The sequence below is a fragment of the Candidatus Latescibacterota bacterium genome (assembly GCA_020633725.1).
GTDB lineage: Bacteria > Krumholzibacteriota > Krumholzibacteriia > JACNKJ01 > JACNKJ01 > VGXI01.
Window position 1 is genome coordinate 575661 of the sequence record JACKDC010000002.1, and the last position, 109049, is coordinate 684709.

At 70.2% G+C, this 109049-nt stretch carries 92 protein-coding genes and 2 pseudogenes (1 of these 94 only partly in view); 61 read left to right on the forward strand and 33 right to left on the reverse strand.

Annotated elements, in window-relative coordinates:
- Positions 1-556, reverse strand: partial view of a LysR family transcriptional regulator gene (locus tag H6693_06975; GenBank protein MCB9515922.1) — the 5' portion only. Its footprint begins 329 nt before the window's first position; only the first 556 of its 885 coding nucleotides appear in the window; its start codon is at positions 554-556; its stop codon lies off the left edge, out of view.
- Between the two features lie 106 nt (positions 557-662).
- On the opposite strand from H6693_06975, the gene H6693_06980 reads away from it, so the two are divergent.
- Together H6693_06980 and H6693_06985 are read left to right on the forward strand one after the other, a co-directional pair.
- Positions 663-1976 (forward strand): inositol-3-phosphate synthase, encoded by a 1314-nt coding sequence (locus H6693_06980; GenBank protein MCB9515923.1) that lies wholly within the window; start codon positions 663-665, stop codon positions 1974-1976.
- A gap of 200 nt (positions 1977-2176) precedes the next feature.
- Complete coding sequence (locus H6693_06985; GenBank protein MCB9515924.1) at positions 2177-4462, forward strand: T9SS type A sorting domain-containing protein; 2286 nt, start codon at positions 2177-2179, stop codon at positions 4460-4462.
- 31 nt (positions 4463-4493) lie between these two features.
- Here H6693_06985 and H6693_06990 read toward each other — a convergent pair whose 3' ends face one another.
- The gene (locus tag H6693_06990; protein ID MCB9515925.1) at positions 4494-4964 is read right to left on the reverse strand and encodes a heme-binding domain-containing protein; all 471 of its coding nucleotides are present in this window, start codon (positions 4962-4964) and stop codon (positions 4494-4496) included.
- A 21-nt stretch (positions 4965-4985) separates the two neighbouring features.
- Positions 4986-5744: a c-type cytochrome gene (locus tag H6693_06995; protein MCB9515926.1), complete on the reverse strand. Its 759-nt coding sequence runs from the start codon at positions 5742-5744 to the stop codon at positions 4986-4988.
- 225 nt (positions 5745-5969) lie between these two features.
- Here H6693_06995 and H6693_07000 point away from each other — a divergent pair, with 225 nt between their 5' ends.
- Complete coding sequence (locus H6693_07000) at positions 5970-9227, forward strand: T9SS type A sorting domain-containing protein (protein MCB9515927.1); 3258 nt, start codon at positions 5970-5972, stop codon at positions 9225-9227.
- 83 nt (positions 9228-9310) lie between these two features.
- On the opposite strand, the gene H6693_07005 is transcribed toward H6693_07000, so the two are convergent.
- Both H6693_07005 and H6693_07010 read right to left on the reverse strand, forming a co-directional pair.
- The gene (locus H6693_07005; protein ID MCB9515928.1) at positions 9311-10051 is read right to left on the reverse strand and encodes a fibronectin type III domain-containing protein; all 741 of its coding nucleotides are present in this window, start codon (positions 10049-10051) and stop codon (positions 9311-9313) included.
- Between the two features lie 24 nt (positions 10052-10075).
- Entirely contained in the window at positions 10076-10669 is a 594-nt protein-coding gene (locus H6693_07010; protein MCB9515929.1) for a sigma-70 family RNA polymerase sigma factor, read from the reverse strand.
- A 403-nt stretch (positions 10670-11072) separates the two neighbouring features.
- On the opposite strand from H6693_07010, the gene H6693_07015 reads away from it, so the two are divergent.
- A complete protein-coding gene (locus H6693_07015) occupies positions 11073-13994 on the forward strand; it encodes a CHAT domain-containing protein (protein ID MCB9515930.1) in 2922 nt (973 codons plus the stop codon).
- Between the two features lie 86 nt (positions 13995-14080).
- On the opposite strand, the gene H6693_07020 is transcribed toward H6693_07015, so the two are convergent.
- From H6693_07020 to H6693_07030, 3 genes are all read right to left on the reverse strand, one after another.
- Positions 14081-14716 (reverse strand): hypothetical protein, encoded by a 636-nt coding sequence (locus H6693_07020; protein MCB9515931.1) that lies wholly within the window; start codon positions 14714-14716, stop codon positions 14081-14083.
- Between the two features lie 129 nt (positions 14717-14845).
- Positions 14846-15610, reverse strand: coding sequence for a hypothetical protein (locus tag H6693_07025; protein MCB9515932.1), 765 nt, complete (start codon positions 15608-15610; stop codon positions 14846-14848).
- Between the two features lie 121 nt (positions 15611-15731).
- On the reverse strand, positions 15732-16547 hold the full coding sequence (locus H6693_07030) for a sigma-70 family RNA polymerase sigma factor (GenBank protein ID MCB9515933.1): 816 nt from the start codon (positions 16545-16547) through the stop codon (positions 15732-15734).
- Positions 16548-16676: 129 nt separating this feature from the next.
- Between H6693_07030 and H6693_07035 the strand changes: the two genes are divergently transcribed.
- The 10 genes from H6693_07035 (at position 16677) to H6693_07080 (ending at position 28015) form a co-directional block, all read left to right on the forward strand.
- Positions 16677-16880, forward strand: a complete 204-nt coding sequence (locus H6693_07035) for a DUF1573 domain-containing protein (protein ID MCB9515934.1) — start codon at positions 16677-16679, stop codon at positions 16878-16880.
- A gap of 12 nt (positions 16881-16892) precedes the next feature.
- The gene (locus H6693_07040; GenBank protein MCB9515935.1) at positions 16893-17768 is read left to right on the forward strand and encodes a hypothetical protein; all 876 of its coding nucleotides are present in this window, start codon (positions 16893-16895) and stop codon (positions 17766-17768) included.
- Between the two features lie 203 nt (positions 17769-17971).
- Positions 17972-20644 (forward strand): hypothetical protein, encoded by a 2673-nt coding sequence (locus H6693_07045; GenBank protein ID MCB9515936.1) that lies wholly within the window; start codon positions 17972-17974, stop codon positions 20642-20644.
- A gap of 163 nt (positions 20645-20807) precedes the next feature.
- On the forward strand, positions 20808-21146 hold the full coding sequence (locus H6693_07050; GenBank protein MCB9515937.1) for an HU family DNA-binding protein: 339 nt from the start codon (positions 20808-20810) through the stop codon (positions 21144-21146).
- A 246-nt stretch (positions 21147-21392) separates the two neighbouring features.
- Positions 21393-21785, forward strand: a complete 393-nt coding sequence (locus H6693_07055) for a hypothetical protein (GenBank protein MCB9515938.1) — start codon at positions 21393-21395, stop codon at positions 21783-21785.
- Positions 21786-21928: 143 nt separating this feature from the next.
- Positions 21929-23347 (forward strand): malonyl-CoA decarboxylase, encoded by a 1419-nt coding sequence (locus H6693_07060; GenBank protein ID MCB9515939.1) that lies wholly within the window; start codon positions 21929-21931, stop codon positions 23345-23347.
- A gap of 39 nt (positions 23348-23386) precedes the next feature.
- Positions 23387-24925 (forward strand): hypothetical protein, encoded by a 1539-nt coding sequence (locus tag H6693_07065; GenBank protein ID MCB9515940.1) that lies wholly within the window; start codon positions 23387-23389, stop codon positions 24923-24925.
- 105 nt (positions 24926-25030) lie between these two features.
- The gene (locus H6693_07070) at positions 25031-26719 is read left to right on the forward strand and encodes a hypothetical protein (GenBank protein ID MCB9515941.1); all 1689 of its coding nucleotides are present in this window, start codon (positions 25031-25033) and stop codon (positions 26717-26719) included.
- Between the two features lie 98 nt (positions 26720-26817).
- Entirely contained in the window at positions 26818-27330 is a 513-nt protein-coding gene (locus H6693_07075) for a bacterioferritin (protein MCB9515942.1), read from the forward strand.
- 187 nt (positions 27331-27517) lie between these two features.
- Positions 27518-28015: a methionine-R-sulfoxide reductase gene (locus H6693_07080; GenBank protein ID MCB9515943.1), complete on the forward strand. Its 498-nt coding sequence runs from the start codon at positions 27518-27520 to the stop codon at positions 28013-28015.
- 140 nt (positions 28016-28155) lie between these two features.
- On the opposite strand, the gene H6693_07085 is transcribed toward H6693_07080, so the two are convergent.
- Positions 28156-29769, reverse strand: a complete 1614-nt coding sequence (locus H6693_07085) for a T9SS type A sorting domain-containing protein (protein MCB9515944.1) — start codon at positions 29767-29769, stop codon at positions 28156-28158.
- Positions 29770-30040: 271 nt separating this feature from the next.
- Here H6693_07085 and H6693_07090 point away from each other — a divergent pair, with 271 nt between their 5' ends.
- Positions 30041-31279, forward strand: a complete 1239-nt coding sequence (locus H6693_07090; GenBank protein MCB9515945.1) for a hypothetical protein — start codon at positions 30041-30043, stop codon at positions 31277-31279.
- On the opposite strand, the gene H6693_07095 is transcribed toward H6693_07090, so the two are convergent.
- Positions 31276-32334: a DUF1028 domain-containing protein gene (locus H6693_07095; GenBank protein MCB9515946.1), complete on the reverse strand. Its 1059-nt coding sequence runs from the start codon at positions 32332-32334 to the stop codon at positions 31276-31278. The two genes, H6693_07090 and H6693_07095, sit on opposite strands and share 4 nt — an antisense overlap.
- Positions 32335-32603: 269 nt before the next feature.
- Between H6693_07095 and H6693_07100 the strand changes: the two are divergent.
- Positions 32604-32819, forward strand: a pseudogene (locus H6693_07100) (VUT family protein).
- On the forward strand, positions 32814-33527 hold the full coding sequence (locus H6693_07105; GenBank protein MCB9515947.1) for a queuosine precursor transporter: 714 nt from the start codon (positions 32814-32816) through the stop codon (positions 33525-33527). The pseudogene H6693_07100 and the gene H6693_07105 overlap by 6 nt, the downstream one beginning before the upstream one ends.
- 156 nt (positions 33528-33683) lie before the next feature.
- Here the strand turns inward: H6693_07105 and H6693_07110 are convergent, their stop codons facing one another.
- A complete protein-coding gene (locus tag H6693_07110; protein ID MCB9515948.1) occupies positions 33684-36377 on the reverse strand; it encodes a T9SS type A sorting domain-containing protein in 2694 nt (897 codons plus the stop codon).
- A 137-nt stretch (positions 36378-36514) separates the two neighbouring features.
- The gene (locus tag H6693_07115) at positions 36515-37507 is read right to left on the reverse strand and encodes an aldo/keto reductase (GenBank protein ID MCB9515949.1); all 993 of its coding nucleotides are present in this window, start codon (positions 37505-37507) and stop codon (positions 36515-36517) included.
- Positions 37508-37643: 136 nt separating this feature from the next.
- Here H6693_07115 and H6693_07120 point away from each other — a divergent pair, with 136 nt between their 5' ends.
- Genes H6693_07120 through moeB form a run of 4 tightly spaced genes read left to right on the forward strand, consistent with a single transcriptional unit; the run spans position 37644 to position 42453 of the window.
- The gene (locus H6693_07120) at positions 37644-38630 is read left to right on the forward strand and encodes a cysteine synthase family protein (GenBank protein ID MCB9515950.1); all 987 of its coding nucleotides are present in this window, start codon (positions 37644-37646) and stop codon (positions 38628-38630) included.
- Positions 38631-38651: 21 nt separating this feature from the next.
- Positions 38652-39815: a cystathionine gamma-synthase gene (locus H6693_07125; protein ID MCB9515951.1), complete on the forward strand. Its 1164-nt coding sequence runs from the start codon at positions 38652-38654 to the stop codon at positions 39813-39815.
- A gap of 11 nt (positions 39816-39826) precedes the next feature.
- Entirely contained in the window at positions 39827-41287 is a 1461-nt protein-coding gene (locus H6693_07130) for a hypothetical protein (protein ID MCB9515952.1), read from the forward strand.
- Between the two features lie 14 nt (positions 41288-41301).
- On the forward strand, positions 41302-42453 hold the full coding sequence (gene moeB / locus H6693_07135; protein ID MCB9515953.1) for a molybdopterin-synthase adenylyltransferase MoeB: 1152 nt from the start codon (positions 41302-41304) through the stop codon (positions 42451-42453).
- Here moeB and H6693_07140 read toward each other — a convergent pair.
- Both H6693_07140 and H6693_07145 read right to left on the reverse strand, forming a co-directional pair.
- A complete protein-coding gene (locus tag H6693_07140; GenBank protein ID MCB9515954.1) occupies positions 42447-43538 on the reverse strand; it encodes a glycosyl hydrolase in 1092 nt (363 codons plus the stop codon). The two genes, moeB and H6693_07140, sit on opposite strands and share 7 nt — an antisense overlap.
- Before the next feature lie 30 nt (positions 43539-43568).
- Complete coding sequence (locus tag H6693_07145) at positions 43569-43844, reverse strand: MoaD/ThiS family protein (GenBank protein ID MCB9515955.1); 276 nt, start codon at positions 43842-43844, stop codon at positions 43569-43571.
- Positions 43845-43962: 118 nt separating this feature from the next.
- On the opposite strand from H6693_07145, the gene H6693_07150 reads away from it, so the two are divergent.
- From H6693_07150 to H6693_07160, 3 genes are all read left to right on the forward strand, one after another.
- Positions 43963-45666, forward strand: coding sequence for a VCBS repeat-containing protein (locus H6693_07150; GenBank protein MCB9515956.1), 1704 nt, complete (start codon positions 43963-43965; stop codon positions 45664-45666).
- 139 nt (positions 45667-45805) lie between these two features.
- Positions 45806-46186, forward strand: a complete 381-nt coding sequence (locus tag H6693_07155) for a BlaI/MecI/CopY family transcriptional regulator (GenBank protein ID MCB9515957.1) — start codon at positions 45806-45808, stop codon at positions 46184-46186.
- 2 nt (positions 46187-46188) lie between these two features.
- Positions 46189-48831, forward strand: a complete 2643-nt coding sequence (locus tag H6693_07160; GenBank protein MCB9515958.1) for a hypothetical protein — start codon at positions 46189-46191, stop codon at positions 48829-48831.
- A gap of 29 nt (positions 48832-48860) precedes the next feature.
- Here H6693_07160 and H6693_07165 read toward each other — a convergent pair whose 3' ends face one another.
- The 5 genes from H6693_07165 to H6693_07185 all read right to left on the reverse strand — a co-directional run bounded on the left by H6693_07165 (position 48861) and on the right by H6693_07185 (position 53069).
- Positions 48861-49178: a hypothetical protein gene (locus H6693_07165; GenBank protein ID MCB9515959.1), complete on the reverse strand. Its 318-nt coding sequence runs from the start codon at positions 49176-49178 to the stop codon at positions 48861-48863.
- Between the two features lie 4 nt (positions 49179-49182).
- On the reverse strand, positions 49183-50547 hold the full coding sequence (locus H6693_07170; protein ID MCB9515960.1) for a T9SS type A sorting domain-containing protein: 1365 nt from the start codon (positions 50545-50547) through the stop codon (positions 49183-49185).
- A 103-nt stretch (positions 50548-50650) separates the two neighbouring features.
- Positions 50651-51745, reverse strand: coding sequence for a bifunctional chorismate mutase/prephenate dehydrogenase (locus H6693_07175; GenBank protein MCB9515961.1), 1095 nt, complete (start codon positions 51743-51745; stop codon positions 50651-50653).
- Positions 51742-52407 carry a hypothetical protein gene (locus tag H6693_07180; GenBank protein MCB9515962.1) on the reverse strand — a complete coding sequence of 222 codons (666 nt, stop codon included), beginning with the start codon at positions 52405-52407 and terminating at the stop codon, positions 51742-51744. Before H6693_07180 ends, H6693_07175 begins: the two co-directional genes overlap by 4 nt.
- Positions 52404-53069 carry a hypothetical protein gene (locus H6693_07185; GenBank protein MCB9515963.1) on the reverse strand — a complete coding sequence of 222 codons (666 nt, stop codon included), beginning with the start codon at positions 53067-53069 and terminating at the stop codon, positions 52404-52406. The genes H6693_07180 and H6693_07185 overlap by 4 nt, the downstream gene beginning before the upstream one ends.
- Positions 53070-53364: 295 nt before the next feature.
- Between H6693_07185 and H6693_07190 the strand changes: the two genes are divergently transcribed.
- A complete protein-coding gene (locus H6693_07190; GenBank protein ID MCB9515964.1) occupies positions 53365-54402 on the forward strand; it encodes an NAD(P)-binding domain-containing protein in 1038 nt (345 codons plus the stop codon).
- On the opposite strand, the gene H6693_07195 is transcribed toward H6693_07190, so the two are convergent.
- The gene (locus tag H6693_07195) at positions 54403-55014 is read right to left on the reverse strand and encodes a hypothetical protein (protein ID MCB9515965.1); all 612 of its coding nucleotides are present in this window, start codon (positions 55012-55014) and stop codon (positions 54403-54405) included. It lies immediately after the preceding gene.
- A 146-nt stretch (positions 55015-55160) separates the two neighbouring features.
- On the opposite strand from H6693_07195, the gene H6693_07200 reads away from it, so the two are divergent.
- The 6 genes and pseudogenes from H6693_07200 to H6693_07225 all read left to right on the forward strand — a co-directional run bounded on the left by H6693_07200 (position 55161) and on the right by H6693_07225 (position 62713).
- Entirely contained in the window at positions 55161-56771 is a 1611-nt protein-coding gene (locus H6693_07200) for a methylcrotonoyl-CoA carboxylase (protein MCB9515966.1), read from the forward strand.
- Positions 56772-56779: 8 nt separating this feature from the next.
- Positions 56780-57562 carry an enoyl-CoA hydratase/isomerase family protein gene (locus H6693_07205; GenBank protein MCB9515967.1) on the forward strand — a complete coding sequence of 261 codons (783 nt, stop codon included), beginning with the start codon at positions 56780-56782 and terminating at the stop codon, positions 57560-57562.
- Positions 57562-59585, forward strand: a pseudogene (locus H6693_07210) (ATP-grasp domain-containing protein). Before H6693_07205 ends, H6693_07210 begins: the two are co-directional and overlap by 1 nt.
- Positions 59572-60468 (forward strand): hydroxymethylglutaryl-CoA lyase, encoded by an 897-nt coding sequence (locus tag H6693_07215; GenBank protein MCB9515968.1) that lies wholly within the window; start codon positions 59572-59574, stop codon positions 60466-60468. The pseudogene H6693_07210 and the gene H6693_07215 overlap by 14 nt, the downstream one beginning before the upstream one ends.
- Positions 60469-60492: 24 nt before the next feature.
- Entirely contained in the window at positions 60493-61278 is a 786-nt protein-coding gene (locus tag H6693_07220; protein MCB9515969.1) for an ion transporter, read from the forward strand.
- A 121-nt stretch (positions 61279-61399) separates the two neighbouring features.
- On the forward strand, positions 61400-62713 hold the full coding sequence (locus tag H6693_07225) for a hypothetical protein (GenBank protein MCB9515970.1): 1314 nt from the start codon (positions 61400-61402) through the stop codon (positions 62711-62713).
- 81 nt (positions 62714-62794) lie between these two features.
- Here H6693_07225 and H6693_07230 read toward each other — a convergent pair whose 3' ends face one another.
- Together H6693_07230 and H6693_07235 are read right to left on the reverse strand one after the other, a co-directional pair.
- On the reverse strand, positions 62795-65242 hold the full coding sequence (locus H6693_07230; GenBank protein ID MCB9515971.1) for a choice-of-anchor L domain-containing protein: 2448 nt from the start codon (positions 65240-65242) through the stop codon (positions 62795-62797).
- A gap of 134 nt (positions 65243-65376) precedes the next feature.
- On the reverse strand, positions 65377-67131 hold the full coding sequence (locus H6693_07235; protein ID MCB9515972.1) for a hypothetical protein: 1755 nt from the start codon (positions 67129-67131) through the stop codon (positions 65377-65379).
- A gap of 127 nt (positions 67132-67258) precedes the next feature.
- On the opposite strand from H6693_07235, the gene H6693_07240 reads away from it, so the two are divergent.
- From H6693_07240 to H6693_07255, 4 genes are all read left to right on the forward strand, one after another.
- Positions 67259-67666: a hypothetical protein gene (locus tag H6693_07240; GenBank protein ID MCB9515973.1), complete on the forward strand. Its 408-nt coding sequence runs from the start codon at positions 67259-67261 to the stop codon at positions 67664-67666.
- Positions 67663-68097: a hypothetical protein gene (locus H6693_07245; protein ID MCB9515974.1), complete on the forward strand. Its 435-nt coding sequence runs from the start codon at positions 67663-67665 to the stop codon at positions 68095-68097. Before H6693_07240 ends, H6693_07245 begins: the two co-directional genes overlap by 4 nt.
- Before the next feature lie 27 nt (positions 68098-68124).
- A complete protein-coding gene (locus H6693_07250) occupies positions 68125-68541 on the forward strand; it encodes a hypothetical protein (protein ID MCB9515975.1) in 417 nt (138 codons plus the stop codon).
- Between the two features lie 69 nt (positions 68542-68610).
- Positions 68611-69486 carry a DMT family transporter gene (locus H6693_07255; protein MCB9515976.1) on the forward strand — a complete coding sequence of 292 codons (876 nt, stop codon included), beginning with the start codon at positions 68611-68613 and terminating at the stop codon, positions 69484-69486.
- On the opposite strand, the gene H6693_07260 is transcribed toward H6693_07255, so the two are convergent.
- The gene (locus H6693_07260; GenBank protein ID MCB9515977.1) at positions 69483-70346 is read right to left on the reverse strand and encodes a DMT family transporter; all 864 of its coding nucleotides are present in this window, start codon (positions 70344-70346) and stop codon (positions 69483-69485) included. The genes H6693_07255 and H6693_07260 overlap by 4 nt on opposite strands.
- A 106-nt stretch (positions 70347-70452) precedes the next feature.
- Here H6693_07260 and H6693_07265 point away from each other — a divergent pair, with 106 nt between their 5' ends.
- Positions 70453-71340 carry a hydroxyacid dehydrogenase gene (locus tag H6693_07265; GenBank protein MCB9515978.1) on the forward strand — a complete coding sequence of 296 codons (888 nt, stop codon included), beginning with the start codon at positions 70453-70455 and terminating at the stop codon, positions 71338-71340.
- Positions 71337-72410, forward strand: a complete 1074-nt coding sequence (gene serC / locus H6693_07270; protein ID MCB9515979.1) for a 3-phosphoserine/phosphohydroxythreonine transaminase — start codon at positions 71337-71339, stop codon at positions 72408-72410. Before H6693_07265 ends, serC begins: the two co-directional genes overlap by 4 nt.
- On the opposite strand, the gene H6693_07275 is transcribed toward serC, so the two are convergent.
- The 6 genes from H6693_07275 to H6693_07300 all read right to left on the reverse strand — a co-directional run bounded on the left by H6693_07275 (position 72400) and on the right by H6693_07300 (position 79017).
- Positions 72400-72888 carry a DinB family protein gene (locus H6693_07275; protein MCB9515980.1) on the reverse strand — a complete coding sequence of 163 codons (489 nt, stop codon included), beginning with the start codon at positions 72886-72888 and terminating at the stop codon, positions 72400-72402. The two genes, serC and H6693_07275, sit on opposite strands and share 11 nt — an antisense overlap.
- Before the next feature lie 16 nt (positions 72889-72904).
- Positions 72905-74086 carry a pyridoxal phosphate-dependent aminotransferase gene (locus H6693_07280; GenBank protein MCB9515981.1) on the reverse strand — a complete coding sequence of 394 codons (1182 nt, stop codon included), beginning with the start codon at positions 74084-74086 and terminating at the stop codon, positions 72905-72907.
- Positions 74087-74088: 2 nt separating this feature from the next.
- Positions 74089-74556, reverse strand: coding sequence for a peroxiredoxin (locus tag H6693_07285; protein ID MCB9515982.1), 468 nt, complete (start codon positions 74554-74556; stop codon positions 74089-74091).
- A gap of 61 nt (positions 74557-74617) precedes the next feature.
- Complete coding sequence (locus H6693_07290) at positions 74618-75490, reverse strand: M23 family metallopeptidase (protein ID MCB9515983.1); 873 nt, start codon at positions 75488-75490, stop codon at positions 74618-74620.
- Between the two features lie 8 nt (positions 75491-75498).
- On the reverse strand, positions 75499-76419 hold the full coding sequence (locus H6693_07295; protein ID MCB9515984.1) for a hypothetical protein: 921 nt from the start codon (positions 76417-76419) through the stop codon (positions 75499-75501).
- Positions 76420-76542: 123 nt separating this feature from the next.
- On the reverse strand, positions 76543-79017 hold the full coding sequence (locus H6693_07300) for a trypsin-like peptidase domain-containing protein (GenBank protein MCB9515985.1): 2475 nt from the start codon (positions 79015-79017) through the stop codon (positions 76543-76545).
- A 194-nt stretch (positions 79018-79211) separates the two neighbouring features.
- Here H6693_07300 and H6693_07305 point away from each other — a divergent pair, with 194 nt between their 5' ends.
- Together H6693_07305 and H6693_07310 are read left to right on the forward strand one after the other, a co-directional pair.
- Positions 79212-81509 (forward strand): S8 family serine peptidase, encoded by a 2298-nt coding sequence (locus H6693_07305; protein MCB9515986.1) that lies wholly within the window; start codon positions 79212-79214, stop codon positions 81507-81509.
- Between the two features lie 304 nt (positions 81510-81813).
- On the forward strand, positions 81814-83019 hold the full coding sequence (locus tag H6693_07310) for a DEAD/DEAH box helicase (GenBank protein MCB9515987.1): 1206 nt from the start codon (positions 81814-81816) through the stop codon (positions 83017-83019).
- Here H6693_07310 and H6693_07315 read toward each other — a convergent pair.
- Complete coding sequence (locus tag H6693_07315) at positions 83016-85787, reverse strand: hypothetical protein (protein MCB9515988.1); 2772 nt, start codon at positions 85785-85787, stop codon at positions 83016-83018. The genes H6693_07310 and H6693_07315 overlap by 4 nt on opposite strands.
- A gap of 386 nt (positions 85788-86173) precedes the next feature.
- On the opposite strand from H6693_07315, the gene H6693_07320 reads away from it, so the two are divergent.
- From H6693_07320 to H6693_07365, 10 genes are all read left to right on the forward strand, one after another.
- Positions 86174-86518 (forward strand): transcriptional regulator, encoded by a 345-nt coding sequence (locus H6693_07320; protein ID MCB9515989.1) that lies wholly within the window; start codon positions 86174-86176, stop codon positions 86516-86518.
- Between the two features lie 68 nt (positions 86519-86586).
- Entirely contained in the window at positions 86587-87942 is a 1356-nt protein-coding gene (deoC, locus tag H6693_07325) for a deoxyribose-phosphate aldolase (protein ID MCB9515990.1), read from the forward strand.
- 10 nt (positions 87943-87952) lie between these two features.
- On the forward strand, positions 87953-88579 hold the full coding sequence (locus H6693_07330) for a hypothetical protein (GenBank protein MCB9515991.1): 627 nt from the start codon (positions 87953-87955) through the stop codon (positions 88577-88579).
- A 40-nt stretch (positions 88580-88619) separates the two neighbouring features.
- On the forward strand, positions 88620-88919 hold the full coding sequence (locus H6693_07335) for a BMC domain-containing protein (GenBank protein ID MCB9515992.1): 300 nt from the start codon (positions 88620-88622) through the stop codon (positions 88917-88919).
- Positions 88920-88928: 9 nt separating this feature from the next.
- Positions 88929-89228, forward strand: a complete 300-nt coding sequence (locus H6693_07340) for a EutN/CcmL family microcompartment protein (GenBank protein MCB9515993.1) — start codon at positions 88929-88931, stop codon at positions 89226-89228.
- Complete coding sequence (locus tag H6693_07345) at positions 89221-90654, forward strand: aldehyde dehydrogenase EutE (GenBank protein MCB9515994.1); 1434 nt, start codon at positions 89221-89223, stop codon at positions 90652-90654. Before H6693_07340 ends, H6693_07345 begins: the two co-directional genes overlap by 8 nt.
- A 2-nt stretch (positions 90655-90656) precedes the next feature.
- Complete coding sequence (locus tag H6693_07350; GenBank protein MCB9515995.1) at positions 90657-91286, forward strand: BMC domain-containing protein; 630 nt, start codon at positions 90657-90659, stop codon at positions 91284-91286.
- Positions 91286-91600 (forward strand): ethanolamine utilization protein EutN, encoded by a 315-nt coding sequence (locus H6693_07355; GenBank protein MCB9515996.1) that lies wholly within the window; start codon positions 91286-91288, stop codon positions 91598-91600. The genes H6693_07350 and H6693_07355 overlap by 1 nt, the downstream gene beginning before the upstream one ends.
- Positions 91597-91860, forward strand: coding sequence for a EutN/CcmL family microcompartment protein (locus H6693_07360; protein ID MCB9515997.1), 264 nt, complete (start codon positions 91597-91599; stop codon positions 91858-91860). Before H6693_07355 ends, H6693_07360 begins: the two co-directional genes overlap by 4 nt.
- Positions 91857-92966 (forward strand): hypothetical protein, encoded by a 1110-nt coding sequence (locus tag H6693_07365; protein ID MCB9515998.1) that lies wholly within the window; start codon positions 91857-91859, stop codon positions 92964-92966. Before H6693_07360 ends, H6693_07365 begins: the two co-directional genes overlap by 4 nt.
- Here the strand turns inward: H6693_07365 and H6693_07370 are convergent.
- A complete protein-coding gene (locus H6693_07370) occupies positions 92963-94198 on the reverse strand; it encodes a hypothetical protein (GenBank protein MCB9515999.1) in 1236 nt (411 codons plus the stop codon). The genes H6693_07365 and H6693_07370 overlap by 4 nt on opposite strands.
- A 177-nt stretch (positions 94199-94375) precedes the next feature.
- Here H6693_07370 and H6693_07375 point away from each other — a divergent pair, with 177 nt between their 5' ends.
- Entirely contained in the window at positions 94376-95095 is a 720-nt protein-coding gene (locus tag H6693_07375; protein ID MCB9516000.1) for a hypothetical protein, read from the forward strand.
- Between the two features lie 74 nt (positions 95096-95169).
- Here the strand turns inward: H6693_07375 and H6693_07380 are convergent, their stop codons facing one another.
- Both H6693_07380 and H6693_07385 read right to left on the reverse strand, forming a co-directional pair.
- Entirely contained in the window at positions 95170-97497 is a 2328-nt protein-coding gene (locus H6693_07380; protein ID MCB9516001.1) for a T9SS type A sorting domain-containing protein, read from the reverse strand.
- Positions 97498-97581: 84 nt separating this feature from the next.
- Entirely contained in the window at positions 97582-98223 is a 642-nt protein-coding gene (locus tag H6693_07385) for an alpha/beta hydrolase (GenBank protein ID MCB9516002.1), read from the reverse strand.
- 277 nt (positions 98224-98500) lie between these two features.
- On the opposite strand from H6693_07385, the gene H6693_07390 reads away from it, so the two are divergent.
- From H6693_07390 to H6693_07440, 11 genes are read left to right on the forward strand one after another with little or no spacing between them, the layout of a single operon-like run.
- Entirely contained in the window at positions 98501-98941 is a 441-nt protein-coding gene (locus H6693_07390; protein MCB9516003.1) for an NADH-quinone oxidoreductase subunit A, read from the forward strand.
- A 12-nt stretch (positions 98942-98953) separates the two neighbouring features.
- On the forward strand, positions 98954-99472 hold the full coding sequence (locus H6693_07395) for an NADH-quinone oxidoreductase subunit B (protein MCB9516004.1): 519 nt from the start codon (positions 98954-98956) through the stop codon (positions 99470-99472).
- Positions 99469-99981, forward strand: a complete 513-nt coding sequence (locus tag H6693_07400) for an NADH-quinone oxidoreductase subunit C (protein ID MCB9516005.1) — start codon at positions 99469-99471, stop codon at positions 99979-99981. The genes H6693_07395 and H6693_07400 overlap by 4 nt, the downstream gene beginning before the upstream one ends.
- On the forward strand, positions 99969-101090 hold the full coding sequence (locus tag H6693_07405; GenBank protein ID MCB9516006.1) for an NADH-quinone oxidoreductase subunit D: 1122 nt from the start codon (positions 99969-99971) through the stop codon (positions 101088-101090). Before H6693_07400 ends, H6693_07405 begins: the two co-directional genes overlap by 13 nt.
- 11 nt (positions 101091-101101) lie before the next feature.
- On the forward strand, positions 101102-102208 hold the full coding sequence (nuoH, locus tag H6693_07410) for an NADH-quinone oxidoreductase subunit NuoH (protein MCB9516007.1): 1107 nt from the start codon (positions 101102-101104) through the stop codon (positions 102206-102208).
- Positions 102209-102216: 8 nt separating this feature from the next.
- Complete coding sequence (locus H6693_07415) at positions 102217-102702, forward strand: NADH-quinone oxidoreductase subunit I (GenBank protein ID MCB9516008.1); 486 nt, start codon at positions 102217-102219, stop codon at positions 102700-102702.
- Positions 102699-103220 (forward strand): NADH-quinone oxidoreductase subunit J, encoded by a 522-nt coding sequence (locus H6693_07420; protein MCB9516009.1) that lies wholly within the window; start codon positions 102699-102701, stop codon positions 103218-103220. Before H6693_07415 ends, H6693_07420 begins: the two co-directional genes overlap by 4 nt.
- Complete coding sequence (gene nuoK, locus H6693_07425; protein MCB9516010.1) at positions 103220-103522, forward strand: NADH-quinone oxidoreductase subunit NuoK; 303 nt, start codon at positions 103220-103222, stop codon at positions 103520-103522. The genes H6693_07420 and nuoK overlap by 1 nt, the downstream gene beginning before the upstream one ends.
- A 48-nt stretch (positions 103523-103570) precedes the next feature.
- Positions 103571-105880 (forward strand): NADH-quinone oxidoreductase subunit L, encoded by a 2310-nt coding sequence (nuoL, locus tag H6693_07430; GenBank protein MCB9516011.1) that lies wholly within the window; start codon positions 103571-103573, stop codon positions 105878-105880.
- 39 nt (positions 105881-105919) lie between these two features.
- Positions 105920-107443 (forward strand): NADH-quinone oxidoreductase subunit M, encoded by a 1524-nt coding sequence (locus tag H6693_07435; GenBank protein ID MCB9516012.1) that lies wholly within the window; start codon positions 105920-105922, stop codon positions 107441-107443.
- Between the two features lie 15 nt (positions 107444-107458).
- On the forward strand, positions 107459-108985 hold the full coding sequence (locus H6693_07440; protein MCB9516013.1) for an NADH-quinone oxidoreductase subunit N: 1527 nt from the start codon (positions 107459-107461) through the stop codon (positions 108983-108985).
- Positions 108986-109049 lie beyond the last annotated feature (64 nt).

Sequence of the window (109049 nt, forward strand, 5' to 3'; positions counted from 1 at the left end):
GCGGATCCGGCCCCAGGCCCGCGAGCAGGTCCGGCGGGGCGACCACGGCCAGGGGGTCGTCGCGGAAGTGGCGGCCGGCCAGCCCCGGCGGCGTGCTTGCGGCCAGCACGAAGGCCAGGTCCAGCGCGCCCTCGCGCAGGGCGGCGGCGAGGGCGCGGCTGCCGTCGACGCGCACGGAGATCGCGAGGCCCGGGTGGGCGCGATTGAAGGCGCGCAGGGGGTCGGGCAGGTGGTAGACCGCGGCGACGTCCACCGCGCCCAGCGCCAGCCGCCCGCTGAGCAGCCCGCGCAGCTCGACCACGGCCTGCCGGCCCTCCGCGAAGCGGCGCAGGATGTCGCGCGCGATGGGCAGAAACAGCTGCCCTGCCGCGCTGAGCCGCAGCGAGCCGCTCCGGCCGCCGGCCGGGCGCAGGAGCAGCGGCTCGCCGAGCTCCTGCTCCAGGGCCTTCACCGACTGGCTCACCGCCGACTGGGTGACGTAGAGCCGCGCCGCAGCCCCATGAAAGCTGCCGGCCTCCACCACCGTGACGAAGCTCTCGAGCTGGCGTCGCTCCACGCGCCCTCCATTAGCCTTGCTGATCGCAGAGATTACTACTATGAGATGGCTTTAAGCGTCAAGTCCGGCTACCCTCCGCGCATCCCGAGCCGACGGAGGTCGCGCAATGAGTCCCGCCAAGTCCATCCGCCCCGCCCAGGGCAAGCTGGGCATCCTGACGCCTGGCATGGGCGCCGTGGCCACCACCTTCTACGCGGGCGTCGAGCTGGCGCGGCGGGGGCTGGGCAAGCCCTTCGGCAGCCTGACCCAGATGGCGCACATCCGCCTGGGCAAGCGCACCGAGAACCGCAGCCCGCTGATCAAGGACTTCGTCCCGCTCGCGGGCCTCGACGATCTGGTCTTCGGCGGCTGGGACATCTTCACTGACACGGCCTACGAGGCCGCGCTCAACGCCGGCGTGTTGCCGAAGGAGCAGCTCGACGCGATCGAGGGCTTCCTCTCGGGCATCAAGCCGATGCCGGCCGTCTTCGATCACAAGTGGGTCAAGAAGATCGACGGCCCGAACGTGAAGAAGGGCGCCAACTGGATGGACCTGGCCGACCAGCTGCGCGCCGACATCCGCGCGTTCAAGAAGGACAACGGCTGCGACCGCCTCGTGATGGTCTGGTGCGCGAGCACCGAGGTCTTTCTCAAGGCGGGTGCCGCGCACCAGTCGATCGACGCGCTGGAGAAGGCGATGCGCGAGAACGACGCGACCATCGCGCCGAGCATGGTCTACGCCTACGCGGCGATCATGGAGCACGTGCCCTTCGCCAACGGCGCGCCGAACCTGACCGTGGACTTCCCCGCCATGGTGGAGTTGGCGAAGCGTGAGGGCGTGCCCATTGGCGGCAAGGACTTCAAGACCGGCCAGACGCTGATGAAGACCATCCTCGCGCCCGGCTTCAAGAGCCGCATGCTCGGCGTGAGCGGCTGGTTCAGCACGAACATCCTCGGCAACCGCGACGGCGAGGTGCTCGACGACCCCGAGTCCTTCAAGACGAAGGAAGAGAGCAAGCTCTCCGTGCTGGACACGATCCTGCAGCCCCAGCTCTACCCCGAGCTCTACGGCAACCTCTACCACAAGGTGCGGATCAACTACTATCCGCCGCGCGGGGACAACAAGGAGGGCTGGGACAACATCGACATCTTCGGCTGGATGGGCCAGCAGATGCAGATCAAGGTGGACTTCCTCTGCAAGGACTCGATCCTGGCCGCGCCGATCGTCCTCGACCTCGCGCTCTTCATGGACATGGCCAGCCGCGCCGGCATGAAGGGCATCCAGGAGTGGCTGAGCTTCTACTTCAAGAGCCCGCAGGCGGCGGCCGGTCTCTATCCCGAGCACGACCTGTTCATCCAGCTGATGAAGCTCAAGAACAACCTGCGCCACCTGATGGGCGAGGACCTGATCACGCATCTCGGCACCGAGTACTACGACTAGATCCCACGTGCGGCAATCGCGAGGGTGAGAGGCCCCCGGGGGTAGCCCCGGGGGCTTTTGTATCACTGGCTGTGCCCAATTGCTGGTACGTTGACTGGTCCAGTGCTAAAATCAAATCTAGCCAAGAGCCCCTGTTGGCCCCAGCGGGTGTCGCTCCACCCGGGCGACGTGATGTGCGGACACGGGTACTGGAAGTCCTAATGAAACGGATCGCTTCAGCACTTGCCCTCGGCGCAGTTGTCATCTGCGGCCTCGCGCTCCACAACACTCCCGCGCTAGGACAGCCGGCAGGGGCGATCGTTGGCTGGGGCACCACTTTCCTGGTGGAACCGTCGACTCTCGAGGGACCCGTGGCCATCGCGGGTGGCGTGGGACACAGCCTGTGCCTGAGGGCCGACGGGACGATCGTGGCCTGGGGGGATAACCGCTACGACCAGTGCGCCGTGCCGACGCCCAACGCAGGTTTCGTGGCCGTCGCGGGGGGATGGGCCTACAGCCTGGGGCTGAAGGCAGATGGGACGATCGTGGCCTGGGGTTCCAACTCGTCGGGCCAGTGCACCGTGCCCGAACCGAACTCCGACTTCGTGGCGGTTGCGGGGGGTGGCGGCTTCTCACTCGGACTGAAGGCAGATGGGACGATCGTGGCCTGGGGTTCCAACACCTCGGGCCAGTGCACCGTGCCCGAACCGAATTCTGACTTCGTGGCAGTCGCGGCGGGATGGCGCCACAGCCTCGGGCTGAAGTCCGATGGGACGATCGTGGCTTGGGGGAACAACCAAGACGGGCAGTGCGACGTCCCCGCACCGAATGAGGGATTCGTAGCGATCGTGGCGGGCGATGCCCACAGCGTGGGTCTCAAGGGCGACGGGACGATCTTGGCCTGGGGGAACAACGAGAACGGGCAGTGCGACGTCCCCGCACCGAATGAGGGATTCGTGGCCGTCTCGGGACGTGGCTACTACTGCCTCGGGCTGAAGGCCGACGGGATGATCGCGGCCTGGGGATACAACGGGCATGGCCAGTGCGATGTGCCCGCGCCGAATGGCGACTTCATGGTCGTTGGAGGGGGCTGGCGTCACGGCCTAGGCGTGAAGACCGATGGCACTTTAGTGGTCTGGGGGGATGACGAGTACAGCCAGTGCAACGTCCCCGTGCCGAATACAAACTTCGTGGCAGTGACGGGGAGCGAAACGCACAGCCTGGGACTGAGGGGGGACGGGTCGATCGTCGCCTGGGGCCTGAACGACGATGGCCAATGCGACGTGCCTGCGCCCAACACGGGCTTCATGGCCGTCGCGAGTGGCCCGCTTCAAAGCCTGGGCCTCAGGTCCGATGGGACGATCGAGGCCTGGGGGAGCAACGAGTTCGGCCAATGCGACGTACCCGCACCGAATGTAGGATTCGTGGCCGTCGCAGGTGGCGGGCATCACAGCCTGGGCCTGGAAGCCGATGGGACCGTAGTCGCGTGGGGGCGAAACACCTTCGGCCAGTGCGATGTGCCCGCGCCGAACTCGGACTTCGTGGCGATCGCGGCAGGCTGGGATCACAGCCTTGGACTCAAGGCCGACGGTTCGATCGTGGGCTGGGGCTGGAACTCCCATGGCGAATGTGACGTCCCAGCGCCGAATGGAGACTTCGTGGCCGTTGCCGGAGGCGACGTGCACAGTCTTGGCGTGAAGGCCGACGGCACGATCGTGTGCTGGGGGAGCAACGCGTATGGCCAGTGCGACGTGCCCGCGCCGAACGCGGGTTTCGTGGCCGCGGCGGGGGGAGAGACTCACAGCCTGGGACTCAAAGCCGACGGGACGATCGTGGCCTGGGGGGACAATGCCGGGGGCCAATGCAACGTGCCTGCTCCCAATGCCGACTTCGTCGCGGTCGCAGCCAGCTACTATCGTAGCATGGGCTTGAAGTGGCGCGAGACCGTGCCGGTAGCGCTCAGCAGCTTCCGACTCGACGCGGAGCCGGGCAAGGTGACTGCGCACTGGGAGGCCACGGGTCTGGGGATGGACTTCCGCCTCGAGGCCGAACTCGGCGAGACGCGCTGGCAGGTGCCCTTCGTCGACAGCGGCGGCGGACGCTACGACGCGGTGGATCACTCGTCGGCGCTGGCAGCCGGCGGCCAGGCCCGCTATACGCTGCAGGGCCGTGAGGGTGGTGAGGAGTGGCAGGTGCTGCGTTCCGAGAGCATCGTACTGAGCGCGCTCGCCATGGCACCTCGTCTGCTCGGAGCCTATCCAAACCCCTTCAATCCGCAGACGACGCTGCGCTTCACCCTGGGTGCACCGGCGCGCGTCAGCCTCACGGTGCACGATGTATCGGGTCGCCAGGTGCGAACCCTCGCCAACGAGCCCTTCGCGGCCGGCGTACACGAGCGAATCTGGAACGGCTGCGACGATGCCGGCCATCCGATGGCATCAGGGGTCTACCTGGTTCGTCTCGGGGCCGCAGGCAGTTCAGCCCAGCGCTTGGTGCTTCTGCGCTGAGTCGTTGGTGCGCAACCAGAGTTGCACTCGCTCAGTAGAGCCCTTCGAGTTCGTCCTCGACGTTCACACCGCCGTCGCCCCGCGCCCAGTCCAGCAGGGCGGCCTTCTGCCCCGCGTCGAGCCGCGCCTCGGGATGCCCCAGGCGGTAGCTCGCGAGCGGCATCTCGCCCTTCTCGATCTGCTGCACGATGTCCTCGCGGGCGTCGCGCTGCGCCTCGAAATCGAGGATGGGCCAGCGCGAGAAGTTGAGATCCTTGCGCCCTTCGTGGACGTGGTCCGCGAGCCACCAGGAGACCGGCGCGACGCGGCTGTACCAGGGCCAGCGCGTCTCGTTGGAGTGGCAGTCGTAGCAGGCGGCGCGCAGGATGTCCTTCACCGCGGGCGGCGCCTGGACGTCCATCGCCACCGGCGGGTTGTCGCGCCGGACCGGCACGAACTGGGCCGCGACGACGAGCACGGCCGCTGTCAGCCCGACCCGGCGCAGGAGCTTGCCGGCCTTCATCGCCCCTCCCTTCGCGACCGCCTACTTGAGCTGCTCGAGGATCCGCGAGGCAGCGCGGTTGTGCGCGTCCAGCTCCAGGGCGCGCTCGGCGCTCTTGCGCGCGCCGTCCTTGTCGTCCTTCGAGAGCAGCAGCTGCGCCTTCATGGTGTGGAGCGTGGTGTCCTCGGGATAGGCCTCGAGGTCGAGCTCGACCAGCGCCAGGGCGCCGTCCAGGTCGCCGCCCTCCTGCGCCAGGCTCTGCGCGGCGCTGACCAGGGTGCCGGCGCTGAAGTCGTAGGAGCCTGAGCCGTAGTACTCGTCCTTGAGCTCGCGGTAGCGGGCGATCGCGGCGTCGACGCCCTTGTCGTGCGCCACGCCCAGGATCACGCGGTCCAGCGTCTCGGGATTCTCGAGCCCGCGGTGGCAGGTGATGCAGCGCACGCGCGGGGCGTCCTCGTGACTCTCGGAGTGCTCGAACGCGGCCGGGAGCAGGTCGCCGTTGAGCTGCTGGACCATCTCCAGCATGCCGCGGGCCGTTCGCTTGTGGGCCAGTTCGTCGCTCGCCCAGTCGATGCTGCGGTGATCGCCCGGCGTCTTCTCGTGGTGGCAGAAAGTACAGCGCACGCCGAGCGCGGCGCTCATGTCCCGCATCTGACCGACCAGCTCCTCCTTGCCGATGTCCTTGGGGAAGACCTTCAGGTTCTCGAAGCTGTCGGGGATCTGGGCCAGCAGCGTGGGCGCGGAAAGCATGAGAAGCAGGGGCGCAAGCAGCAGGGCGCGTCGCAGGGTGGATCGCTTCATGGTAGCTCCGTTTCGCGGGCGAGGGGTTGGCGCAATCGCGGGAGCATAGGTGCTGCGCGCCGGGGGGCGCCAGGCAAAAGTCCTGCCCCCGGGCGACGCCCCGGGGCGCGCACGCGGACCGGTCCTTGATTCTGCACATTCCTGCCGTAATCCACACGATTTCTCCGTCTCCTCTTCGCAAGGCCTGCGGTGTCCGCAGGCGGCATCCAATCGAAGGGAGACGCGATGTACACGACCGCTCGCAGGGCGGCCGGGGCGATGTTCTTGGCCCTGGCCGTGACTGCACTCAACGCCGCCGGCGCGCTCGCGGACGCCGGCAAACCCCGGAACATCGAGGCCAGCCCCGACGGGCTGACGCTCGTCGCAACGAGCCTGGCCACCAGCAACATCACCCAGTTCACGGTCTCTCCCTTCACCGGGGCCGTGACGCACACGGAGATCGCCGTCGGCGCGCCGAGCTGGGATGTCTGCTTTCTCGACGCGAACCTGGCGGTGCTCTCACATCCCGATCTGGACGAGATGACCGTGCTCCAGCGGTCGGGGGGCAGCGGGCTCTTCGCCGTGGGCACGCCCATCGCGGTGCCCTACGGCTGCACGGAGATCCTCCGGGATCACACCGACCCCGGCCACGTGTACGTGGCCTGCAAGGGCGTGGCCCCGGGCGCCGAGAGCTGGCGCAACTCCGTTGTCAGGATCGACTGCGTGAATCGCCTGGTGGAGGCGGTCTTCGAGACCGAGCGCGAGCCGCGCGGCCTCGCGCTGTCGCCCGACGGGGAGCGTCTCTTCGTCGGCCACGTGCAGGGCGCGCTGGGGCAAGAGGGCCTGGCCGCCGACCACGCGCTGGCGGACAAGTCCTACGACGGCGGCAGCCTGCTCGTCTTCGACACCTCGGCTCCGTCGGCGCCGCTGCTGCGCTTCGCGCTGGGCAGCCCGATTCGTGGCCTGGCGGTCTTTCCTCCGCCCGGCACACCGTCCAACGCGATTCCTCCGAACTTCCCTGCCGGGCAGTACCGCGTGTACTTCAGCTACCTCGGCGAAGGTGCCCAGAGCGAGGATCCTCAGTTCGGCGGCCGGACGATCGCGAATGTCATCGGCAACATCGGCTTCGACGCAAGCAATCAGCCGCTGGGTACGGACCCCAACGACGAGAACTACCGGCAGAACGTCGTCTTCAACCACGAGCCCGACAACGACTTCCCGAATCCCGTGCGCTGGACGACGAACCGCGATGCGCTGCCTGCCGTATTGCCCGAGCGCTTCGCCTTCCGCTATGCGTTCGCCGGCGGTCTCGTGAAGTGGGAGCTGTGGACGACCTTCTCCGCCTCCGGCACCGTTGGCCGCGCGGACGTCGACGGTTCCGGCAAGCTCATCACCGAGGCCTTGCCCGGCGGCGACGCGAGCACGCTCTCGGACTTCGACGTGCTCGATCCGACCCTGCGCGGGAATCGCGACGCCCTCGGTCAGGACCCGACGATCAGCAACGCGAACACGATCGCCGCCAGCGGCGCGAACTCGAGCGTCATGAATGGCGGGATCGTCAACTATCGCCAGGCGCACAAGCCCGCGCTGGTGTGCCTGGGCGACCTGCTGAGCACGACGTCCTACCAGGGCAACCCCCGGGGCATCGTGTGGACGCGGCAGCGGGACGCGAATGCTCCCGACGCCCTGTGGATCGTGAATCAACTCGATCACGAGGCGCTGCGTCTCCGCGGCCTGACCAAGTTGACCAGCCTCGCGCTGGACCGCTACGGGCTCAGCGCCAGCGATCCCAATCTGCCCGAGGAACAGGCCTTCTTCACCTTCGGCGAGGCGTTCGACTTCCGCGAGGGCTCGACCGCTCGCGTGAACAACGTCAGCTGCGGCTCCTGCCACGTCGACGCGCACCTCGATGGCAAGGTGCGGCTCACGGTGAGCCTGTTCGCGCTTGCGCAGAACCCGATTCCGGTGGCCGTGCCGAGCATCTTCGACGTCGGCTCCACGGAGTGGCTGTTCTTCGACGGGTCGCGGACGATCCTGGACGACGACGACCTGAACAACGACGGCGTCGACGACGGCAAGTGCACCTACTGCGCGGGCAACCGCTTCTTCCGCGACACCAAGAGCTTCACCTTCGCCGCGGACTCCCCGCAGTCGCCGCATGACCCGGCGCCGGCGCCGGCGATCGACGCCAAGCTGGGAACCGTCGCGCAGCAGCGCGGCCGCGGGTGGTTCGAGCAGATGAACTGCGTGCGCTGCCACTCGGGCCCGACGACCACCTACTTCGAGCGCTTCAACGCGGAGTTCGATCAGTCCCTCAATCAGCTCTTCGACCAGGACCTGGAGATCGGACCGCTGACGCGGTCGCTCAAGGACGATGACCGGTACTTCCACGACGCGACCCAGTCCTTCATCACGCTGATCGGCGACGTCAGCAACAGCGCGTCGCTGCGCAACGGCTGCAACGTCGGCAGTCGGATTCCGCCAGTCAACCCGCTCCTCCAGGGACCCACCTTCGAGGCGGTGAACACGCCCGCCCTCGCGGGCGCCTGGGACAATGCGCCGTACTTCCACGACGGCCGCTACCGCACCCTGGATCAGGTCCTCGAACACACCTGGCTGCAGGAGTCGCTGACGGACCTGGCCGGCACCTCCTACAAGGCCGACAACCTGTATCTCGCGGCGCCCTACCACGACCCGTCGGAGATCTTGCCCGACAACGCCTACAACCAGTTCTCGCTGCAGGACGCGTCGGTGCCCGCGCCGATCAACACCCCGCTATTCAACTTCGGCACCCATAGCCACGAGTTTCCGCAGGGCATGGACACCAGCGTCGCCAGCTGGCTGGACACCCAGAGCGGCACGGCCAAGGGCGATCTGCTCGCGTTCATGAATGCGCTGAGCAGTCGTACGGATCCCTGCGCCGATCTGGCCGCGCCGCTGACGATCAGCGGACCCACCTTCCTCGTGCTGCCCAGCGGCGACACCGGCATCACCTGGACCACGAACGTCCCGGTGTCCTGCCGGGTGTCCTGGAACCGGGTGAACCAGGCCGAGGAGCCGGTGGAGTTCACGGCGGTGGGGACCACGCACTCGGTCATGTTGCCGACGCACGTCGACTACGACTACGAGGCCCGTGTCTCGGCGCAGGTGAAGATGTGCGGCGAAGAGGACTCGGCGCTCTTCACCTGGACGGCCACTCCGGGCGGCGCGCCGCTGTCGGGCGGCGGGGAGACGGGCATCCTCGCCATCGGCCCCAACCCCTTCAATCCGCTCACGCAGATCGACTTCGCGCTCGCCGAGGGCGCGATGGTGCGAGCCCAGGTCTACGACATCCTCGGTCGGCGCGTCGCGAGCCTCCAGGACGGCTACCTCGCGGCCGGCAGCCACTCCCTCCAGTGGGACGGGGAGAACGAGGGCGGCACCGACGTGGCCTCGGGCGTCTACTTCCTGGCCTTCTCGGCGGGCGAGCACACCGAGAAGCACCGTCTCGTCCTGCTCAAGTGAGCGGTCGAGCCTTCAACCGCGATGCCCCACCCGCTGCGGCGGGTGGGGCATCGTGCATAGGATCGGTGGAAACGCGGGCTAGCTCAGCGACCCCGTCGAAAGACCGTGAACACGATGAGCAGCCCCGCCGCCACGAGGCCCACGCCCTGCAGCACCGGGCTGGTCCAGCGCAGGCGGTGCAGCGCAACGCGCAGCGGGCTCCCCACGCGGAAGGCCACGCTGACGCCACCCGGCGGCAAGAGGTCCGCGGGCTGCGTGCCCAGCAGCGCGCGGTACTCGGTCCCCGGCTCGAGCGCGACCGTCACCGGCAGCTCCGCCGACGGCGACGCGCTCTCGCCGCTCCAGACTCGTTCGCCCTGGCTGTCGCGAAGCTCCACGCGGTAGCCCGAGGCGCCCTCCACCGGCGTCCACGCGAGCCTGTGCCGTCCCGCGCCGACGACCTCGCCCTCCACGGGGCGCAGGAAACGCGCGTCCTCGGCGCCACGCGAGATGCCGCCCAGGTCAACCGGCCGCGGGGGCATGATCAGCGCCGCGAGCGCGGCGGCCACGAGGGCCGCGCCCGCGAAGACGGGGGGGCGCATCCACCCGCGCAGGCTCAGCCAGCCGCTCAGACGGGTCTCACGCCGGCCGAGCGCATCCTGCCGCGCCAGCACGCGCGCGCGCTGATCGAGCTGACGGAGGAGCTGGCAAGCCTGACACGCGGACACGTGCGCCTCCAGCTGCTCGCGCAGGGAGGCGTCGGTCTCGGGCAATTCGAGTCGCCAGATCTGGTCACCGATGGGCGGATCGATGCACATGTAGGGACTGCTCTCGTGTGGGGACATCGTGTTTGCCTTTGACTGGGGCATCTAAGGCGTTGGTCGCTTGGCTCGACCGTATCGACCGCCGAGGAGGCCCCGATTAAAGAGCTCCGAAAGCTTTTTCAGGCACGCGTACTTCCGATAGTAGATTCCCTGCAGCGATCCGAGGCCCGCCTCGCGCTGCAGCTCCTCCATCGGACGCTCCTGGGAATAGATAGACGTCAGAAGGTCCCTGCATTCCGCCGGCAATTGCTTGAATGCCTGCTCGAGCAGCGCGTCGATCTCTCTGGCCTCGAGCATGTCCAGGGGACCGCGCTCTTCCGAGAGCGTGGCCTCGGCATCGTCCACGCGGACCATCGTTCGACGCTTCCGCCACCGGTAGAGATTCCGGCAGCGATTGCCGGCAATGGTCACGACGAAGGCCTCGGGCCGGTCGGGAGCGCGTCCCGCCCGACGGAGGTAGGCCAGCATCGACAGCAGGGAATCCTGAACGACGTCCTCGCGCTCCGGGTCGTCGGGCACGAGAAAGCGCCCGACCTCGAGTCGGATGCTCTGTTCCAGGTGCCGGCAGATGCGGTCGCCGGCGGCGTCGTCGCCGGCGATGTAGGCCTGGATGTCCGCGCCAAGCTGCTCTGGACCCACCGCGACTCCCCTGACCAGCGCCCGCTCGCCCCGGTGGAGCGCCGGTCTCTGCCTCTGCTTGGGCGATGCCTTGCGGCATCGCTCCCGATGTGTCAAGGTCTGGTCCATGCCTCGGCAGGGGTGCACGGCCACGACACCCATTCGTAGTTACTTACCAACAGGGAAGATAGCGAGCATGGGCCGGCGCTGTCCAGTTCGGACATTCCTTTTTCTTTCACTGCTTCTCGGAATCCTGGGTTCCGGCGCCTGCGAGCGCCGGTCGGCTCCCGACGGGCTGCAGGGCGTCCCTCTCTCCGATGAACTGCGCCCGGCCATTGAGGCCTCGCGGCGCTCGCTGGCAGAGGGGGATCGGGGCGACTCGCTGGTCATCCGGGAGCTGGACCGATTCTACGGGCTGCAGGCGATGCTCTACAGCAAGGCCGATCGAACGGCGGCCATCGACAGCCTCTTTGCGCTGTGGGATGCGAACCCCCGCAGCGTGCTCTGGCCAGAGCTCGCTGCCTACAATGTGCGCTACATCGGTCAGAGCCGCTGTCTCGAGATGTTCGAGCATCCGGGGCTGCCGGATACCACGACGGTCCTGGGCCTCTATCTCGATGCCTGGCGAACCATCATCGCCCGTCACGGCAACAGCGGCTTCCAGCGGGCCTACGCGCGGCGTGAGGAGCTGGAGCCGTGGGAGCAGGTCTGGGCGACGATCCGCCTGTCCTGGCGCGACGCGCTTCACGGGGAGGCCGACCAGGCGGCCGCCCGCTTGCTCGACGCGCTTCCCCTGGCCCGTGCCACCGGCGGCTGGCGCCTCGAGACGACGACCTGGCTCTATCTCGTCCAGGCCCTGCAGGCGGGCGACCACCTCGATGACGCCCTTCACGCCGTCGCGATGGGAGAGGCACTGGCCTCCGCCGTCCGCAGGGAGACGGGCGACGCCAGCGTGCTGATGAACCTGCGTCTCATGGAGGCCGACCTGCGCGCCGTCCGGCACGAGCTGCCGGCGGCCTTCGCGCTGTACGGCGAGTGCGTTGACTCCAGCCTCGCGAATGGCCTCTCGTACGTCGCGGGCATGGCTCTCGCTCGCGCCGGCATCGCCACGGACCGGGGTGGTGACTACGCGAAGGGGCTCCCATACTATCGCCGTGGCCTTGCCCTGGCCCGCGCGGACGGCGATTCGATGTCCGTCCAGATCCTCTTGGCGAATCTCATGCGGCGCCACCTGATCCTGGGCGACCTCGACTCGAGCCGGGTCTACCTCGAGGCCGGGGAACGCTGGATCCAGCTCTACCCCAATCCGAGCAGCCGCGCTCGATTCCCGCTGATCCAGGCGGAGTACTACGCGAAGGTCGGCGACTACGCCAAGGTGGACTCCCTGGTCGAAGTCGCCGTGAGCTTCACGCCGAACACGACCAGCACCTCCACCATGACCGAGCTGCATCTGGAGCTGATCAAGCAGGGCATGGAGCGGGGGCGCCCGGCTCAGGCGTATCGTTCGATCTCCGTGCTGGACTCCCTCAGCCATCTCGGGGGCAGCTCGGCCGCGGATCGCAACGAACGCTTCGACCTGAAGATCAACAGCGCGGAGTTCTACGCCCGGCAAGGCCAGTTCGCGCTTGCCGTCGACGCCCTGACCCGCGCGGACTCGGCGCTGACGGCCCGACCCGATCCGGCGCGCGCCTGGCAACTGGACAGGGAGCGAGGCGCCGTCGCCAAGCGGCGAGGCGACCTCGGCGCGGCCGAAGCGGCGTTTCGCGGCTGTCTGCGACGGGCTGAAGACCAGCGCGACGAGGACCGGGCGGCCCAGAGTCGGCTGCTGCTCGCAGGAGTACTCCTGGACGAGGGCAAGTACGCCGATGTCCGCGAACTCTTGAGCGACCCCGAGGAGGGCGCCTTCGGGGGTCGATTCCGCACCCGCCTGGAGTCGGCGTTGCTGCGGGGCGTCTCGCTGTCGCGCGAGCATCGGTTCGAGGATGCGCTTCGGGAGCTGGAGCGCATGCGCGCCCTCTGCACTTCCAGTTCGCCGCCGGACCTCCTCATGCGGCTGGATCTCGAGACCGGAAGGGCGGAGGCCGGCCGCGGAGATCGCCGAAAGGCGCGACAGGCCTATGCGAGCGTGGGTGCGCTGTTGCGCACGGAAGGGGCGGCCGACGATCTCGACGATGACACGGTGCTCGACGCGGATCTTCGACGCGACCTGGCGGAGTCAATGCTCGATCTCGCCGTGGGCCCCAACGGGGAGTCGGTGACCGGCCAGAACGCGGCGACGGCACTCGCCGACGTCTGGGCGCTGCTGCCGAGCTGGGGCGCCGCCTCTCCGACGCCGCCCGCTCGCATGGCGCCCAATCAGCTCGTCTACTTCGTGGGCCGTGAGCACTCCTACCGCTGGCGCTACGGCACGGGCGCCGCCGAACTGCGTCGGCTTCCGGGCGAGGCGGAGCTGCTTGGACTCCTGGGGCCTGTTCTCGCCGATCTGGGGCGTCCGGGGCGGGACTCCGTGCCTTCGGAGCTCGTCGCCCTCGCCGAGGCCCTCGGGGGGATCCCCGTGGACTGGAGCCGGGACAGCACGCTCACGATCGTGCCCGACGGCCCCCTCTTCGCCGTGCCCTGGTGCGCCCTCCAGACGGGACGCGCACCCGAGGAAGTCTGGCTGGAGCGGGGCGCCATTCGGCTGGCCGATGCGCCATCCGGGCGCCACTCCGCCGCAAGCGTCGACCACGCGCGGTGCCGGCTGCTGGCCCTGGGCGTGGATGGGAGCGCCGCGGCGGCGGAAAGCGGACTGAAGGCGCTCCACCATGCGGAGAGGGAGGCGCGGGAGATCGTCGAACTCTGGCCGGCGGGGCTGGGGAGCCTGCGAGTGGGGGAAGACGCCGACTGGCGCGACCTGGAGTCGGCCGGGCTGGCCCGCTACGACGTCATCCACATCGCGAGTCACGCCCTGATCTATCAGGGCCGCGCCGACAGGACCACGCTCATGCTCGCGGGCGCGAGCGGCGACCCGTTGACGTCGAGCGAGATCTCGCGGAGCCGACTCGAAGCCCGGCTCGTCTTTCTCTCCTGCTGCGAGGCGGCCGAGTCGGTCCGCCGCGGCGTCGGGGCGGGCCATGCGGGTCTCGCCCGCAGCTTCCTCAGGGCCGGCGCCGAGACCGTGGTGGCGCCCAGCATCCGCGTCGACGACGAGGCGGCAGCCGACTTCGCGCAGGAGTTCTACAGGCGTTGGCTCCTGGGGGCGAGTCCCGCCGAAGCCCTTCGCCAGACTCAGCTCGACCTTCGTGAGCGCCAGTCCGGCAAGTCCCACCCCTACTACTGGGCGTTCTACCAGGCCATCTCGCGCTAGCATCGCTCCAAGCCGGGCGTCAAAAGAGCGCAGCCGCCCGTGGAGTGCGGGCGGCTGCGAGTGGGCGCGATGCGCGGGGTCCTCGACTAGGGCGTGGGCGGATCGGGATCCGGCTTGATGTCCCAGTCCGAGAAGTGCAGGACCTTGAAGGAAATCTGATAGCGGTTGATGCCCGCGAAGTAGGTCACCGTGGGCGTGCCGATATCGCCTTCCCCGATCTCTCCGCCTTCGCCGTAGATGTGGTAGAAGTACTCCAGCGGGTCCTCGCTGGGGAAGGGCTCCCAGGGCATCCACGTCGTGTAGACGGTCAGCGAATCCTGGAACGTCTCGCCGTCAGGCCCAAGCCGCACGAGCACGCGGCTCATGATCTCGGGATTCTGCCGGTAGGCGTCGTAGGTGGGGATCCGCATCGTGAAGTCGACCGGGTTGCCGCCCTCAGGCAGGGCCGTCGGCGGCACGTTGAGGCCGAAGGTGCAGTTGCGCGGCCACGAGGGCAGGTCGGCGAACATGACCACGCCCTGCCCCGGCTGGACCGTTCCCACGATCGAGTCGTACTCGAGCCCGTCGAGAAAATCGAGCCAGTCGAAGTCGTTGCCGAGGTTGAAGGCGACCGGCGAGTCGGAGCCATCCGCGGGGCCTGCCAAGTCGCTGCGGTCGACGCTGCAGCCGTAGAGCAGAAGGGCGGCCATGGCCATCAAGAGGATCAGGTGTTTCTGCTTCATTCGTCACTCCTGCATCACTTGGGCTGGGGCGCGTAGTCCGGGGCGTCCCGGTCCAATCGTCCATGGGTTAGGATAGCACGGGGTAGCGAGCAACTTCACTCACTGGTTCGACACCGGCCCGGCGGCATTTCAAGATCGCATTTCTGCGACGCGGCGCGCGCGCAGCAGGCCGGTCAGCGCGAGCAGTAGCCCGGCGACGGCCAGCGCCAGGATCCATCGTTCGGCCCAGCGGAACTGGTGCAGCGCGCGCGCGCCGAGGCTCCCGGTGCGGAACGCCACGCTCACGCTCCCGGGCAGCAGCAGGTCCCGTGGCTCGGTGGACAGCAGCGCCCGATACCTTCCCGAACTGCCGAGTGCCTCGGAGGGAACGCTGAGCGAGCGCCCCTCGCTGCGCCCTTCGTAGACGACCTCGCCCTGCCCGTCCCGCAACTGCACCCTGTAGGCGCTCGCCCCGGGTACCGCGCTCCAGTGCAGGTGGACGCTCCCGGCATCGAGCACCTCGCCCTCCACCGGATGCTGGAAGCGCGCCGGCTCGTTTCCGCGGAACGCGGGCCCCGCGCCGATGGGGCGGGGCGGGAGCAGGGCCATGCAGACCAACGCCGCCGCGACCGCCAGGCCGCCCGTCGCGAAGCTCAGCGCGCGCGACAAGCGGCGAACGACGCGCCCGTCGATGCGGTGCTTCGGATGCACCGCCAGCCCGCGCTCGAGCAGCGCGGGATCCACCGGCGCGGGCGCGGCGCCTTCCCAGTCCGCCACGATCCGCTGCGCCTCGACGTAGGCCGCGTGGCACTCCTCGCACGCGGACAGATGCCGCCAGTCCTCCTGCGACAGACCGTCGGTCCCGCCCTCCGCCAGGCGCGCGAGCGTCTCCAGGTCCAGATGTGGGTGATGCATGCGTGGCCCCGCTGTCGTCCTCGCGCGCGCCGCAGCGTGCGCGATCCCCCCGGTTCGATGACTCGATATGGTAGACGTCAGTAACGTCCCGTTTACCGATTCTTCATCCAGTTGACACCTGTCAGAGGCTCGTTTCAAGGGCGCGTCGCATCCGCCGCAGCGCCGTGCTCAGTCGCGTGAACGCGCGCCGCGTGCTCTGCAGCCCCAGCTCCGCCGCGATCTGCCGTGCGCTGAGGCCGCGGGCGAAGCGCAGAGCCAGGATGCGGCGGTCCTCGGGCGCCAGCGAGTCCAGGGCGGCGCGAAGCCGACCGAACTCCACGCGCTCCTCCTTCCGGGCGAGGATCTCGTCCGGACTCATGGCGTGCATCCGGTTGCGGTTCTCCAGGCGCTGCTCGTCGTGGTACTCCAGCGCGCGCCCCGAGGGCGCGGCGCCGGCGCGCGCCTGCAGCGCGTAGTCGAGACGTCGCCGACGGGACGGGCTCAGGGCCTGCAACAGGGCGCCCAGCTCTTCCTCCAGGGTCTCGACGGGCCGCCCCTCCGCGCGCAGCCGGTGCCGGATCGCCTCGAGACTCAGTCCCTCGTCGAAGTGCATCCGGTAGAGCTCGCGCGCGCTCTCGTCCATGCGGGCGAGCTGCGCCGGCTCCTGCCGCCGCCCCTGTCGATGGCGCAGGCGGTCCAGCGCCGCGCTCCGCGCCACGAGCACCAGCCAGGTCGACAGCCTCGAGTCGCCCCGGTACTGGCCGATCTGTCCGCGGTAGAGCCGTTCCAGCACGGCGACGTAGACCGTGGCCACCTCCTCGTCGTCCCGCAGGATGTGGCGAAGCGTGTGCTGAAGCAGCCCCGTGTAGCGCTCCACGAAGGTGTGCCAGGCCGCCAGGGAGCCGTCCGCCACCTGCTGGGCGAGTCGATGGTCGTCCTGGGCGCCGGGCGAGTGCATGCCGGTGTCTCCGTGGGCGAGCTGTCGGGGAGGAACCTGCCAACGCCCCTTCGACAGCGCCGGGATCGCTTTTCAAGCGCCGATCGCGCCGCTTGACGCGCGGCGGGCGCGCTCACTAGTCTTGCGGGCATGTCGCGTCGCATCGCATTCCTGTTGCTGCTTCTGGCCTCGCTGCCGCGGGTCGCGCGCGCGGAAGCGCCCGTGGACGCCCCCCGCGCCGTGCTGGAGGAAAGCACCCACGACTTCGGCGAGGTGTGGGAGGGCGAGGCGCTGCGCCATGTCTTCCGCTTCCGCAACGGCGGGAGCACGCCGCTGCTCGCCAAGGGCGGGTGAGCCTGTTCGGCCGTGCTGGTCAGCGCGGCGGACGGCGACCCCGACTGGAGCACCGAGCCCATCACCCTGGCTCCCGGCGACAGCGGTCTCGCCCAGATCACGGTGACACCCACCGGCTTCGGGCAGTGGTCCCGGGTCTTCACGCTGGAGACCAACGCGCCGCGGCAGTCCAAGCTGCGCCTGGTGCTGACGGCGGACATCAAGCCGCGGCTCGACGTCGAGCCCCGGGTGGTGGACCTGGGCCGCCTGCCCGCGGGCAGCGACACCTGCGCGGTGGTGCGTCTGCGACCGCTGCGCGACGAGACGCTCGAGATCGCGGAGGTCGCCGTGGACGCCGGCGCCGCCGGCCGGGGCGAGCCCGGCAGCGCGGCAGGCGGTCGCGCGGAGCCGCCCGCGCTCGACGCCAGCTACGCGCGCGACCCCGACGACGCCTCCGCCTGGCTCGTCACCCTCTGCCTGCGCCCGGAGCGGGGGCCGGGGCCGCTGGGCGCGGCCGTGCGCGTGCGCGCCAGCAATCCCGAGCTGCCCGAAGTGGAGATCTTCGTGAAGGGCACGCTCACGGGGGGGCTGAGCTATCCCGAGCGCGTCGAGCTCGAGAGTCCCTTCGAAGGCCTGGGCGACGAGACCACGGTCCCGCTGCGGCGGCTCAGCGGCCCGCCCTTCCACGTCGTCGCCGCCGCCGTGAACGACCCGCATCTGCGCGCGGAGGTGCAGACGGTCGAGGAGGGCGAGGCCTACGACATCCTGCTGACCCTACTCCCCGACATGCCCGGCGGCGTGCACTCGGCCCTGCTGCGCGTCACGACCGACCGCGCCGACCTCCCCGAGGTGGCCGTGGTCGTGCAGGTGCGAATGGGCCGGCAGGGGCGTGGCGGACGCGAGCGCTGATCCGACCGATTGACAGGGCGCTCGAACGCGGTAAGGCTGAGGTCATCCCCTCTCCCTCGCGTCTGTCACGGACATCGACTCCTCTCGTAGTGATCTGCGGACCCACTGGGGTCCATCCGCCACTTGCCCGTCGCCCGCGGGAGCCCCTGCTCCGCGCCACGCGCGCCGCCGCTCTCCCGCACCGCCCTTGGAGGTGCCCACACATGAAGCATTCATTGTCCAGATTGCAGTCTTTGCCCGCGCGCGCCGCGCTGGTCGCGCTTGCGCTTGCGCTGGGATCCGCCACGTTGGCCGCGGCCGCCGCGCCGCCCGCCCCCGAGCCCGCGCACGGGCTGCCCGGCGATCTGCTCGTCGGCCCCGCCGCCGGCGACCAGACCGACCCCGCGATCGCGCCCGGCGGCTCCGGCTTTCTCGCCGTCTGGGCCGACGCCCGCAGCAGCCTCGGCGACGCCAGCGGCGACGGCGGCACCGGGCGCGACATCTACGCCGCCCGCCTCGACGCGGACGGCCAGCTCATCGACAGCACGCCGCTCGTCCTCACGCATGCCTTCGCCGACCAGTACGATCCCCGCGCCGTGTGGAACGGCAGCGCCTGGCTCGTGCTGTGGACCGGCACCGAACCCTACGCCCAGTACGAGCGCCACTTCGTCGAGGGCGTGCGCGTGGCGGCCGACGGCACGCTGCTCGACGCCGCGCCCATGCTGCTCTGGGACGAGGGCGGCGTGGAGGACGACTTCCGCGGCGCCGCCAGCGACGGCAGCGACTGGGCCCTGGTCTTCCAGCAGACCTACATCCAGGGCCTCGGCACCAAGGAGCGGCTCGTGGGCAAGCGCGTCACGGGCGCGGGCGCGATCCTCAACGCGCCGTCCTACCTCTACTCGCCGTCCTGCTGCTCGTTCTTCTGGCACACGGGCATGGCGTACGCGAACGGCGTCTACCTGGTGGTCTTCGAGGGCTACTTCGACAGCTGGAACTACGGCATCTACGGCCTGCGCTTGAACGGCAACCTGCAGACCCTGGACAGCTATCCCCTCGAGATGGTGGGGACGAGCTGGGCCGACGACCTCTACTACAGCAATCCCGACGTGGCCTCCAACGGCAGCGAGTTCTACGTGACCTGGCAGCACTGGAACTACGGCGACGACAGCAGCCAGGTCCTCGGCGCCCGGATCAGCACGGCCGGCAGCTCGCTGGACGGCGACGGCGTCGCCATCTCGAACACGCTCGCCCACAAGTTCGACGACTCGCCGCTGGTGGCCTGGGACGGCGGCCAGTGGGTCGTCGGCTGGCCCGAGGGCGAGACGCGTCTCGCGCGCGTCGCCGCCGACGGCAGCGTGCTCGACCCGGGCGGCGTGGCCTTCCCGACCCTGCCGAGCCCCGCGCTGGCCGAGGCCGACGGCGGCCTCCAGGCCCTCTGGTCGGAGAACCGCGGCGGCGGCGCGACGCCTTACGACGTCTTCTCGGCCCGCGTGAACGCCGACCTCTCGCTCGGCGCCGACGCCTGCGTGGGCCTCGCCGCGCCGGCCCAGCGCGGGGCGTCGCTCGCCCAGGGCGATCAGACCGCGCTGCTCGTCTTCCTCAGCGAACTCTCGGGCGACAGCCGCGTGAAGGCCCAGCTGCTGGACCTGCGCGGCAACGCGCTCATGGGCGAGCCCATGGAGATCGCCCAGGACGCGGTCGGACCGCCGGCCGTGGCCTTCGACGGGACGCGCTTCCTCGTCGCCTGGGGCGATGCGGAGTCGGGCGAGGTGCGCGCGCTTCGCGTGGGGGCGGACGGCGCTCCGCTGGACGGCACGCCGATCGGGCTCTTCCCCGGACGCGATCCCGCCGTGTCCGGCATGGACGGCCTCTTCCTCGTGAGCGCCGCCGGCGCCGCCGGCGCCGTCGCGACGCGCGTGGATGGCGCGGGCGGCGACCTGCTCGACGCACCGCCTCTCGTCCTCGAGAACGCGGCGACGGCACACGTGAGCGTCGGCGCGCTGGGCGGCGACTACTGGCTGGCGGCCTGGGAAACGCTGGGTCAGCAGGACGGCAGCGAGATCCACGGGGCGCTCGTGGCGCCCGCGGGAACCGTGGCCGGTCCGCTGCCGATCACACCCAGCGGCGACGGCATCGCGCCCTTGCGTCCGGCGGTGGCCAGCGGCGACACGGCGCTCGTGCTGTGGCAGGATCCCCGCGCCGGCGCGGACAACCTGGACCTCTACGGCCGCCGCCTCGCGGCTGCCGGCCTCACCTTCCTGGACGGCGCCGGCGTCCAGCTCACGGACGTTGCCGGCAGCCAGACCGACGGCCACGCGGCCTGGGATGGCCAGCGCTTCGTCACCGCATTCAGCGACGACCGCGGCCAGGTGAATCACCTCGACGGCCGGCTGCAGGTCTACCGCGGCTGGGTCGCCGCCACCGGCGAGCCCGTGGAAGCTCCGGAGGGTCTGCCCGTTCTCGGCAGCGCGCAGGCGACCACGCTGGATCCGGCGATCGCGGCGGACGCGGCGGGGAACACCGTCTACCTGGCCTCCGTCTTCGACGCGAGCGCGGCCACGGCCTACCGCCTGCAGCTTCGCTACGCCGGTGAGAGCACCGGCGTCGAGGATCTGCCCGCCGCCCGCCGGCAGCTGGCCGTCTACCCGAACCCCGCGAATCCGTCGGTGCAGATCCGTTTCGCGCTGCCGTCGGCCACGCGGCCGAGCGTCGGCATCTACGATCTGCGCGGCGCGCGCGTGGCCACGCTGGACCCGGGCGTGCTGCCCGCGGGGGGCCAGGAGCTGCACTGGGACGGGCGATCCGACGGCGGCCGCGAGCTGCCCTCGGGCATCTACTTCGTGAGGCTGCGGGCAGCGGGGGTCGACGAGACCGCGAAGCTGACCCTGCTCCGCTGAGCCGAGGGGATGACGGGCCGGCGCGCGCCGGCCCGTCGCTCCCAAAAACCGCCAAAAAGTGGCTGCAGGAGCCGATTTCTCCTTCCCAAACCGGCCAGGGTCGCTATCATCGCGCCGACCCGGAAGCTTCATTCCTTCCGCGAAACGCCAAGGAGAAAACGCGATGGCAGTCAAGAAAGCAGCGAAGAAGACGGCGGCCGCCGTCAAGCCGCCGACGAAGAACGAGGTCTACCGCACGATTGCCGAGAAGACCGGCTTCACGCGCAAGGACGTCGTTCTGGTCTGCGATGCGCTCACCGACGTGATGGTCAAGTCCGTCAAGAAGCACGGCACCTTCAACATGCTCGGCCTCATGAAGATGACGCTGGTCAAGAAGCCCGCGGTCAAGGGCGGCAAGATGATCCGCAACCCCTTCACCGGCGAGATGGTGCCGCAGAAGGCCAAGCCCGCGTCGCGCACCGTGCGCATCCGCCCGCTGAAGGCCGTGAAGGACATGCTCTAGCCGACGCACGGCTGCGCACTGTCCCACAGCGACCGCCATGCTGTCAGACCCCCGGCCCAGGTCGGGGGTCTTCGTGTTTGCGCACGTTTCACCGGCGCAATGATAATTAAAGACAAGCCAACCCGAAAGACGTGTACGCTTCCCTGGAATACCCAATTGCTGCGCCGTGGGGTTTCTGGTATCATGGGCGCTCGATACCGGAACCGGCGCCGCCAGCCTGCGGCGCCACAGCAAACGGGAGAAGTCATGAAATCAACGCTCAAGCTCCTCGCCGTCGCCGCGCTTCTGGCGCTGCCGGCCCTCGCTCTTGCTGACACCGTGGTCATCAACCAGGTGAACACCGCGTGGTCGCCCGCCGAGGTCACGATCCAGGTCGGCGACACGGTGGAGTGGCACTGGAGCTCGCTCTCGCACACCGTCACCAACGGCACCGGCGCCGCGGATCCCGACGCCGGCAACATGTTCGACGAGCCCCTGAACGGGTCGAACACCGTGGTCAGCTACACCTTCAACAGCCCCGGCGACGTGCCCTACTTCTGCCGCCCTCACGAGGCGATGGGCATGACGGGCGTCGTCCACGTGCGTGACACGACCGCCACCGAGGAGTCGACCTGGGGCAACGTGAAGGCCCTTTACTAGTCCGATCCGTCCCTTCGCTGCGAGGCCCCGGCTCCCATGGCCGGGGCCTTTTTCGTGCCCGTCGCGGCAGGTCTTGACCTGGGTCGCGCCGTCCGCCACGCTGGTGGCACCTCTCGCGTCGCCACACTCGAATCGAGCTCCTCATGCCTGACGCGCCCCGCGACTCCTTCCTCGGCCGCACCCTGCAGAACCTCCGGCGCCTCTGGCGCGACGCGCAGCCGGCGGGCTGGCGGCGCGGGGAGCGCCCGCTGGCCCCGGACCTGCCCGACGCCGACCGGGAGCGCCTGCGCGGGCGCATCGACGCCTGCCTGTCCGCCAGAGGAGGCGAGGTGTCCGCGCGGCGCCGCGCCGCCGAGCTGGGGACGGACTACCTCGCCCTCAGCCCCGCGGGGCGCGAGCGCTTCCTGCGCCTGCTCGCCGTGGACTACGGCGTCGACGGCCGCGCGCTGGACGAGGCCGTGGGCACGCTGCAGACGGCCGCGGGTCCCGATCGCCTGCTGGCCGAGGAGCGTCTGCGCGACGCGCTCGTCACCCCACGCCTGCGCCTGCTCACGCAGTTCAACGCGCTGCCCGCGGGCACGAAGTTCCTCGTGGACCTGCGCGCGGACCTGCTCGGCGTCGCCGGCGACGATCCCGCCCTCCGCAGCCTGGACCGCGAGCTGCAGCGCCTGCTCGCCTCCTGGTTCGATCCGGGCTTCCTCGAGCTGCGCCGCATCGACTGGCAGTCGCCCGCCGCCCTGCTGGAGAAGCTCATGGCCTACGAGGCCGTCCACGAGATCGAGTCCTGGGACGACCTGCGCAACCGCCTCGAGACCGACCGCTGCTGCTACGCCTTCTTCCATCACCACATGCCCGGCGAACCGCTGATCTTCGTGGAGGTCGCGCTCGTGGAAGGCATGGCCGACGACGTCCAGGCCCTGCTCGACGAGGACGCTCCCGCCGTGCCCACCGAGGCCGCGGACACGGCCATCTTCTACTCCATCTCGAACACGCAGCGCGGGCTGCGGGGGATCAGCTTCGGGGGCTTCCTCATCAAGGCGGTGGTGGACGACCTGCGCGCGCGCTTCCCGCGCCTGCGCCAGTTCGCGACGCTCTCGCCGCTCCCCGGCTTCTGCCGCTGGCTCGAGGGCCTGGAGCGCTCGCGGCTCGACGCCCTGCTGGGCGCGGAAACGGCCGCGTCGTTGCTCGAGGACGCCGGCGCCGCCGGGGGCAGTCCCCAGGCGCTCGCCACCGCGCTCCGCGCGGGCGCCTGGGTGGAGGACGCCGCCCGCGCCCAGCGCCTGCGCGAGCCCCTGCTTCGTCTCGGCGCGCAGTACCTCGTGCGCGAGAAGCGGGGACGGGGGCCGCTGGATCCGGTGGCGCGTTTCCACCTGGGCAACGGCGCGCGGGTGGAGCGCCTGAACTGGCTGGGCAACCGCTCGCCGGCCGGCCTCGAGCGGGCGGCCGGGCTCATGGTCAACTACGCCTATCGTCTTGGCGAGATGGAGCAGAACCACGAGCGCTTCGAGGGCGAGGGGGAGGTGGCCGTCGGGCCCGATCTGCGTCGCCTGCACAAGCGCTGAGATGTTATGCTTCCGGCGGTGGAGCACCGGGGAGTACGCATGAGCAAGCGCCGCATCGCAGCCCTGCTTGCTGCCCTCGCCCTGGCGGGGGCCGCGCGGGCGGAGGAGCCCGACCCGCGCTACTGGCGCCTCGACGACGTCGTCGCCCAGTTCCAGCAGTGGTCCGTGGACTACCCCGACATCTTCCAGGCGGGCAGTCTGGGGCTGAGCGGCCAGGGCGAGGCCATTCCGCTCGCGCGCATCTCCGACCACGCGCAGACGGACGAGCCCGAGCCCGCGCTCCTCTTCCACGCCGCCCAGCACGCCAACGAGTGCAACGGCACGGGCGCGATCATGGACGCCATGGCCGCGCTGCTGCAGGGCTACGCGCTCAACCCCGGCATGCGCGCCCGGGTGGACAGCCTCGAGCTGTGGTTCATGCCCATCTTCAACGTGGACGGCCATCGCTACGTCTTCGGCGGCGGCCCCAGCTGGGCCGACTGGCGCAAGACCCTGCGCGACAACAACGGCAACGACCAGGTGGACTACCCCGACGATGGCGTCGACACCAATCGCAACTGGGACTGGTACTGGGACGAGTCCGACGAGACCGACCCCGCCCACCTCGAGTACAAGGGACCCTTCCCCTTCTCCGAGCCCGAGGCCACGGCGCTGCGCGACTTCGTGCTGACGCGCCGCCCCCTCGTGGTGGTGGACTATCACTCGCCGGTGACGATCGTCTGGGACAACGAGGTCTTCTGGCCCTGGCTCAGCACGCACGGCTGGGGCTACAGCCCCGACGAGCCCGTCGCCCGCGACGTCGCCAGCCAGTGGGCGGCGGCCACGCTCACGCACACGGGGCAGCCCTTCGGCTCGATCTTCGGCTACGACTCGCTGCCCAAGGAGCAGAACTGGATCTACGGCGAAACGGGCATCCTCACCTTCGTGATGGAGATCTCCGACCACTGCTGGTGGACCGGCGCCACGGTGGACACCATCGCGACGCGGGTGGCGCGGGGGAGCTACGCGCTCATCGACCGCGCCATGAACGGCCCCGGCATCCGCGGCCGGGTGACCGATGCCGTCACCGGGAATCCCCTGGTGGCGCAGGTGGAGATCCTCCAGTACTCCGGCGCCGAGCTGGGTCCGCACCTCACGGACGCCGCCTTCGGCAAGTACGAACGCCTGACGAAGACGGGCAGCTTCACGGTGCAGGCGAGCTGCCCGGGCTACGAGACGCAGACGCAGCAGGTGCCCAACGTGACCGGCGGCTGGCGGCAGGTGGATCTCGCGCTCGTGCCCACGCTGACCGCCGTGCCCGACCTGCCGTCGGACGGGCTGAGGATCGTCGGCCCGAATCCGCTGCGGCCCGGGCAGGCCGTGCTCCTGGCCCTCGGCGCGGACGTCACGGACGCCGACGGCGCCACGGTGGAGCTCTTCGACGTGACCGGCCGCCGCCGCGCCGTGCTCGGCGCGGCGCTCGCCCCCGGTGCGACGCACCGCCTCGCGCTGCCGGCTGACCTGGCCTCGGGCGTCTATCTGCTGCGGGCCAGCGCCGGCGGCACGCAGGCGGTCTGCAGAATCACGCTCCTGCGCTGACCCCCGGGTGGGCATCGCGCGTCGGCTCCGCTATACTCGAAGACGCAGCGTTACCCCGCGCCCCATGGCGGGACCGAACCCACACGCCCCACGGGAGGTCCGACCATGCATCGCTTTCCAAGCATTTCCACCCTCTTCCTGGCCATCCTGACCATCGCCGCCGCGCCGGCGGCCGCACAGGTCGCCTCGGCGCTCCTCGTCGAAGGCGGCGGCCTGCCCGGCGGACCCGTCGGCGAGACGGTGTCGTCCATCGGCAATTCGGCCGTGAACCACGCGGGCGGCTACGCCTTCGGCATCAACAGCACCGACGGCACCGAGACCCTCAGCCGGATCTGGGGCTCGGCCGACGGCGGCCTGGGCGGCCTGCTCTTCAGCGAGGGGACCTACGGCGACTACACGCAGACGTCCTTCGAGAGCTTCTTCGGCATCGGCAACGCCGGCGAGGCGGCCTACAGCCCGATCTGCAACGACAACGTGGGCGGCGGCACGGGCCTTGACGCGGTGTGGCTAAATGACACTGTGTGCATGATTGAAGAGGCCGTCTATCCGCCGAATCCGGTCTACTACTGGAGCTTCGGCAGCCGGCCCGGCTGCACCGCCGACGGCCGTCCCTACTGGGAGGGCGGCTACACCGCCGTCCAGGGCGGCTCGACCCAGTTCCGCGGCCTCTACCTCGGCACGGACGCCACCGCCGTGCTCGAAAGCGGCGACATCATCGGCGGCGTCGACCTGGCCGTCACCGCCAACGGCTTCGACTTCGACTACCGCTTCTCGGCGATGGCGTCGCACTGGATCAGCCCGCTCACCCTCAACACCGTGACCACCGGCGATCTGCACATGGTGATGGACGGAACCGCCCTCACCGCGGGCGGTGAGTTCGTCGTCGAGGGCGGCGTGGTGCCCGCGGCGATCGGCGGCCTGGCCGGCGAGCACTGGGCGGCCTTCGACTTCTGCGGCGTCACCGAGGACGGCCACTGGTTCGTCACCGGCGACACCGACGCGGCGATCACCGTGGACGAGTTCGTCATGGTGGACGGCGAGATCGTCCTGCGCGAAGGCGACCTGGTGGACGGCTACGTGGTCAACGGCGCCATCGAGGGCGGCTATCTCAACGAGGACGGCGACTGGGCCGTGATCTGGGACCTCGACGTGGACGCGGTCAACGTCGAGGCGCTGATCGTGAACGGCGAGCTGGTCCTGCGCGAGGGCGACGCCGTCGACTGGGACGGCGACGGCGTGGTGGACTCCACCGCCGTCCTCACCGACTTCACGGGCATCAGCAGCCTGACCCTTGGCGATCGCGACGGCGAGGGCGCGCTGCGCGCCTACTTCACGGCGGACGTCAACCTGCCCGACGCGCGGCAGCCGATCCAGCTCCAGACGATGCCGCTGCCGCTGGACGTGGCCGGGCTCGAGCAGGCGCTGGAAAGCCCGGAGCGCGGCGATCGCGCGGTGCTGGAGGGCGGCTTCGTGCTGCCGCTGAGCACGGCCACGGCGGTGGAGACGGCGCCCGGGGCCGGCGTGCTGCTCGCGGCCAACTACCCGAATCCCTTCAATCCCGCCACGAAGATCAGCTTCAGCCTGCCCCGCGCCATGCGCGTGACGGTGGAGATCCTCGACGCGGCCGGACGCCACGTGGACACGCTCTTCGCCGGCGAACTGCCGGAGGGCGGCCACGCGCTCACCTGGAACGGCGCGGACGGCCAGGGTCGCGCCCAGGCCTCGGGCCTCTACCTGTATCGCCTGTGCGGCGACGGCTGGCAGCGGACCCGTCGCATGCTCCTGCTCAAGTGACCCGCGAGGCGGGGGAGGGCCGCCCGGCCCTCCCTCGCCCTTGCGCCATCCGCCACTCCTTAGGATCTTGGACCCGGACGACGACCGAGGAGGACGGCATGCGCAATCCCAAGAGCATCGAACTGCTGAACAAGGCGGTCGCGGACGAGCTGTCCGCGGTGCACCAGTACATGTACTTCCACTTCCACTGCGACGACCTGGGCTACGATCTGCTGGCCAATCTCTTCAAGCGGACAGCCGTGGAGGAGATGCTGCACGTGGAGCGACTGGCCGAGCGCATCCTCTTTCTCGGCGGCGACGTGGACATGAAGCTCGCCGGCGCGGTCAGCCAGGAGCAGGACCCCGAGGTGATGCTGAAGATGGCCGCGAAGATGGAGAGCGAGAGCGCGGCGGAGTACAACGTCTGGGCGAACCAGTGCGCGACGCCGGAGAACGCCGACGCGGCCACCCGCAAGCTCTTCGAGGAGCTGGTGGCCGACGAGGAGCGCCACTTCGACCAGTACGACCAGGAGATCGACAACATCAAGCGCTTCGGCGAGCGCTACCTGGCGCTGCAGTCCATCGAGCGGAGCCGCGGGCGCGACGCCGGCGGCGCAGGCGCGGGGGAGTGAGTCTCCGCGCTGCCGGGGGTTCTGCAGGCCCGAAATCCGCGAGCGGCCCGTCACGGCGACGGGCCGCTTTCGTATCCAGGTCACTCCGCGGCGGGCCGGACCCGCCGGGGACGACCGACGCCGCTTGCGCCCCGCGCGGGAAGGTCCGTATGTATGGGGGCACAGCCTGACGATGAAGGAGGGCACGATGCAACGCACGCTCCTGGCGCTGGCCGTCATCCTTGCGGCGATGGCGGGCGGCGCGTCCAAGTCCCAGCACGAAACGGCGGAGGACAGCACCGTGAACTACAATCCCCTCACTCCCGACGAGGCTCGCGTGATCCTGCACAAGGGCACCGAGCGCCCGGGCAGCGGCGTCTTCGAGGACTTCTGGCAGCTGGGCACCTACACCTGCAAGCGCTGCAACGCGCCGCTCTACCGGTCCACCAGCAAGTTCGACGCGGGCTGCGGCTGGCCGAGCTTCGACGACGAGATCCCCGGCGCGGTGCGCCGCCAGACCGATGCCGATGGCCGTCGCACCGAGATCCTCTGCGCCAACTGCGGCGCGCACCTGGGGCACGTCTTCATGGGTGAGCACTTCACGGCCAAGGACACGCGGCACTGCGTGAACTCGATCTCGCTGAACTTCGTCCCCGACGGCGAACCGCTGCCGGCGGTGATCCACGCCGAGGGCGACGCGAAGTAGCGCGCTCGCGATCTCCGCGCACGGAAAGGCCCCGGGACTTGCGGTCCCGGGGCCTTGTCGTGTTCGCGCCTTCTGCCGCGCGAGCCTTGTGTCCAGGTCGCGCCCCTTCGAAGCGGCGCGCGAGAGGACACGCGGCCGCGTCACTTCATGAGCGTGATCTTCTCGAGCTGCGTCCCACTGGGGGAGGCCATCCGCACGAAGTAGATGCCCGACGCCGCGGCCTCGCCACCCGCCGTGCGGCCATTCCACTCCACGCTGTGCTGGCCGGCGGCGAAGACCTGGTCGGCGAGCGTGGCCACCTGGCGGCCGCCGAGATCGAAGACCGACAGCCGCACGCGCTGGGCTTCACTCAGCGTGAAGGCCACGGAGGTCTTCGGGTTGAAGGGGTTCGGGAAGGCGCCCAGCAGACGGTTGGCCAGCATCTGGCTGCCCAGGTCGACGTTGCGGCTCCGCAGGAGCTGCAGCTCGCCGTTCTCCCGCGCGTACAGCGCGTAGTCGATGCTGCCGCCCTCGAGGATCTGCGCGGCGTTGTCGCGCGCGCTGAAGTCCGTTCCCTCGCCGTTGACGGGCACGTTCCACTGCGCGCCGTCCTTGGTCGCGGTCAGCACGAGGTCGTCCGCGGTTGCGTCGCCGAAGAGCAGGAAGCGGAAGTCCACCTGGCCCGGGCTCACCGCGACCTCGAAGCTGGACAGCGCCACGGGCACGATGTCCTCGATGTGCGCGACGAAGGGGTAGACCTTGAAATCGTCCGGGTTGAGGTAGTAGCCGCTGATGACACTGCCGTCGTTGGAGATGGCCGTGGCGGCGGAGATGGTCTGGCCGTCGTAGCCCTGAACGCCCATGGCGGTCAGGTAGTCGCCCAGGTACATGATGCCCGTGTCCTGGGTCCAGATGAAGCCGTAGGGCGTGGACCAGAAGAGGCTGCCGCTCATGCCGACGACGGTGCCGTCTCCGGAGACGTCGTAGGCGGAGCTGCCGTAGGGATCGCCGTAGAGCGCGCCGATGTCGGTCATCGTGGACGTGGCCATGTCGTAGTAGAAGGCGAAGCTGTTGCGCACGCCCACCACGGCGCTGCCGTCGGGGCTCACGGCGAGCACCTCGCCGGCGTCGTTCTCGGGGTCGGCGATGAGCTGGGGGCCGTCGACGTCGTCCGTCCAGATCGCCGGACGGCGCATGCCGAAGCTGGGGTGCTCGGCCCAGCCGCCCAGCAGCGCGCCATCGTCCGAGACGGCGCTGACGCGGCTGCTGGTCGGGTCGAAGCGGCCCAGCAGGGTGGGCGTGCCGCCATCCCAGCGGGTGGCCTCCGCGTCGCAGCCGGGGATCCAGCTCATGCCGACCACGCGGCTGGCGTCGAAGCTGGCCGCCCAGGCGCTGCTGAAGCTGGCGTCGCAGCCCTCGGTGCCGTCGGCGTCGTCGAGCATCGTCCACGTCAGGGTGGGGATGTCGAAGGTCGCCGCGTGCTCCTTGCCGTCGTCGGCGTTGACCTGCGTGGCGACCAGCGTCGTGCCGTCGCCGGAGATGTTGAGGGTGGGAGGGAGCGCGGCGCCGACGGGCACCGCGGCCACGCCGCCGTCCTCGGTGTAGTAGTAGAAGCTGGCGTTCCAGTAGCCGGCCAGCACGCTGCCGTCGGCCGACATCAGCACGCTGCCGGGAAAGAAACTGCCGCCCAGGGGCAGGGTCTCGAAGGTGCCGCCCGCCAGGGCCGGGCCCGCGGACAGCAGCATCGCCATGAAGAGCGCTGCCAGTTTTCTCATGTCTTCCTCCTGCGGATCCGACCGGAGCCGGATGAGAGTCCTCGTCGTTGGGTTGCGTCCGGGATGCGGGGGCGCGGAGGGCCGCTGCGCTCCCGACCGAGGAGGAGTATAGCCGTGCCCCATAGTGAATGCAAGAGATCTCTCAGAGAACTCCTTGCACTCTCCGTGGCTCCAGCCTATACTTGCCGATGTCACGGAATCCTCGCCAATCCATGGGTTTTGGGTGGATTTGCTTGGCCGAATCACCGCCAGAAGGTAGTCTCCCATGCCGATGACCAGAATGGCACGCAATGCTGCCAGGCCCGGCAACCTGGCCGAACGTCTCGTCCCCGTGGCCGAGGGTCTGCGTGAGGCCCTCCTGCCCCTGGTGGACGCGGTGACCGGGGGGATCCTGCGCCCCAGCCGACTCACCCGCGAGCTCGGCATCGACAAGAGCCTCGCCAGCCGCCTGATCCAGTCCCTGCGTCACGAGGAACCGCTGGAGTTCCTCCACCGCACTCCCGCCCCCACCGGGCTGCGCATCCTGGTCAAGGCCGCCCGCGAGCAGTCCGCACCCGCGGGGATCTGCGCCCGGGCAGAAGCCGCGGCCGACGCCTTCCAGGCGCTCATCGACAGCACCCCGGGCGGGCGCAGCAGCCTGGATGGATGGATATCGGCCCACTCGGCGGCGGCGCGAGAGAGCAGCGAACACCGCGCGAAGCAGGCCATCTATCGCGCCATGTCCTACCTCATCGGCTGTCGCTGCGAGACGCTCGCCACCTCCCTGGTGCTTCAGCCCTCGGCGGACGGCAAGGCCGTGGACGGCTTCGAGCTGCACCAGCGGATCGGTCTGCGGCGGCTGCGTCCCGGCGCGCCGGTGGCGATCTTCAGCCTGGTCCTGGACTCGCCCGGGACGGACGCGGCGGGCGAGCCCTGGCTCGAGACCCTCGACGGCCAACGCACCGAGGACCCGACGCAGTTCCTCCTGAGCGGCTACGGCAAGGGGCCGGCGCCGGGCGTGGACATGCTCCGCCGTGGACGCCACACGATCTTCTCGCTGGCCGAGGAGGGGCTCACCCTGGACATCCCCGTGGACATGGGTTCGGCCTTCGTCCTGCGGAACGGCTGGCATCTGGCGTCGGAGGAGCTGCAGGACGAGTCGCGCGCCTACCTGCTCAACTACCCCTGCCGCAACCTGGTGCGCGACGTGTTCATCCACGAGGATCTCTGGAACGGCGCGAATCCCGAGCTGGACCTGCGCCTGCCCAATCCGTCGGGCACCGATCCCCACCGCTACGAGGGCCACTGGGGACGCGTGAACACGGTGGACATGAACATCCCCATCGCCCAGCTGGGACGTGGCCTGCAGCACTGCGCGGTGAAGGAGCTGCCGCAGTACGCGCGGCTGCTGGAGGAGAGCTTCGCGCGCGCGGGCTGGGATCCCGAGCGCTTCCGCGGCTACCGGGCCCAGGTGCTCTACCCGGTGCCGATGATCACCATGACCTGGTGGTTTCGCCTGCCGCGCGCCTAGCGGCCGGCCTTGAAGCGCGCGATCTGCTCCTTGAGATAGGCGTCGTCCGGGCTCATGGTCAGCGCGCGCGTCTCCACCTCGATCGCCTGCTTCGCGTCGCCGCGGCGGTAGTGCACCTCGGCGAGCGTGTCGAGGATGTTGCCGTCCTCGGGCGCGAGCCGCGTCGCGCGCTCGGCGGCGGCCAGCGCCTCGTCCAGGTACATGTCGTGCGTGGCCGTGAACCAGGCCAGCGCGTTCAGGGTGCCGGCGTCGGCGTCCGGACGGGCCAGCGTCCGCACCAGCAGCTCGCCCACCTGTCCGCGCTCGCGGGTGGCGCCCTCGGCGTCGCCCGACGCGTCCAGCCACTCGGCGAAGCGCATGTGGGCCTGCACCAGTCCCTGGCCCTCGTACATCGTGTAGAGTCGGCGCAGCTCGGCGATGGGGGTGGCGTGATCCTCCACGTGCAGCGAGACGTAGCGCTCGGCGTACTCGGGGAAGTCGGGGTGCGCGCGGCCCACCAGCACCGCCGCCGACTGACGTCCCCGCTTGTCGCCGCCGGCCGCCTGGCCGGCTTCCAGCGCGGCGATGAGGCGGTCCGCCAGCTCGCGGCCGGCGCTCTCGCGGAAGGCGCGGGCCATCTCCGTCACCACGGCCTCGCCGGCGAGGATGTTCCCCTGGCAGCTGAACTGCTCGCCCTGCACGTCCCCGGCCCAGTCGCTGCAGCCGGGCCCGGTCCAGGCGGCCACGTTCCCGGCCACGTCCACCACGCCGAGCTGGCGCTGGTCGCGGCCCTCGTCGTGGCGCAGGAGCTGGTCGCGCACCTCGTCGGCGGCGAGGCCGGCGGCGAGCAGCGTCAGGCCCTCGGGGCCGAAGGACTCGTTGGAATTGGCCTGCGTGGCCACCGCCCCCACGCCGCCGCGCGCCCAGGCCACCCGCTGCCCCACGCCGAAGACCCTGGACTGCACCGCCACGCCCACCTCGCCCGTGACGGGATCGTAGGCGACGATGGAAAAGGTGGCGCCGGCCGTGCCGACGCCGAGCAGGACGAGAACGAGGGCGAGCACGAGCGCGCGCATGGCGACCTCCCGGTTGGGACCGGGTCCAGAAGACCACTTCGGACGCGCCCGCGCAAGGGGCGGCGGTCGTCGCTTGGCCTCCCCGCGGACGCCTGCTATCCTCATCGACCCGGGGCGCGCGCCGCCCCTGCGCCGGGACCCTCGCGAAAGGACGCGCCGTGGCCGACTCGCCCCTCGCCTCGCTGCCGCCCCTGGACCCCGCCGTGCTGCGCCGCCGCCGTGAGGGCGTCTTCCTCGTGCTGGCCGGCCTCTTCCTCGGCACGCTGGCGATGCTCAACATCGTGGGCATCACGCGCTTCATCCACATGGGGCCGCTCACGCTGGCCGTGGGCGTGCTGCCCTACCCGCTCACCTTTCTCTGCACCGACTTCATCAGCGAGTTCTACGGCCGCCGCCGCGCGAACTTCGTGGTGCTGGTGGGGATGCTGCTGAACCTCTTCGTGGTCGGGATCCTCTGGCTGGGCGAGGCGCTGCCGGCGATGGACTTCAAGACGGACCTGCAGCGCCTGCCCGTGGTGAGCCAGGTGCCGGTCTACGCCGATCCCGACACCCGCGAGACGGCCATGGTGGACCCGCGCAATCCCAAGCTGCCGCTGCGGCAGATCGCGGTCGAGCTGCCCGACGGCACCGTCGTCCCCGTGCGCAAGCTCGAGATGGCGCCGGTGACCGACCCCGCGACCGGCCAGGCGGTGCTGGATCCGGCCACCGGCGGACCGGTGACGGAGCCGATCGACGCCGACAGCGGCCAGCCCATCGTGCGCGAGGAGGAGCTCTACACGCGGATCGTGAAGAGCAACCGCTCGGCCGTGCTGGCCTCGATGCTGGCCTATCTCGCGGCGCAGTTCTGCGACGTCTGGCTCTTCCACTTCTGGAAGCGCCTCACGAAGGGCAAGCACCTCTGGCTGCGCAACAACGGCTCGACCATGGTCAGCCAGCTCGTGGACACCGTGGCCGTGGTGGTCATCACCTTCTGGACGGCCATCGAGCACGGCACGATGAGCCTGCCCACGGTCATGGGACTGATCTGGGGCGCCTATCTCTTCAAGCTGGTGGTGGCCGCGGCAGACACGGTCCCATTCTATCTGGGCGCGGCCTGGATGACGCGCTACCTGCGCATCGACGCCGTGCGCGGCGAGGCCGAGCAGGCCGAGGGACTCTTCGAGCCCGAGCCGGAACTCGCTCCCGCCGAATAGACGAAGGCCCGGCGTTCCCGCCGGGCCCTCCGTTCTGCCATGCGAGCGAATGCGTGTCCGGGTCGCGCGTGCGCTCTGCCCGCATGCTCAGTGGGCACCGTGCGCCATTCCGCGAGCGACTTCGAAGTGGAGTCGAGCGGGATGGCGCACGGTGACCTACTTGAGCAACACCATGCGCTTCGTCGCGCTCCGCCCCTCCGCCTCCAGCCGGTAGAAGTAGACGCCGCTCGCGGCCCGGTGGCCGTCGCCGTCCGCGCCGTCCCAGACCACGCGCTGCTCACCGGCGGCCAGCGGACCGTCCACCAGTGTGCGGACCAGACGGCCCTGCGTGTCGAAGACGCGCAGCGTGGCCGCGCCGGCCGCGGCCAGGGTGAAGCGGATCTCCGTCTTCGGGTTGAAGGGGTTGGGGTAGTTGCCCGCCAGCGCGAAGGCCGCGGGGGTGTCGCCCGGCGCACTCGTGGCGGTCCAGGGCTCGCCGAAGAACTGATCGAGGATGGTCTCCACGTTCGTGCGCAGCGCGGTGAAGTTCATCCGGTAGGGGCGGCCCGCCAGGTAGACGAACTGCGCGCCCTCGGGCCGGAAGCTCCCGCCCCCCGGCTGCTGCGCGTGGACGCCGAGCCCACGCGTGGTGCCGAAGCCCGACGTGGTCTGGTAGAGCAGCGTGCTGCCGGGCCCCACGGCGGTGGAGAACACGTCGCAGAAGCTCTGGGTGCCGGTGAGGCCGATGTCCGTCAGGCCCGGGTAGACCGAGAGGTAGTTGCCGGGACTGCCGCTGTCCACGAAGTTGACGCCCAGGTAGTCGGCCAGGGCGCCGTCGAGGAAGTCCACGCCCATGCGGCTCATCAGGAGCACGTTGCCGCCCACCTCGAGGTAGGAGAGGATGGGCGTCTCCTGCCACTTGGGCAGGTCGCCGTTGAAGTTGTTGCCCACCCAGATGACGGTGGAGTAGGCGCCGATGACCTCCGCCGGCACGCTGCCGTGGCCGAGGGGCGCGGGCAGGGTGCTGGGGTAGCCGCCGGTGGGCGCGGGGAAGTTGTCCCAGAAGTCGATGGGATTGTCGCCCCAGAAGGCCTGCGCCTCGTAGGCGTTCTGGATCTCGGGCGCGTAGGTGTCCCAGTCCACGCCGTTCACGAGCAGGATGCCGTTCGCGAAGCTCGGATTGTTCACCGTGGTCTGCACCTGCCGCAGGATCCAGTGGTCGGGGTCGAGCGCTACGCTCTCCAGGGCACCGGCCACCGTGAGATGGTAGTTCTCGGTGGCCAGGCTGTTCTGCACGGTGAAGTCCGTCGTGCCCTGATCGGTGACCACGCGCAGCTGGATGGGCATGGTGAAGAGCCCGGTGTTCGTCTGCAGCTGCTCGATCGTCACGTCCACGCCGTCTCCGGCCGGCGCATAGCTCAGCCGGTAGACGGGGAAGTAGTCCCCGTAGATCCACTCCTGGAAGAAGGCGTCGAGGTCCATGCCGCTCACGCCCTCGAGGACGTCCCGCAGCTGCTCCGTGGTGGCGCTGCCGTAGCCGTACTGCGCGCGGTAGGCGGCGAGGCCGGCGAAGAAGTCCGTCTCGCCCAGGGCGCCACGCAGCATGTGGACGACCCACGCGCCCTTGTCATAGCTGAGATTGCCGTCGAAGATGTTGTCGGTGAAGGGATTCTCCACGAACACCGTGCCGCCGCCGTAGTAGGCCATGCCGTCCATGTACTGGCGGTAGGCGTCCATGCCGCCGATGGAACCGTAGTAGTAGGCCTCCATCCAGCTCGCGAAGCCCTCGTTCAGCCAGATGTGCCCGAAGTCCGCGCAGGTGATCATGTCGCCCCACCACTGGTGCCCCAGCTCGTGGGCGATCACGCTTTCCCAGTCGCCGCCGAGGCTGGTGCAGGTCTGGTGCTCCATGCCGCCGCCCCAGTTGAACTCCGCGTGGCCGTACTTCTCGTTCACGAAGGGGTACTCGCCGAAGGCCTGCGAGTAGGTGTCGAGCATGCCCACGACCTTGCCGTAGTTCTCCTGCACCTGCGCGTAGTGGTCGGGATAGACGAAGAACTGCACGAGCATCGGGTCGCCCCCGCCCTGGGTGGGATAGGAGTCGGTGAAGACGGTGTAGGGGTAGGCCGTCACCGAGGCGAGGTAGGGCGCCATGGCGTAGTCGGTGTGCCAGTGGGACGTGTGCGTGCCGTTGCCGTTGTCCGTGTCGCTCGTCTCGAGGCCGTTGCTGGCCACGATGAGCGCGGTGGGCACCGTGACGCGGATGTCCATCACCTCGGCCTTGTCGCTGTTGTCGTCCTTGCAGGGCCACCAGTCGCGCGCGCCGAAGGGTTCGCTGAGGGTCCAGATCAGGGTCTGTCCGGCGTGCGAGTCCCAGCCGAAGTACTCGCCCGAAGGGTTGCCCTGGTAGCTCACGCCGACCGTCACCAGCTCGCCGGTGGCGTAGCTGCGGTCGAGGGTCACGGTCACCAGGCTCGAGACGTGGGTCCAGGTCGTCGCGCCGCCGGCGGCCGTGGCGCCCGTCACCACCATCGGCGAGGTCAGGTCCAGCTCCATCGTGCTGACGGGCCCGGCCGTCACCTGGGCGACGATCAGGTTCGTGCCCGTGAGCACGTGCGTCGTCGGGTTCAGGTTCACCGAGAGGTCGTAGCTCTGGACGTCGAACTGCTCCTGATTGGGCGTGCGCTGGAAGTCCGCGAGCAGGCGCGCCTCGGCGCCGCGCTGCTTCAGGGCGGCCTCGTTGGCGCGCGCGGCGCGGCTCTCCTCGAGCAGGCGGGGGATGTCCAGTTCGCCCGGCGCCGCCGCCGCGAGGAGGGGCAGACCGAGCAGCAAAAGGGTGACGAGCAGGCGAGGGACGACTCGACTGGGCATGGGGACGCTCCGGGGTTCGAGGGCTGGGTCGTGAGCGCAGATGTCCGCGCGGACGGGCCGGAACGGCGTCGTTCCGGCCCCGCGCTCAACATGTAGATTTTACCACAGTTGCGTGGCCGAGGCCAAGCGCGCAGCGCTCAGATGTACGGCGGGGCCGGCGCGGGCCGGTTGTCGAGGATCCCCTCGATCCGCTCCATCACGGCGGGCGTCAGCGCGTCCAGCAGCTCCATGGCCTTCATGTTCTCCTCGACCTGCGCCGCCCGGCTGGCCCCGGTGATGACCGAGCTCACGCGAGGGTTCCTGAGACACCAGGCCAGGGCCAGCTGCGCACGGCTGCAGCCGAGTTCCTCGGCCACGGCCTTGAGCGCGCGCACCTTGGGCAAACGCTCGGCGCCGAGCGGGCCGTCGAAATCGTCGCGCAGCCAGGCGTACTGCTCGAGCGTGGGGCGACTGCCCTCGGGCACGCCGTCGTCGTACTTGCCCGTGAGCAGGCCGCCGGCCAGCGGGCTCCAGATCGTCGTGCCGAGTCCCGGGTCGGCATAGAGCGGCGCGTACTCCCGCTCCACCCGATCGCGATGGAACATGTGGTACTGCGGCTGCTCCATGGTGGGGGGGATCAGATGCTCCCGCGCCGCCACCGCGTGGGCGTGGCGGATCTCCTCGGCGCTCCATTCGCTGGTGCCCCAGTAGAAGGCCCAGCCCTGGTCGACGACCCAGCTCATGGCGCGGACGGTCTCCTCCATGGGCGTGCGCGGGTCGGGACGATGACAGAAGACCAGGTCGACGTAGTCGAGCTGCAGCCTTCCCAGCGCGGCGTGCATGCCCTCGATGACGTGCTTGCGGCTGAGGCCGCGGTCGTTGGGGCCGCGACCGCCCCAAAAGATCTTGGTGGAGATCACCAGGTCGGAGCGCTTCCAGCCCACGTCCTTGAGCACCTTGCCCATGATGCGCTCGGACTCGCCGCCGGCGTAGGCCTCCGCGTTGTCGAAGAAGTTCACCCCCGCGTCGCGGGCGGCCTCCATGCAGGCGCGCGCCTCCTTCTCGCGAAGCTGCGTGCCGAAGGTGACCCAGGAGCCGAGGCTGAGGGCGGAAACGTGCAGGCCGCTGCGGCCGAGCTGACGGTACTCCATGCTGCTTCCTTTCGGACGGGACCGTCCCGGAGCCTAGTGAAAGCGGGGGTCGACTTCCAGCCCCTGCCGCGATTTTCCCTGGCCGCAGCGGCGTGAAGACGGCATTCTGCGCCAAGCCCTCACGAAAGGACGCGCCATGCCCCCGAGCATGACGCCGGCCACCGGCATCCTCGCCCTCATCGGCAACACGCCGATGCTCGAGCTCACCCGCCTGGACACGGGCCCCTGCCGGCTCTTCCTCAAGTTGGAGCTGGCCAACCCGGGCGGTTCGATCAAGGACCGCATCGGCGTGTCCATGATCGCCGCCGCCGAGGCCGACGGCTCCCTGCGCCCCGGCATGCGCATCGTCGAGGCCAGCGCGGGCAACACCGGTCTCGCCCTGGCGCTGGTGGGGGCGGCCAAGGGCTACGCCTGCACCATCGTCATGCCCGACAAGATGAGCCGCGAGAAGATGGACCACCTCCGCGCCCTCGGCGCCGAGGTCGTGGTGACGCGCAGCGACGTCACCAAAGGCCACCCCGAGTACTACGCGGATCTCGCCCAGCGCCTGGCCGCCGAGCGCGGGGACTGCTGGTACGTCAACCAGTTCGCGAACCCGGCGAATCCGCTGGCCCACGAGCGGACGACCGGTCCGGAGATCCTCGCGCAGATGGAGGGGCGGGTGGACGCCATCGTGCTCGGCGTGGGTTCCGGCGGCACGGTGACGGGCCTCAGCCGGCACTTCGCCGCCGCTTCGCCCGCGACGGAGTTCGTGCTGGCCGACCCGGAGGGCTCGGTGCTGGCCGCGGCGGTGGAGGGCCGCGCGGCGCCCGAGCCGGGGAGCTGGCGGGTGGAGGGCATCGGCGAGGACTTCCTGCCGCCGATCCTCGATCTCGGGCGCACGCGGCGGGCCTACACCATCGGCGACGCGGAGAGCTTCCGCACGGCGCGCGCGCTGCTGCGCGAGGAGGGCGTGCTGGCGGGATCGTCCACGGGCTGTCTGCTGGCTGCGGCGCTGCGCTACTGCCGCGCGCAGACCGCGCCGAAGCGCGTGGTCACGCTGGCCTGCGACACCGGGAACAAGTACCTGTCCAAGTTCTACGACGACACCTGGCTGGCCGCCCAGGGCCTGCCCTGCGACTGACCCCCGCGAACGAGGAGCAGCATGGCCACGCGCAAGAGCACGCACGTCGAGACGCTCGCCGTCCACGGCGGTCAGCGCCCCGATCCCCTCACCGGCGCGGTGAGCGTGCCCATCTACCAGACGTCCACCTACGCCCAGCGCGCGCCCGGCGAGCACTTGGGCTTCGAGTACTCGCGCACGGACAACCCCACGCGCAGCGCGCTGCAGGCGAGCCTCGCGGCGCTGGAGGGCGGCGAGCGGGCGCTGGTCTTCGCCTCGGGCATGGCCGCCGCCGACGCGGTGCTGCACCTCTTCGCCGCCGGCGATCACGTGCTCTGCTGCGACGATCTCTACGGCGGCAGCTACCGCCTCTTCGACAAGGTCTATCGCCGGCAGGGCCTGCGCTTCGACTTCGTCGACCTCACCGATCCCGCGCGCCTCGACGCGGCGCTCACGCCCGCGACGAAGCTGCTCTGGCTCGAGACGCCCACCAATCCCATGCTCAAGGTGCTGGACGTGGCCGCGCTCGCCGCGCGCTGCCGCGAGCGCGGCGTGCTCTGCCTCGTGGACAACACCTTCCTCTCCCCGGCGCTGCAGAATCCGCTGGCGCTGGGCGCGGACATCGTGCTCCACAGCACGACGAAGTACGTCAACGGCCACGCCGACGCGGTGGGGGGCGCGCTGGTCACGGCGGACCCCGCGCTGGGTCAGCGGCTCGCCTTCATCCAGAACGCCGTGGGCGCCGTGCCCGGTCCGCAGGACTGCTACCTGGTCCTGCGCGGCATCAAGACGCTCGCGCTGCGCATGCGCCAGCACGAGGCGAACGCGGCCGCCGTGGCCGCGCACCTGGACGGCCACCCGCAGGTGGAGCGGCTCTACTGGCCGGGGCTCGCGTCACATCCCGGGCATGCGGTCGCGGCCCGGCAGGCGAAGGGCTTCGGCGGGGTGATCTCCTTCGTGCTCGCCGGCGGGCTGCCGGCGGCGAAGCGCTTCCTCGGCGCGCTGGGGCTCTTCACGCTCGCAGAGAGCCTCGGCGGCGTGGAGAGCCTGGTGGAACATCCCGCGATCATGACCCACGCCAGCGTGGAGCGCGAGATCCGTGAGCGGCTGGGCATCGTCGACGGGCTGATCCGCCTGTCGGTGGGCATCGAGCATCCCGACGATCTGCTCGCCGACCTGGACGCGGGTTTCGCGGCCGCGCGCTGACGGGAGGAGCCGTGCGACGGGCGGCGCTGCTGCTGGTCTACCTCGCGATCGCCACGACGCTCGTCCTGGCGCACGAGCCCTGGCGCGACGAACTGCAGGCCTGGTCCCTCGCCCGCGGCAGCGCCAGCCTCGCCGGTCTCGTCGACGCCACGCGCTACGAAGGGCATCCCAGCGGCTGGTATCTGCTGCTCTTCGCGCTCACGCGCGCGACGGCGAGCTTTCGCGCCGTGCAGCTGCTTCATCTCGGACTGATCGGCGGCGCGGTCGCCCTGCTCGTCTGGCGCGCACCGCTGACCGGCCTGCAGAAGGCGCTTGCCGTGTTCGGCTACTTCCTCGTCTACGAGTACGCGGCCCTGGCGCGGAACTACGCGCTCGGCGTGCTCGGGCTCTTCCTCTTCGCCGCGCTGGCGCGCGACTGGCGACGCCACTGGCTCGGCATGGCGCTCGCCCTGCTGCTGATGCTCCAGGCGAACGCCTACGCGGCGCTGCTCGCCCTCGCGATGGCCGTGCCGACCGGTGTCGTCCTCTGGCGTCGCGCGGCGGGCGAGTCGAGGCTCAGGCGGCGGCTCGCCCTGGCGGGGCTGATCGTCGCCGTGGGCGCGCTGATCTCCGTGATGGACCTGCGCGCGCCCGCCGACTCGAGCTTCATGCCCGCGTGGCACTGGCGGGATCCGGCGATCGGCGCCGTGCTGCGCGTCTTCGCCCACGCCTTCGTGCCCGTTCCACGGCCGACCCTGCACTTCTGGAACACGAGCCTGCTCGACACGGTCGGCTCCCCCTGGCTGGAGTGGGCCGTCGCGCTCGCCGCGCTGACGGCGGTGCTGGCGATCCTGCGGCGACGTCCCGTGGCGCTCGCGGCCTTCGCGCTGGCCTGCCTCGCGCTGGGTGGGCTCATGGCCGTGAAGTACCTCGGCTTCCTGCGCCACCACGGGCACTTCTACCTGGCCTTCCTCGGCGCGCTGTGGCTGGGCGAGAGCCTGGCGCCCGACGCCCCGCCGCGCGGCCGGACCGCCTCCGCCCTGCTCACCGCGCTGCTCGCGCTGCAGGTGCTGGCCACGCTGCCGGCCGCCGCGATCGAGCTGCGCTATCCCTTCAGTCGCAGCCGTGAGGCGGCGGCGTTCGTCGCGACGCAGGTCGACGCGCGCTGCGACCGGGTGGGCAGCCCCGACCACGCCGCGTCGGCGGTGGCCATGTGGCTGAACGCGCCGCTATACTATCCGCGCGGCGAGCGCGAGGCCGTCGCGCTGGTCTGGGATGCGCGCCGCGGTGGCGATGAACCGGCCGACCCGCTGCCCGCGCTGCGCGAACGGGCGCGGGCGAGCGGCTGCGCGCTGCTCATCACCAACCGGCCCCTCGAGGCCGCGGCGCTGAGCCAGGGGCTCGCGCCGCTGGCGAGTTTCGCGCCGGCGATCGAGGCCACGGAGGTCTACTACCTCTACCTCGCCACGGACTCGACGGCCGTTCACCCCTGACCCGCAGGAGCCGCATGCACGAGTTGCCCGAACTGGAGCCCCGCGAGCTGGCGCGCTATGCGCGGCACGTCTCCCTGCCCGAGCTGGGGGAGCGGGGGCAGCGCCGTCTCAAGGCAGGCAGCGTGCTCCTGGTGGGAGCGGGCGGGCTGGGCTCGCCGGCGGCGCTCTACCTGGCTGCGGCGGGCGTGGGGCGGCTGGGCATCGTCGACTTCGACGCGGTCGACCTGAGCAACCTGCAGCGGCAGGTGCTGCACGGGACCTCGTCGCTGGGCGTGGCGAAGGTGGACTCGGCGGCGGCGCGCCTCGCGGATCTCAACCCCGACATCGTGATCGAGCGGCATCCGCTGCGCCTGACCGCCGCCAATGCGCGGGCGCTGGTGCGCGACTACGACGTCGTGCTCGACGGCTCGGACTCCTTCGCCACGCGCTACCTCGTCAACGACGCCTGCGGCCTCGAGGACCGCCCGCTGGTCTACGGGAGCATCTTCCGCTTCGAGGGACAGGCGGCGGTCTTCCACGCCGGCCGCGGACCGTGCTACCGCTGCCTCTTTCCCGCGCCGCCTCCGCCCGAACAGGCGCCCAACTGCGCGGAGGGCGGCGTGCTCGGCGTGCTGCCCGGGATCATCGGCACGGTGCAGGCCACCGAGGCCATCAAGCTGCTGCTGGACCTCGGCGAGACGCTGCTCGGCCGCCTCCTGCTATTCGACGCGCTCGAGATGCGCTTTCGCGAGTTCACGGTCGCGCGCGACCCCGCCTGCGCCCTCTGCGGCGACGCGCCCACGATCACCGAGCCGGTGGAGCTCGACGACCCGGGCTGCGCGGTGGAACTGGAGGCCCCGCCGGCGGGCGTGGTCAACCTGACGCCGCGCGAACTGGCCGCGCGTCTCGCCGCCGGCGACGCGCCGCTGCTGCTGGACGTGCGCAATCCCTTCGAGTGGCGGATCTGCCATCTGGACGGCGCGCTGCTGTTGCCGCTGGATTCGCTGCTGTCGCAGCTGGGTCAGCTGGACCCCGCGCGCGAGACGGTCATCTACTGCCACACCGGCGTGCGCAGCGCCGCGGCGGCGGAGTTCCTGCACCGGCAGGGCTTCCGCCGCGTGGCCAATCTGCTCGGGGGCATCCACCGCTGGTCATTGGAGGTGGACCCCAGCGTGCCGACCTACTGAGCGAAGCGCACACTGTAAATCGGCGGGAAGTGCGTTCCCAGGCACTGCCAGCTGTCGCCGCGATCCCCGCTGACGTAGAGATTGCCGCTGGTGCTGCCGAAGGCCAGCGTGCGGCCGCTGTCGTCGATGTCGAGGGCGTGCCTGAACACGATGTCGTAGCAGTGCTCCTGGGGCAGGCCCTTGCGGAGTGCGGTCCAGGTCTTGCCGCCGTCCTCGCTGCGGCTCACGCAGAGCGCGCCGCCCACGGCCACGCGGCACTCGTCGGCGATGGCGGGCACCACCCAGGCCGTGTCGCCGTCGGCAGGGTCCACGGCCACCGCGAAGCCGAAGTGCGCCGGGCCGCCCTCCTCGCTGACCTGGCTCCAGTTCGCGCCGCCGTCGCGGCTGCGGAAGATGCCGCAGTGGTTCTGCTGCCACAGCGCGTCGAAGTTCGAGGGGCAGCCCACCACGAGGTGCGGGTCGTGGCCCACGTCGACGTCCGGGTCGGGCAGGTAGCCGGCCTTCAGGCCCCTGTTGGCCGTGGTCCAGGTCACGCCGTCGTCGCGGCTCTCGAAGACGCCCGCGCAGCTCACGCCCACCAGCACGCGGCGGCTGTCGCGCGGATCGACCAGCACGGAGTGAATGCCGGCCTCGTCGCGGCCGCCGCCGAACCAGTTGTCGGGCCGCGAGGGATGTCGCCACAGGCTTTCCACGAGCTGCCAGCTGCCGCCACCGTCGTCGCTCCTGAACAACCCGCCGGGCTCGGTGCCGAGCCAGAGGCGCCCGGGCTGGTCGGCGGGCCCGGGCGTGATCACCCAGATCAGCCGCAGGCTGGCCGGCTTGCCGGGCTTCAGCTCCTCGCCCTCGGGGTAGACCGGCGCCGCGACCTCCGCCCAGGTGGCGCCGTCGTCGTCGCTGTGGACGAGCTTCTGCCCCCAGTGGCCGTGATCGAGGCTCGCCCACAGACGCCCGCTGCGGGGATCGCTCACCGCGTAGGGCACGGGAATGCCGAGTTGCGTGGCGGCGCGCGGTGTCCAGCCGCCGCCGGCCGCATCGAGAATGATGACGCCCTTGCGGGTCCCGAGGATCAGACGCGTCGCTGCCATGGCGGCTCCCTGTCGCTGGACGTTGGCGGGCTAGCCCCCGGAGAGGGCCTGGAGGATGTGCACCCGGTCCCCGGGCGCGAGGGGGTCCGTGAGCGCGGCGCGATCGCTGACCGGACGCGCGCCCACGAAGATGTTCACGTGCTGCCGGAGTGCCCCCTGATCGTCCACCAGATAGCCGCGCAGACCGGGATGCCGCGCGTCGAGCGCGACGAGCAGCGACGCCACGCTCGCGGCCTCGAGGACGAGACCGTTCTCGAGCGCCGGGAAGAAGCGCTTCAGGTGGCTGGTGAAGTGAAGCTCGGCCATGGCGACGTCCGCTGAGGGGGTGCGCGAAGTCTAGCGGGGGCGCTTGTCGCTGTCAAAGGCCCGTGGCCTCGGGTATAATGGACCTGGAAATCCGCACGCCGCCGCCACGGAGGTTCCCATGCGCGCACTGCTCGCCGTCATCCTGCTCGCCATTCCCCTGGCCGCGGCCGCCGTCATGCCCCTGGAGCAGACGCCGGCCTGGACCAGCACTCCCTCGGGTCACGTCGCCACCGGCGGCGGCTGGGCCGACCTCGACGGCGACGGCTACCTCGACTTCGTCGCCGCCAACGGCAACGACATCTCGCGGCAGTCGGTGGTGGTCTACCGGAACGACGGCTTCGGCGGCCTTCCACCTACGCCCAGCTGGTCCAGCAGCGACGTGGACTACCACGGCCACCTCGACCTCGGCGACGTCAACGGCGACGGCTTCACGGACGTGGTGGTGGGCGTCTACCTTGGGCCGGCGGGCTTCGGCAACCCCGGCGGCGCGAAGCTCTACTACGGCGCGCCCGGCTCGGGCTTCTTTTCCAGCGATCCCGTCTGGGAGCCCGCCGGCAGCTTCTACTGCTTCAGCGTGGCGCTCGGCGACGTGGACGGCGACGGCGACCTCGACCTCGCCTGCACCAGCGGCGAGTCCTACGACCAGCACCCCGAGCGGCAGCGCGTGTTCCTGAACAACGGCGGCACCTTCTCGGCGACGCCCGACTGGCAGAGCGACGACGTGGGCTACGCGCTGGACGTCACCTGGGCGGACATCGATCTCGACGGCGATCTCGACCTGATCTACAGCGGCGAGATCAGCCCGAATCGCGTCTACCTGAATCACCAGACCGAGGGCGGTGGACTGTCGACCACGGCCGACTGGACCAGCGCCGACGGCGCGAGCTACGGCAACACCTGCGCCCCCGGCGACTGGGATGGCGACGGCTACCTCGATCTCGCCGTGGCCGACAACAACCAGCTCGGCGGGGCCGGCCGCTTCAAGGTCTACGCCAACGCGCTGGGCACGCTGGCGGGCACGCCCGCCTGGACCAGCGCCACCGGCGGCTACGGCTCGAACGTGAGCTGGGTCGACCTCGACCTCGACGGCGACCCCGATCTCTCCACCGGCCGCTGGTGGGGCGCAGTGACGCTCTACGAGAACGGCGGCGGCGGGCTGAGCGCGAACCCCGTGTGGACGAGCAGCACGAGCAGCGTGATCGAGAACCTGTTCTGGGGCGACGTCGACAACGACGGCCTGCGCAGCGACGGCCTTACCCTGGCCACCGGCGACGGCGCGCGCACGATCGTGCAGCTCGCCGCCGCGCCCATCCGCGACGTGCTGCAGGTCACCGTCGACGGCACGCCGCTGGCCCCGTCACAGTTCGTGCAGCACCGCGGCGGCGGCTGGGTGGCGCTGGCCTCGCCGCCGGCGCCCGGCGCCGCGATCGCCGTGAGCTTCCGCTACTCGCAGGATCTCGACCTCGGCTGCACCAACTGGGACAGCACGAAGGGCAACTACGTCTTCCTCAACACGGGCACGCTCGTGGCCGCGCCCGAGGACACGCCGCTCGGCTTCAGCCTCACGGCGCTGCCCAACCCGCTGCGTCTGCGGACGGTCTTCCGCTACCGCGGCGAGGGAGCGTCCGCGGCGGCGCTGGACGTCTACGATCTGCAGGGACGGCGCGTGCGGCAGCTCCACGCGGGCGCGCTGGCCGGCGGCCTGCGCAGCTGGGAGTGGGACGCGAAGGACGGCGGCGGCCGCCGCGTTGCGGCGGGCGTCTACTTCGCGCGCTTCGTAGCCGACGGGCGCCAGGCGAGCGTGAAGCTGATCCTGCTCTAGTCGGGCTCGTCTCTCCACAGCACATTTCCGAGTCATTTGGTGGGAATTATTTCCCACTTTTGCCTTGCACATCACTTTTCCGCATGGTAAAATTTTCCCAGTTAGCAGGTGGGCGCTTAACTGTCCTGAAGGCAGGTGCTTGAAGATGATCGGACTAAGTCGACGCGAGCGTCAGATCATGGATGTTTGCTTCATGCTCGGCCATGCGACCGCTGCAGAGATTCGAGACAACCTGCCGGAGCCAGTGAGCGAAGATTCGGTCCGTAAGCTGATCCGGATTCTCGAGCACAAGGGGCATCTTAGCCACAAGCGCGTGGGGCGAAGTCACGTCTACCGGCCTCGCATCAGTGCGGAAGACGCGGAAAGACAGGCGATGCGCCATGTCCTGAAGACATTCTTCCGAGACTCCGCAAGCAAGGCAGTTTCGACCCTGCTTGACGTAGCCGACTCGGACCTGAATCCCCAGGAGATCGACGAGATTCAGGCACGAATCGAGGAAGCTCGCAGGAGAGGGCGGTAGCCATGGACGGGAGCTTGCTTCAATACATCCTGGGACTTGTTGTGGGGAGTACCGGCCTGCTCCTGATGCTCGCCGCGACGCCTGCAGTGATGCGGCGGGCATCAGCTGCGCAGCGGCACCAGGTCCTCCTCGGGGGCTTTCTCGTCCTTGCGGTTCTCCCCGCGGCGTCCTTCTGCCTGCCTAGTCTTGAGGTGCGGTTGCCTGATTTCAGGAAGGAAGTCGAAGCGCCGTCACGGCCCGAAGCTAGTGTACCGGCAGAGCCGCAGGTGGATCTGCCCAGGCTATCAAGCTCGGATGCTCACCGCCCCGTGCCGACGGCGGCTATCAAGGCACATCGGCGATTCCTATCGCCGTCAATCATCACCTGGTTGGCGTTTGGTACCTGGCTGCTGGGACTCGTGGTCGTTCTTGCTGTCCAGTTGGTCCGGTGGCTGGGGATCGGCGTGGTGGCGGCGATGGCAACGGTCTGGGAAGACGAGACACCGGAGGACCAGAACGCGGAGCCGCTGTCTGCTCGAGCTCTGGCAGTTGAGTTGTCTGCAGAGCTGGGGTTTCGCAGACCGATAGTCCTTCTGCGGAGCGAATTGGCGGGTGTGGCGATGGCCTGGGGATTAAGGCATCCCTGCGTGATCCTTCCAACGGAATCCACCACATGGCCATCTGCCAAGCTCGAAGCGATTCTTCGGCATGAGCTCTGGCACATCCGCCGCCTGGACAACTGGGTGCACTTCCTGGCGATCTGGAGTTGTGCCCTCTACTGGTTCAATCCACTCGTATGGATCGCATTTCGGCAGCTCCTCTTCGAGCGCGAAGTGGCCTGTGATGACCATGTGCTGAACTCCGGAGTCAAGTCCTCAACATACGCTGACTGCCTAATGGAGGTAGCAATGAAGCTGGGAACACCGAGTCACAAAAGCATCATGCCCGTGGGGATGGCGCATGCGTCTAACCTGAAGGCGCGGCTCCTGAGGACGCTCGCCGAAGGACAGAACCGCCGACCAAGTTCGAAGCTCTTCGCGGCATCCTGCTTTCTTGCGCTCCTAGTCCTGACGGCCCCGCTATCTACGATCCGGATTCTGGGTGGTGTGGATCCAGTCATCGCTGCACGAGCAGCTGTGGGTGATAGGTTGAATGGCACACCGGACCTCGTCTTCAATGGTGGTGGCTCGCATGTCGTAGTTCCTGACAGCGATGAGTTTGACTTCGCAGGAGACTTCACAATCGAAGCCCGCGTGAAGGTCGCAAATCTCAGTCAGCAGGGTCAGAACCGTCTCCTGATCTCCAAGCACCTATCCCACGCTCAGGGTGGTGAGTGGTCAATGACCATACTCGGACCGCCCAACCCCGTGGGTGAGGTTCGCTTTTCAGTGTGGGACGGCACGAACGGCTATGTAGCGTCGAGTTCACCAGGTGCAATTGGGGCGGATTCGGAGCACTGCGAAGGTTGGCAGGTGATCGCGTTCTCCTACGACCGCGATACTGCCTCTTGGTGGATGTTCGTCGACGGCCAAGTGGTTGGGAGCGGAACAGGTGTACTCAATATCGGACAGACGGATCGCGAGTTGTGGATTGGCTGGGAGATCGGGGAGCCGAGCCACAACTTCAATGGGTGGATTCGGGCGGTGAGAATCTCAGATTCCGCGCGATACACCTCCGCCTACAATGCCGCCAGTCCCTGGACGAGTGACGCGCACACGGTCGCCCACTGGGACTTTCGGGAGGGCGCGGGATCCGTCCTGCATGATGTCAGCGGCAATGGTCACGATGGGGCGATCTACGGTGCGGAGTGGGATACCTGCCTTGGGAACATCATAGAAGTCGAGCCCGGCACCCCACTCCAGCCAGTAATCGATGCCGCTCCTGACGGGGCCGAGATTGTGCTCTTGGCGGGAGAGCACGAAGGGCCCGCTGTCTTCGCGGGGCGGACTCTCAGCCTACGGGGCGTTGGGGTTGAGCAAACGGCGTTGAATGCACGCGATGAAGTCGACGACTATGCCATTCTGGTGACGGATGGCGGACACGTTCAGCTGTCTGACTTGACGCTTGGCAACTGCTGGAACAGCGCGCCAGGCGAGTATTACTACCCGGCCGCCCTCACAGTCGACGAAGGGATTGCCGATGTCCAACACTGTCTTCTTCAGAACAACCTCAACGCAATCGCTGCATGGCGTGATGGCTCGTTGGTGAACGTGTCGGAGTCGACGTTCTTGACCGATGTTGCGGTGGCAGCGATTACGCGTGAAGCGACAGCCGGCACAACCGTCGCACTCACGAAGTGCACGGTGAAGGGTGAGCGGACTGACGCGGACCACGGCTTGATCAAAATGTGGGGAGGTGCGTTCGAGGTTAACCAGTGCATCCTTGATATGCCACTAGGTCGCGCGGTCGAGTGGCACTCGGGCATCTTGACCGGGAGCTGCAACATCGTCCATGCGGCCATTCAGACCAATGGTCCGGACTTCCCCGGAGATCCCTTGAACGTCGATCCGCTGTTCTGCTCGCTCGAAGGCTGGGCGTACCTGGTGATGCCGCAGTCCCCTGCGATCCCCGGAAACAACGACTGTGGCGTGGCTATCGGCTCTGGGGGGTCCTGCGCAACCGGAGTCGAATCGACCAGTTGGAGCAGAGTGAAGTCGCTCTACTAGCCTGTACGTGTGCCGGCTGGACTCAGCCGTCAGCGATCCCGCTCGTCCAGCGTGTAGAGGAACCAGCGCTTGCCGCCGCGGACGTCGCGGCGGCGGCGCTGGAAGTAGAGCACCGCCGTCGCGCCGCAGACGGTCCGCACGCGAAACCAGTGCCGCCGCAGGTAGCGCTCGGCTTCGAAGCTGGTCGGAGTGAGGTCCTTCCAGCGCTCCAGTTCCTCGGCCACCTCGAAGTCCCGGCCGCGCCAGCGCCAGCGCGTCGGCAGCGACGGCTCGCCGCCAGCCATGGCCTCCGGCGTGAAGGTGCCCGCGTCGGGCGTGATGGCCTCGCTGACGAATCGCTCGGCCATGGCCCTATTTCAGCAGCGTCAGCTTGCGGCTCGCTGTTCCCTCGGGGAAAGCCAGACGCGCCAGGTAGACGCCGCTGGGCAGGCTGCGGCCCGTGGCGTCGCGGCCGTCCCAGCGCACGCTCTGCTCTCCCGCGGGACGCTGCACGTTGGCCAGCAAGATGATGAGTCGCCGCCCGGCGAGATCGTGGATCGTCAGCGTCACGGCGGCCGGCCGGGCGAGGCTGAAGACGATCGCGGTCGCGGGGTTGAACGGGTTGGGCCGGTTGGGCAGCAGCGCGGCCGCCGGGGCGGGGGCGTCGCCCACCGCGGTCGGGGCTTCGCAGCCCAGGCCGTGCGCGCCCATCAGCAGACCGCAGTCGTTGTTCTCGGGCAGGCAGGGGGAGTCCTCGGCGAGGCCGACATTGGGAAGATCGTAGGCATAGAGGTCGCAGAAGAGCGGGTTCCCGGAGATGTTCCCGTTCACGCCGGTCTGGTCGTCCAGATCGCCGCCGTAGTTGCCGCTCGAATAGCCGTAGATGTTCGAGCAGGACACCGTGATCGTGGTCGGATGATTGAGATCGGGGTAGCTGTGCAGGCCGGTGCCCTCGCCGAGCGCGACGACGCACTGCTCCAGCAGCGCCGAAGAGCCGTAGCAGCCCCAGAGGCCGCCCCCCTCGTAGGCGTCGTTGGCGGCGAGCGTGCAGCGGCGGAGCGTCGGGGACGCGTTGCCGTTCAGCATCACCGCGCCTCCCCAGAACTGGGCGTCGTTGAAGACGAAGGTGCAGTCCTCGATCAGCGGGTCGCAGTTCGAGAGGGCGAGCCCTCCGCCGTCGAGGGCGGCGTTCCACTCGAAGGCGCAGTCGCGCAGGGTCAGCGTGCCGCCGTCGGCTCGAAGCGCGCCGCCGCTGCCCTCCGCCTGGCAGATGGTGAAGAGCACGTTCTCGAGCAGCGCGTCGCAGTTGTCGAGCGCGATGCCACCGCCAACGGTGTCCGAGACGCCGCCCCAGATCCAGCAGTCGCGGATCTCCACGCTGCTGTCCGCGAAGTCCATGGCCCCGCCGGGCTGCGCACCCGAGTGGGCATCGACGACGAACATGTTCTCCACACGGGTGCCGGGGGCGAGCCCCGATCCCGACAGGAAGCGCCCCTGACCCTGGGCGAAGATCGTGACGCAGCCGACGCCGGAGCCCGGGGCGCCGAGGGTGACCCCCGAGGGCATCACGAGATCGTGCTCGTAGTACTCGCCGCAGGCGACTTCGACGCTGTCGCCCGGCAGCGCGGCGGCGAGTCCGGCGGCGATGGTGGGTTGGTCGGCGGGAACGTGAATCGTGGCGGCGGCGGCGCTGATCGGCAACGCCAGGATCAGGCAGAGCGCGGGCAGAGCGCGCATGGGATCCTCCCCGAGGCTGGCCGGCGCCGGGGGGCTGGGCAGGCAAGGGCGTCGGCGTGCGCTGCGAGTATAGCCTGCTTGCGGCAGGCTGTCGAACTCCCGCTCAGCCGCCGAGGAAATAGTTGCGCCCGTCGTCCATGATGCGGCGGAAGGTCTCGCGATCGCCCGCGGCCACGGCGCCGAGGATCTCGTCGAGCGCGGCATGCAGCTGTCCCGCCAGCGCCGGCGTGGTGGCGTTGAGCTGCTGGATCTCAAAATAGAGATCGGGGTTCTCGCGGAGGACGTCCCGCGCCGTGGCATTCTGCTTGCCGAAGGTGGTGGAGGCCACCTCGCCGAGCCGGCGGTAGTCCAGCCCGCTGGCGCCGAGTACGCGACCGTAGAGGATGTTCACCAGGTGCGCGAGACCGAGCACGTAGCCCATGTGGCGGTCGTGCTCGTCGAGAGGGACGTCCACGAGCTGCGCGCCCACGCCCACGAAGAGCTGCTTCGCCTCGGCCAGCGCGCCGGGGGCGCCACAGTCGCAGAACAGCACGTTGCGGCCGATGAGATGCGCCACGTCCGGCCCGAACATGGGGTGGAGACTCGCCACGCGCAGGCCGCGGGTGGCCGCGTTGCGAAGCGGCTCCACCAGCGGCGACTTGAGCGACGCGATGTCCAGCACCAGTCCCGTGTGAAGGGCGGGGTCGAGCTGCTCGAGAAGGCCGGGAATGCTGCTGATCGGCGTGGCGAGGACGAGCAGCCCGGCGCCCGCCGCCTCGTCGAGGGAGGCGATGGCCTCGAGATCGTCGTCGGCGGGGCCGGACGCCGGGTCGAGCACGCGCACCCGGTGACCGCCGGCGCGCAGGTAGGCGCAGAGCCAGCGGCCCATCTTGCCGCGACCGCCCACCACCACGGCCTCGCCCTGCTCGCCGCCGGCGGGGCGATCCACCAGGCCCGACTGCAGCTTGACCGCGTGGTCGATGAGCAGGCCGGCCAGGGCGTCGCCCAGCTCGGGGTCCACCCCGCGGGCCGCGCAGCCCGCGCGCAGGCGCTCGAGCACCTGCGCCTCCACGGGAAAGTTGCGCACGGGCAGGCCGCGGGCGCTCTTGATGCGGCCGAGCTCGGCGGCGGCGTCGAGGCGGCGGGCCACGGCGGCGAGGACCTCCTCGTCGCAGCGGGCGATCTCGGCGCGCAGGGCGTCCAGGCGGGGGTCCGTCATCTCGTGGTCATCCCCAGAGGAAGCGAGGCACCGAGGAGAACGAGCGCTTCGGCGACGAGCATGGCCAGCAGGACGCTGGCCAGCGTACCCAGCAAGAAGTACTCGGCGAACTCGGAGTCCTCTTCGAATCGCTTGTGCCGCGCCAGCGCTTTGGCGGCCATGAGGAAGGCCATGGCCGCGTAGTTGCTCCTGGCGAGCACGATGAGAAGTATCCAGCGCTCGACGACCCCGATGGCCTCGCCCCTGCCGCTGTGCGCGGCGAGTTCTCCGTAGGGTTTGCCCAGAGCCTCCAGGCCCCAGCGGAGGAGACGCGTACTTGGATCGGCGAGGAGCAGGGCGGCGACGGCCCAGGTCCAGCCCCGGGACGCGGCCGGCTCGGGCACATCCAGCAGGGCGCACAGCAGCGCGCCCGCCGCAGCGAGAGCGCCCAGTGCGACGAGGTGCCAGGCGGTCTCGCGGCGCACGCAGGCCCAGATCGTGATCGTGGTGGCCGCAGCGATGAGGGCCACGATCAGCGTGGGATAGTCCTGGCCCCGCGCGACCCAGCTCAGAGCCAGTGCCGTCGCGACGAGAACGCAAAGCCCTATCCACATCCCGCGCCGGCCCAGACGGCCCAGGTTGACGCCGAGCAGCACGGCCGTCAGCAGTGGCCAGGCGCTCACGCCTCGCTCCTGTCACCACGGTTCACGTTGCCCAGCTCCCGCTCGAGGATCTCCCAGGCCTCGCTGAACAGCGCATAGCCCGCAGCCTTCTGCCGCAGACTCACCGCGCTGCGGCTGATCCCGAGCTCCGACGCCACCTGTTTCCAGTTCAGTCCCGTCTCGAAGAGGAGGATGGCTTCGCACTGGGCCGACGACCAGCGTTCGCGCTGCCGAAGTGCGAAAGACGCGAGGGTGCTCCAGAGGCGCGCCTCGCCGCCCGGCGTTCTGAGCTGGCAGAGCAAGTCGCGCTTGCGCGTGTCCTCCAGCGCTGCCCGTGCGTTGTGGAAGCAGGGGCCGTCCATGCCGAGCGCGTCGGGCCGCATGGCCGTGCTGAGAGTGCCAAGCCCCAGGCCGAAGCGCACGGCGACCGGGCGGGACAGCTCCACGAGATCGCGCATCAGGGTCAGGAGCGCGCTGTAGCCAGCCGCCTCGTTTGCGAATAGCCCCTGGAACTCGTCGCCGATGGTGATGAGTGGCCGGGCGGCGATGCCCGGTGATCCGGCTGTCCGGAGGGCGCTGAAGCGTTTCTGCATCCGGTCCTGCAGACCGAAGCGCGCGTCGTCCCCCAGCCGTCGGGAGCCCACGAGGTCGCCGATGACCGCGATGTACAGCGTTGGCTTCATGTCGCCAGTTTAGCTTTGAACATTGATTCTGTCAAGTTGATATTTAGAGCAAAACTATGCGTTGTCGAGGTGCGGGCAGGGATCGCACTGCCACGTAAATGGTTTTATAGCTGCGTGTTTTGTCAGAGTCTCGCCGATGGGCCATTGTCAAGGTTTCAGGCTCGACTCGTGGGAATCAATGTCTAGAGCATGACTAGCGGGACACACGCGGCGCGTCGGATGTCGTCGCCTCTGGCCAACGTGCAGCAGGGATGCTATCGCTGGGCTGGATGGGAGAGAGCGCGAGGAGAGTACCGTGAGTGCAAGCGATGCAGCCGTGGACGTCGCCCTGGTGGGCGCCGGGCCCATCGGCCTGGAGATGGCCGTGGCGCTGAAGCGCGCGGGCGTGGACTACGTGCACCTGGAGGCCGGCCAGATCGGCCAGACCATCGCCGGCTTTCCCCGCGAGATGCACTTCTACAGCTCCAACGACCGCATCGCCATCGCTGGCCTGCCCCTGGTCACCACCGACGAGTCCAAGGCCACCCGCGAGCAGTACCTTGGCTACCTGCGTCAGGTGGCGCGGCGGGAGGCGCTGGCGATCCGCAGCTACGAGCCCGTGACCGGCATCGCGCGCGAGGGGGAGCACTACCTGCTGCGCAGCCATTCGCTGGCGGGTCCGCGCGAGACGCCGGCGCGCCGCGTGATCCTGGCCCTCGGCGGCACCCACCGCCCGCGGCGGCTGGGCATCCCGGGCGAGGATCTGCTGCACGTGAGCCACCAGTTCGTGGAGCCGCACCCCTACTTCGGACAGCGGCTGCTGGTGGTGGGCGGACGCAACTCGGCGGTGGAGGCGGCGCTGCGCTGCTGGCACGCCGGCGCGCAGGTCGCGCTGAGCTACCGGCGGGCGGCCTTCGACCGCAAGGCCGTGAAGTACTGGCTGCTGCCCGAGCTGGAGGGGCGCATCGCACGCGGCGAGATCGAGGGTCACCTGGCGACCCAGCCGGTGGCCATCGAGCCGGGGCGGGCGCTCCTGCGCCGCGCCGACGGCGAGACCTACGCCGTGGCGGCGGACTTCGTCCTCCTGCTCACCGGCTACGAGGCGGACACGTCGCTCTACCGACAGCTCGGGCTCGCGCTCGAGGGCGAGGAGCAGGCCCCGGTGCTCGACCCCGACACGATGGAGAGCAGCCTGCCGGGCGTCTACGTCATCGGGACGGCCACGGCCGGCACGCAGCAGCGCTTCCAGATCTTCCTCGAAAACTGTCACGTGCACGTGGACCGCGTGCTCGCGGCGCTAACGGGGCGGCCCGCGCCCGATGCGCCCGCGCCGCTGGAGCGGCCGGAGAGCTGATCAGCGACTCCAGGCCGTCAGCCCCAGCTGGACGCTCGCGCCTGGGTAGAACGGAAAGCCGAAGCGGTCGTCGAGAATCGCCTCCGCCAGCTCGACTCGTAGCATCAAGCCGATCGGCCCCGACAGGGCGGTCTCCGCCGCAAGGCCGACGCTGCCCAGCAGGTGGCCATCGCCGAAGTCCAGCTCACCCGTGCAGTCGCAGCCGGCGTTGGCCAGGCCGACGCCAAGATCCGCGCGCAGCGCCCGGCCGTCCCCAGCCCAGAGCGCGCGCCGGACCCGGAGCGCGACGAACCAGCGGGCCATGCGGGTCGTGCTGCCGTCGAACTGTGGAGAGTCGGGCGGATAGTCGATACGGGCGTCGACCCGATCGATGCCGGCCGCAACGCCAAAGAAGGCGCGCCGCTCGGCGAGCCTCTCGGGTCCGGGCCAGAGCTCGAGCTGAAAGCCCTGGGCAGTGGACGCCGTGTAGGTCGCCTGGGTGCCGAAGGGCCGCGCGGAGCGGTCGAAGCCCCGCGAACGCGCGACCAGGAAGCCTGCCTGCGCGGCCGCGGCCGGCCCGGCGCCGGCGAGCAGGGCCAGCAGGAGGAGCAGCCTTGCGGCTTGCGTGCGCATCTCCCTCCCTCCGTCGCGTTTCGAGGGCATGGTGACGGCTTTCCGCGCCCGGATCAAGCCGCCCGCGTCCGCTTGCATCCTCGCCCTGCGGCGGGCATACTCGCGCCGCCAGCGCCAGTTACCGCCAGCGTGGGGGAGAGACGTCCATGGATCAGCTCGGCAGTCGGGTCGACACGCACGACGCCACCTTCAAGTCCAACCGCGAGCACATGGAAGGCGTGGTCGCGGAGCTGCGCGCGCGCCTCGAGCGGGTGAAGCAGGGCGGCGGCGAGAAGGCCGTGGCCCGGCACGAGAGCCGCGGCAAGCTCTTCGTCCGCCGGCGCATCGAGACGCTCCTCGACCCCGACACGCCCTTTCTCGAGTTCAGCGCGCTGGCCGCGGGCGGCCTCTACGGGGACGCGGCGCCGGGGGCGGGGATCGTCACCGGCATCGGACGCGTGCAGGGCCGCGAGTGCGTGATCGTGGCCAACGACGCCACGGTGAAGGGCGGGACCTACTTTCCCGTCACCGTGAAGAAGCACCTGCGCGCCCAGGAGATCGCCGGCGAGAACCGCCTGCCCTGCATCTACCTGGTGGACTCGGGCGGCGCCTTCCTGCCCATGCAGGACGAGGTCTTCCCCGACCGCGAGCACTTCGGCCGCATCTTCTACAACCAGGCGCGGCTGTCGGCGCAGGGCGTGGCCCAGATCGCCGTGGTCATGGGCTCCTGCACCGCGGGCGGCGCCTACGTGCCGGCCATGAGCGACGAGACGGTGATCGTCAAGGAGCAGGGGACGATCTTCCTCGGCGGCCCGCCGCTGGTGAAGGCGGCCACGGGCGAGGAGGTGACCGCCGAGGAGCTGGGCGGCGCGGACGTCCACTGCCGCGAGTCGGGCGTCACCGACCACTACGCCGTGAACGACGAGGACGCCCTCGCGATCACGCGCAACATCGTCGCGCACCTTGGCCGCCCGCATCGCCACGCGCTGCAGACGCTGCCGGTCGAGGAGCCCGCCTTCGATCCCGGTGAGATCTACGGCATCGTGCAGCAGGACGTGCGCAAGCCCTACGACGTGCGCGAGATCATCGCGCGCCTGGTGGACGGCAGCCGCTTCCACGAGTTCAAGGCGCTCTATGGTACGACGGTGATCACCGGCTTCGCGCACCTCTGGGGCTACCCCGTGGGGATCGTCGCCAACAACGGCGTGCTCTTCTCTGAGAGCGCGCTCAAGGCGACGCACTTCATCGAGCTCTGCAGCCAGCGCGGCGTGCCGCTCGTCTTCCTGCAGAACATCACCGGCTTCATGGTCGGGCGGCAGTACGAGGCCGGCGGCATCGCCAAGGACGGCGCCAAGATGGTGGCCGCGGTCTCCAACGCCGCCGTGCCCAAGTTCACGGTGATCATCGGCGGCTCCTACGGCGCCGGCAACTACGGCATGTGCGGCCGCGCCTACGGCCCGCGGCAGCTGTGGATGTGGCCCAACGCCCGCATCTCGGTGATGGGCGGCGAGCAGGCGGCGAACGTGCTGCTCACGGTGAAGCAGGACCAGCTCGCGGCCCACGGCGAGCCGCAGCTCGACGCGAAGGCCGCGGAGGCCTTCAAGGCGCCCATCCTCGAGAAGTACGACACCGAGGGCAGCGCCTACTACAGCACGGCGCGGCTCTGGGACGACGGCGTCATCGACCCCGTGGACACGCGCATGGTGCTGGGGCTGGGCATCGCGGCGGCGCTCAACGCACCCTTCCCGCAGCGCGAGCACGGCGTCTTCAGGATGTAGGGGGAGCCATGGCCGACGTGATCCTGCAGCGCGTGGAAGCGGGGGTGGCCACCGTCACCCTGAACCGCCCCGAGCTGCACAACGCCTTCGACGACCGCATGATGGCCGCTCTCACCGCGAGCTTCCGCGCCCTGGCGGACGACCGCCGCGTGCGCGTCATCGTGCTGGCGGCGGCGGGCCGGAGCTTTTCGGCCGGCGCCGACATGCACTGGATGAAGCGCATGGCCGGCTACTCCTACGAGGAGAACCTCGCCGACGCGGGCCTGGCCGCCGACATGTTCGAGGCCATCGCCGGCGCGCCCCAGCCCGTGATCGCGCGCGTGCAGGGCGCGGCCTTCGGCGGGGGCGTGGGGCTGGTCGCCGCCTGCGACCTGGCCCTCGCGGTGGAGCGCGCGAGCTTCTGCCTCAGCGAGGTGAAGCTCGGCATCGTGCCGTCGATGATCAGCCCCTACCTGGTGGCGCGCATGGGCGCGGGGCCGAGCCGACGCTACGCGCTCACCGCCGAGCGCTTCGATGCGCCGACGGCGCGGCGTCTCGGTCTGATCGCCGAGATCTACCCCGTCGAGCCTGCCATGGACGCGGCCATCGCGGACCTCACCGCGCAGCTGAAGCGCAACAGTCCGGGTGCGCTGGCCGCCTGCAAGGCCCTGTGGAACGCGGTGGCGGGCGATCCGCGCGCGCACCGCGAGGAGACGCTGCGGCGCATCGCCGAGATTCGCGTGAGCCCCGAAGGTCAGGAGGGACTCGCGGCCTTCCTGACCAAGCGCACGCCGAACTGGATCGAGGACTGATGTTCAAGAAGGTGCTCATCGCCAACCGTGGCGAGATCGCGGTTCGCGTCTCCCAGACGCTGCAGGAGATGGGGATCCGCTCGCTGGCGGTGTACTCGGACGCGGACCGCAAGGCGCTGCACGTGATGCGTGCCGACGAGGCCGTCCACCTGCCGGGCGCGGCGCCGGGCGAGACCTATCTCGACCAGGCGCTGCTGGTGCGCATCGCGGCCGAACACGGGGCCGACGCGGTGCACCCGGGCTACGGCTTCCTCTCCGAGAACGCGCGCTTCGCCAAGGCCTGCGCCGAGGCGGGCGTCACGTTCATCGGGCCGCAGCCGGACGTGATCGAGGCCATGGGCGACAAGATCGTCGCCAAGCGCACGCTGGAGGGCAGCGGCGTGCCGACGATCCCGTCCTGGTCGGGCGACACCGCGAACCCCGAGGCGCTCGCCAAGGCCGCCGGCGAAATCGGCTACCCGGTGCTGCTCAAGGCCGCGGCGGGCGGCGGCGGCAAGGGCATGCGCATCGTGCGCGAGCCGGGCGAGCTGCAGGCCGCCATGGAGGCCGCCGCGCGCGAGGCGCAGAAGGCCTTCGGGGACGCGCGGGTCTTCGTGGAGAAGTACATCGAGCGGCCACGGCACGTGGAGTTCCAGATCTTCGGCGACGGCAAGGGGAACTGCGTGCATCTCTTCGAGCGCGAGTGCTCGATCCAGCGGCGCTATCAGAAGATCGTCGAGGAGACGCCCTCGCCCGCCCTGGACGCCGCCCTGCGCGCCCGCATGGGCGAGGCCGCCGTGGCCGCCGCCCGCGCGCTGAACTACCGCGGCGCGGGCACGGTGGAGTTCATCCTCGCGCCCGACGGGCAGTTCTACTTCCTCGAAGTCAACACGCGCCTGCAGGTGGAACACCCCGTCACCGAGCTGGTGGTGGGCCAGGACCTGGTGCGCGCGCAGGTGGAGGTGGCCGCCGGCGGCGCGCTGCCCTTCCGCCAGGAGGATCTGGCGCAGCGCGGCCACGCCATGGAGTGCCGCGTCTACGCGGAGGACCCCGCGCGCGGCTTCCTGCCCTCCACCGGCCAGCTCGCGCAGTTTTCGCCGCCCTGGGGCGCGCACGTGCGCGTGGACGCGGGCGTGCGCCGCGGCTCCGAGGTCAGCATGCACTACGACCCGATGCTCGCCAAGCTGGTGGTCTGGGGCACCGACCGCGAAGAGGCCCGCCGCCGCATGGCCTGGGCGCTGCGGCGCTTCGTGGTGCTCGGCGTGAGCACCAACATCGAGTTCCTCGCCGCGGTGGTGGATCACCCCGCCTTTGCGGCCGGCGACTTGCACACGCACTTCCTCGACGAGCATCCCCTCACGCCCACGCCCGAGACCGCCGTGGACGACCCCGTGGCCATCGCGGCGGCCCTCGCCACCGCCGGGGCGAACGGCGCGGGCGAAGGCGGCGTTCCGACCGCGGAGCGCGACGACAGCCCCTGGCAGCAGGGCCGGCACTGGAGGAACGTCTGATGCCCACGCTGCGCCTCAGACCCGTCGCCGGCGGGGACGTTGTGACCGTCACCCTCGATCGCGCGGATCGCCGGCCCGACGCCAGCCATCTCGCCGCGGTGGACGGCCGCGCGCAGGCCGTGGAGCTCGAGCTGCTCGCCACGGGCGCGGGCTACCTGCGCCTGGGCACCGCGGTGCATCCCTTCTTCTGCCACCGCGAAGGCGGGCGCGTGCAGGTGTGGCTGGACGGTCGCGTCCACGTGCTGGAGAAGGTCGACGACGGCCCCCGCCGCGCCAGCGCCGAAGCCGGCGCCGCGCGCAGCGGTTCCCTCACCGCGCCGATGCCGGGCGCCGTGCTCAAGATCCTGGCCACGCCCGGCGCGAGCTTCGCGGCCCACGAGCCGCTGGTGATCATGGAGTCGATGAAGATGGAGCTCACGCTCTCGGCGCCCCACGCCGGCCGCGTGCGCAAGGTGAACTGCGAAGCGGGTGAGCTGGTGGAGCTGGGGGCGGTGCTGGTGGAGCTGGAGGACGAGGACGATGCAGCTTCCTAGTCGCGTTCGCATCGTGGAGGTCGGCCCGCGCGACGGCCTGCAGAACGAGGGCCGCATCGTCTCCACGGCGGACAAGGTCGCCTTCATTCGCGCGCTCGGCGAAGCGGGGCTGCGCGACATCGAGGCGAGCAGCTTCGTCCACCCCCAGGTGATCCCGCAGCTCGCCGACGCCGGCGAGGTCTTCGCCGAACTGCCGTCGGCCGGTCCCGTGACCTACTCCGCGCTCGTCCCCAACCAGCGCGGGCTGGAGCGCGCGCTGGCGGCGGGGGTGAAGCGCATCGCCGTCTTCACGGCGGCCAGCGAGACCTTCACGCGGCACAACATCCGCATGAGCATCGACGAGAGCCTGGCCGTCTTCGCGCCGGTGGTGGAGCGCGCGCTGGCCACGGGGCTCACGGTGCGCGGCTACCTGTCCACCTGCTTCGTCTGTCCCTACGAGGGCGAGGTCGCCAAGGAGGCCGTGCGGCCGCTGGCCGAGCGGCTACTCGCCATGGGCTGCGACGAGATCGCGATCAGCGACACCATCGGCGCGGCGGGCCCACGCGACGTCGCCGCCACCACCGCCTACCTGCTCGAGACCATCCCCGCCGCCCGGCTTGCCCTGCACTTCCATGACACCTACGGCACCGCGCTGGCCAACGTGCTCGCCGGGCTGGAGCTGGGCATCAGCACCTTCGACGCCTCCACCGCCGGCCTCGGCGGCTGTCCCTACGCGCCCGGTGCGGCGGGCAACCTGGCCACCGAGGATCTCGTCTACATGCTCGAGCGCAGCGGTGTGGAGACCGGCGTCGACCTTGAGGCGCTGGTCGCGGCCGGGGCGGCGATGGCGGAAAGCCTCGGCCGGCGCCCCGGCAGCCGCCAGTGGGGGCGTCTGCATGGGTAACACCCGCGTGTGGGCCCCATGAGGATGCGGCGCCGGGTGTGGGAGATCGTCGAGGTCGCCCACCCAGGGGACCGGGCCAGCCGCGCATTTGACGTCTTCATTCTGGTGCTCATCTTCCTCAACGTGCTAGCTGCGATCCTCGGCACCGTGGGCAGCGTTGAGGCTACGGTGGGTGGGTCTCTGAGGATCTTCGAGGTCCTTTCTGTCGCCGTGTTCACCGTCGAGTACGCTGCAAGGCTGTGGTCCTGCGTCGAGGATCCGAGGTTCTCCCACCCGTTTCGTGGTCGTGCCGCGTACGCGCGGCGCGGGTTGCTCGTCATCGATCTCGTTGCGGTCCTGCCCTTCTATCTGCCCTTCCTCGGCCTGGACTTGCGGTCTCTGCGAGTCCTGCGCCTGCTGCGGGTACTGCGCATCGCAAAGATCGGGCGCTACTACTCCTCGCTCGACCTCATGCGGCGAGTATTCGTCTCGAAGCGGGAAGAACTCGTACTGGTCACTGCTCTGATGGCCCTGCTGCTCGTCCTCTCCGCGAGTGTGCTGTACTTCTGCGAGAACCCGCATCAGCCCGACGTGTTCTCGAGCATACCGGCGACCATGTGGTGGTCCATCGCCACGCTGACTACGGTGGGCTACGGAGACATGTACCCCGTGACCGTGCTCGGAAAGGTCTTCGCCTCGATCATCGCGATCCTCGGCATCGGCATGTTCGCGCTCCCGACTGGCATCCTCGGCGCCGGGTTCGTCGACGAGTTGCAGCGATCGCGCGAAGAGGGCGACGTCTGCCCGCTTTGCGGCCGACGGAAGCTCTAGCAGCGTCATGTTGGCGGCGGGCCGGCGCTCGACCGACCACTTGTGTCCCCCTTGCTCCGATCGCTATCATTGAAAAGGGCCCACCGGGTCCTGCCGGGGGGCATGAAATAGGAGGGAAGGAATGCGCAAGGTGATCGCGACGCTGTTCGCACTCCTGCTGAGCACCGGCGCAAGTGCGGTGGAGTGGGAACTCATTCCCGGCTACGACGGGTCGCCGGGAAGCAACTGCCTCAAGGCAGATCCGGCGCACGGCCGGCTGCTGATGGGCGTGAACGGCGGCTACCGGATCTACGATCCCGTCGCCGGGGAGTGGCTGGTGCGTGAGCTGCAGGAAATCAACGACGTCTACAGCCTGTTGCCACACCCGACAGACTCCGACTTCCTGCTAACCGGCCGTTACGGGGGCTTCTTCTACGGCTGGATCGAGGATGACGCGGGGCTCGTCGCCCAGGGTCCGATCGTGCATTCGGGCACCTTCGGCACCGTGACGGGCCTCGGCCGCCTGCCCGGCGACGAGAGCACGCTCTTCGCCTGCTCGATCTACAGCGAGAGCCCCGGCGGCATCTATCGCTCTCAGGACGCGGGCCAGACCTGGACCACGGTGCATCCGTTCGGCTGGGAGGAAGCCGGGATGGCGCTGACCGTGGGGCCGGGCGGCGACGTCCTCGTGGGCACCGGCATTCCGAGCTATCCCGGCGTGAATGACGGCATCCTGCGCAGCAGCGACGCGGGGGCGACCTGGACCGAGATCTCCGGCGACATGGTCTGCGCGTCCTTCGTCGGCCAGATCGAAGTGGATCCGCTCGACGCGCAGCACATCTACGCGGCCCAGGGCGGCACCTGGGAGCCCGACGATCCGGCCCTCGGCGTCTGGGAGACGCTGGACGGCGGCGGCCACTGGACGCAGATCCTTGCGGGCAACGTCCTCGATCTCTGCATGGATCCGCTCAACGGCGACGTGCTGGTGGCCCTGCGGGGCGCGGAGGTGCTGCTGACCCGAAACGGTGGCGCGACCTGGGTCGACATCGGCGACGGGCTGCCCTACGCCGCCACGTACTGCGCCGTCCTGCCGACGGACGACCGCATCTACGTCGCCACGTACGACGGCCTCTACGCCACGGCGGCTAGCCCGACGGCCGTGGCCGACGCACAGGCCGCAACGCTGGCGCTAGGTGCCGCGCCCAACCCGTTCAACCCTGCCACGGCGATCAGCTTCTCGCTGCCCGCGGCAGCGCGCGCGACCCTGACCGTGCACGACGCCCAGGGCCGCCAGGTGCGCCGGCTCCTCGCGGACGCGGCCCGTCCGTCCGGCCCGCAGCAGGTGATCTGGGACGGCCGCGACGACGCGGGCCACGCGCTGCCGAGCGGCCTCTACCTCGCGCGAGTCGCCGCACTTGGCCGGAGCGAAACAAGCAAGCTCGTCCTGTTGAAGTAGCGCGCCCCAATGACAACGCAAGACAAGACGGCCGCGGGGTCACCCCCGCGGCCGCCGTGCGTCTGACCCTCTCTCTGCGCGCTATTCGATGCTGATGGCGTCGATCAGGATCGCCGAATCGAAGATGCTGTCGCCGATGTCCCCCGCGGCGAAACGGAGCGTCACGGTCTGACCGGCCCAGGGTGTCAGGTCGAGGCCGAGCTGGCGCCAGCCGGTGTAGTAGACGCCGTTGTCGTCGCCCAGCGGGCCCTGATCGAACTGGATGTTGGCCGGATAGACCGAGTCGCACATGTTGTCGACTTCGATGTAGAAGATCACGGTCTCCGTGCCGACGCCGTTGATCACGCTCACCTGGAAGTAGTCCTGGTAGCCCGAGCCGCACCACTCGAGGAATTCCTCGCTGAAGAAGTTGTAGTGGAAGCTCAGCTGCGTGGCCGTGGCGGGCACGCAGACCACCTGGTTGATCTCGCCGGTGTTCAGCGTGTAGCCGAGGCCCGTGGAGATGATGCCCATGGCGTTGCCGTCGATGGGCAGCTGGTCGTCCAGGCGCGAGATGACGCGGCCGTCGCCGGCCACGTCCCAGGCGGCCAGGGTGCCCAGCTCGAAGCCGCCGTTCTGCAGCTCCTGGCCGTAGAAGAGCATCGGGTTGCCCGTGGCCGTGAAGGCCGCGTGGCGATGGCCCGGATCCACCTGCGGCGACGCCTCGTAGGCCGCGCCGCTGCGGTCACCGTTCTCCAGCAGGTTGCTCCAGAAGGCCAGCGAGGCCTCGTTGGCGAAGTCCACCGTGACGCTGCCGTCGAAGGTGGTGAGGTAGCCCACGCCGCTCTCCATGAACGCGAGCGGCCAGATGTTGTTCGCGCTCACGTCGCAGGCCGCGATCTGGATGATGCTGTTCGGGAACCGATGGTTGTACTTCGCCACGAAGCCCGCCTTCACCGCGAAGACGCTGCGGCCGTCCGTCCGCACGATGCACATGCTCGGATGGCTGTCGAAGAGGTCCCAGGAGTGGGCCAGGCAGCGCTCGTAGTCCACCTCCTCGCCCGTGAGGAGGGCCAGCTCGCCGCCGGCCAGCTGCGCCGAGTGCGTGAAGATGCTCACCGCGCCGTAGCGATAGAGATCGCGCAGGGCGTCCACGGTCGCCTCCGCGTCGCGCAGGTAGTCGACGCCGAAGCTGGGGCAGTGCGCGTCGTCGAAGAGCGTGGCCACCGTGCTCGCGGGATCCGTCCCGCCCAGGCCCTCCAGCCAGGTGGCGAAGGGGCTGTAGACGAGGGCCAGGTTCGAGTCCACCTCGTCCGGGTCGCCCAGGTTGCGGTCGTCGTTTCCGCTGACGGGCCGCGCCGGCACGCCCACGCTCATCAGCGGGGCCGTGGTCGCCGGGTCGCGGTGCGGGCGCACGGGCGCGTCGGCGATGCCCGCGCCCCCACTCGTACCATAGAGGGGGCCGTCCGCCGGGTCGGCCAGCAGCACGCCCGCCTCGAAGCCGTTGTTGTAGACGGCCCAGAGGCTGCCGCGGTCGGGCGCGAGATAGGCGTCCACCACGTGGTCCTGGCCGTCGAGCCAGCTCAGCAAGGCGTCGCGCGTGGCCTCGAGGTCCTCGCTGGCGTCGATGGCGTCCTGCCAGCGCGTCTCGATGGAGTCCTGATAGCTGAGCGCCACGTTCACCAGGCCCTCGGTGGGCGGGTAGCGCACGGGCAGTTCGGCGATCACCGACCAGCTCGTGTGCGTGGTCCCGGTGACGCTCGTGGCCGTGGCCAGCGCGCGGAGGTAGAGCGTCTGCGGCGCGACGATGAACATGCCCTCGACGATGGTGGTGTAGTTGCCGTCGGCCTGGATCTCGTCGCCGTTGGTCAGGTCGCCGTTGTCGCGCAGCGGCGAGAGCAGCTCGACGCTGTCGCCCGTGGAGGTGACCCGGTAGAGGTCCACGCTGTCCAGCGTGAGCGAGTCGGCCACCATCAGCTCGGTGACCACGCGGAGGTCGGTGCTCACGCCCGTGGTGAGGCCCTGGGGCGTCGCGTCGGGCCCGTGCGTGAAGACGAGGTCCGTGCTCAGCACGGGCAACTCGCGCGCTTCGGTCCACAGCTCGAGGGAGCCGCCGGTGCTGCCGCTGGCCTGGAGGTGGGCCGCCACGCGCAGGATCTGGGGATCCGGGTAGCTCAGGTTCGGCGCCACGCCGGCGAAGATCTTGTCGCCGGCCACCATGTCGCCGTCGGCGGCGTCGCCCACGTCGCGGAGCGTGGCCAGCACGGCGACGGAGTTGTCGTCCGCGTCCAGGCTGTGCAGGGTCACGCTGTCCAGGGTGTAGCCGGTGGGGGCCTCGGCCTTGAGCGTGGCCGTGAGGTCGTCCAGCGTGTCCACGAGCAGCACCTGGCGGTTCAGGCTGAGCGGCTCCAGCAGGCTGATCGCGGGGCCGCCGGGGTTCTCGCCCGGATTCTGGCTGCTGGTGGTCGGGCTGTCGGAGCAGCCGCCGAGGCTGAGGGCGGCGGCGAAGGCCGAGATCGCCAGGCTCCGGCTGATGAGAATCGCGCGCACGGGGTCTCCTTCCGTCTCACGGGCCATGTCGCGGTGACGTCGCCTGGGCTATCGGAAGGAGCGCGGGGAAACTTGAGCGCAATGGAAAGCCCGGAGCGGCACGCGCCGCCCCGGGCGGGAGCTTGTTCGGGCAACTAGCGGAGTTTGAGCAGCTTGCCGCTGTGCCGTGCCTCGTCGGCCGCGAGGCGGTAGAGGTAGAGCCCGGCGGGGAGGGTCTGGCCGTCGGCGCCGCGGCCGTCCCACTGGAGGACCTGCGCGCCGCCGTCGAAACGGCGGGCGACCGGGGTGGCGACGCGGCGGCCGCTCACGTCGAAGATCTCGAGCCGGACCGAGGCGGGCGCGGCGAGCGCGAAGCGCAGGCCGGTGCCTTCGCGGAAGGGGTTCGTCGTGACGCGCGGCGCCTCGGCGAAGACGCCCAGCTCGGGCACGCCCACCGGCCAGTCGTAGTGGACGGTGATCGTGAGCGCGTCGTTGGCGGGGTTCTCGTCACCGGCGAGCACGGTGCGCGCGGTCAGCGTGTAGCTGCCGGGCGTGGGCGGCGTCCAGGCCGGGTTCACCACGAGCGTGTCCACGGCCACGAAGGGCAGGTTGCGCGTCCAGCTGCCGGTGCCGTAGTCGCCCTCGAGCTCCACCGTGACGCCGGTCTGCCCCGCGAGGCCGAAGTTCGTGGCCTGGATCACGATGGGGATCGTCTCGCCCGGCCCGAACTGCTGGCCGTCCACGAGGCCGCCGAAGCGAAGCACGCCGGTGTCGTTGGTGTAGACGTCGCCCATCAGCCGGTCCACGCCGAACTTGCAGAGGTAGTTCGTGACCCAGGTCATGTCCTCGGTCACGGGATCGGTGCTCTGCGAGACGATGCCGCCGTCGTCGTCCGTGTCGTAGCTGAGCAGCGCGTCCATGATGGTCTTGGCGTAGCCCAGGTGGGCCGGGTCGCCGGTGAGGTCGTAGATCGCGAAGTGCGCGTTGCCGTAGGCCACGTTCCAGGCGACGTCCCAGTCGTAACCGGGGACGCTGTACCAGTCCTGCCAGGTGTCCACGTACTGGGCGTTCGTCGCGAGCCAGTTCTGGCCGTAGGCGGGGTCGTAGGCGAACACGGAGTTGCAGACGCCCCAGAGCGCCGTGCCGCTGCTCATCGCCCAGTACTCGGCGGCCAGGTTGGCGGCGGGCGCGGCGTCGATCCAGGCGAGGACGTCGTCGCCCTGGATCAGCGCGCTGTCGCGGTAGGTCAGGTTGCCCGTGGCCTCCGAGAAGATGTACAGATTGCCGGCCGCCCAGCCCTTGCAGAAGGCGTCCAGGCGCTGGTTCCACACGGTGCCGTCGATGACCAGCGGATGGTCGACGATGTACTGCGCGCAGGTCTCGGCGTAGGCGTCGTAGGAGTGATCGCCGGTGGCTTCCGCGTACATCAGCACGGCCGTGAGCCCCCAGGCGCAGTTGTGGACGCGATAGTAGTCGTCTCCGGCGGCGCCTTCCTCGAGCCAGGCCGGGTAGTTGGTGGAGTAGACCCAGGCCGCGGCGATGTTGTCGTCGTAGGCCGTGCTGCCCGTGAGCTGCTTGTAGCGCGACCAGCACCAGATGGACTCGAGCGTGTTGTCGGTCTGGATGACGTCGCCGAGATAGCCCGCCTCGGCCTCGATCTCGCCGCCGTAGTCGCTGGAGTCGGGGTCGCTCACCTGCCAGTCGGCCAGAAAGCCGACGATCTGGTCGAACTCGCGCAGGTAGTTGAAGGGGCCGAGCGGCGCCGGCATGACGCGATCACCGCGCGGTCCGCCGTCCAGCCAGAGCTGCCAGTCGGCGCTCGAGTCGGTGGCGGGGTCGGGCGCGGGAGCGGTGGCGAGCGCGGGGCTGGCGAGCGCGAGCAGGCAGACGGCGGCAAAGAGGCGACGCATGGCGGGTCCTCCCGGGGTGAAGGCGTGGCGGCCCCCAATTATAGCGCGTGGACTCCCCCGGCCTCAACCGTGACGGCGGTTGACAGCCCGCGCGGCCGGAAGACATCATTCGTCGGGGGAGGTGACGATGCGGCCCTTCTGGAAACTCGCAGGACTTATGCTGCTGCTGGCCACGACCGGCTGCGGCACCACACGCAGCGTGCTGGTGGAGGACAACGCCGGGGGCGACGCCTTCGCGCGCATCGCGGGCAGGCCCGTGGAGCCCGGCGACCTGCTGGAGATCGATCTCGTCGACGGCAGGCGGCTCCAGGGCAAGCTCGAGCAGGTGGGGCCGGACGCGCTCTGGCTGCGCGTCTTCCGCGGCCCGGGGGATTCGGCGCGGCCGCTGCCCCGCGCGGCGCATCCCATTCTCTCGGTTCCCCTGGCCGACATCGAGCGCTGCACCCTCATGGCCTGGACCCCTTGGCTCCCCTTGCGCGACTACCTCCTCATCGCCCTGGGTCTCGCGCTGACTACCTGGGTGAGCCTGCCGTGAAGCCGGCGCGACGCACACTGGCCCTGCTCTGCCTGGCGCTGGCCGGTCTCCAGGGCTGCTCGTCACCGCTTCGTCAGCCAGTGCTGTTGCCCGACATGGCCGACGCGGGCGCGCCGGCGCCCATGGCGCTGGATCTGGAACTGGGCGAGCGCGTCCACTGGCGCCTCGAGGATGGCCGCGCCGGTCGGGGCTTCCTGGTCGCGGCCACGCCGGACACGCTGGTTCTCGCGAGCCGCCGCATCGATCTCGAAGTGCCGGGCGGATGGGATCAGCGGATTCCCGTCGCCGAGCTGGTGGAGCTGAAGCGCTGGGATCCGCGCGGCGAGCCGATCGTGCTGGGCGTGCTCGGCGTGACCCTGGTCACGGCCACCGTGTTCGTCGTCGCGCTGGCTATCTCGTTCTCGTCCTCGAGCGGCTGGTCCACCTACTGACGCCAAACCCGAACGCGGGGGTAAGCCGTGCGCCAATCGTTCCGGGTCCTGATCCTCCTGTCGCTCCTCTGCGCGGCCTGCGCGCCGGCGTACCAGGAGCGGCAGATCGTACCGGCGGACGACCCGGACGGCTCCGCCCTCGCCGCGATCCCGACCAACGCGCCGGTGCGGTGGTGGCTCGACGACGGCAGCACCGGGCATGGCTACTTCATCGCGCTGGAGAACGACACGCTGGTGGTGGCCGCGCGCAGCGCGACCCTGCGACAACCGCCCGAGGGCCTGCAACGCCTGCCGCTCGCAACGGTCACGGCGCTGCGCGCGGGACAGAGCGAGCTGGAGGGCCGCGCGCGGAGCGGAGCGGCGGGGGCAGTCATCGTCGCCGCTGCTGCCTTCGCGGCCGTTCTGATCTGGCTGGCGACGGATCCCCCGCTCTGGGGAGGCTAACGGGCCTATTCCCTTGCATCCGCGGGTCCCTTGACGCACCCTACGTCCTTCCTCAGCGGCAGGAGTGCCATGGGCGAGCTGTACGCGATCGGGGCGGCGGTGGTGTGGGCGTTCGCCGTCATCCTGTTCAAGCGCTCGGTGGAGAGCATCTCGCCGTTCGCGCTGAATCTGTTTCGCGTGGGCGTGTCGCTGGTGGTGTTCGTCCCGCTGCTGATCCTGAGCCGCCAGCAGCTCTGGCGCCCGCTGCCCTGGACTGACTACGCGATCCTGGCGGCCTCGGGCGTGCTGGGCATCGCCGTGGCGGACACCTTCTTCCACCGGGCGCTGAATCGGCTGGGCGCGGGGCTCACGTCCATCGTCGACTGCATGTACTCGCCCTTCATCGTGGGCTTCGCCTTCCTGCTCCTGGGCGAGCGGCTGAGCCTCTGGCAGCTGCTCGGCATGGTGCTGGTGGTCACGGCCGTGCTGATGACCTCGCGCGCACGGCTGCCCGAAGGTCTGGACCGGCGCGGGCTGATCATGGGGATCATCTACGGCGTGTCCGCCATGGGGACGATGGGGCTGGCCATCGTCTGGGCCAAGCCCGTGCTGGAGCGGACGCCGGTGCTCTGGGCCACCACGGTGCGCCAGGTGTCCACCTTCGCCTTCATGGTGCCGGTGGCGCTGCTGCATCCGCGTCGCCGCCGGCTGCTCGGCGTCTTCCGCCCTGCGACTAACTGGCGCTTCAGCGTCCCCGGCGCGCTGCTCGGCTCCTGCCTCGCGCTGCTGCTCTGGATCGGCGGCATGAAGTACGCGCAGGCCGGCGCGGCGGCCGTGCTGAACCAGACCAGCACCATCTTCGTCCTGCTGCTGGCCACGCTCTTCCTGCGCGAGCCCTTCACCCCTCGCAAGCTGGTGGCGGCCGTGCTGGCGCTCGGCGGCATCGCGCTGGTGACGCTGGGCTAGTCCCGGGCCTGGATCAGCAGTCCGCCGACGATCAAGACCAGCCCCACCAGGGTGCCGGGCTGGATCGTCTCGCCGGCCACCCGCGCGATGAAGACCAGCGACAGGAAGGGCGCGAGGAAGATGAGATTGGCCACGCGCGCCGCGCTGTCGGCCAGCTTAAGCGCGCCGAGCCAGAGCGCGAAGGTGAAGCCCATCTCCACCGTGCCCACGTAGAGCGCGCCCCAGAGGCCGCGCCAGTCGGCGGGGACGAAGCCGTCCGTCAGCGCGCAGACCAGCGCCACCGCCGGCAACCCCGCCGCGAAGTTGAGAAAGAGCCCCGCCGTGGGGGGCAGCGCGCTCTTCGTGTTGCCGATCCAGTAGAGCGCCCAGAGCAGGGTCGAGCCGAGAGCGAGCGCGACGCCGAAGGCGTCGGCGGGGCCGCCCGCCCCCTGCCGCGAGATCACCAGCACGCCGGCGTAGGCCACGAGGCCGGCCAGGAGCAGCCGCGGCCGGAAGCGCTGTCCGAGCAGGGGGATGCTCAAGAGGCCCAGCGTGAGCGCCCAGGTGTAGTTGAGCGGCTGGGCCACCTGGGCCGGCAGGCGCGCATAGGCCGTGAAGAGCACCAGGTAGTAGAGGCAGGGATTGACGATCCCCAGCCCCAGCGCCCGCAGGATCTCCCGCCGCGGCGCGCGCCGCAGCGCCGGCCACTCGCCGCGGAGCGCCGCGAGGCCGCCCAGCACCAGGGTCGCCACGGCCGTCGAGTAGACGAGCAGCTGCACCGGCGTGAGGCGGCGGAGGCTGAGCGCGAAGGCCGTGGCCACCGTCGACCAGAGGAGGACGGCGGCGAGGCCAAGAAGGGTGGCGCGGCGCTGCTGGCTCATGGCTTCTTCTAGCACATGGGTGGCGCGCCAACGACGCTTGATTGCGGCGGCATGGCCCGAACTCTGCTAATCTCCCGGCGGACTCAGCCGGGAGGACAGGACCGCCGTGCACATCCTGATCGCCGACCGCTTCGACGCCGAACTGCCCCGCCGCCTCGCCGCCTTCGGCACGGTGAGCGAGTCGCTGGACGACATCGCCGCCGCCGAGCTGCTCATCGTCCGCAGCAAGACCCGCTGCGACGCGGCGCTCATCGCGCGCGCGCCGAATCTCAAGCTGGTGATCCGCGGCGGCGTGGGCCTGGACAACGTGGACCAGACCGCCGCGGCGGCGCGCGGCATCGCCGTCAGGAACACGCCGCGCGCCTCGGCCATCGCCGTTGCCGAGCTGGCGATGGCGCTGCTGCTCGCCATTCCCACGCGCCTGGTGGAGGGCCACGTGGGCATGGCCGGCGGGCAGTGGCTGAAGAGCCAGCTGTCGCGCACGGAGCTGCACGGCAAGACCCTGGGGCTGCTGGGGCTCGGCAACATCGGCCGCCAGGTGGCGCGCCGCGCCCGCGCCTTCGGCATGCGCGTGCTGGCCCACGATCCCTATCTCGACACGAGCGAGGACGCCACGCTGCTGCCCAGTCTCGACGAGCTCCTCGCCGCCGCCGACTACGTGTCGCTGCACCTGCCGCTGAACGACCAGACCCGCGGCATCCTGGGCGCGGAGGCCCTCGCCCGCCTCCGGCCTGGCGCGGCGATCGTCAACACGGGGCGCAGCGACTGCGTGGACCTGGACGCCGTCGCGGCGGCCCTGCGCGCGGGCCGCCTGCGCGCCTATGCGACCGACGTCTGGCCCAGCGATCCGCCGCCGCCGGACTGCCCGCTGCTGACCGCGCCGGGCGTCATCATGACGCCGCATCTGGGGGCGAGCAGCGCCGAGAACCTGGCCCGCATCGGCGACGAGATCGTCGCCCTGGTCAGCGCCTACCGCCGGGAGGAAACGCCGTGACGCGCGCGCACAACTTCGGGGCGGGCCCCGCCGCGCTACCCCTCGCCGTGCTCGAGCAGGCCCAGGCCGAGCTGCTGGACTACCAGGGCCGGGGCATGTCGCTGCTCGAGATCAGCCACCGCGGGGACGCCTACCGCGCCCTGCACACCGAGGCGCAGCGCCGCCTGCGCGCCCTGCTCGGGCTGGACGACGCGTTCCGCGTCCTCTTCCTCGGCGGCGGCGCGACGCTGCAGTTCGCCATGCTGCCGCTGAACCTGCTGCCCGAGCGCGGTCGCGCGGACTACCTGCTCAGCGGCGCCTGGGGCCGCAAGGCCTTCGCCGACGCGGGTCGCGTGGGCCAGGTCCGCGCCGTCTGGGACGACGACGGCCGTCTGCCCGAGGCGGGCGAGTTCACCCCGGACCCGGACGCCGCCTACCTGCACCTCACGAGCAACGAGACCATCGGCGGCTTGCAGTGGCCGGAGTATCCGTCCAGCGGCGGCGCGCCGCTCGTGATGGACGTCAGCTCGGACTTTCTCAGCCGGCCGCTGCCCGTGGCGCGACTCGGCCTGGCCTACGCCGGCGCGCAGAAGAACGCGGGTCCGGCCGGTGTGACGGTGGTGATCGTCCACGAGTCGCTGCTGGGCCGCTCGGGGCGCGCGCTGCCGAGCTACCTGGACTATGGCGTGCACGCGGCGCAGGACTCGCTGGCCAACACGCCCCCGGTCTTCGCCGTCTACGTGCTCGGCCTCGTGATGGCCTGGATGGAGCGCGAGGGCGGGATCGACGGCGCGGCCCGCCGCGCTGCCGAGCGAGCGGCGCTGATCTACGCGGCGATCGACGACAGCGGCGGCTTCTACCGCTGTCCGGTGCCCGTGGCGCAGCGTTCGTCGATGAACGTGGTCTTCCGCCTGCCGGACGAGACGCTCGAGGCGCGCTTCCTCGCCGCCGCCGGGGCCGCGGGCCTGATCGGCCTCAAGGGCCACCGCAGCGTGGGGGGCTGCCGCGCCAGCCTCTACAACGGCCTGCCGCTGGAGAGCGCGCGCGTGCTGGCCGCGTTCATGGGGGAGTTCGCGCGGACTAGCGGATGATCCCCGGCTTGCCGAGCTCGCGCCGGAGAATGCCCACCTGTCCCACGTGATAGCACTCGTGAAAGACCACGCCTGCCAGGAGCGTGCCGACGGTCTCGTCGTCCCTGCCGAAAGGACTGAACGGCGCCGCCTCGCGCAGGCGCTCCTCCGGGACGGCGCCGAGTCCCGCCTTGATCGCGGCATGGCTCGCGGCCAGCGCGTCGCGCAGCGAATCCAGGTCCAGGGCGCCAGCGGCCTCGGCCTGCCCCGTCGACCCGCGCCGGTAGGGCGCGAGGCGGGCTTCGTCCATGACAGGCGCCGCGCCGAGCAGCTTGAGCACGCCGTTGCGCGCGTCGAGCAGATGCCCGGCCAGCCAGTTGATGCTGTTGCCCCCGCCCTCGGGCCGCCGCAGGCTCTCGGCCTGCGTGACGTCGGCGAGGCTCGCCGCCAGGAGATGCTGGGCGTAGCCGAGTTGCAGCTTCAGGGTGTCGACGTGCACGGGACGTCCTTTCGGCCTAGAGTTGGTTCGCGCGGCGCGCGGCCTCGGCCACGCGCTCGGGGGGTTCGGACGTGAAGCAGAAGCGCGCCCAGCCGTCGTAGTCGGCGCCGAAGTGCTCGCCCGGGCTGACGATCACGCCGGCCCCGAGCATGCGCTCGAGCTTGGCGTCCTCGCCGAGCCCGGCCCACCGCTCGCGCAGATCCAGGAACAGGTAGTAGCCGCCGTCGGCGGGCAGGTGCGGGACGCGCAGCGTCGTCAGCGCGGCCTCGAGACCCTGCCGGTAGGTTTCGCGCAGCCTGCCCCGGATCGCGTCGTGCGCGGCGAGGGCGCGGATCGCCATCACCTGCGCGGGGCGGTTGGGCTCGTAGCCCGCGGCCACCTGGCCGGGGTTGAGCGTGGCGATGACCCCGCGCGGCGCCGCGGCGTAGCCCAGGCGCAGTCCCGCGGCCGCGTAGCTCTTGGACGCGCTGAAGATGCTCACCGTCCGCTCGAACATGCCGGGCAGCGCGGCGATGCTGAGGTAGGGCTCCTCGCACCAGACGAAGTCCTCGTAGGCCTCGTCGGCGAGCACCCAGAGGTCGTGCTCGCGGGCGAAGTGGGCCAGCGCCTCGAGCTGCGCGCGGCGCAGCATGACGCCGGTGGGGTTGTTCGGGCTGTTGAAGTAGATCGCGCGGGTGCGGGGCGTCAGCGCCGCGGCCAGCCAGCCGCCGAGGTCGCCCGCCGGGTCCACCGCGAGACGATCGAAGCAGGGCACCTCCACGAGGCGCATCCTCGCCGCCGAGGCCACCACCTTGAGCATGGTCCACTCGGGGGCGAGGGTGAGGATCTCGTCGCCGGGCTCGAGCAGGCGCGTCATCGCGAGGAAGAGCGCGCCCGTGGAGCCGAAGGTCACCTGGATCTCGCGCGGATCGCTCACGGGCAGCGCGTTGCGCGCGCGCAGCTTGGCGACGAGACGCCGCCGCAGCTCCGGTTCCCCCTGGGTGTCGCCGTAGCGCGAGAGGCGCTCGGCCCAGGGTTCGTCCTCGCCGGCGAGCGGCGTGCCCAGCTCGGGCGGCAGGTCGAGCCAGGTGTCGCCCACGTGGAGCGCGATGGGCGCGTCGCCGCGTCCCGCGCCCGCGCCCGCCGCGATGGCCGCGCTGATGCGGTTGAAGAGCGTGGGCTTGAAGTCGCGCGCGGCGACGTCCGCCGGACGTCCCACCGCTAGGAGGTCTCGCGCTGGCCGGCCACGAAGTCGCGCGCGCGGCTGACGCTGTCCTTGGGGCTCACCTTCACCTGGGCGTCGAGGATCTTGCCCTGCGGGTCCACGATCCAGTGCGAGCGGATCACGCCCATGTACTTCTTGCCGTACATCGACTTCTCGCCCCAGGCGCCGAGGGCTTCGAGCAGCGTGTGCTCGGGGTCGGAGAGGAAATCGAAGGGGAACTTCTCCTTGGCCTTCCACTTGGCCAGCGCGGCGGGCTTGTCGGGGCTGAGGCCGAGCACCTTCACGCCGTGCCGGGCCAAGAAGCTCGCCTGCTCCTTCATGCCGAGCGCCTGCACGGTGCAGCCGCTGGTGGCCGCCTTGGGAAAGGCGAAGAGCACCCACTGCTCGCCGCGAAGGTCCGTGTGCTTGACGGTCTCGCCGTCCTGGTTCTCCAGCTTGAACGCCGGCAGCTTGGCGCTGGGCATGGCGTCTCCTTTCGTGAGGGTTCGGGCAGCATAGCGGCGGGAGCGCCTCGGCGCCAGGGGGCTAGCGCTCGGCGGGGTCCATCAGCAGCAGCGGATCCACCAGCTGACCCTGCGCGCTGACGCCCCAGTGCAGGTGCGCGGCCGTCACGCGGCCGGTGGCGCCGACGCGGCCCAGGATCTCGCCGCGGCGCAGCGGCTGGCCCACCGTCACACCGATGGCCGAGAGGTGGTAGTACATGCTCACCAGGCCGTCGCCGTGGTCCACGTAGACGCAGTTGCCCGCGAAGTAGTGCTCGCCGGTGAGGATCACGACGCCGTCCGCGCAGACGCTCACCGGCGTCCCCGCCTTCGCCCCGAAATCCACGCCCGTGTGCGGATTCTTGGGCTCGCCGTTGAAGAAGCGCCGCAGGCCGAAGTCGCTGGTGGTCCGGCCCGCCACGGGACGGCTCAGCGGCAGCGGCCAGCGCGGCGAAGGGGTGACGCGGCGCAGGGCCTCGCGCGTGGCGGCCTGCTCCTTGCGGATGCGCTCCAGCTTCTCGGGGGACATCTCGTTGAACTCCTGCGCGACCTCGAGATGCTGCTCGGGGTAGTCGCGGGGCTCGCGCGCGATGCCCTGCGTGACGCGCTGCGCCACGCCGCGCCGCCAGGCCGTGACCGTGAGCGTGTGGACGTCCCCGTCGAGACGCTCGTGCATGCCCATGCCCAGCACCGCGCGCGCCTCGAGCCCGCCGGGCCCGGGCAGCAGCGCCGGCCGCAGGGTTTCGCCGAGCCAGTCCACGCGCAACGAGTCGGTGCCGGTGTCGGCCGCAACGGCGATCACGAAGGCCGTGCCCTCGTCCACGCGCTCGGGGCAGTCGAGCAGGAGTTCGCCCACCGCCGTCGCGCGCGGCGCGAGAGCGAGCAGAATGACGAACGCGGCGGCGCGAAGGCGCATGGACTCTCCTAGGGCGTGAACTCGGTGCGAGCGTAGAGCTGCACGGGCTCCAGCAGCGCCTGGCTCAGGCCGAAGCGCCAGGTGGCGCGGTTGCCGTCGACGCTGTCGGCATTGCTCTCCAGCACCGGGCCGGGCAGCGTGAGGTGCAGGGTGAGGTCGCTGGTCGCCACGAGGTCGGCGCCCGGCAGGAGCGCCTCGAAGGCGGCGTCGCCCGCCTCGCTGCTCTCGCCGAGCACGCCGTCCAGCAGAGCCGCCAGGCGCGTGGTGGTCAGCGCGGGATGTCCCGGCGCGAGCACCGCGTGCATCTGCGTGGCGAGGGCGCCGACGAAGGTGTGGTAGGCCGCCTCGCTGGACTCCGCCTGCTCCAGCGCGAGGTAGCGCTGGGCGGCGCCGGCCGCGAGGCCGTGCAGTTCGGCGCGCTCGAGCGGGTTGAGCCCCTCGATGGCGTCCTCGAGCGCGGCCGTCACCACGTCGGCGACGATCCCGCTCGCCGCCGGCAGGATGCCGCTCCAGGTGAAGCGCTCGCGGTAGCTGAGGCTGCGCCGCCCCGGCGTCTCGTCGAGCTGCACCTCGACCTGGTTGCTCAGGAGGACGTCCCCGTCGGCGGGCAGCGCGCCGGCGCGTCCCGGGATCGCGATCTCGCCGTCGAAGGAGGGCCAGTCGCCGGCCGCGGACACGCGGCGCTCGCGGCGGAAGACGAGCCGGCGCGGGTCGTCCTCGCTGGCGACCTGCCGCCAGCCGGCGGACTCGTCGAGGGAGAAGCCCAGCCGCAGCCGCGAGGCCGAGGTCTCGGGCGTGGGGCCGGGGACGTCGCCGCGCAGCTCCACGCTGCGGCTGCCGCCGCCGTCGGCGCCCAGCGTGATCTCGACCTCGTAGTGCTGGCAGCCTGCCAGCGCGAGCAACACCAGCGGGAGCAGCAGCCGGGACATCGCCACACCTCCTCGCCGCCCGGTGGGACGGCGGAGGCAGGATAGCGCGACAGGCCCCGCGGGTCACCCAAAAGGAAGGCCCGGGGCACCTGCCCCGGGCCAACTTCTGCCGGCTAGCGAGCGCTACTTGAGCAAGGTCAGCTTGCTCGTGTCGACGCTGCCGCCGGCGGTCTCGAGGCGGGCGAAGTAGACGCCCGAGGAGAGCGCGCGGCCGCTGTCGTCGGTGCCGTTCCAGGTGACGCTGTGCCGGCCGGCCTCCTGGTGGCCCGCGACCAGCGTCGCCACGCGGCGGCCCGCCACGTCGAAGATGCCGACCCGCACCTCGCCGGCCGTGGCCACGGCGTAGCGGATCTCCGTCTTCGGGTTGAACGGGTTGGGGACGTTGGCCAGCAGGGCGCTGCGCTGGGGCGCGGCGCCGTCGCCGGCGGCGGTCACGTCGCCGCTGATCCCCCAGATCTCCACGTCATCCACGTTCCAGCCGCTGAAGAGCCAGCTGCTGTCCGTGGTGCCCATGGTCCAGCGCAGGTAGACGGTCGACTGGCCGTCGGCCACCGCCGAGATGTCGTACTCCATGGACTGCCAGCCGTTGTCGGTCACCTCGGCGGCGTTCTGCCAGAGCTCGACCCAGTTCACGTTGTCGTTGCTGACGCGAACGTAGGCGTGGTCGTAGGCCGGCTGCTCGACGTTGAGCCAGCGCTTGAACTTGAGCTGTGTGGCCGTGAGGTTCGAGCAGTCGAAGGCCGTGCTGGTGAGGTGGTACTCCGGCATGTTGTTCGTGTAGTCGCCGTTCAGGTTGTACCCGTAGACGTAGCTGCCGGTGAAGCCGCTGGACGGATCCGCGTTGCCGTGATCCGCGCCGCCCCCACCGGTCGGCGTGCCGAAGGCCCACTGGCCCTGGGTGCTCCAGCCGGGGTTGCTGTCGAAGGTCTCGCTGATCTGCAGCGACGGCGCGCCGATCTGCAGGTCCACGCTGCGCTGCGTGTCGCCGTCGCCGGTGCTGACGTTCGTGAACAGCACCGTCGCGTGCTGCAGCCCCTGGGGCAGGCCGTTCGCGCCGCTGTTGATGCTCACGGTCACGTAGGCGGTCGCGCCCGGGGCGAGCGTGCCGCCGCCGGTGACGTCGACCCAGCTCGCGTCATCGGTGACGCTGAACTGGATGCTCGCCTCGCTCGCGTTCTCCACCGTGTAGACCTTGCTGTCGGGCGTGAAGGGACCGCCCTGGTCGCCGCTGGAGACGAGGCCGTCGGCCGGGGTCACGCGCATGCCCGTGGCGGCGGGGTCGAAGGTGTCGAGGACCGTGGCGCCGCTGCCGATCGGGTCCAGGTAGGCGCTGAGGCCGTGGGTCCAGGACACCGAGAAGCGACCGTACCAGTCCGAGGTCTGGCTCGTGCAGGACGCGTAACCGCCGTGGAGCTGCCCCACGACCCTGTGGGCCGGATTAAAGAGCGGCGAGCCCGACGAACCCGGCTCCGTGGTGCCCAGGTCCCAGTCCGTGATGCGGATGTGGGTGCCGTCGCCGGGGATCGTGTTGCTCAGGTAGCTGGTGGTGCTGGTGGGGTCGTACTCGAAGCTGATCGACTTCTCGTCCGTGTTCGGATGGTGGATCGCGATCGCCGCGCTGGGGTCGGCGCTGGTGTTGTCCCAGCCCGCGTAGGTCACCAGCCAGGCGGGGTTGGGCAGTTCGTCCAGCTCGACCAGCGTGAAGTCCGACGCCGCGTAGGACGAGCGGAAGAAGGAACCGGTCTGGTGCTGGGCCAGCGAGCCGCAGCACTGGTCGCCGCAGTTCGGGCTCTCGAAGTTCCAGTAGACGACGAGCGAGGCCGCGTTGCCCGCGGTGATTCCGCAGTGGTTGGCGGTCATGAAGTAGGGCGTGCCGTCCTGGGCCGTGTTGTTCACCATGAAGCCGGTGCAGAAGGTGCTGCCGCCCGTGGAGATGACGCCCACCGCGGGGATCTCGCCACGCCAGTCGTCGCCCTCGGGGCAGACCACGTCGACGTTGCAGGAGCCCGAGCGATCGCCGGCGGCGAGATCCTGACCGAAGCCGCGGTAGCCCACGTTGATCGAGCCGAGCGTGAGCAGCACGCGGCTGACGGCCTTCTCGGCCACGGTCAGCTCCACCACGATGTCGTCCGTCAGGAGCACCGGCGTCCACAGCTCGCCCAGCGCGGCGTTGTCGGCGGCGGTGTAGGCCTCGAGGCCGCTGGAGTAGTCGGCCGCGGTGATCACCAGGCGCGCCGTCTCGGGCAGGTCGTAGACGGTGAAGCCGAGGTTCAAGCTGACCGCGCCGGGGGAGCTCACGCGGAGCCGCCACACGCGATCGCCGTTCGGCAGCGTGTCCCAGGTGCCGCGGGTGGCCGGGTTGACGTCCACCGGGTAGGGGATCGCGAAGCGCGGGGGCAGGCCCTCCGCTTCGCGCTCCTCGTCCTCGAGGCGAGCCAGGCTGGCGTCGACCACGGGGGCCTGGTAGCGATCCACCAGTTCCAGCGACGTCAGCGCGTGGTTCAGCGCGGCGGGGGTGGCGGGAAGCGTGGCGCCGAGGGCGGTCGCCGCGGTGGCGAGCAGAAGGGCGAGCCCGAGAAGCGGTCTCAGCAGACGCATGGTCGTCTCCAGTGTCGTGGGGGGTAGTGCATTGCCTACGCGAAACGCCCGGCCAGCGCGCCGGGCGCTTCCCAATTCGGACCCAAGCATAGCACAGTTTCGACGCTATCGTCAGCATTCCCGTTGCGCACGGGTTCGCTATAGTGGATAATCTTGGGCTTACCCTTCTCATGAAGCCCCATGGAGGTTCCGCCATGCTTACCCGGCACCACCCTCTTTCCGGTCGCCTAGCGAGGGCCTCCGCGCTCCTGCTGCTCTTGCTGGCCCTGGCGCTGCCGGCCTTCGGAGCGCCGAACGAGATCCTGCTCGCGGCAGGCAGCCTCGACACCCGCCAGCCGGTGGCGCCGCCGGCCGATCCGAGCCTGCGGATCGCCCCGCCCGATCCGGACGAGAGCGCGCACTGGATCGTCCACTGGAACACGGACGTGAGCACGGCGCGCAAGGACGAGCTGCGCAGTCTCGGCGCGGAGCTGCTGGGCTACCTGCCCGAGCGGGCCTGGCTCGTGCGCATGACGGGCGCGCAGGCCGCCGCCGCCGGCGCGCTTGGCAGCGTGGACTACGTGGGGCTCTGGCAGCCCGCCTACGCGCTCAGTCCCGAGATCGGCACGCATGTGTACCAGGACCCCGAGCGCCGCGCCGACACGCGCCTGCGGCTCGTGGTGGACCTCTTCCCCGGCGTCGACGCGAACCTCCTCGCCGCCGGCGCCCGCAAGCTGGGCGCCGCGCTGGACGGCCTCTACCCCGACGCGCGGGCCCCGCGGCTTCGCCTGCGCATCGCGCCCGAGCGGCTGCACGACCTCGCGCGCCTGCCGGGCGTCGCCTGGATCGAGGAGCAGGCGGAGTACGTCGAGCGCAACAACAACGTCGTCTGGATCGTGCAGACGGCCCAGAGCGGCAACACCGCCATCTGGGACCACGGCATCCGCGGCGAGGGCCAGGTGCTGGGCCACATCGACAGCGGTTTCGTGGAGTCGAGCTGCTACTTCGACGACCCCGACGGCGATGCCCCCGGCCCCACCCACCGCAAGGTCGTCTACCAGGCCGACAGCAACAGCAGCACCCATGGGACGCACACCGCCGGCACGGCGGTGGGCAACCAGACGCCCGTCACCGGCGCGAGCGACTACAACGGCGTGGCCCCCGAAGCGCGCATGGCCACGAGCCGCTACAACGCGGGCGGCTTCAACCTGTACACCGAGCTGGCCAACCACTACAGCTACGGCGCGCGCGTGCACACCAACTCCTGGGGCAACGACGGCACCACCGCCTACACCTCCGACTGCCGCGACATCGACCGCTACAGCCGCGACTACGAGGACGCCATGGTGGCCTTCGCGGAGACCAACACCAGCACGCTGAAGACGCCCGAGAACGCGAAGAACGTGCTGGCCGTGGCCGCGACCAACAACCCGAACTACGAAAACCACGGCTCCGGCGGCACCGGTCCCACCGCCGACGGCCGCCGCAAGCCCGAGATCTACGCGCCGGGTTGCTCGAACCGCTCGGCGAGCACCTCGTCCTGCAGCACCGTCTCGCTCTGCGGGACGTCCATGGCCTGCCCCGCCATCGCCGGCTCGGGCCTGCTGGTGCGGCAGTACTACACCGATGGCTTCTACCCCAGCGGCGCGGCCAACGCGGCCGACGCGTTCACGCCCAGCGGCGCGCTCCTGCGCGCGACGCTCATCAACGGCACCTTCGACATGACCGGCGTCGCCGGTTATCCCTCCAACCTGGAGGGCTGGGGCCGCCTGCAGCTGGACGAGTCGCTCAGCTTCACGGGCGATGCGCGTCACAACTGGGTGACCGACGTCCGCAACGCCGACGGCCTCCAGACCGGCGACAGCACCGACTACCCGCTGATCGTGAACAGCGCCGCCGAGGCGCTCAAGGTGACGATGGTCTTCACCGACCCGCCGGCGACGGTGGGCGCGGCGCAGCCGATCATCAACAACCTGGACCTGGAGCTCATCGCGCCGGACCAGACCAGCTACCGCGGCAACGTCTTCAGCGGCGGGCAGAGCGCGCCGGGCGGGAGCTTCGATCCCATCAACACGGTGGAGCGCGTGGTCCTCGACGCGCCGCAGACCGGCAGCTGGACCGTGCGCATCCACGGGACGGACATCCCCGACGGCCCGCAGGGCTACGCGGTGGTGGCCGGCGGCGACGTGTCGGTCACGCTGACGGCCGTGCCCGACGGCGGGACGGTCGCCGCGGCGCTGCCCCGTCTGGGTGAGCCCCAGCCGAACCCCTTCAACCCGAAGACCACGTTGCGCTTCTCCCTGCCGCACGCCACGCGCGCGACGGTGGCGATCTTCGACATCGCGGGACGTCGCCTGGCGACCCTGGCCGAGGGCAGCTTCGGCGCCGGCGACCACGTGGTGGAGTGGAACGGCCGCGACGGGTCGGGCAAGTCCCAGCCCAGCGGCGTCTACTTCGCGCGCCTGGAGGCGGAGGGCCTCGTCGACATGAGGAAGCTGACGCTCCTGAAGTGACCAACTCCGACCCTGCTCCGAGCCAGCACGCCCCCTCTCGCTCGACTCCGCTTCGAAGTCGCTCGCGAGAGGGGGCGCGCTGTCTCCGGCAGGCCCGTTGGCGACTTCGGAGCGTCGGCATCCGAGTCCTGCCGGGCTGGCGGAAGCCTGAATGCGCTCCTCACGCGAGACTCCCGCTTGTGCGATCCGGGGGGGCTGGACTATCCTGAGGCCGGCCGGTTGCCGAAAGGAGCCTCGATGCACGTCCGTCAGTCCTGCGGCGCGCCGCGCGTGAAGTCCGTTCCAGCGTGGGCGGATTGATCGCGTGGACTTCAAACAATTCCAGCTCGATCCCCGCCTAGCGCGCGCCATCGACGACCTCGGCTTCATCGAACCGACGCCCGTGCAGGCCAAGGCCATGCCGCCGGCCCTGGAGGGACGCGATCTCATCGGCCTGGCCCAGACCGGCACCGGCAAGAGCGCGGCGTTCATCCTCCCGATCCTACAGCGGCTGCTGGGCCAGGAGCTCGGCCGCACCCGCGCGCTGCTGATCGCGCCCACGCGCGAGCTCGTCGAGCAGCTGAACGAGAACGTGGAGGCGCTGGCGGCGCACACGGAGATCCGCTGCGGCACCGTCTACGGCGGCGTGAAGTACCGTCCGCAGATCGAGCGCCTGAAGAAGGGCGTGGAGATCGTGGTGGCGACCCCGGGACGTCTGCTCGACCACATGGAGCGCGGCCACGCCGCCCTGCGCGAGCTCGAGGTGCTCGTTCTCGACGAGGCCGACCGCATGCTCGACATGGGCTTCCTGCCCGACGTCCGCCGCATCCTCCGCAAGCTGCCCCGCAGCCGCCAGACGATGATGTTCTCGGCCACCATGCCCTACGACATCCGCCGGCTCTGCACCGACATCATGCAGGATCCGGTGACGATCGAGATCGGCGCCCGCGCGCCGGCCGAGACCGTGAGCCACGCGCTCTACGCCGTGGCGCCGATGCACAAGAGCGAGCTGCTGCTGGCCATCCTGCGGCAGACCGACACGGAATCGGTGCTGGTCTTCACGCAGACCAAGCATGCCGCGCGGCATGTCTTCATGGAGCTGCAGAAGGCGGCCTTCAGCGTGGCCGTGATCGAGGGCGACATGCCCCAGGGCGAGCGCCAGCGCGCGCTGGACGGCTTCCGCGGCGGCAAGACGCAGATCCTCGTGGCCACGGACATCGCCGCGCGCGGTCTGGACATCTCGCAGGTGTCGCACGTGATCAACTTCGACATGCCGGCGACGGTGGACGACTACACCCACCGCATCGGCCGCACGGGTCGGGCGCTGCACACGGGCGACGCGTTCACGTTCGTCACCCACGAGGACCTGGAGATGGTGGTCCGCATCGAGAAGGTGCTGGACACCGCGCTCGACTACAGCCACGTGGAGGGCTTTCCGCACTCGCCACCGCCCTGGGATCCGCTGGGGCGTCCCAAGGTGGAGAAGCGGGACCGGCGCCGGCCGTCGCGCCCGGGCCTGCGCCGCCGCTAGGGCTTCTTCTTCAGGTTCTTGAGGGCGTCCAGCCCCTTGTTGATCAGATCCGAGCCCTGCTCCTGGAGCTGCTGGCGCGCCTCGGCGGCCAGCTGCTGCTCCAGCGCCTTGGTGTCCAGCGTGACGGTGGGGCTCTTCGTCGTGCCCTTCACGTTGAAGTCCAGCACCACCTCGCCCTTCGCGTTCTTCAGGAAAGCGAGCACCGAACCGCTGCCCAGGCGCGACACCGTGCTCGGCCCGAGGGTCCACTTGCCCGCGAAGTCGAGACCCCCGTCGAGGCCGGCGGAGCCCGTGGCCTGGATCCAGCCGTCCTCGAAGGGCAGCCGCAGGTCGCGCGCGAGCACGCGGTCGTCGCGGACCTGGAAGGCGTGCTTCAGCTCGCCGATGCCGTAGCGGTCCTTCGCGGGCAGCCCCGCGAGCTGCGCGAGATTCTTGAGCAACGGCAGGTCGACGAGCGCGCCGTTCGCCAGGTCCACCGCGGCGTCGAGCGCCAGGCCGCGCGGCTTGAGCGCCTGGGACAGCGTGAACGTGAAGCCGGTCTTGGTGCTCAGGTTGCCGTCCACGCCGCGGTCCACGGGCGTGAACGCCTGCAGGAAGGCCGGCGCCTGCACGCGCGTGACGTCGAAGTCGCCCTTGCAGTCGAAGTCGCCGTCGGGGCGCGGGGTCATCGTGAAGCCGCCGTCGAAGCTGCCGCCCATCAGATTGCCCTTGAGCGCCTCGAGCTTGAGCCCGGCCGGATCCGCCGTCATCTGCCCGCTGAGCGACTCCACCGTGGCCTGCGGGCTGACGAAGCGCTGCACCGCGAAGTCCACCCGCCCGGGCAGCGGCGGGATCAGCACCGGCGCCGCGGCGGGCGCGGCGCCGGCCGCTGGCTTCGCGCCCTTCTGCGCCGGCACGACGAAGTCCGCCAGGTCGAGGACGCCGCTCCGCAGCGTGAGCGCCACGCGGGGCGTGCCGAGGAGTCCGTCCACGCTGCCGTTCGCGCGCAGGTCGGAGGATCCCGCGCTGGCGCGCATGGACTTCAGCGTCAGGTGCTCGAGGCCGCCGTCCAGTTCGAGGGCCTCGATCTTCAGGGGCTTCGCGAGGGTCGCTCCCTCCACGGTGGCGGGCCGCGCGCTCAGCTGGAGCTGCGCGCTGGGGGCGCGGCTGCTGTCGGCGGGCAGGATGGCGCTGCCGGACAGGCGCGCGCCCTCGAGCTTCATCGTCACCGGCTTGCCGGTCGGGGGCGTGCTGGTGAAGGCCATGGCCTGCAGCTCCGCGCTCAGGCGAGGGATCGTGAGCGCCTCGGGCGAGGGGACGAGTGCGAGGTCGAGCGTGCCGGCCGGGGTCGTCCCCTCCAGGCGCGCGCCCTTTGCGCTGGCGCTCTTCAGCGTGCCGGGGGCGAGCTGGAGGCCGTCGAGGGCGATCGTGCCGCCGGTGGATGCGCCCAGCGCCACCGGGCCTTGCAGCGTCGGCAGCTCGAGGTCGAGTAGCTCGGGCGCGGGACGGGTGAGGCGCAGCGTCGTGGCCTCGACGCGACCCTTGACCTCGAGGCCGGGGGCGTCGAGTTGCAGGGGTTTGGCCATCAGCGCTGCGAGGGGCGCGCCGGCCGTGCCCGTGAACGCGCCGCTCGCGAGGTGGAGATCCGGCGGCGCCGGGGCGTCGCCCTTGGCGGTGCCGCCGGTCAGGGCGAGGTCGGTGAGTCGCGCCTCGAGGCGCGGTGCGTCCAGGCGCTGGGCCCTGCCGTCGAAACGCGCGTCGAGTGACGCGGCGAGGCCGGTGCTGAAGTCGCGGCCCGTGGCGGTGCGTCCGCTCAGTCGCGCGCCGCTCAGGGTGGCGCTGCTGGTGACGACGCCCGCGCCCGGTTCGAGCGCGAGGGGGAGCTGCAGCGCGGGGACGGTGAACGTCATCGGCGCGTCGCCCGGCGTGCGCAGCGTGAGGTCGGCGATCTCGGCGGTCGCATGCATCACGAGGGCGGAGAGATCGGGCGGCGAGGCCTGGAGCGCGGGCAGCGCCCCGGACAGGCTGCCGGTCAGCTCGAGGCCGCCCATGTCGATCTGCGGAGCGTCCGCGCCCCCGGCCAGCCGCAGGGACGCGAGCTTCAGATCGAGCTCGCCAAGGTTCAGCGCCTCGCCGACGAGCTGCAGGTCCAGCGCCAGGGTGGCGTTCCCGCTCAGCGTGCGGCCCTCGGGCAGCGTGGCCTCCAGGCCGACGTCCTCGAGAGTGCCCTTCAGAGAGAGCTGCAGCGTCTCGCCGGACTTCACGGTCGACGCGAAGCGCCCGCCGCCGATCGCGCAGCGCAGGTCGGCGCCGCCTTCCTGCAGCAGGTGGATGCGCGCGTTCTCGAGACGGACATCCGGGGCCGCCAGGGCCACGGCGGCGGTGCTCGCCGCCTCCTGACCCTCGGCCTCGGCCCGCGGTGTGCCGGCGGGGGGCAGAAGCAGCTCGGCGGAGGGGTCGACGAAGGTCAGCGTGCTGACGGCCACCTCGCGGTGCAGCAGCGGCCCCCAGGCCAGGCGGGCCTTGAGCAGCGGCAGGTCCAGCTCCCGCAGCCCATAGCCCGTGGAGTCGGCGCCCAGCTCGAGCTGCTCGAGTTCCACGGACACGCCGCGGAGGCCGAAGGCGATCCCCAGGTGCGCGCAGTCCACCGTGCGGCCGAGCGCCGCCTCGGCGCGCGGCAGCAGAAGCGCACGGAGCTTGGGCTCGGGGAACAGGGCTTTGAGCAGGAGCGGGGACGCCAGCACGAGGACCAGCAGCAGCCCGAGGACGACCAGCAGCACCTTCTTCACGTCGAATGGCCTCCTTGCGACGATTGGGACAGGGACACCCCGAGCATGGTGCAGGGTTCCCCATTTGTGAAGGCCAACCCTTGTGCCGCGGAAAATGTGCCCCCGTCCTTCCCGCCCAGATCTGGGATGGAAACGGCGTGGACATCCATCCTGTCGGGGGTCTCCCCGGCGGTCTCTGCTGCAGAGGCGAGAAGACACAGTCTCCGCGGCACAAGGGAAGTGCACGGGCGGCAATATGGGGGATGCCGTAGCCCCGGCAAGCGTGGCCTGTACAATCTGGCAACTTCACATCATGAAGTTTCAGACCCAATAGCGCTCAAGTATCCCTTGACAGCATCCGATATCCGGTCCAAGCTTTCGAATGTGAAGCTTAAGGAGCCCAGGCCGTGCCCGACTTCGACGAGATGCTCAGCTCCGTGGCCCGCCTGGCCATCATCGCCGTCCTGATCGCCGGGGAGCCGGTGGCGTTCACGGATCTCAAGGAAAGAACGGGGCTTGCCGATGGCAACCTGCACGTGCAGACCCGCAAGCTGGCCGAGGCCGGCTACCTGGAGATCCTCAAGGGCAGCCGTGGCGGCCGTTCCTGGACGCGCTTTCGCATCACGGAGCACGGTGTGAGCGCGCTCAAGCTTCACGTTCGGAAGTTGCAGGCCATCCTGGATCGCGAGATGGGGGAGATCGGCCCCGTGAAGAGGGGCCGCCCCAGCGACGATTCCCAGATGTGGTCCTAGCGCCCCGGGCGCGTCCCGGGGGTGGGTGAGAGAAACCGGGCCCTGTGCCCCTGTCCCGAGGCCACGCCATGCGCATTGCCCTGGGTGCCGACCACGGCGGCTACGCGCTCAAGGAGCAGCTCTCGCTGAAGCTCCGCGCCGCGAGCCACCAGGTTTTCGACATGGGCACTTCATCGAATGAAGCCGTGGACTACCCCGTCTTCGCCCGCAAGGTGGCCGAGGCCGTGGCCTCGGGCCGCTGCGAGCGGGGGATCATGGTCGACGGCGCCGGCATCGGCTCGGCCATGGTGGCCAACAAGGTGCCCGGCGTGCGCGCCGCTCTCGCCTACGACCTCTCCAGCGCCCGCAACAGCCGTGAACACAACGACGCGAACGTCCTCACGCTGGGCGCCGGGCTGATCGGCCCGGACCTCGCCTGGCAGATCGTGGAACTCTGGCTGGGCGCCGAGTGCAGCGCCGAGCGGCACCGCCGCCGCGTGGCCATGATCGAGGACGCTCCGGGCATGGGGAGCCGTGCGGCAATCCCCGCCGGCACCGCTGGGTCAGCGACAGGCTCAGCGGGGCCGGCACCTTCTCCTGCCGGTGGGCTGCCCCTGGACGAGGATCAGCTCCAGCGGCTCCTGGCCGAACTGGCGCCGCTGCTCGCCGCGGGCGAGGCGCCGTCGACGGCGCCCCCGGACGCCCGCCGCCTCCTGGCGCTGGGGGCGAGCCGCGTGGGCAGCCGCAGCGGCGGGTCGGCCGAGCCCGACCTCGCCGGCTCGATCGACCACACGCTGCTCAAGCCCGACGCCACGCCCGACCAGATCCGCGCCCTCTGCGCCGAGGCGCGCGAGTTCGGCTTCGCCGCCGCGTGCATCAACCCGGTCTGGGTGCCGCTGGCGCACGCGGAACTGGCGGGCAGCGGTGTCCTGACCTGCGCGGTGGTGGGCTTTCCGCTCGGCGCCACGCATCCCGAGACCAAGGCGCTCGAGGCGCGCCGCGCGATCCGCGAGGGCGCGAGGGAGATCGACATGGTCATCAACGTCGGCGCGCTCAAGGCCGGCGACGACGACACCGTGCTCCGCGACATCCGCGCGGTGGTGGAGGCCTGCCGCGACGGCGGCGCGCGTTGCAAGGTGATCATCGAGACCTGCCTGCTCACCGACGACGAGAAGCGCCGCGCCTGCCGCCTCGCCCGCCGCGCGCGGGCGGACTTCGTGAAGACGTCCACGGGCTTCGCCGGCGGCGGCGCCACCGAGGCCGACGTGGCGCTCATGGCCGCCGAGGTGGCGGACGCCGGCCTCGAGGTGAAGGCCTCCGGCGGCATCCGCGATTTCGACGCCGCCCGGCGCATGCTCGCGGCCGGCGCCACGCGCATCGGCGCCAGCGCCAGCGTGGCCATCGTGCGGGAAGCGCGGGGGCAGGCCGCGCCGGCGGCGAGCTGAAAGGACGGACATGGTCGATCTGCGCGCATACGTCTTCCTGGACCGGCTGCAGCCGCAGTTCGCCAGCTTCCTGGCGACGGTGGCGCAGGGCTTCCTGCCCACGGCCGGCGAGGCCTGTCTCTTCGTGGAGATCAGCCCGGGCATCGAGATCAACCGCGTGACCGACGTGGCGCTCAAGTCCACGCAGGTGACGCCGGGCATGCAGATCGTCGAGCGGCTCTACGGCATGCTCGAGATTCACTCGAAGAGCCAGGCGGACGTGCGGCAGGCCGGGCAGGCCATCCTCGACGCGCTGGAGGTGGAGGAGGAGCAGCGGCTCAAGCCGCGCGTGCTGTCGAGCACCGTGATCCGCGCGGTGGACGACTACCAGACGCAGCTCATCAACCGCATGCGCCACGGCAACATGATCCTGGCCGGGCAGAGCCTCTACATCCTCGAGTGCGAGCCGGCGGCCTACGCCGCGCTGGCGGCGAACGAGGCGGAGAAGGCCGCGGAGATCAACATTCTCGAGGTGCGCGCCTTCGGCAGCTTCGGGCGCGTGTATCTGGGCGGCGAGCAGCGTCACATCGACGCGGCCTGGCCGGCCGCGGTGAAGGCGGTGGAGGCCCTGAGCGGCCGAGTCCGCGAGGCGAAGTGATCCCGGGACGCGAGTCCCACGACGGAGGAAGGACGAAGGAATGGCAGACGCACTGGGCATGATCGAGACGCGCTGCTTCCCCGCGATGGTGGAGGCGGCCGACGCGATGGTCAAGGCGGCGCGCGTGGAGCTGGTCAGCTACGAGAAGACCGGCGGCGGCTACGTGACCGCGGTGATCCGCGGCGACGTGGCGGCGGTGAAGGCCGCCTGCGACGCGGGACAGACCGCCGCGGCGCGCGTGGGCGAGATGGTGGCCGTCCACATCATCGCGCGTCCGCACGCCAACGTGGACCTGGTGATCCCCCTCGGCCGTCAGGCCGAGCCGGCCAAGTCCAAGTAGGGGGCGGCCGTGAACCTGGCCGTGGTGCTGGGCACGGTGGTGGCCACGCGCAAGGAGCCGAGCCTGGACGGGCTGAAGTTCCTGCTCCTGGGGCAGCTCGGTCCCGACGGGACGGCCACCGGCGGCACGGTGGTGGCCGCCGACGCCGTGGGCGCCGGCGTGGGCGAGAAGGTGCTCTACGCCAGCGGCAGCTCGGCGCGGCAGACCCGCGTCACCGAGAACCGTCCCTGCGACGCCGTGGTGATGGCCATCGTGGACAGCTGGGAGATCGAGGGCGAGGAGCGCTACCGCAAGGGCCGCGATGACTAGCTTCAGCGAGGCGGAGCTGAAGGCCCTGGCGCGGGAGCTCGCCCGACGCCTGCAGGGCGGGCCCCCTTCGGCCATGACCGCCGCGGCGCCGGCCGTGGCGGCGGACGGCATCCACCCCGACGTGGACTCGGCCGTCGCGGCCGCGGCGCGGGCCTTTGCGGTCTACCGCGCCGCGCCGCCGAGCCTGCGGGCGCGCGTGGTGGCGTCCATTCGCGAGCGGCTGCTGCCCGAGGCCGAGCGCCTCGGGCGCCTCGCCCACGAGGAGACGGGCCTCGGCCGCGCCGAGGACAAGACCCGCAAGAACCGTCTCGTCACGCTGAAGACGCCCGGTCCCGAGGCGCTCGCGCCCGCCGCGGCCAGCGGCGATCGCGGCCTCACGCTCTACGAGCGCGCGCCCTTCGGCGTGATCGGCGCCATCACGCCCACCACGAATCCCACGAGCACGGTGATCTGCAACAGCATCGGCATGCTGGCGGCGGGCAATGCGGTGGTCTTCAACGTCCACCCGAACGCGCAGGGCTGCTCGGCCGAGACGGTGCGGCTGATCAACCGTGCGGTCGTGGGTGCGGGCGGTCCGGCAGACCTGGTCACTTCCGTCGCCGACCCCACCATCGAGAGCGCGCAGGCGCTGATGCGTCACCCCGGCGTGCGCCTGCTGGTGGTCACCGGCGGCGCGGGCGTGGTGGCCGAAGCCATGCGCAGCGGCAAGCGCGCCATCTGCGCGGGCCCGGGCAACCCGCCGGTGGTGGTGGACGAGACCGCCGACCTCGAGCGCGCCGGCAGGGACATCGTCTTCGGCGCGTCGCTGGACAACAACATCATCTGCGTGGACGAGAAGGAGGTCTTCGTGGTGGCCCAGGCCGCCGACGGCCTTCTCGCCGCCATGCGACGCCACGGCGCCCGCGTGCTCAGCGCCGCCGAGCTGCACCAGGTGGAGGGGCTGATCTTCGCCGAGACGCGCGGCCCCGACAAGCCCGGCGTCATGGCCAAGCGCTGGATCGGGCAGGACGCCGCCGCCATCCTCGCGGGCGCGGGCCTCGCCGGCGATCCGTCGACGCGTCTGCTGGTGGCTGACGTCCCCGCCTCGCACCCCCTGGTCTGGACCGAGCAGATGATGCCCGTGCTGCCGGTGGTCCGCGTGCCCGACGCCGACCGCGCGATCGACCTGGCCCTGCGCGCCGAGCACGGCTTCGGCCACTCGGCCGCCATGCACTCGCAGCATCTCGGCCGGCTGAGCCGGATGGCGCGGGAGATCAACACGTCGATCTTCGTCAAGAACGGGCCCTGCGCCGCGGGGCTCGGCGAGGGCGGCGAAGGTTACTGCAGCTTCAGCATCGCGAGCCCGACCGGTGAAGGGCTCACCGGTCCGCACAGCTTCAGCCGCGAGCGCCGCTGCGTGCTCGTGGACCACTTCAGGATCGTCTAGCCGTGCGCGCCCTCGACGAGATCGCGCCCCCCGCCCTCGCGCTGCTCGAGTACGACGGCGTGCCCGCCGGCGTCGCGGCCGCCGATCGCATGCTCAAGCGCGCGCCGGTGTCCCTGATCCGCGCGGGGACGGTGCAGCCCGGACGCTTTCTCGTCCTGCTGGGCGGCAGCGTGGCCGCGGTGGAGGAGGCCTACGCCGAGCGCGGCGCTCCCCTGGACGCCATCCTGCTCCCCGACGCCCACCCCGCCCTCGCTCCCGCCCTGGCCGGCGAGCGCGCGGCGGCGCAGTCGGCGGCGATCGGCCTGCTCGAGGGCGCGACGAGCGCGTCCCTCCTCGCCGCGGCGGATGTGGTGCTCAAGACGACACCTGTGGGAATAGTGGAACTGCGCCTCGCCGACGGCCTCGGCGGCCACGCCTACGCGATCTTCGACGGCGAGCAGGCCGACCTCGAGGTCGCCCTCGACGCCGGCGCCGCGCGGCTCGGCCCGCGACTCACGCAGCGCGCGCTGCTGCCGCGCCTCGACGACACCCTGCGCGCCCTGCTCGCCGCGGGCAGCCGCTTTGCCGACTGTGCGTCGCTCGCGCCCGACGGCGCGGAGTGGCCGCCGGCCACGGCGAAAGGACAGGGCTGATGCATCTCGCGCGCGTGATCGGCACGCTGGTGCCCTGCACCGTCACCGAGGGCCTCGCCGGCGTGCCCCTGCTCTGGGTGCAGCCGCTGGACGCGGCGCTCGCGCCCGCGGGCCGCCCGCTGGTCTGCGCCGACGGCACGCGCATGGCGGGCCGGGGCGAGCTCATCTACTTCGTGGCCAGCCGCGAGGCGGCGCTGACCCTGGAGCCCAGCTTCGTGCCGGTGGATCACGCGGTCGTGGGCATCGTGGACAGCTATGCGCCGGACGACGCGGACGCGCCGTCGCCCCGGCGCTCGCGCGGGAGGAAGGCATGATCCTCGGGCGCGTGGCGGGGCGGATCACGTCGACGATCCATCACCCCTCGGTGAAGGGCCAGCGCCTGCTGCGGGTTGACCGGCTCGATGGGAGCGGCTATCTCATCGCCATGGACAGCGTCGGCGCGGGCGCCGGCGAAACGGTACTGGTCCTGGACGAGGGCAACGGCGCCCGCCAGGTGCTCGGCGATCCTGCCGCGCCCGTGCGTTCGATCATCGTCGGCATCGTCGACGACTACCCCGAGGAGGCCGCTCGATGAAGCGCCGCCAGGTCGCCACGCTGCTGACCGTCTTCGCCGTCGCCGTCTGGCTCGCCGGCTGCGGCCACGTCGAACCGGATAGCCCCTGGCTGCTGCACGTGGCGCAGTTCAGTCTGCCCTACGGCAACTCGCGGCTGCTGACCTACAACTACCCGCAGCTCACGCTGAAGCACGAGCGCGAGCTGGGCTCCCTGACCACGCGCGCCATGGCCACGCCGGGCGCCGACGAGATCTGGGCCGGCAGCGAGGGGTCGAAGGACATCCTCATGCTCAGCGCGTCCGGGGATTCGGTCCTGGGACGGGCCAGCCTGGGCGCGTCGGCGGGGGCGCTGGCCTTCGATGCCGCCGGTCGCTGGGGCGCGATGGCGCACGGCGCGGTCATCCAGCACGACGGCGAGGCGCCCAACGCGTCGCTGATCAGCCGCAAGTCGCGACAGCCCGTGCGCGCGTTCCGGGTGGGGCTCAACCCGCGGGCGGCCTGCTTCGACCCCGCGGGCGATCGGCTCTTCGTGGGCAACACGGGCGATTCGACGATCAGCGTCATCGACCTGAAGGCGGGCCACACGGTGGACTCGCTGGTGGTGGGCTGGAGCCCCGTGAACATCAGCGCGGATCCGCTGGGGCGCTGGCTCTACGTGAGCTGTCTGGGCATGCCCGGCCACACGGGGCGGCGCCAGGGCGAGGTGCACGTGCTCGCGTTGCCGGGGCTGGAGGAACTGGCCCGCTTCGAGGCGGGGCAGCACCCCTCGCAGGTGACGCCGCTGCCGGGCGGCGATCGCATCCTCGTGAGCGAGCTCAAGGTGGGGCCCGAGGTCTGTCAGCTGCGGCTCTTCGACGTGGCGCAGGACGCCGCCGGCGCGCCCTCGATCACGCTCAAGAAGGAGATCCAGGCGGGGACGAATCCGCTCGCGGGCAGCCTCAGCCCCGACGCCAAGGTCTTCGCGGTGCCCGACTTCGGCGCCTGTCGCGTGGCCCTGATCGACATGGAGGGCGAGCGCTTCCTGCGCTGGCTGCAGCTCCCGGGCGCCCAGGGCGAGCACTTCGCGGTGGACGCCGTCTGGACGCGCCGGCCGGGGGCGGCGATCGAGGCCGCCGGCAGTCCCTAGGTGCTCGGCGCTTCCGGCAGATCGTAGACCATGAAGACCGTCGACGGCGTCACCGGATACTCGAAGCGGATCTGGTAGACGTCGAAGTCCGCCGACTCCCAACCCAGGCGATTCAGCATGTAGGCCGCCAGTTCGCCCTGCCGCGGCAAGTCGGGGCTGTGCAGCACGCCCGGCCCCCGGCCCAGCGACTGCACCTGCTCGCGCGCGGTGAGCACGTGGTCCAGGCGACGATCCTCGTTGGCGTCGGGCAGACTCGCGGTGGGGTCTCGCAGCAGCACGAGCCCCGGCGTGAGCGGTCCGTAGGTCTCGCGGTGGATGAGCAGCGTCAGGTAGAAGCTCTCGCAGGGCGTCCAGGCCTCCGCGCGCATGATGCCCTGCGTGTTGTTCTCCGCCTTCCAGCGCGGCGCCGCGGCGCGCAGCACCACGCCGCTGAACCAGTCCACGGCCGCCTGCATCCCGATGTCGGGCGTCACCAGGCGGCCGGAGACGCGGCCGTTCACCTCCCGCGTGGCTTCGAAGGGCGGCAGGGGCTGCGTGCAGAACTCCTGCAGCAGGGCGGGTCCCACGTTCTCGTCCCCGGGGATCGGCGAGCCCGTTCCGGCGAGCTGGAAGGCGTCGTCGCGCACGCCGGCTGCGGCGCGCGGCAGGGGCGCGTCTTCCCGCAGCCGCTGCAGTCCGTGGTGCCCCTGCACCAGGGCGAAGTCCACGAGCTCCGGACGGTCCGCGGTCGGTTGGATGAAGATCATGGTGCTCTGCACCTGCGCCACGCTTCCGTAGAGGTGGCGGTTGGCGCGGAAGGCCGCCTTGCGCTGGTTCAGCGAGAAGAGCTCGGCCTCCTGGCTCGGGCTCAGCGAGTAGATCATGCTGTCGAAGGTGTTGCGGTCGCCGGCGCAGCGCTTGACGAAGCGCTCGAAGGCCGCCATGTCCGCTTCGAGCGTGTCGAGCAGCGTGGCGTCGAGGCCCTTGCGCCGGCCGGCCTTCACGATGCTGCGCGCGTTGGCCGGGCCGGGTACGTAGGGCCCGGCAGCCAGCGGGGTCGGCGCGCCGGCCACCCTGGCCACCTTCCAGCTGATCTTCATGTCGAGGTTGAGGGCGCGCTGCAGGTCCACCGCGCGTCCGCCCGTCCCGCAGGCCTCGCGCAGCAGCGCCGCGTAGGCGATGCGCAGCCGATTCAGCAGCTCGGAAGCCTGCTGGGCGAAGGGGGCGGTCTGCGTGGCGGTGGATCGGGTCATGGTCGGGTCCGCGCGACTCTAGGGTCTGGGGGCGTCACTGGCAATGGGGGAATGGTACTTCGATGGCCTGAAAATTTCAAGACAGTTTTCATGAAAGTCTTGCGCCCCAGTCCCCGTGAGGCTATACTCGCCTTCGCTTGGACACACCCTTGGTCCCTGACCCCGATGGAGGAGAGCATGAACAAGACCGCGATCATCACCGCCGTGGCCGCCCTGCTGCTGGCCGTGGGCGTCGCGCAGGCCGACGTCGTCACCGACGATTTCGAGGGCGGCGTGAACATGGGCTACTGGAGCTTCTCGGGCGGCGACGTCATCGAGACGACCGGCGGCAACCCCGGCGCCTGGCTGCACAGCCCCACCCTCGACACCTTCGCGCCGATCCTCGACACCGCCTACGGCGTCGAGTTCTTCACCGGCGACTACGTGGCCGGCCACGTCACGCGCATCAGCGGCGACTTCCAGACGCTGCACGCCGACTTCGGCACCGCCGGCTATCCGCTGGCGCTGCTTCTGCGCGACGCGGCGGGCACCTACGACAACATCGAGGACGACGTCTACGTCTACTGGGTGGACGAGAACCTGTGGATCCCCCAGGCCGGCGACGGCTGGACCCACTACGACTTCGACATCCCCAGCGACTTCGAGGGCGCGCCGGGCGAGCTGCCGGCGGGCTGGTTCGGCGGCAGCTACATGACGGGTTCGGACGTCTTCCCCAGCGACCGCACCTGGCAGAGCGTGCTGGCCAACGTGGAGAAGGTGGAGTTCTGGTGGATCCACCCGGCGTGGTTCGGGATCTTCCAGCAGTGGGAGGCGGGCGCCGACAACATCGAGCTGGAGCTCATGGTGACCACGGCCACGGAGGAGAGCAGCCTCAGCGCGATCAAGGCCCTGTACTGATCGCCTGCCACGAAACGCAGAAGGGCCGCTCCCTGAAGGGGGCGGCCCTTTCGCGTTGCGCGCTGCTGCGCGGGTCAGCGGACCAGGACCACGCGCTGTCCGGCGCTTCCCTGCCCATCCCGCACGGCCACGAAGTAGACGCCGGCCGGCGCGCGCTGGCCCTTCGCGTCGCGGCCGTCCCAGCTGACGCGATGCGGCCCGGCATCGAGGCGGCCGCGATCCAGGCTGCGGACGTGTGCGCCGCGGACGTCGTAGACGTCCACCGACACGGTCGCGGGTGTGGAGAGCGAGAAGCCGAAGGACGTGCTGCCCGCGAAGGGATTCGGCCAGGCCGGGCGCAGCGTCAGGGTGGAGGCGCCCGCCTCCAGCGGCGGCACGGCGGTGTCGGCGGGATGCCAGAGGCCCACGCGCGCCGAGCCGGCCGTGCCCGCGAGCTGGAACTCGCCGCCCACCCACACGTCGTTCGCGAGGGCATAGGCAGCGTTGCCCCGCGCGTCGAGGCCCGAGCCGAGGGCGCTCCAGGCGCTGCCGTCCCAGACGGCGACGTAGGCGGCGGGCTGGCCGCCGGCCTGGGTGAAGTCGCCGGTCACGTAGAGGTCGCTGCCCACCGACGTGATGTCCCGCACGACGTTGTTCACGCCGTCGCCGAGCGGGCTCCAGTTCGTGCCGTCCCAGACGGCGATGCGGCTCGCGGGCTGCCCACCCGCCTCCAGGAAGCCGCCGCCCACGTAGAGCAGGCCGTTCATCTCGTGGATCGCGTTCACCGTGTAGCTGGTGCCCGCGCCCAGCGGCTGCCAGGCGCTGCCGTCCCAGCGGGCGATGTTGTTGGCGCTCACGCCGTCCACCGACGTGAACTGCCCGCCCATCACCGGGTCGCCCTGGTAGGAGCCCAGGCTGTAGAGGATCTGCACGCCGCCCTGCACGCCCGTGCCCAGGGGGTCGAAGTCGCTGCCGTTCCAGCGGCCGAGGGTCTGCTCGCCGCCCCAGTAGCCGTTCGCGTAGAGCGCGCCGCCCAGGGACAGCAGGCCGCTCACGGTGGACTGCGAGCCCGCGCCCATGGCGCTCCACTGCGTGCCGTCCCAGCGCGCGATCTTGTTGGCGGGCACGCCGCCGGCCGTGCTGAAGGCGCCACCGACGATCAGGTCGCCCTCGAAGCTCGCCACCGCCTGCACGTTGACGCCGATGCCGGCGGCGATGCCGCTTCCCAGCGGCTGCCAGGCGCTGCCGTCCCAGGCCGCGACGACGCCGCTCACGTCGCCGATCTTGCCGAAGCGGCCGCCGGCGATGGGTGTGCCGTCCCAGTCGCCGATGACGTCCACGGTGCCGAGCGCGCCCTGGCCCGCCACGAGGGCGGCCCAGCTGCCGTCGTAGACCGCGAGGCCCGCCGCGGGCACGCTCTCCACCGTGTTGAAGTAACCGCCCACGACGAGCCCGCCGCCCCAGTCGGTCATGCCGGTGACCGCGCCGTTGCAGAAGCCGAGCGTGGACCAGAACGCGCCGTTCCAGCGCTGGATGCCGCCCCAGACGTCCGTCGCCACCAGGTCGGCGCCGTAGAAGCCGAGGGCGACGGTCTCCTCGGCCACGGGCGGCGAGCCCGGCACGTCGAAGCTGCTGCCGTTCCAGCGCACGAGGCCGTCCACGGGCAGGCTGCCCGCCTGCATGAAGTAGCCGCCGATGTAGAGGTCGCCGGCGTAGGCGGCCAGGGTCTCGGCGTAGACGTTGTAGATGTCGCCGAACTCGTCGCTGAGGCCGCCGCCCACGCCCGACCAGCCGCCGCCGTCCCAGCGCGCGAGATTCGGCGCGTAGGCGAAGCCCGCCAGCTCGAAGGTGCCGCAGGCGTAGAGGTCGCCGCCGTAGGACGCCACGGCGGCCACCTCGCCGTCCATGCCCTCGTCCAGTGTGTCCCAGGCGCTGCCGTCCCAGAGGGCGATGTTGCCGGCGAAGTTGCCATCCACGTCGGAGAAGTAGCCGCACACGGCGAGCTGGCTGTTCCAGACGGCGAGGGCTTCGACGGTGTCGTCCACGCCGCCGCCCACCGTGTTCCAGGCCGTGCCGTCCCACGCGGCGATGCCGCCGGTGAACCAGCCGCCGGCGTAGAGCGCGCCGTTCCACTCGACCAGGGCCTCGACGCCGCCGCTGGCGAGATCGCCCATGGCCGTCCACTGCGTGCCGTCCCAGCGCGCGATGTTCACGATCGCCTGGCCGCCGACGGCGATGAACTCGCCGGCCACGATCAGGTCGCCGCCGTAGACCGCGGTGGCGGTGACATTGCCGATCACGCCGGGCAGGCTGAAGCGGGTGTCCCAGTTCTCGTCGCCGGGGGCGGCCTGGGCGGTGTGGACGGTGAGGGTGGCGAGGAAGAGGCAGAGGAGTAGCGCGAGCCGCGCCTGCAAGCGTGCCATGGGGTGTCGCTCCGAGGATGGGTGGATGCACAACGCAAAGTCGGCAATTCTAGCAGAAATGCCGACTTTGGTCCAGCGGGCGGATCAGGCCGCCGGGAAGCGCTCGCGCAGGACCGCCGCCAGCTCGTCGAGCTGGTTCGTGAAGAAGTGGTCGGCGCCCTCGATCCACTCCAGATGCTTCGGCGCGCAGAAGTCGGGGTAGCGCCGGCGCAGCTCCTCGGGGTCGCAGAACTGGTCCCGCGTGCCGTGGACGAAGAGCTTCGGCTTGCCACAACCCGCGAGGAAGCCCAGTTCGGCCCAGCCCACGGGCACGCCGAGGGCGATGAGCGCGCCCACGCGGGGGTCGGGGGCGCCCACCTTGAGCGTGAGCCAGGCGCCGAAGGAGAAGCCCATCAGCGTGAGGGGGCGCCCTGGCAATTCCGCGGCGAGGTGGTCGAGACCGGCCTTCACGTCCGCCTGTTCGCCCTGGCCGTCGTCGTACTGGCCCGCGCTCGTGCCCACGCCCCTGAAGTTGAAGCGCAGGGTCGCCAGCCCGCGCTCGGCCGCGACGCGCTGGCAGGTGTAGATCACCTTGTTGTGCATGGTGCCCCCGTAGAGGGGGTGCGGATGCAGGATCAGCACGCCGCCGGCCTCGTCGGTCGCCGGCGGACGGTAGAGGGCCTCCAGCCGGCCGGCCGGGCCGGCGAGCTCGAGGCCGCGCTCGTGCTGGGTGCGGGGCTCGCTCATGGGGTCACAGGATGCGTGGGGGCGGGTGGGACGTCAACTGCGGGCCGGGCCGAGGCCGGGCGGGCGGCGGGTCCCATCTGTATCCTGGAATTTCACATACAGATAGCAGAAATATGCCTCCGGGCCCTTTCCCGGCCTTGCGGGGAAGTCCACATCTGCTTACTTGGAAAGTGCTTGTGGAGTAAAGGGCCGATGAGTAGCCTGAATCCGGACCCCGAGCTCCAGCACACGCCGCGCCATCGCTCGGACCCTCACCCGGCCACCGCGGAGAGAATTCATGCTGTTCCAGTTTGCAAACGTGCTGGTCTTCATTCTCTTCAGCTTCTTCTTCATCTTCGCCCTGCTGGCGATCTCGAAGCTGCTGGCCCCCCGCCATCGCGACCAGGACAAGCTCAGCCCCTACGAGTGCGGCGAGCGTCCTTCGGGCTCCGGCCGGCTTCAGTTCAACATCCGCTTCTACATCATCGCGCTGGCCTTCCTCGTGTTCGACGTGGAGATCGCCTTCATGTTCCCCGTCGGCAAGGTCATGCGGAGCTTCGTGGACAGCGGCCAGGGGTGGTTTGTGCTGGTGGAGGTGCTGCTCTTCATCCTGATCCTCTTCCTGGGCCTGGTCTACCTGTGGCGCAAGGGTGACCTCGACTGGGTGAAGGATCTCCAGGTCAGCCGCACCGATGCTCCCATCGAGCTGCGGCGGCAGTCACAGTCCCGACCCGAGTAGAGAGAGGACGCCATGCCCGCGCGCGAGCTGCCCACCGTGGTGGACACCCTGCCCGAAGCGGCGATTTTCACGTCCACCGACAAGATCATGAACCTGGCCCGAGGCAACTCGGTCTGGTACCTGCTGAGCGCACTGGCCTGCTGCGGCATCGAGCTGATGCAGGCCGGCGGTCCGCGCACGGACCTCGACCGCATGGGCTCGGTGCCCCGAGCGACGCCCCGGCAGAGCGACCTGCTCATCGTCGCCGGGACGCTCACCTACAAGATGGCCAGCCGCCTCAAGCTGCTCTACGAGCAGATGGCCGAGCCGCGCTACGTCATCTCCATGGGCAGCTGCGCCAACTGCGGCGGCCTCTTCAACCGGGGCTACAGCGTGGTGAAGGGCGTGGACGCGATCCTGCCCGTGGACGTCTACATCCCCGGCTGCCCGCCCCGCCCCGAAGCGCTCTACGAGGGCATCGCCGAACTGCAGCGCAAGATCAAGGGCGAGCGCTTTTTGGTGAAGCGCGAGTCGTCGCGGGAGGCGTCATGAACACCGAGGCCGTCTTCGCGCGCATCCGCGCGCTGCTGGGCGAGGAGGGGCTGACCTTCCGCACCGACGTGCCCCAGCCGGACGTGGTCGTCACGCCCGGGCGTCTCGTGGAGCTCTGCGCGGCGTTGCGCGACGACCCCGAGCTGCACTTCGAGTCGCTTCAGCAGGTGGCCGGCGTGGACTACCCCGCCGACGACCCTCCCCGCCTGCGCAGCACGATCACCGTCTTCTCCTACAAGCACGGCGCGTTGCTGACGGTGCACACGGACGTCCCGCGGGACAATCCGCGCGTCCCGAGTCTCGTCGCCCTCTGGCCCGCGGCCGAGTGGCACGAGCGCGAGAGCTGGGACCTGCTGGGCATCGTCTACACGGGGCATCCCGACCTGCGGCGCATCATGCTGCCCGACGACTGGGAAGGGCATCCCCTGCGCAAGGACTTCGAGGAGAAGCCGGACTACCAGGGCATCCCCACCCAGCGCGAGAGGGAGTGGCTGTCATGGCAGAAGTGAAGACGGAGCTGATGACCCTCAACATGGGTCCCCAGCATCCCAGCACGCACGGCGTGATCCGCTTCCAGCTCGAGACCGACGGCGAGGTCATCCACCAGTGCGTGCCCGACGTGGGCTACCTGCACCGGAGCATCGAGAAGATCGCCGAGGGGCTCGAGTACTTCCAGTTCATGCCCTTCACCGACCGCGTGGACTACGTGGCCGCCATCAACGCCAACCACGGCTGGGCCGTGACCTGCGAGCGCATGGCCGGCCTCGAGGTGCCCGAGCGCGGCGAGCTGCTGCGCGTCATCGCGGCGGAGCTGGTGCGCCTGTCGAGCCACCTCGTGGGCGTGGGCTCCAACGCGGGCGACCTGGGCGCGGTGACGCCCTTCCTGCACGCCCTGCGCGAGCGCGAGAAGGTGAACGATCTCATCGAGGAGCTCTGCGGCGCGCGGCTCACGCACAACTACGTGCGCATCGGCGGCGTGTCCCAGGACGCCCCGGCGGGGTGGACGGACAAGGTGCTGCGCTTCTGCGACGCGCACCTCCCCGCGCTGGACGAATTCGACCGGCTGATCACCTTCAACAAGATCTTCCGCGAGCGGCTGGCCAACGTGGCCATCATCAGCGCGGAGGACGCCATGGGCTTCGGGCTGGCCGGTCCCAGCCTGCGCGGCAGCGGCGTCGACTTCGACTGCCGCCGCGACGACCCCTACGGCCTCTATCCGTCGCTGAACTTCGAGGTGCCGGTGGGGCAGGGCCTGATGGGCACGGTGGGGGACTGCTGGGATCGCTTCTGGTGTCGCGTCCAGGAGATGCGGCAGAGCGTGGCGCTCATCCGCCAGGCGATCGAGCGGCTGCCGGCCTCCGGGGCCGAGTTCTGGAACGAGAAGAAGGTGCTGAAGCCGCCGGCAGGCGAGTACTACGTGCGGACGGAGAGCGCGCGGGGCGAGCTGGGCTACTACGTGGTGTCCGACGGCAGCAAGCAGCCCTACCGCGTCAAGATCCGCACGGGCAGCTTCGCGGCCATGAGCATCGTCGAGAAGATCGCCAAGGGCCTGATGATCGCCGACCTGATCGCGATCATCGGCAGCCTGGACGTGGTCGCGCCCGAGATCGACAGGTAGAGGGAGCAGTCATGGAGCAGTGGATCGCAGGACTGATCGCCGAGCACAATCTGCCCGGACCGACCTGGGCCATCCAGCTCGGCATCATGCTGACCGTGGCGCTGCTGGCCATCGGTCTCTGGGCGGCGTTCGTGGCCGGCGTGCTCACCTACGTCGAGCGCCGCGTGGCGGGCAAGATCCAGAACCGCATCGGTCCCAACCGCGTGGGTCCCAACGGGCTGCTGCAGTTCGTGGCCGACGGCGTGAAGCTGATCCTCAAGGAGGACATCATCCCCGCCGAGGCGGACCGCCCGCTCTTTCGCCTCGCGCCCTACCTCGTGGGCATGGGCACCTTCCTCACGCTCGTGGTGATGCCCTGGGGCCAGCGCATGGTGATCAGCAACCTGAACGTGGGCGTGGTCTACTTGGTGGCCGTGACGAGCTTCGTCGTGGTGGGCATCCTGATGAGCGGCTGGGCCAGCAACAACAAGTGGTCGCTGCTCGGCGGCTTCCGCAGCGCGGCCCAGGTGGTGAGCTACGAGATCCCCACCGGGCTCAGCCTGCTGACCGTGGTGATCCTCTCGGGCTCGCTGAGCCTGTCGGAGATCGTGGGGGAGCAGGGCGGCGGCTTCGGGCTGCTGCGCTGGAACGTCTTCCACAACCCCTTCACCTTCGTGGCGTTCTTCATCTACTTCATCAGCGCGCTGGCGGAGAACAACCGCATTCCCTTCGACATTCCCGAGGCCGAGAGCGAGCTGGTCAGCGGCTACAACACGGAGTACTCGGGCATCCGCTTCGGCGTGTTCTTCATCGGCGAGTTCGCCACCATCTGGATCGTCGCGGCCGTGGCCACGGCGCTCTTCCTGGGCGGCTGGAACTTTCCGGGCATTACCGACTCCCCGACGGGCTTCTGGGGGGCGGCGCTGGGTACGGGGGTCTTCCTCGCCAAGAGCTTCGCGCTCGTGCTGCTGATCCTGCAGATCCGCTGGACGCTCCCGCGCGTGCGCGTGGACCAGCTCATGGCGATCTGCTGGAAGTACCTCGTTCCCATCTCGGTCTTCAACGTGGTGATGACGGCCGTCTGGCTCGTGCTCTTCAAGGGGCGCGGGCTCTACGACCTCGTCGCCGGGCTCTTCTAGGAGGCGCCATGGGTGCCGTCGCCAAGTACTTCTCGAACATCCGCGAAGCGGTCTCGACCACGCTCACGGGGCTCAAGATCACCTCGCGCCACCTGTGGGCGGAGAAGCCCATCACGGTGCAGTACCCCGACGTGAACGTGGAGGCCACGCTGCCCCCGCGCTACCGCGGCTTCCTGGTGAACGAGGTGGAGCTCTGCACGGGCTGCCTGCTCTGCGCCAAGGCCTGCCCGATCGACATCATCTACATCGACGTGGAGCGCGACCCCGAGACCAAGGAGCGCATCCTCAGGCGCTACGACATCGACCTGGGCAAGTGCATGTACTGCGGGCTCTGCCTCGAGCCCTGCCCCACCGGCTCGATCCACTTCACGCCGCGCTTCGAGGCGAGCACCACCTACCTGGGCGATCTGTACCACGGGTTCGTGGAGACGACCCCGCTGCCCATCTACAAGAACCCCAAAGCCCCCGGCGGGGCGGACGAGAAGGACGACTGATGAGCGTCTTCGACGTCATCTTCTTCGCGCTGAGCGCGCTGACCCTGCTCTCCGCCTTCGTGGTGGCCGGCAGCCGCAACATCGTCTACTCGGGCTTTGCCCTGATCTTCGCCTTCCTGGGCGTGGCCGGCCTCTACGTGCAGCTCTCGGCGGACTTCCTGGCCGCCATGCAGGTGCTGGTCTACGTGGGCGGGATCACGGTGGTGATTCTCTTCGCCGTCATGCTGACGCGCGACATCGCCAGCACCGCCGGCACCAACCCGATCCTGAATCGTCCGGCGTCGCTGCTGGCCGCGGCCGGTGTGCTGGTGATGAGCCTGGTGCTGATCCTGGACAGCGACTGGCCGCTCCGCCCCGAGGTCGCCTACGCGCCGACCAGTGGCGAGCTGGGACGCGAGCTGCTGGGCAAGTACCTGCTGCCCTTCGAGGTGGCGTCGCTGCTGCTGCTGGGCGCGCTCATCGGCGCGGTGATCATCGCGCGGCGCGAGGTGCGCGAGAACGAGGAGGCGCGGTCGTGATCGGGCTGAACCACTTCCTGATGGTGGGGGCGCTGCTCTTCGCCTCGGGCGTCTACACCGTGCTGAGCCGTCGCAACGCGATCGGCATCCTGATGGGCGTGGAACTGATCCTCAACGCGGCGGGCCTCAACTTCGTGGCCTTCAACCACTACACGACCACGGGCATCCAGGGCGGGCTCTTCACCGTGTTCATCATCGTGCTGGCGGCGGCCGAGGCGGCGGTGGCCCTGGCCATCGTGCTGGCCATCTACCAGAACCTCCGCGACATCGACGCGAACCGGCTGGACACGCTCCAGCGCTAGTGTGGCTCGCCGGGCGGGGGCCCGGCCGCAAGGGAAGGACGGTCGCGAATGGACCTGAGCTGGATCACCGGAGCCCTGGGCTGGATTCCCCTCCTGCCGCTCATCGGCTTCAGCGTGAACATCCTCCTGGGGCGCAAGTTCAAGCATGGCGCCGTGCACGCGATCGCGGTGGCGTCGGTGGCGGGCAGCTTCCTGCTCTCGCTGGCGGGCTTCTTCTACCTGCGCTCGCTGGCGCCCGAGGCGCGGATCGTCACCCAGGATCTCTGGCAGTGGATGGCCCTCGGCGGCCACGGCCTGCCCACGCTCGACGTCCACGTGGCCTTCACGCTCGACCCCCTCAGTTCCGTGATGCTGCTGGTGGTGACGGGCGTCGGCCTCCTGATCCACATCTACTCCATCGGCTACATGCACGGCGACGACGGCTCCTGGCGCTTCTTCGCCTACCTGAACCTCTTCAGCTTCGCCATGCTGGTGCTGGTGCTCGCCGAGAACCTGCTGCTCATGTTCGTGGGCTGGGAAGGCGTGGGTCTCTGCTCCTACCTGCTCATCGGCTTCTGGTTCACGCACCTGCCAAACACGACGGCCGGCAACAAGGCCTTCATCGTGAACCGCATCGGCGACTTCGGCTTTCTCATCGGCATGCTGCTGCTGTTCTGGGGACTCTCGGACGCCGGCGCGGCCACGCTGAGCTTCGGCGGGATCCGCGAGGCCGTGCACCTGCTCCAGGGCAAGGAGCTGCTCGGGCTCGGCCTGCTCAACTGGATCGGCATCTGCCTCTTCATCGGCGCCACGGGCAAGAGCGCGCAGATTCCGCTCTACGTCTGGCTGCCGGACGCCATGGCCGGCCCCACGCCGGTGAGCGCGCTGATCCATGCCGCGACCATGGTGACCGCGGGCGTCTACATGATGGCCCGCCTCAGCAGCCTCTACGTGCTGGCGCCGGTGGCGCTGCTGGTGGTGGCCACGGTGGGCGGCCTGACCGCGCTGTTCAGCGCGAGCATCGGCCTGGCGCAGAACGACATCAAGAAGGTGCTCGCCTACTCCACGGTGAGCCAGCTGGGCTACATGGTGCTGGCCATCGGCACGGCGGCCTTCAGCGCGGGCATCTTCCACCTCATGACCCACGCCTTCTTCAAGGCCTGCCTCTTCCTCGGCTCTGGCAGCGTGATCCTGTCCATGCATCACGAGCAGGACATGCGCAAGATGGGCGGCCTCGCCAAGGTGATGCCCATCACCTTCGCGACCTTCCTGATCTCGACGGTGGCGATCGCGGGCATCCCGCCCTTCGCGGGCTTCTTCAGCAAGGACGAGATCCTCTGGAAGGCCTTCGAGGCCGGCGGCTGGTACCGCTTCCTCTGGCTGCTGGGCCTGATCGGCGCCATCCTGACCGCCTTCTACATGTTCCGCCTGGTGGCGATGACCTTCCTCGGCACCAACCGCGCCGACAAGCACACCCGCGAGCACCTGAAGGAGCAGCCCCTCGTGGTGACGGCTCCGCTCATGGTGCTCGCCCTGCTCGCCACCGTCGGCGGCTTCGTGGGCGTGCCCCACGCGCTGGGTGGGTCCAACAACTTCCACGCCTGGCTGGCGCCGGTGATCGCCGAGCGGCCGGCCGAGGCGATGCAGCACGCCGCGCTGCCGACGCTGGTCGCGCCGGCCGTGGCCCAGGAGCCGGAGCATGCCGGCGCCGACGACGCGCACGGGCAGGCCGGCGAGCAGACGATGCCGGTGGAGCCGGGCCATCGCCAGCAGGGCGACGCCGAGGAGCTGGAGTCGGTGCACGAGGAGGCGGCCGCGGCGGCGGAGTCCATGTACGGCGACCATGAGGCCCACGCGGCGACCGAGCACGCGGGCGAGCACGGCGGCGGTCATAGTGAGCCGGTGAATCCCATGGAGTACGTCCTCATGGCGGTCTCCGTGCTGCTGGCCGCCCTGTCGGGGCTGAGCGCGCTCTACATCTACACGAAGCGGCCGGAGCTGCCGGCCCGCGCCGCCGCGCGCTTCGCCACGCTCTACCGCCTGCTGCTGAACAAGTACTTCGTCGACGAGTTCTACCAGCGCACCGTCATCAATGGCGTGCTGCGCCTCATGAAGAGCTTCGCCACCTTCGACCGCGTGATCGTGGACGGCATCGTCAACGGCATGGCCTGGCTGACGCGGGGCGCGTCCGTCTTCAGCGGCTGGGTGGACAAGACCTTCGTGGACGGGCTCGTCAACGGCGCCGCCGCGGTCTGCAAGGATGCGGGCGCGGGCCTGCGCCGGCTGCAGAACGGGCGCATCCAGAACTACGCCTACGTGGTGATCACCGGGGTCCTGGTGCTGGTGATCGCAGGAGTGCTGATCGGGATCCCTCGCTAGGGACGCTGCGGGCCGAGGCCCGGGGAGGTACTGGCTGTCATGTTCTTCGCGATCGTGGACAACGTCCTGAGCTGGATGATCTTCTTTCCGCTCATCGGCGCGGGCGTCCTGCTGCTGCTCCCCTCGAGCAAGGCGAGCTGGATCAAGGGCGTGGCCGTGGCGGCCACCCTGCCGCCGCTCTTCTGGGCGGTTCAGCTCTTCGTCGCCTTCCAGCGCAACTTCCCCGGGCTGCAGCTCCAGCAGTTCCAGTTCACCGAGGGGCCGCGCACGTGGATCGGCAGCTTCAACATCAACTACTTCCTTGGCGTGGACGGCATCAGCATCTCCATGGTGCTGCTCACCGCGCTGATCAGCACGATCGCGGTGATCGCGAGCTTCGGGATCAACCGGCAGCTCAAGGCCTACTTCGCGCTGTTCCTGCTGCTGGACGCGGGGATGATGGGCGTCTTCTGCGCCCTGGACTTCTTCCTCTTCTACGTGTTCTGGGAGATCATGCTGCTGCCGATGTACTTCCTCATCGGCATCTGGGGCGGCCCCAACAAGATCTACGCGGCGATCAAGTTCTTCCTCTACACGCTCTTCGGCAGCGTGTTCATGCTGCTCGCGGTGATCTTCCTCTACTTCAAGGCCGGCCACACCTTCAACATGGTGGAGATGATGGAGACGAGCCGGCACCTCGTCATGGGCGTGCAGGTGCTGCTCTGGTTCGCGTTCTACATCGGCTTCGCGATCAAGATCCCCGCCTTCCCCTTCCACACCTGGCTGCCCGACGCCCACGTGGAAGCGCCCACGGCCATCAGCGTCATCCTGGCCGGCGTGCTGCTGAAGATGGGCACCTACGGCCTGCTGCGGATCAACTTCGCGCTGCTGCCCGAGGCCACGGCCAAGCTGGCCTGGGTGCTGGCGCTGATCGGCATGATCAACATCGTCTACGGCGCGCTCTGCGCCATGGCCCAGAGCGACCTCAAGAAGCTCGTGGCCTACTCGTCCATCTCGCACATGGGCTACGTGATGCTGGGCATGGCCTCGCTCACGCCCCAGGGGATCAACGGCGCCGTGCTGCAGATGTTCAACCACGGCACGATCACGGCCATGCTCTTCCTGCTGGTGGGCGTGGTCTACGACCGGGCGCACCACCGCCAGATCGACGGCTTCGGCGGCCTCGCCAACCAGGTGCCCGTCTACACGGGTCTCACGGCGCTGGCCTTCTTCGCGAGCCTCGGCCTGCCGGGCCTCAGCGGCTTCGTGAGCGAGGTGCTGGTCTTCATGGGCGGCTTCAAGACCTTCCCGCTCTACACGATCGTCAGCGCCACGGGCATCATCCTGACCGCCGCCTACCTGCTCTGGACGCTCCAGCGCATGTTCCTCGGCGAGCTGAATCCCAAGTATGCGACGCTCACCGACATGAACCGTCGTGAGCTGCTCACGCTGATCCCGCTGGGCATCATCGTGATCATCCTCGGCGTCTATCCGATGCCGGTGCTGGACCTGATCTCGCAGACCCTGAACAGCCTCGTCGGCCACGTGACGAGCGCGGCGGCCGCCGGCATGGCGGGCTTCTAGGCAAGGGGAGAGGCCATGGATCTCGTCTCGATGGAGAACGTCACCAGCCTGCGGCACTTCCTGCCCGAGCTGGTGCTCGCCGGCGGGTCGCTCCTGATCTTCCTGCTGGACCTGATCTGGGACCGCCGCCACCGGGCGCTGCACCCCTGGATCGGCGTGCTGTTCCTGCTGGTGGCGGGGATGCTGGCGCTGCCCGGCACCGGGCCGGTGCATCCCGAGGGCATGAATCTCTTCGAGAACATGCTCGTGCTGGACGGCTTCACGCGGCTCTTCCGCATCTTCTTCGCGCTGGTGGGCGTGCTCACGCTGCTCATGGCGTCGCGTAGCCGCGAGCTGCGCGGCCAGGGCGGCGAGTTCACGGCGCTGCTCTTGATCGTGGTGATGGGCATGATGCTCATGGCCGGCGCCGCCAACCTGCTCATGGCCTACCTGGCCATGGAGACGGTCTCGCTGCTCTCCTACACGCTCGTCGGCAGCCTCAAGGGCAGCCGCCGCAGCCACGAGGCCGGCCTGAAGTACGTGATCTTCGGCGGCGTGGCCTCGGGCGCCATGCTCTACGGCTTCTCCTGGCTCTACGGCCTCACCGGCACGCTGGACCTGGCCGCCATGGCCGAGGCCTTCCGCGGCGGCGCCGGCCAGCCGCTCACGCTCTTCCTGGCGCTGGTGCTGATCCTCGTCGGGCTCGGCTTCAAGATGGCCACGGTGCCCTTCCACATGTGGTGCCCGGACGTCTACGAGGGCGCGCCGGTGACGGTCACCGCCTTCCTGTCCGTGGGCCCCAAGGCCGCGGGCTTCGCGCTGACGCTGCGCATCCTCTACGGCGCCTTCGCCGAGCGCACCGGCGCGGGCTGGCTGCCGCTCGAGGGCCTGCCCTGGCCCACCCTGGTGGCGATCATGGCCGTGGCGACGATGTTCGTCGGCAACCTGTCCGCCCTGTGGCAGAACAACCTGAAGCGGCTCATGGCCTACAGCTCCATCGCCCACGCGGGCTACCTGCTGGCGGGTCTGGTGCTGCTCAGCCGCGACGGCGTCACCGCCATCGTGTTCTACCTCTTCGCCTACCTGATCATGAACTTCGGCGCCTTCACGGTGATCTCGGCGGTGGTGGACGAGTCCGGCACCGAGGAGATCGACGGCATCCGCGGCCTCTGGCGCCGCCGGCCCTTCATGGCCGTGATGATGATGATCTTCCTCGTCAGCCTCACCGGCCTGCCGCCGGCCTTCGGCTTCATCGGGAAGTTCTACCTGTTCGCCGCGCTGATCGAGGGGCACTGGCTCTGGCTGGCGCTGCTCGGCCTGCTGAACTCGGTGATCTCGCTGGGCTACTACATGCGCATCGCCAAGGTGATGCTCATCGATGGTACGGACGTGGCCTCCGAAGACGGCGGCGAGGAACTCGCCCTGGAGCCCGCCGTGGCGCCCGCGCGCGCATCGCGGCTCACCGCCGCGACGGTGGGCGTGCTGGGCGTCGCCACCCTTCTACTGGGCATCTACTGGGAGCCGCTGCGGCTCTTCGCCGAGCGGGGGCTGGGGCTGCTGTAGGACCCTGCTACTCGGAAGGGTCACGGCCGCGACATCGTCGCGGCCTTTTTTCTTGTGTGTGATT

Coding starts and splice junctions, on each gene's coding strand:
- H6693_07255 (MCB9515976.1), top strand. CDS start 68,611: ATGGGCGAGCTGTACGCGATCGGGGCGGCGGTGGTGTGGGCGTTCGCC.
- H6693_07160 (MCB9515958.1), top strand. CDS start 46,189: ATGGACGGGAGCTTGCTTCAATACATCCTGGGACTTGTTGTGGGGAGT.
- nuoL (MCB9516011.1), top strand. CDS start 103,571: ATGGACCTGAGCTGGATCACCGGAGCCCTGGGCTGGATTCCCCTCCTG.
- H6693_07305 (MCB9515986.1), top strand. CDS start 79,212: ATGCTTACCCGGCACCACCCTCTTTCCGGTCGCCTAGCGAGGGCCTCC.
- H6693_07015 (MCB9515930.1), top strand. CDS start 11,073: ATGCTCTACAGCAAGGCCGATCGAACGGCGGCCATCGACAGCCTCTTT.
- H6693_07385 (MCB9516002.1), bottom strand. CDS start 98,223: ATGAGCGAGCCCCGCACCCAGCACGAGCGCGGCCTCGAGCTCGCCGGC.
- H6693_07080 (MCB9515943.1), top strand. CDS start 27,518: ATGCAACGCACGCTCCTGGCGCTGGCCGTCATCCTTGCGGCGATGGCG.
- H6693_07185 (MCB9515963.1), bottom strand. CDS start 53,069: ATGAAGCCAACGCTGTACATCGCGGTCATCGGCGACCTCGTGGGCTCC.
- H6693_07030 (MCB9515933.1), bottom strand. CDS start 16,547: ATGCACTCGCCCGGCGCCCAGGACGACCATCGACTCGCCCAGCAGGTG.
- H6693_07380 (MCB9516001.1), bottom strand. CDS start 97,497: ATGGCACGCTTGCAGGCGCGGCTCGCGCTACTCCTCTGCCTCTTCCTC.
- H6693_07235 (MCB9515972.1), bottom strand. CDS start 67,131: ATGCGTCGCCTCTTTGCCGCCGTCTGCCTGCTCGCGCTCGCCAGCCCC.
- H6693_07220 (MCB9515969.1), top strand. CDS start 60,493: ATGCGGCGCCGGGTGTGGGAGATCGTCGAGGTCGCCCACCCAGGGGAC.
- nuoH (MCB9516007.1), top strand. CDS start 101,102: ATGGAGCAGTGGATCGCAGGACTGATCGCCGAGCACAATCTGCCCGGA.
- H6693_07390 (MCB9516003.1), top strand. CDS start 98,501: ATGCTGTTCCAGTTTGCAAACGTGCTGGTCTTCATTCTCTTCAGCTTC.
- deoC (MCB9515990.1), top strand. CDS start 86,587: ATGCGCATTGCCCTGGGTGCCGACCACGGCGGCTACGCGCTCAAGGAG.
- H6693_07140 (MCB9515954.1), bottom strand. CDS start 43,538: ATGGCAGCGACGCGTCTGATCCTCGGGACCCGCAAGGGCGTCATCATT.
- H6693_07025 (MCB9515932.1), bottom strand. CDS start 15,610: ATGCATCACCCACATCTGGACCTGGAGACGCTCGCGCGCCTGGCGGAG.
- H6693_07370 (MCB9515999.1), bottom strand. CDS start 94,198: ATGACCCGATCCACCGCCACGCAGACCGCCCCCTTCGCCCAGCAGGCT.
- H6693_07075 (MCB9515942.1), top strand. CDS start 26,818: ATGCGCAATCCCAAGAGCATCGAACTGCTGAACAAGGCGGTCGCGGAC.
- H6693_07240 (MCB9515973.1), top strand. CDS start 67,259: ATGCGGCCCTTCTGGAAACTCGCAGGACTTATGCTGCTGCTGGCCACG.
- H6693_07285 (MCB9515982.1), bottom strand. CDS start 74,556: ATGCCCAGCGCCAAGCTGCCGGCGTTCAAGCTGGAGAACCAGGACGGC.
- H6693_07290 (MCB9515983.1), bottom strand. CDS start 75,490: ATGCGCCTTCGCGCCGCCGCGTTCGTCATTCTGCTCGCTCTCGCGCCG.
- H6693_07120 (MCB9515950.1), top strand. CDS start 37,644: ATGCCCCCGAGCATGACGCCGGCCACCGGCATCCTCGCCCTCATCGGC.
- H6693_07405 (MCB9516006.1), top strand. CDS start 99,969: ATGGCAGAAGTGAAGACGGAGCTGATGACCCTCAACATGGGTCCCCAG.
- H6693_07165 (MCB9515959.1), bottom strand. CDS start 49,178: ATGGCCGAGCGATTCGTCAGCGAGGCCATCACGCCCGACGCGGGCACC.
- H6693_07295 (MCB9515984.1), bottom strand. CDS start 76,419: ATGTCCCGGCTGCTGCTCCCGCTGGTGTTGCTCGCGCTGGCAGGCTGC.
- H6693_07090 (MCB9515945.1), top strand. CDS start 30,041: ATGACCAGAATGGCACGCAATGCTGCCAGGCCCGGCAACCTGGCCGAA.
- H6693_07395 (MCB9516004.1), top strand. CDS start 98,954: ATGCCCGCGCGCGAGCTGCCCACCGTGGTGGACACCCTGCCCGAAGCG.
- H6693_07110 (MCB9515948.1), bottom strand. CDS start 36,377: ATGCCCAGTCGAGTCGTCCCTCGCCTGCTCGTCACCCTTTTGCTGCTC.
- H6693_07365 (MCB9515998.1), top strand. CDS start 91,857: ATGAAGCGCCGCCAGGTCGCCACGCTGCTGACCGTCTTCGCCGTCGCC.
- H6693_07115 (MCB9515949.1), bottom strand. CDS start 37,507: ATGGAGTACCGTCAGCTCGGCCGCAGCGGCCTGCACGTTTCCGCCCTC.
- H6693_07105 (MCB9515947.1), top strand. CDS start 32,814: ATGGACTTCAAGACGGACCTGCAGCGCCTGCCCGTGGTGAGCCAGGTG.
- H6693_07200 (MCB9515966.1), top strand. CDS start 55,161: ATGGATCAGCTCGGCAGTCGGGTCGACACGCACGACGCCACCTTCAAG.
- H6693_06990 (MCB9515925.1), bottom strand. CDS start 4,964: ATGAAGGCCGGCAAGCTCCTGCGCCGGGTCGGGCTGACAGCGGCCGTG.
- H6693_07060 (MCB9515939.1), top strand. CDS start 21,929: ATGCCTGACGCGCCCCGCGACTCCTTCCTCGGCCGCACCCTGCAGAAC.
- H6693_07300 (MCB9515985.1), bottom strand. CDS start 79,017: ATGCGTCTGCTGAGACCGCTTCTCGGGCTCGCCCTTCTGCTCGCCACC.
- H6693_07125 (MCB9515951.1), top strand. CDS start 38,652: ATGGCCACGCGCAAGAGCACGCACGTCGAGACGCTCGCCGTCCACGGC.
- H6693_07005 (MCB9515928.1), bottom strand. CDS start 10,051: ATGTCCCCACACGAGAGCAGTCCCTACATGTGCATCGATCCGCCCATC.
- H6693_07070 (MCB9515941.1), top strand. CDS start 25,031: ATGCATCGCTTTCCAAGCATTTCCACCCTCTTCCTGGCCATCCTGACC.
- H6693_07045 (MCB9515936.1), top strand. CDS start 17,972: ATGAAGCATTCATTGTCCAGATTGCAGTCTTTGCCCGCGCGCGCCGCG.
- H6693_07065 (MCB9515940.1), top strand. CDS start 23,387: ATGAGCAAGCGCCGCATCGCAGCCCTGCTTGCTGCCCTCGCCCTGGCG.
- H6693_07330 (MCB9515991.1), top strand. CDS start 87,953: ATGGTCGATCTGCGCGCATACGTCTTCCTGGACCGGCTGCAGCCGCAG.
- H6693_06985 (MCB9515924.1), top strand. CDS start 2,177: ATGAAACGGATCGCTTCAGCACTTGCCCTCGGCGCAGTTGTCATCTGC.
- H6693_07375 (MCB9516000.1), top strand. CDS start 94,376: ATGAACAAGACCGCGATCATCACCGCCGTGGCCGCCCTGCTGCTGGCC.
- H6693_07415 (MCB9516008.1), top strand. CDS start 102,217: ATGGGTGCCGTCGCCAAGTACTTCTCGAACATCCGCGAAGCGGTCTCG.
- H6693_07400 (MCB9516005.1), top strand. CDS start 99,469: ATGAACACCGAGGCCGTCTTCGCGCGCATCCGCGCGCTGCTGGGCGAG.
- H6693_07000 (MCB9515927.1), top strand. CDS start 5,970: ATGTACACGACCGCTCGCAGGGCGGCCGGGGCGATGTTCTTGGCCCTG.
- H6693_07345 (MCB9515994.1), top strand. CDS start 89,221: ATGACTAGCTTCAGCGAGGCGGAGCTGAAGGCCCTGGCGCGGGAGCTC.
- H6693_07175 (MCB9515961.1), bottom strand. CDS start 51,745: ATGACGGACCCCCGCCTGGACGCCCTGCGCGCCGAGATCGCCCGCTGC.
- H6693_07055 (MCB9515938.1), top strand. CDS start 21,393: ATGAAATCAACGCTCAAGCTCCTCGCCGTCGCCGCGCTTCTGGCGCTG.
- H6693_07260 (MCB9515977.1), bottom strand. CDS start 70,346: ATGAGCCAGCAGCGCCGCGCCACCCTTCTTGGCCTCGCCGCCGTCCTC.
- H6693_07095 (MCB9515946.1), bottom strand. CDS start 32,334: ATGCGCGCGCTCGTGCTCGCCCTCGTTCTCGTCCTGCTCGGCGTCGGC.
- H6693_07440 (MCB9516013.1), top strand. CDS start 107,459: ATGGATCTCGTCTCGATGGAGAACGTCACCAGCCTGCGGCACTTCCTG.
- H6693_07195 (MCB9515965.1), bottom strand. CDS start 55,014: ATGCGCACGCAAGCCGCAAGGCTGCTCCTCCTGCTGGCCCTGCTCGCC.
- moeB (MCB9515953.1), top strand. CDS start 41,302: ATGCACGAGTTGCCCGAACTGGAGCCCCGCGAGCTGGCGCGCTATGCG.
- H6693_07150 (MCB9515956.1), top strand. CDS start 43,963: ATGCGCGCACTGCTCGCCGTCATCCTGCTCGCCATTCCCCTGGCCGCG.
- H6693_07145 (MCB9515955.1), bottom strand. CDS start 43,844: ATGGCCGAGCTTCACTTCACCAGCCACCTGAAGCGCTTCTTCCCGGCG.
- H6693_07355 (MCB9515996.1), top strand. CDS start 91,286: ATGCATCTCGCGCGCGTGATCGGCACGCTGGTGCCCTGCACCGTCACC.
- H6693_07035 (MCB9515934.1), top strand. CDS start 16,677: ATGTCGCGTCGCATCGCATTCCTGTTGCTGCTTCTGGCCTCGCTGCCG.
- H6693_07170 (MCB9515960.1), bottom strand. CDS start 50,547: ATGCGCGCTCTGCCCGCGCTCTGCCTGATCCTGGCGTTGCCGATCAGC.
- H6693_07050 (MCB9515937.1), top strand. CDS start 20,808: ATGGCAGTCAAGAAAGCAGCGAAGAAGACGGCGGCCGCCGTCAAGCCG.
- H6693_07225 (MCB9515970.1), top strand. CDS start 61,400: ATGCGCAAGGTGATCGCGACGCTGTTCGCACTCCTGCTGAGCACCGGC.
- H6693_07085 (MCB9515944.1), bottom strand. CDS start 29,769: ATGAGAAAACTGGCAGCGCTCTTCATGGCGATGCTGCTGTCCGCGGGC.
- H6693_07335 (MCB9515992.1), top strand. CDS start 88,620: ATGGCAGACGCACTGGGCATGATCGAGACGCGCTGCTTCCCCGCGATG.
- H6693_07360 (MCB9515997.1), top strand. CDS start 91,597: ATGATCCTCGGGCGCGTGGCGGGGCGGATCACGTCGACGATCCATCAC.
- H6693_07435 (MCB9516012.1), top strand. CDS start 105,920: ATGTTCTTCGCGATCGTGGACAACGTCCTGAGCTGGATGATCTTCTTT.
- H6693_07020 (MCB9515931.1), bottom strand. CDS start 14,716: ATGAAGCAGAAACACCTGATCCTCTTGATGGCCATGGCCGCCCTTCTG.
- H6693_06980 (MCB9515923.1), top strand. CDS start 663: ATGAGTCCCGCCAAGTCCATCCGCCCCGCCCAGGGCAAGCTGGGCATC.
- H6693_06995 (MCB9515926.1), bottom strand. CDS start 5,744: ATGAAGCGATCCACCCTGCGACGCGCCCTGCTGCTTGCGCCCCTGCTT.
- H6693_07215 (MCB9515968.1), top strand. CDS start 59,572: ATGCAGCTTCCTAGTCGCGTTCGCATCGTGGAGGTCGGCCCGCGCGAC.
- H6693_07205 (MCB9515967.1), top strand. CDS start 56,780: ATGGCCGACGTGATCCTGCAGCGCGTGGAAGCGGGGGTGGCCACCGTC.